Genomic DNA, 115,343 nt, shown 5'->3' with positions numbered 1-115,343 from the left:
TGCTGTTCTCGGTCTATATCAGTTTTACGGATTGGAATTTAGTGAAGCCCGTCAAAAAATTCATCGGATTTCAAAACTATGAAAAACTGCTGACCGATGAGCGGTTCTATCATGTGCTGAAGATTACGTTCACGTATACGATTCTGGATGTTGTACTTACCCTGGCTATCGGGCTGCTGCTGGCCATGCTGTTTAATGTCCAGTCCAGATTGTTTGGATTTTTGCGGATGTTTATTTTCATGCCTCATTATATATCCATGGTCATTGCTTCCATGGTCTTCATATGGATTCTCAACAACCAATATGGAATTATGAACCAGCTTCTGCAAGCCGTCGGAATGGAACCGGTTCGCTGGCTGGATAGCACAACCAATGCCCTGTGGGCATTAATAATGGTAGCAATATGGAAAAGCGTCGGCTTCACCATGCTGATCTTTATCGCCGGGCTGCGCAGTATTCCGAACGAATATTACGAGGCATCCAGTATCGATGGAGCCGGCCGCTGGCAGCAGTTTAAATCGATTACCATTCCATTGCTTTCTCCAACCCTGTTGTTTCTGCTTGTCACGCAGTTTATCTCGTCGATGCAGGTATTCCAGTCGGTCGATGTGATGACCGGAGGGGGACCATTGGAGTCAACCAAAGTGATGGTTTATTGGATTTATCAGATGGCTTTCCATGATTTCAGGGCAGGCAGATCGTCCGCGCTGGTCATTATTTTCTTCCTGATCCTGATTACATTGACGATATTGCAGTTTGTGCTTTCCAGGAAAAAGGTTCACTACGAAGGTTAGGTGGGATACGATGACAGCTAGGTTGCTTTGGAGACCGACGAGACTCGTTACGGCTATTCTTGTCACTTTAATAATGTTCTTTCCATTATATTGGCTGCTGATCACATCGTTTAAAACTCCGGCCGAGCTGAGCTCGGCGGTGCCGACATTCTGGCCGAAGAAATTTGCCTGGACGAATTATCGCGATATTTTCCATGCGGCGCCGTTCACCCGATATGCCCTGAACACGCTGATTCAAACCGTCGGATTGGTGGTTTTGCAGCTGAATCTAGGGCTGCTGGCGGCATATGCTTTCTCCAAGGGGCAGTTCTGGGGAAGGGACAAATGGTTTATTCTCGTTCTGGCCGCGTTAATGGTCCCTGAACAAGTTACCTTTGTTCCCGTCTATGTTATGATGTCTCAACTTGGATGGCTGAACACCTTCCTGGCACTAATCATCCCTCATGGGGTATCGGCGTACAGCATCTTTCTGATGCGTCAGGCGTTCAAATCGATCAATAATGATGTGATAGAAGCGGCGAAGGTGGATGGGGCGGGGCGGTTCCGGATCATCTATCTGATTCTGGTCCCGATGGCTCTGCCGACAGTGATCACGATTATTATTTTGAAGGTTATCGGGAGCTGGAATTCCTACTTCTGGCCGCTCATCATGACCAATTCCGATAACATGCGCGTACTGACGGTAGGCATTGCAATGCTTAAGGATTCTTTCCCCGGGCAGGAAATGATGAGCTTTCACCTGGTGATGGCGGCAAGTGTAGTTGCCATTGCTCCTATCGTTATGCTGTTTGTATTCGCTCAGAAACATATCGTTAGCGCCATGGCTAATTCTACGTTCAAGTAGTTTATCGGTGTCGGAAGATCATCCCAAAGCTGGAGGTAAGGAATGAAAGCAGTTAATAAATTCAGTGCCGTCGTGCTCGGGGTTTCGCTGTTGGCATTGTCCGGATGCGGATCCCCGGGACCAACTTTTAGACGGAATAAACGCCCGAGGGCTATCCCGAACCAGGCGGGATATCTTCGGGCGTAAAGCATACAAGGGCGGTATTAAGGACCTGCAACCACTACGCGGACTCCATCCAGTGAACGCAAGAATTCAGGGTCAGCCTGATCATCCGTCACCAATGTATCGATTTGCCGCAGCTCTGCGAAGGTAGCGATCGATCGGCGATTCAGCTTGGTATGATCAAGCAGTGCAACGACCTGGCCAACGTTGGCAACAATATGTCTCTTCAAATCCGCTTCGTAGACGCTGAAATCGGTCAGTCCTTCATTCAAGGTGAACCCTTGGGCGGAAGTGAAGAAAACATCCGCATGAATTTGCCCGAGAAGCCCTTTGCCAAGCAATCCTTCCAATGAGCTGGAGCCGGGACGGAGTACACCGCCAACGACGATAACATTGATTCGCGGATTTTTGGTTAATTCCTGGGCAGTTGCCAAGCCGTTAGTGACAACGGTTAAATATTCGTGATTAAACAAATGCTTGGCCAGCTCCAGAGAGGTAGAGCTGGCATCCAGAATAATACACTGCCCATTCTGTACCAGCTCGGCTGCCGCCCGGCCGATCTTCATCTTCTCCGGCTGATTGATTTGGCTGCGCGAATGAAATGTATTTTCATACGTTGGCGGCTGGGGAAGCACAGCCCCTCCGTGGGTCCGTTCAAGCAGGCCGTCTTCCTCCAATATTTTCAAGTCATTGCGCAGCGTACCTTCCGATACATTGAGGATTTGTGATATTTCCTTAACCAAAATCTGTTTGTTCTCGTTCAATATTTGCATGATTTGATTTCTTCTTTGGGGTGCCAGCATCTTAGCACAGCTCCTAGGTTTCATTTTAAATAAATTATAGCAAAGCCATTTTCTCCATACAATAAAAAGTTTGTTGAAACAACAATAAAGAACAATGAACGGAATACAGATTGCCAATATATATGTAAATTATCAAATGAATATAACGGTAAAACGTTGATATACAAAATAAAACGAAAGCAAAAGACAAGAAAACGTTGACAAAAACTGAAAGTGGTGTGAGAATGAAGTTACACCCGATTGAAATAGCTTGAGGGGATTGAATTCATCATTTCTTTATTATCTTTTCAGCAGGAGGCCGCCGGAAAGCGGTGTTGAATATCTGGCTGAAGTTTGGAAGGAAGGGCTTTGGATGGACAAGACAATCAAATTGATAGTCAGCGATTTGGATGGAACACTGCTGTCGGAGGAACATCGCGTGACCGAATCGGTATTGCGTGCAGTGAATTCGTTTACGGCAGCCGGCGGCTTGTTTACGATAGCAACGGGAAGGACCGCTATATCTGCGCGTCAGACGATCGAGCAGTTGAATCTCACTCTCCCCATGATTTTATGCAACGGCTCCGTGATTGCCGACCGGCATAAGGTGTGGCAGCAAGCGACCTTGGCGGTCAAGGAACTGATTCCTTTTCTGCTGGAAGCCGATCGTCAAGGTCTGTCTGTCATTTTATTTCAGGAGACGGGCATGGTCACCGTTCGCAGGACGGAGGACGTGGCCCGTTTCGAAGAGAAAGAGAATGTCCATTGCCGGCAAGCGGATCTGGAGTCCTCTGCATGGGCAGAAAGCATGGTGCAGAAGATATTGGTCATTGGCAGCATGGAGAAAATAAGAAGCTTGTGGGAGAATCAGCCGTCCGAATTACAGGGAGCTTATTCTACGGTTCAATCGGAGGATGATTTTTTTGAAGTGCTTCCGGCCAATCAGAGTAAAGGAAGGGCCTTGCAGACGTTGTTGGGCCTTCTCGGCATTGATCGCTCCGAAGTGATGGCGATCGGCAATCAGATGAACGATCTGGACATGCTGGAGTATGCCGGGATCGGAGTGGCAGTGGCGAACAGCCATCCGGAGCTGAAGTCGAGAGCGGACTATGTGTGCTCCGGCAGTTGCGGCGATGGGGTCGTGGAAGCTATCGAAACCTTCTGTACTAAAAGAATGAGAAGCGGCAAGGAGTGAAGAGAATGACAATACGCGGCGTGGCCCATAGGGGAGATCCTGTGCACTTTCCCGAAAATACTTTGTCCGCCTTCGAATCGGCGGTGAACCATTCTTATTCTCATCTGGAGCTTGATGTGCAGCTGAGCAGGGACGGAGTTCCGGTCATCTGTCACGATCTGTCTGTCGACCGCACAACGGACGGCTCGGGCCGAATCAAGGATTTAACCTTGGCAGAGCTGAAGAAGCTGCGAATCGGCCAGGAGGAGCTTCCAACGCTGGAAGAAGCGCTAACCCTGTTGAAAGACCGGATTATCGTCAATATCGAGTTGAAGCAGCTAGGCCGATATTATCCCGGTTTGGAGGAGGCTTCGCTTGAAGTGGTTCGGAAGCTGGGAATGGAGGAGCAGGTTTTCTTCACATCCTTCGATCATTACTCTGTCCTAAGAATGCGGGAGCTGCATTCCGAAGTGGGGCTAGGCTGGATTAACCACGGGGCTTCACCGGCTTTCTTCCCTCTGATGAAGGAACGGAATCTTCGTTATTTGGCTGTAGGCTACCGCTATCTAACACCGGAATTTATCCGGGAGTGTGAACAGAACGAAATTCAATTGATCGCCTGGACAGTAGATGACGAGGAGCACATGCGGATGATCAGCCGTTATCCGTCTCTGCTCGTATGTACCAATGAATTGAGCAGGTGGGCGGAGGTCAGCGGCCATCCCGTTCCATAAGCTTACCGGTTCCTTCAAATCGATAGACTCGTCCATCGGTTCCAGCATGCCGGCGGTTAAAAATATAGCCGTGTTCCTGCCATAGAGTCAGGAGACGGCTTTATTGTCGTGCACCTCCTAACTGGAGATTAAGGGCCGTCAACCGGACGGAGAATTTCCCGAGGCGTTGCTTTGACTGTTATTTTGTACGAAATCTGCGGTCCAATCGATCATCCCATCCATCAAGGTCAGCACAAGATTAACGACATCCTGCTCCTTCAGACTTCCTCCGCTTTGATTGGATACATATTGGCTTGTTTTCGTCTCCAGATGGGTTATCATGTCTTTGATTTGCATTAGCTCGTTGGCCAAATTGGATACCTGTCCGGAGCCGGAGGAGCCTCCCTTGGGAGCGGCTGATTGTTGTTGTCCACCGGAAGCCCCGCTGCCCCGTTGACTGCTTGATTGGGGATTGGATTGGCCTTTATCGCCTTGCTGGGAAAGGCCTTCACGGATCAGCTTCTTGAGTTGATCAATTTCATTCAGAACGGTTTGATTTTGCTCGGATAGCTCTTCCACCCGATCCCTGAGTTCTTGTACTTTCATGGCTAAAATAACCTCCATGTTTAATTTCCAGCTTCTTTCATTATTCCCGCAGAATAGAAAAACATGCTTGCCGGCGGATAAAGCCGTCGGTCTGGAAGACTGCCGTATATAACGAACTGAAAATGCCGACATGGAGGTATAGATCCGAATTCCATGGCAAGGGGGTAATCGCCGCAAAAACGGGCGGATGACTATTTGTCATTTGCCGATTAGTCCAGACCACGGCTGGGGGAGGGTCATATAATGTCATTAGTTGGCGAAGAAAGGAGGACTCAACTATGGGTGGATTTGTTGGAGGAGCAGGTTTTAGCTGTGGAGTCGGAGGATTGTTTACCAGCACAGGAGTCATCTTAGTTCTTTTCATCCTTTTGGTTATTGTCAGCCGCGCTTGGATCTAAGTCTTCTGACTTCGACAATGGTACGCTTACGTAACAGGCAGGCGCTTATTAGGCGCCTGCCCTTTTACATGCCTGTCAACGGACAGGCTGGATATGGGCGTCCTCCAGCGGAAGGAACTTAGAGGACGGCTAATAACTGCGAAGGAGTAAGTCCGGACGGGATCTTCCATCCAGTTGTTTACGGCTGGGCTACTGCTGCTCTGACAGGTGTCCAGTCGATCGCTTGGAAGGTTCCCGTTTCAGCGGATTGCTTGGCTTTCAAGCACATTAGGGCGCTCAGCAGTCCGTCATCCAGGGTGCTGACCGATTCTGCCTGCCCGCGCATCACATCGATAAAGTTGCGGGCGAGCACCGTGTCACCGCCAAAATGACCTTCGGCCGGGTTAATCTCATAAGTTTTAACCGTATCTTCATGATGCATCATCACTTTTACTTGTTTGGTATAGAAATCAAATTCTACGGTTCCCTTGAAGCCCATAAAGCGTGCCCCGCGCGCCCCCGCCTCATTACGCACGAAGAAATTCTGGGAGTAGGAGAGATGCATGCCGGATTTGAAGCGAATGAGTGCGCTTCCGGAATCCTCATTTCCGGTATCCTCGGCGAAACAGCAATACTTCCAGGTATCCGGCAGATCGGAGCGGAATGCGGTGCTTTCCGGACAGGTGCGGTTTTCTTCGCAATCGGCACACTGCAGCCCGGCCGGCTTCGAGCCCTTAAAGATTTGTTTCGAGGTCATGGCAGCAATGCTTTCCGGCTGGTTTTGCAGCAGATAGGTGATATAGTCGAAATCATGCGTTGCTTTCTGCAGAAATAATCCGCCTGTCTCCGCCTCATCCCGGTACCAGTTATGATAATAGACACCGCCGTAAGGCACATTGTTGATCGCCTGAGCATGTTCGATCGTGCCTAATTGGCCGGAATCGATGATTTCCTTCACTTTCTGTACAATCGTCGTTACTCTCAACGGGAAGGAGACGACGACTTGCGAACGGGAGGCGCGATAGCCTTCCTGCAGCCTGTGCAAATCCTCGAGGGTTGTGGCAACCGGCTTCTCGAGAAACAGAGGGAGCCCCGTTGGCAGCACCTTCAAGGCTAATTCCGTATGCAGGGAACAGCGGGTTCCGATCAGGACGCCATCCAGCTTCTCGCTATCCAGCATCTGTTCCGCAGAATCATAGAAGGTTACATCCTGTAACTTCTGATGCTCCTGTCTGACCTTATCCTTGCGAATGTCCGTAATGGCAGCTATTCGGCAGGAAGGGTCCTGCCGGATGATTTCATCAATCACATGCGAGATTCTTGCTCCGTAACCAATGACGCCAAGCTTCATACTTATGTCCCTCCGATAATTAATGCGATATAAGATAATGGCTTCATTATAAGACGAACCTTCCGAGTTTTCTTTGTTCTGAAAGCCCGTTTATTTGTACTTTTGCGCCATGTCGGACATTTCTTCCCGATGACCCTGCCGTCGTCGTATAATTCGTATGGGCGGTTTCCTTAAATCTCCAGTTCATGTATGATGGAAAGGTACAGTAATACTAAACAGCTATGTGGAGCGTGCATCACCATGAAGCAATACCCGAGAACGGTCCTGCATCAGTCCGTCGTCATTGACCGGATCGTTTCCTTATATTATTTCGAGTTCGCCAAGGATTTCGTTTTTCCCGGTGAAGAACATGATTTCTGGGAGTTTCTTTACATTGATAAAGGGGAAGTAGCTGTAAGGGCCGATGAAACACTGCATCTTCTAAAGCAGGGCTCGATTATTTTTCATAAGCCTAATGAATTCCACAGCATCTATGCGAACCGGGTGGTCGCGCCGAATTTGATCGTTATGAGCTTTGAATGCCATTCGGATATGATGAAGATGTTCGAGAACAAAATTATCCGGCTTGGGGACGAGGAGCGAAATTTGCTGGCTGAGATCGTTCGGGAAGGAATGAATGCGTTTCATTTCCCGTTCCGGATTCCTCTTCAACGAAGAGCCGATGCTCCCGTCGGTTCCGAACAGCTGATCAAGCTCTATCTGGAAACGTTCCTGCTGCGTCTCCTTCGCAAGGAACAATCCAGGCGGACCACAGGGGAGTCCGTACCGGTCCCCTTATCTTCCACGGCTAAAGAGAACAAGGAAGCCCAGATGGTGAGAGACATCATCTCCTACCTGGAAGGAAGATTGGGCTCCAAGCTGTCCCTGGCCGAGATGAGTGAAACCCTGCATATGTCCAAAACGAAGCTGAAAGAGCTGTTCAAGCGAAGAACAGGTTACTCGTTGATGGAATACTTCGGGCAGTTAAGAATAGATCGTGCCAAATCGTATATTCGCGAGGAATCGGCCAATTTTACGGAAATTGCAGACCGGCTCGGCTTCAGCAGCGTTCATTATTTTTCCAAAGCCTTCAAGAAAACGACCGGCATGAGTCCGACGGAATATGCAAAATCCGTCAAGGCCAGGGTCCCCGTAGGGAAAATATAAACTCCATAAAAGTGAGATTCACCGATTTGACCATGACGCTATTCATTCTAATGTCTTCCAGGGAGGGAATACGATGGTACTCGTAAATGAACAAGATTACATAGCTAGAACCGATGCGGCCTCCGATACTTTATGGGAGCCGTTATGGCGGATCGCCACACCTCTGCTGCCTGTGGAGAAGCGGATTTTGCAATCATCCGCCTTGAGAAGACTGCATTACGTTCATCACGGCGGAGCTTCACGAATCAATACGCATCATACGTTCAGTCGTTTGCAGCATACTTTGGGCGTGTTCTCTTTAATTGCCCATTACTGTCCGGATAACGGGACGCTGAGGGCGGCTTCCCTGCTGCATGATATCGGTCACGGCCCGTTCAGCCATTCGCTGGAAGGAATCGAAGAGATAGATCATCACCAGTGGACCCGGGATATGTTGTTTGGAGAGGAATTATCCGGCATTTTGCAGGAGCACGGAATCCATCCGGAGGAGATCTGGGCTTATGTCCATGGAGAAGTCCCGAGTTTGCTAAGAAATTCTACGGGAGTTCTGCACCTGGACCACCTGGATTCCTGGGCGCGCAGCGCGCAGGCGGGAGGCTATCTGCCCGTTGAGCCGAATGAGCTGCTGGACCGGTTGTTCCCTGCTCCCGATGGAGTGCAGGCGGATAGGGAGGCAGCCGAGCTGATGGTGGACCTCATAGTGGAAGAGGCCAAATTCCATACCTCACCTGCGAACATTGCCGCAAATTCGGAGCTTCGGCAGATCGTCTTCCAATGGATTAGGGAGGCCCGTCCGGATAAACGGCAGCTTATCGGAATGACCGACTCCATGCTGGAGCAGGAGCTGCTCAGGCATCCCGGTACGAGTGGCCGGTTAAGAAGACTGCTGCTGGAATCCTGGCGGCTTAGGGTTACCCGGGACCGGGATCAGGCCCCGGCTGATGCCTTGGAGGTAGAGGTGAACAAATTATATTTGTCCGTCCCCATGGTCCAAGGCCGGAAAATAACCGAGATCTCGAAGCGGGCGCGCGGCAGGATAGAAGATGTACAGCATCGAAAGGGCAAGTACTACGTCTATTGGCAGGACTAGGCGCTAACCCCGGCGGCTGTTCCGCGAAGTTCTTCCGACCGTAACGTCAAGTGTCGGGGACCGGCGGCTGCCGGTACTTGCTGGGCGGCTGGCCATAATATTTGGAGAAGGCCTTGGAGAATGAAAATAGATCCGGATAACCGGTGGACAAGGCAATCTCCGTTACAGGCATGGAGGTGTCCTGCAGCAGCTTGGCCGCCTTCTCCATCTTCAGCTTCTGCAAGTAGCGCAGCGGTGAAATGCCCATCTGTTCGGTAAAAACCGAGGAGAAGTACGATCGGTTGACTCCGGCATAATCCGCTGCATCCTGAATCGAAATGCCTTCGGAGAAATGAAGCTTCAGGAAGTCGACGCTCTGCTGCAGCCACGCGGAACGTTTAGCGGGAGGAATCTCCGAATGGCGGACAGTCATCTGACTGAACAATTGGTAGATGAGCGACAGAATGGCCGCAGCGGACCCGGCTCCTTGCTGCTTGCGCAGAACGTCCATCAATCCTTCTAACGTAGAAAGAACATGAGAGCCGACCGTTTGCCCCCGGTAGGGCCGTTCCGGAGAGAGCCCTGCCGCTTCCAGCAGGTGCGGAACCTGCCCGCCGTCTATCGCTATCCAGCACATGCGGAGCGGCGATGATGAAGGAACCACCTGATAGGAGTAGGCGATTTGCGGATATAGGCAGAACAGATCCCCTTGCTTTAAAATCAGGGACAGCTTCCCCCGTTCCACCTTCACCTGACCCCCCAGCACAAAATGTATACTGTAGCACTCGATAAAGCGGGAGCCGACTTGGTAATTGGGCTTGGCCTGGTTCCTTCCGGCCCTGACCAGCCACAGGCCGCCCATTCTTTCCACCTCGGACGGCTTGTAATAATGATACTCCGCATACTCGTGAGAGTATTCCTGCATGTCCCTCATCGATTATCCCCCTCTAAAATCCTCTATTTATAAAATAGGAGAAACCTAACAAAATGACAAGCAGGGCCTTTAATCCTCATTCAGCTTACATTCATGTCTTACAGCTCTTTCCTTAGCCTACTCTCCTTACTCCACTCAATCACGAAATAATAAAGCTTCAATTAGACTCTAGCCATTTCGTTTGCGGGAAAGTCCGCATTTGTGACCGCTCCTCCTCAGCTTACCTGTTGTTTTGACGCCTTTTGACCATTATCCCCTTGGATCAGGAGGCGTATGAAGGCGGGAAATAGCGACGGGTAGAGGAAGGTTGGATGCACCATGGAGATCAAGGAGGGGCTCAGGCCCTGGATTCCATGATTCTGATTAGACGGGATAGCCATCCAAGCCGAGGAGCGCAAGATTCCGAGAGCTGGGGTAGCCGGAAGGCTTCCAGCTTAAAAAAACCAATCCTATCTTAATTTAGCCATGAGACAACGGAAGGAGTTTGTGGTAAGATCATCCAACCGCCAGTGGTATCTCTTTGTAAATGTGGACAAAGGAGTGAAAACGAATGGCTACTTTGCTGGTTGTAGATGACGAGCCCATCATTCGTGCCGGATTGGTGAAGCTTATCAAGCAGTATGATCCTGACTGCGAGGTGCTGGCAATGCCGAACGGCGCTGCTGCGTTAGAGCAAATCAACAAGCGGATCCCGGATTTGGTGTTAACCGATATCCGTATGCCGAAGATGGACGGTCTGGAGCTGTGCAGGCAGATCGACGAGAACCGGTTTCAGGTCAAAATGGTAGTAATATCGGGATACAGTGATTTCTTCTACGCTCAGAAATGCCTCACTTACGGCGTAAAAGAGTATTTGTTGAAACCGATTACAGAAAAAGAGCTATACCCGGTGCTGGATAGGCTGCTGAAGGAAGAAGGAGCCTATTCCCTGTCTCTTATCCACTATGAGGAATGGCTGGAGACCGTCGAGCAGGCCATATGGGCGGTAGATATCGACAAAGTTTACGCTTTGGTGGAGCAGTGGGTGGAGAGCGGTTATGCTCATCTGAAGACGGCTCAGCTTCAGCAAATTGTGGAAGACGGGCTCGCGCTGCTCGTGAAGAAGCTGAACTCGCGCAGCGTGTACCGTTTTGAAATGGGGCCTGCGGGCAGAACAGCCGCTTCGCGATCGGAAGTGATCGATTATTTGAAGCAGGAGCTGCATCGTCTGTGTAATGAACTGCATCATTGGCGGGGAGGCATGGAGAAGAATCTGTTCGAGGAGGCGAAGGCCTACATAGACCAGCATATTACGGAAGAAATAAGCTTGGAGGACGTCGCGGAGAAGGTCGGTCTCGCCCCGACTTATTTTAGCTTTTATTTCAAAAAAATGACCAACGAAACTTTCGTGCAGTACCGGATGAAGAAACGGATCGAAATGGCGAAAAAGCTGCTGGAGCTCCCGCATTACAAAATTGTCGATGTGGGCATGGAAATCGGCTATCAGAATTATCCCCATTTCACCAAAATATTCAAAAAGATTACCGGGCTGTCTCCTACGGAGTACAGGCAGATGCTGGGCATTCGATAATGTGGAGAAGAAGCCTGGCGGTCAAAGTTTTTATGTCGTTCGTTATCGTCATCATCGTCTCCTTCTCCATTGTGAGCATATCCATGTATGTAACCTCGTCCCGGGAGCTCGATCTGCTGCACGAAGAGATGCTGACGCAAATCGTTGACAACGCCCTGCATCACACCGATCTTTATATTAAAAGCTACGAGAGGGCAACGCTGTCGCTGCTTACCTCCAGTCAAGTAAAACAGTTTCTGGATGCCGAGCAGAATCAATATTTTACGTATTATTCCTTATCTGCTCAAATCAAGGATGAGCTGTTCAAGCCGATATTTATCAACAACCCGGAAATCAGCATGATTTATTTAATCAGCTATAACGGCATGACCTTTCATGACTTCAATATTGATCATCCTCCCTTTAGCGAGTCCGTGTTGAAGGATAGTCTGGAGGATTTGCGGGAGCAGACGAAGGATGACGGTTCTCTGTCGTTGATAGATTGGAGCTTTCTTGATGGCCAGCTTTCGCTGGCTCGCAAAATATCCGGACGCCAGACGTCAAAGCTTTTCAAAGGAATCGTGGGCATCGAGTTGAGAATTGAAGAATTAACCACGCTCTGGAAAGGGATTAGGCTGGGGGATCGCGGATATTTTTTTATTGTCAACGATCGGGGGAAAATTGTTTACGATCCGAATAAAGAGAAGATCGGCAAGCAATTGGAGGGCCGTCTATTCGAGCAGGTCCGGGATCATGAGGGAGCCTTCTTTATCGATGAAGAGGCAGGCGAAGAAGGCCTTCAGCGAATCTATTTCAGCAGGAGGTCGGATTATTCCGGGTGGACGCTTGTATCTTCCATGCCGTTGGAAGCGGTCAGGAAGCCGGTACAGACCATCCGGCAGACGACACTCGCGGCCAGTGCAATCAGCATTGTCGTGGCCCTGCTTCTTGCTTACCGATTCGGCCGGTCGATCATCTCTCCGATCCGAATGATCGAACAAGGGATGCGCCGGACGGAGAAGGGAGATTGGACGAAGGTGCCTCTGCGCGGCAAGAAGGACGAGATGGATCGCCTGATTCACAGCTACAACATCATGGTTTCGCGACTGTCGGAGCTGGTCGAGAGGGTGTACGAAAGCGAGCTGAAGAACCAGGATAATTTATTCAAACGGCAGTTAGCCGAATTTCAGGCGCTACAGCTGCAGATCAATCCGCATTTTCTGTATAACACGCTGGAAACGGTTATCTGCTATGCTGTCGTTCAGGAGTCCGAAGAGATCAAGGATATAGTCCGGGCCATGTCGCTAATGCTCCGTTATTCCGTACAGACCGATTTGGAGGAAATTACGGTAGCGAATGAACTGAAGCATGTTCTTCATTATATGACCATCATGAATTACCGGTTTGAACAGCCATTCGAGCTTCAGGTCGATATCCCTCCCGAATATTTGCTTAAGAAGATGGTCCGGCTTACGCTGCAGCCTTTGGTGGAGAACGCCTTTAAGCATGCGTTTCCGGATGGGATTAAGGATTACCACTACATCCGCATTCTCGCCGAGGCGGAGGGACAGCGGCTGAAAATTACCGTTGCCGATAATGGCCAGGGAATGCCGGAGGAAGAGCTGCTTAAGCTCCGGATGAAGCTGTCCGTTAATGAGGCGCAGAGGTCTAAAGAGAGGCAGCTGAGAGAACAGTTATCCGCGGAAGAGCAGGTCGAAGTGGGTCAAGCTGGAGAGCATGGCGGAATCGGTTTGATTAATGTGCATAACCGTATTCAAATGGTGTTCGGGGCGCAGTATGGGCTTAGTGTGGAGAGCGCGCCGGGCCAAGGGACGGCCGTTACGCTGACGATGCCGGATACCGATGCCGTCGGATTCGCCGGGATGGCCGGGCGTCACCTTAAGATAGAAGATAGGAGCGTAAATCAATATAATGAGCTTTTTTCCGATTCATTTATGATGAATCTATGATTTGACAAATCTATGAAATCACTAGAAACCAACAGACGAGGGGGAATGAGGTTCCGTTGAAACGATTTTTGAATAGAGGAGGAGGATGGTTCTGGAACTGACCAGACGCAAACAAACCTACCGTGCAGCTCAAGCCTCCCCGCTGGTGTTGCTCGTCAAGAATGTAAGGAAATGCTGGCAGCTCTATTTATTGATGCTGGCGCCGTTTATCTATTTGGTTATTTTTAAATACTGGCCGATGTACGGAGCACTGATTTCCTTTCAGGATTTCGTCCCGACCAAGGGCTTCTGGGGAAGCGATTGGGTAGGACTGAAGCATTTCGTGCGATTCTTCGACTCCTACGAGTTCTGGAGAATTATGAAAAATACGCTGATTCTAAGCTTGTACAGCCTTATTGCAGGGTTTCCGTTTCCCATTCTGTTGGCCTTGTGCCTGAATTACGTAAATCAGCGGTTTTTCAAAAAATCAGTGCAGATGATTACCTACGCCCCCCATTTCATATCGGTGGTCGTCATGGTCGGGATTATTTTGCAGCTTCTCGATCCGCGCATCGGGGTAGTCAATATGATTTTGCAGTTTTTCGGCTTTCAACCGATCAATTTTATGGGCAGCCCGGATTTGTTTAAATCCATTTACGTATGGTCGGGAATATGGCAGAATGTCGGTTTTTCCTGCATCATCTATTTGGCGGCGCTTTCATCGATTGATCCGTCGCTTCACGAGGCCGCTGTCGTTGACGGAGCGAGCAAGCTCCAAAGAATGTGGCATATCGATTTGCCGGGAATCGTACCCGTTGCCGTCATTTTGCTTATTCTGAACACCGGCAACATTCTGGATACCGGCTTCGAGAAGGTGCTCCTCATGCAAAATCCGCTGAACCTGAGCACATCGGAAGTCATTGACACTTACGTTTACAAAGTGGGGCTGGCTTCCACGGCGATCAACTATTCGTATTCCTCTGCCATCGGACTGTTCAAATCGGTTATCAATCTGATCCTGCTGGTGCTCGTCAACAGAATCGCCAGGAAGGTCGGAGAGACAAGCCTATGGTAAGATCCAGCTTAATGAACGAGAGGCGTGAAGAAAGATGAATTCGAATCGAGTAGTGGAAAGCAGAGGAGACCGATTATTTAATCTCATTAACTATACCATCCTGTTTCTGTTTACGATCACGATCCTTTATCCGCTTGTCTATATTGTTAGCGCTTCCTTCAGCTCTCCGCTTGCTGTCGTATCGGGCAAGGTATGGCTGTGGCCGGTGGACTTTTCTTTGGCCGGGTATGAGGCTGTTTTTAAACATAAGCTGATTTGGACCGGATTTGCCAATTCGTTGTTCTATACCGTCGTAGGAACGGTGGTCAATGTCGTTCTTACCTTGATGGCGGCTTATCCGCTGTCGCGTAAGGATTTCTATATCCGGCATGTAATCATGGCGCTGTTTGTGTTCACGATCATGTTCTCGGGCGGTCTGATCCCCTCTTACCTGTTGGTCAAGGATCTGGGCATGATCGATACGCGTTGGGCCCTGATCTTCCCGGGCGCGCTGAGCGTAATGAACGTCATTATCACGAGAACGTTCTTCCAGACGACCATTCCCGATGAGCTGCTGGATGCGGGACAATTGGACGGGTGCAGCGATTTCAAGTTTTTGCTCCATGTCGTGCTTCCGCTTTCCGGACCGATTATCGCCGTTCTGACCTTGTTCTATGCGGTCGGCCATTGGAATTCCTTCTTCAGCGCTCTTCTGTATCTGAAGAGGCAGGAGCTGTATCCGCTGCAGCTTGTCCTTCGGGACATTCTTATACAGAACGAGGTGGACGCGGAGATGATGTCGGACGTGGCCGATGCCGCCGCCAGGGAAAGCTTGCGGGAATTGCTGAAATATTCTTTGATCGTTGTATCTACCATACCTGTTCTTGTTATTTATCCTTTTATTCAAAGACATTTTGTCAAAGGAATCATGATCGGTTCCCTGAAGGGATAACCGCCATAGATCACAAAGGCTGTAGGGAGGGGTTAATATGTTAAAAAAATATGTGTCCGCCGGTATGTGTCTGATGCTCGGTTCAACACTGGTTATGAGTGCTTGCGGCAGTAAAGAGGAGCCCGGGGCGGATCCTGCTTCAGCGGCGACCGTCAATCCGACGGGTGTATTTCCTATTACCAATGAAAAAACAACGATCAAGGTGCTCATGAAAGGGAGCAATGCGGTAGAGAACTTCGCCACTAACGAATTTACGAAGTGGCTGGAGGAAAAGACGAACATTCACATCGAATGGGAGGTGGCGCCGAACAAAACGGCCGATGAGAAGCTGAATATTACGCTGGCCAGCGGAGATTATCCCGAGGTCATTATGGGTTTTGCGGTCAAACCGGTCCAGCAGGCGCTGTACGGGAAGGACGGGGTTTTCCTGCCGCTCAACGATCTGATTGAGAAATACGGGGAATATACGAAGCAGATGTTCGAAGCGGCTCCTACGGCGCGGGACGTGATTACCGCACCGGATGGCAACATCTATGCCCTGCCCATGGTAAACGACTGCTACCACTGCTCCATGGGGACGAAGATGTGGATTAACAAAGCTTGGCTCGATAAGCTGAATCTGCCGGTGCCCCAGACCACGGAGGAGTTCCGCGAAGTACTCCGGGCATTTAAGGACAAGGATCCGAACGGAAACGGCAAAGCCGATGAAATTCCTCTGGTCGGGGCGACTAACGGACCGCAGAGCAAGATCGATTTGTTCCTGATGCGTTCGTTCATCGAATTCGACGGCTCCGGCATGTTCCTGAAGGATGGCAAGATCGATGTGGCCTATAACAAGCCCGAATGGAAGGAAGGCCTGAAGTATCTGCATTCGTTGTTCGAGGAAGGGCTTCTGTCGCCGCAAAGCTTTACCCAGGACCGGAACCAATTGAAGCAAATGGGGGAGAATCCGGAGGCTCCAATTCTGGGAGCGGTTGCCTCTCAGAACCCTACTGTTTTCGTGTCGATGGATTCCGACCGGGCGAAGGATTATGTGACGATTCCGCCGCTGGAAGGCCCTGGAGGCATCCGCTCGGCGAACTACAATCCATATAGCGCGACGGGTAACGGATATTTCGTGATTACGAATAAGGCGAAGAACCCGGAGGCTGCGTTCCGGCTGGCGGACTTCCTGTACAGTGAAGAAGGAACGATGCGGTCGAATATTGGAAGACCTGGCCAGGAGTGGGTAGAAGCGGCGGAAGGTGAGTTGGGCATTGACGGGAAGCCGGGGAAATGGAAGCAGCTTTCGACGTTTGGCGGGGTGCAGAACGTACATTGGTCGCAATCCAGCCCTTCGCTTCGCACGAATGAATTCCGGTTGAGCCAGGTGGCCGATCCGGAGAACCCGCTGGAGGTCATTCTGTATAACGAAACGAAGAACAACTATGAGCCTTATAGAATGGATCCGGGGCTGGTCGTTCCTCCCCTGTTCTTTACTAACGAGCAGGCTGAGGAATTGGCCGACATTCAGAAGACGATTACCGATTACAAGGATGAAATGCTGGCGAAGGCGGTGATAGGAGAGATCGACATCGACAAGGAATGGGATAATTATGTGAAGACTTTGGAAAAGATGAAGCTTCCGAGGTATCTGGAAATCTTCCAGGAAGCCTATGAGGTATCTTCCTTCAAAAAGTAGGCTCGGGGAGCATAAGAAAACCCAATTTTATCTGTAAAAAAGCCATCGGTTCTCCCTTCCCATGTGATACGCTTGGAACAGTGCACACATTAGTATCCGGGAAGGCGAGGATCGGATTGGGAATGCAAATAGAATGGGGATGACCCGCAGCGATCCGAACAACTTCTAACCAAGAAGGAAGGGAAAGGCTATGGCTATGAGAGATAGAGAAGATTTAATGGATAATGCGGAACAGGAAGCCAGGGAAAGTCGGCATAGCCGGGGCGGAGAAGCTGCCCCGGCCGATGCCGGTCATGATGAGAGAATAGCTTGGTGGCGGGAGGCTAGGCTCGGGCTGTTTATCCATTGGGGGCTTTATTCGCTCCCTGCCGGAATTTGGCGGGGAGAGGAAGTCAAGGCGGCCTATGCCGAGCATCTGCAGCTAAAGGCGGAAATCCCCGTTAAGGAATATGAAACGATCGCGGGCGAATTTAACCCGGTCCGATTCGATGCCGAGGAATGGGTGCTGGCCGCCAAGGATGCCGGCCTTAAGTATTTGGTTGTGACGGCCAAGCATCACGACGGGTTCGCCATGTATGATTCCAAGGTGAGCGACTACAACATCGTCAAGGCTACTCCGTTCGGGCGGGACCCGATGGCGGAGCTGGCGGAGGCATGTGCCAAGCATGGGGTGAAGCTCTGTTTTTACTATTCTCATGCGATGGATTGGCATCATCCGGATTCGCAAGGGAACACATTAGATTTTCCCGGGAATATCGGGGCCTATGACCCTGTTGAGTCTTGGATAGACGATGAGGACAAGGCATCGCGCTATGAGCGGTATCTGCAGCAGAAGGCGTTCCCGCAAATCCGGGAACTGCTGACACAATACGGTCCGGTCGGGATCCTATGGTTCGATTGCGGCCAGAAGCTGACCAGAGAACAGGGCGAAAGATTCGTGGAGGCGGTCCGCAAGGAACAGCCGGCCTGTCTGGTTAACCGGAGGGTGTGGAAGGACCCTCTCGGCGATTACGGCAATACGATGGATAATCAGCCCCATGTCCGGGTGTCCAGGCCGGATTGGGAATCTATCGTAACGCTGAACGATTCATGGGGATACAAGAAGCTGGACAATAACTGGAAGTCGCCGCTGGATATTTTGCACAATATGATAGACGTCGTCAGCATGAACGGTAATTTTCTGATCAACGTCGGGCCTACCGGCGAAGGGGACTTCGATCCGACGTCCCGGAAGCTTCTCAAGGCCATCGGGGATTGGCTGCTCGTTAACGGAGAGAGTGTTTACGGCTCGGTTCAGAGCCCTATCGGCAAGCCGCCGTGGGGACGATGCACGATGAAGGGAAGCACGCTGTATTTGCATGTCTTCCATTGGCCGGATAATGATGAACTTCTTGTTCCGGGAATTCGCAACGGGATCAGACAGGCTTCCTTGCTGGCCGACCCGCATCGCAAGCCACTGGAGGTCATCCGGATGAACGGAGAAGATTGGCTCATCCGCGTTCCGGCGGAAGCCCCCGACCCGCTCGTAACGGTCCTGTCGGTCGAATTGGAAGGGACGGTGGACGCCAATCCGGTCAAACGGCTGTATGCTTCCGGCTATGACAACGTATTTCCTGCGTTCGACGGAGAAATTCACGGAGAGTCGTTAAGGTACGATACCGGTAAGAAGGATCGCGACATTGTGACCGATTGGTCCGATCCCGGAGATTGGATCCGATGGACCTATCGATGCGCTGAGCCGGCAGTCTACAAAGTACGGGTCACGTATGGGGCTGCCTCGTGCGAGTCGGGAGGCTCCTTCATCGTGGAAACCTGCAGGATCGGTGAGAATAGGGAGGCTGGCACAGTTGGTTCCGCCGGTACGGGAGGCAAGAGGGGAGCGGGAGCCCCATCTCCAACTTCTTCTGCGGGCACGGTCGGTTCCTCAGGTGCGGAAGGAATGATAGGCCCGCTATCTGCTTCTCCTTCTGCAGGCACTGCCGGAGAAACGGAAACGGTTCTGACCTTGGAGGCAGAGGTACAGGAGACAGGGGGACCTTACGAATACCGAACGTTCGAGGTCGGAGAATTCCGCCTGGAGCAGGAGGGAGTTTATTCGCTAGCGGTCCGGGCCGGCAGGTTGGAAGGCGGAACGCTGATGAACCTCAGGCAGGTAGCTTTAGTGGCCGATAATGAGTAGCGAATGACGGCCTCGGATAAGAAGGATCGAAGAGTGAACCTTGACGGGTTCACTCTTTGCCGCATAGATAAGCAGGGCAAGTGTGTCAGGCCGCCTGTTGAGTTAGGCGAGTAGGTCAGCGCCTGCCGAGCGGAGCAAATCTGGCCCCCTGCCGAGCAGTGCAGGTACGGTCTGGCCATCTGCCGCCTGATGTGCTACCACGAAGGACCGTCAATAATGCAGGTCTTTGAGGCCAAGTTAGCTGAAATCAGCCAAAGACAAGCAAATGTGCAGGTGATTTTCGCGTTTTCGCGGATTTTCGGATTTTTAGGCCGATTCAACTGCAGAATTGCACGTCTTTTTCGATATTTATCAGATTCTCGTATAAAGACCTGCACTTTGGTATGTCTTTTGCGCAAATGCACGGCAGGGATGGCGGCCAGGACGGTCAATTGGCCAATTTCTCAACCATAAGTTAGGCCGTCTTAGCCGCCAAGCTGATGTTGCCGCCAAATTCGACAATGACCGATATAGAACTATATGCTTTTAAGGAGGACAACCGGAATGTATAACAAATTGCTTCCCGCCCCTGTGAACGGAGGCTTCAGAATGGAAGGCTATTGGGTATGGTGCGGTTCTGTCATCCGGGGGGAAGACGGCAAATATCACCTGTTTGCGTCAAGGTGGCCGAAGTCGCTTCCTATGCACCCCGGCTGGATTGTCGCTTCAGAGATTGTTCGGGCCGTATCGGATACTCCGGAAGGGCCTTATCAATTTCAAGAGGTCGTACTGCCGGCACGCGGTGCCGAGTACTGGGATGGAAGAAGCACTCACAACCCGCATATTACGAAGCATGGGGATACTTATCTGTTGTACTACATGGGTTCAACCCATCCGTTGGCCGACCCCGAACCGGGGGGCCCTCTGGGCTTGGACGATCCGCGCTGCATTGTCGGCCGTGCCAACAAACGAATCGGGTTGGCGACGTCCAGAAGCGTCTTCGGGCCATGGGAAAGAAAGGATACGCCCATTCTGTCCACCCGCCCGGGCAAATTCGACAGCTTCCTGACGTCCAATCCGGCTCCTTGCGTCCATGAGGACGGCTCGGTTTTGCTTATTTATAAAGCGAGGAGATACGAAGGAAATACCCATGGCAAAATGACTTTGGGAAGCGCCCGCGCCGAACATTACAACGGACCGTACAAGGTCGTTAGCGAGCATCCGGTTTTCCCTCCGGAGAAATTCCATCTGGAAGACCCCTTCATTTGGAAAACTCCGGCCGGTTACGAGATGATAGCCAAAGATATGGAGGGTCATGTGTGCGGAGAGAAGTACGGGGGGATCCACGCCTATTCCCCGGACGGTCTCGACTGGAGGCTGGCGGAAGAGCCGCAGGCTTATTCGCGCCGAATATTGTGGGATGACGGTCAGACGAGGCTGATGGGCAATCTGGAAAGGCCGTTCCTGCTATTCCAGAATGGAAAGCCGACCCATCTGTTCGCGGCAACGTCCAATGGAACCAGAGGGTTCTACGACGCCACCGAGACGTGGAATATGGTGATTCCGATCGCGAGCGAATAAGCAGCCATATGTCGGTCGGCGGCAACAAAGCTTCAAATGGGTGAAATCTTTATCTCTGACATAATACAGGTCAGTCCTTTAGCGGAGTATATCAAAATATATCGGGCGAGGAGAAATGTGCCGATGACTTGGAATGGCAAAGGAAGAGTAAAGGTGGAGACGGATTGGGCGGAATTCTTGTCCCGCCATGACATGACCTGGAGTGTCCGACCGCTGTCGTGGAACGAGGGAGCCTTTATCGGCAACGGACTGCTGGGTGCGATGGTTTACGGCGAGGAGCACAGAAGCAAGCGGAATGTGCTCCGTTTCGTGCTTGGACGTACGGATGTTACGGTTCAAAGGGCCGATGGCGGCGGCTTTCCTCCACGGGTTCCGATCGGGGAGCTTGATCTGGAGCTGGAAGGAATGATTTATCAGCCGGCGGATATCCGGCTGGATCTGTGGAATGCCGAGCTGCGGGCCCATCTTCCGACAACGAAGGGCGAAGTCCGGCTGCGGGCGTTTATCCATAGCGAGGAAGACATTCTGCTGATTGAGCTGCATACCTCTTCGGGAGAAAGAAACGCGAGGTTTCAGTGGTATGCGTACCCGGATGTCGATCCGGTACTCAAAAATGCGGACGGGATCAATTTCAACCAGTATCTTCCCAAGACGGATGTGCAGCTTGGCGAGCGGGAAGGAGTACAATGGGGAAAGCAAACCTATCCGTCCGGAGAAGGCTGTCTGACCGCCTGGAAAGAGAAACGGCCGGCTTCCGATCATCGCGTCTTGTACTTGACCGTCGCCGGAGGAGCGGGAGAAAGCGACATTCAGCAAGCGGTCGGCAGCATTCAATCCGCCAGTAACCGATCGGTAGAAGCTTATGCCGTGACTCATCGCAGCTGGTGGCATCATTATTATCCGCTGAGCTTCGTTTCGATTCCGGATACTAGATTGGAAGGGTTCTACTGGATTCAAATGTACAAGCTCGCATCGGCGACCAGAGCCCACCGTCTCATTATCGATAATCAGGGGCCTTGGCTGACGACTACGCCTTGGCCCGGGGTTTGGTTCAATATGAATGTGCAGATGAGCTATTCGCCGGTTTATACATCCAATCGGCTCGATATCGGCCAATCTCTCCTCAACGCGCTCGACCGCAGCCGGGAACAATTGATCCGCAACGTTCCCGAGCCCTACCGGTACGATTCGGCCGGCTTGGGCCGGAGCTGCAGCTACGATCTGGCCAGCAACGTAGAGGACGAAGTCGGCAACTTGACTTGGCTTCTTCACAGCGTCTGGAGGCATTACCGGGCGACAATGGACGACGAAATGCTGCGAACCCTGCTCTATCCGCTCTTACGGAGAAGCGTCAACTATTACTTGCATATCCTGGAAGAAGGGGAGGATGGCCATTGCCATATGCCTCCGACCATATCTCCGGAATACGGCTCGTTCAAGCGGCTGACGGTCAGGAATTGTCATTATGACCTGGCTTTGCTGCGCTGGGGCTGTACAACGCTGCTTGCGATCTGCGACCGCTTATCCATTGAGGATGAGCTGTCCGATCGCTGGGAGGAAGTACTGGACAGGCTAGCTCCTTATCCTTATGACGAACAGCAGGGATTTCTGATCGGTCAGAACACTCCTATGGAATTCGGCCATAGACATTTCAGCCATCTGTTGGCAGCTTTCCCGCTTCATCTCATCGGGGAGACGGAGGAGGATAAAGACAAGATCCGGCGGACACTGCGCCACTGGATCGGCCGGGAGGGAGATCTGCGCGGATTCAGCTTTACGGGGGCGGCCTCCGTTGCCGCCATATTGGGCAGCGGAAGCGAAGCGCTGCGTTACCTGCATACGCTGATGCATCTCATCAAGCCGAATACGATGTACCGGGAGGCCGGTCCGGTAATCGAATCGCCGCTCGCCGGGGCGGAGGCCATTCATGACCTGCTCCTGCAAAGCTGGGGAGGAGTGATCCGCGTATTTCCCGCAGTGCCGGATGAATGGGATGCGGCCGTGTTTCATCATTTGAGGGCCGAGGGGGCCTTCCTGGTCAGCGCCGAGCGGCGGGGAAGCCGGACGCAGTGGGTCCGGGTGGAGAGTCTAGCGGGCGAGCCCTGCAGAATCCGGACCGATTGGCCGGTCGACGGCATCGCCGTGGACAGCGGCCGTCCGCTTGTGATCAAGCCATGCGGAGACGGAATCATAGAGCTTGATCTTCGTAAAGGGGAGGAAGCGGTTCTTTATCCGAAGGGGGAGGCAGCCGACTTTACCGTTAGGCCGGTAGCTGCCGAGCCCGGCCTGTGCCAATATTTTGGCGGATACAAGCCATGGCGGCTTTACGGGCTTCCTCTTCAGGAATAATGTAGGCGAAGGCCTGAAATATCCCCGAATTGCTGAGGAATCCTATACGATTCTTGACAAAAGAGGAATGTGTTGGGTATACTCCAAGCATGGGATTGTATATTTTTTTATTATGAGGTGGAAAGGATAATGTTCTTTTTGTCGACTGTTCTCATTCGGGATTTGGCTTAATACGGGAGAAGTCTGCCCATTTTTAAGGTTACGCCAACCGAAGAACAGGAGATAAAGAACCTATTCCTTATTCCCACAGACGATATTTCGATGGGTAAGGTGGAGTTCGCCTTGCCCATTTTTTATTTGCTGTGAGCATGAAGCTTGCGCGTAGTTCGAAGAATCAAATTTATAGAATGAGATATGAATCGAATACGATCTTTATCCTTGTAGTTCTCCCGGTTGGCTTCGAAAGCGAAGCGAAAAGGAGAGAATACAATGAGTATGCTATCGGTGGAAAACTTGTCCCATATGTTCGGGGATAAGATGTTGTTTCAAAAGATTGGCTTTCGTTTGTTAAGAGGCGAGCATGCGGGGCTGGTCGGCAGCAATGGCGCCGGCAAATCGACCCTGCTGCGAATTTTGGCGGGAGAATTGCTTCCCGATCAAGGGAAGGTGGAATGGCATCCGCATGCGAATATCGGGTATCTGCAGCAGCATGTGGATTTGCAAGCGGGAACAACCATCAGGCAATTTTTGCAGGGAGCCTTCGCCCGGCTTTATGAAATCGAAGCAGCGATGCAGGAGCTGGCGGAGCAAATGGCTTCTTCTTCGGAGGATGCGGAGCAGCAGCTGATTCAATACGGAGAGCTGCTGAATCAGCTGGAGCATTCCGGATTCTATGCACTGGAGGCAAAAATAGAAGAGGTTGCGGCCGGATTGGGTATTATGGAGCTGGGCATGGACCGCGATGTCGAGAAGCTCAGCGGCGGCCAAAGAACCAAGCTGTTGCTGGGCCGGCTGTTGCTGCAGGAGCCGCATGTCCTGCTGCTGGATGAGCCGACCAATTATTTGGACGCGCCCCATATCGAATGGCTTACCGGCTATTTGAAAGGCTATGAGCATGCCTATCTGGTGGTCTCCCATGACGAGAGATTTCTGAACGAAGTGACGGCGACCATTTTTCATCTGGACCATCAGACCATCAAGCGCTATACGGGTAATTATTCCGCCTTCCTGGCAAGCTATGAGCAGAGCAGGCTGCAGCTTATGCAAGCGTACAATCGGCAGCAGAGAGAAGTGGCCAGACTGGAGAGCTTCATTCAGAAGAACCGGAACCGTAAGGCGAAGCAGGCGAAGAGCCGGGAAAAGGTGCTGCAAAAAATGGAACGAATGGACAAACCGGCGCCAGGGCCGAGGCCACGCTTTTCATTCGCGGTATTCTCGGAACCGTCGAGTCGGATTCTGGAGGCGAGGCAGCTGCAGATCGGCTATACGGAGCCGTTATTTGCCCCCGTTGATCTTCGGGTCATGCGCGGCGACAAAATCGCGATTACCGGCCATAACGGCATTGGGAAATCGACGATGCTGAAAACCTTGCTCGGGCTTCTGCAGCCATACAGCGGTACCATGCAGCTTGGCGAAGGAGTTAAAGCCGCCTATTTCGCCCAGGAGTCGCCAGCTTCGGCCCAAACAGCACTTGAACGGCTGGGAGCGCTAAGGCCGGATTTGACGAATAAAGCGATCCGCCAGGCGTTGGCCAAGTCCGGTCTGACGGATAAGCATATCCGGCAGCCGCTTTGCGCCTTAAGTGGCGGGGAGCAGGCCAAGGTGCGCTTATGCGAACTGATGCTGACGGAAAGCAATGTTCTTGTCCTGGATGAACCGACCAACCATCTGGATACGCGCTCCAAGGAAGCCTTCAAGGAAGCGCTCTGCAGCTATAAAGGAACGGTCCTGCTGGTATCGCACGAACCGGAGTTTTACGAAGAGTGGGTCACCAATATTTGGCAAATTCAGGACTGGATGACGAAATAAAAAAACAAGAAAAAGAGCGAGTGTTAGGTCGGAACTTGACCGCTAGCCTCGCTCTTTTTTTTCGGAATCTTAAACTGTTGTGTCGGTTGAATCTCGTCGGTTGGTAAGGCCGGACGTTGATGGATTTTAACCGAATTAACCGCGATGCTGCACTTTCGTTCGGACGATTGATGAGCCCCGGGCTCCCATCAAGTAGGGATACAGCAGGATAAGCCCGGCAATATATAATAGAAAGGCGAATATCGCCGGGGACAAATGAAGCAAATCAGTGTAACCGATAGCAATATGGACGCCAAAGCCGGCTGCAAATCCCGGAAGTCCCCCGAGCAGCAGCGTCCACCAGATCCAGCGTTCCCCTTGATTGATTCCCCATAGAGCTATGATAGTAATAGCGGCAGCATCGCATAATAAAGCTCCTCCGAAGCCGGCACGATCATGCGCGATAAGCGGGATTAGCCGGTCATTAATTTGGGAAATCATTTCCGGAGTCATGCATAAATAAGCCAGATCCTCTCGGACGAACACATAGCTGATTCCAACCCCGGCGATGACCAATCCTCCCAGTGCCAGAGCAAAACCAAGCACAACGAACATCAACTGCCCCCACTGAGCCAGTCTCCAGGCCCGATCATTCCGGAGATTGGGTTCTTGTCGCGATGGGCGATCCGCACGGCCACGCATGGAGAGAATGAACATAGGGAATAGAATAATAGCTGCCGCAGCATGAAGCGGATCGAAATAGCCATATCCAAGATACAGAAAAAAGCTGCCGAACCCGATGATTCCGGATGTGGCCAGAGCTGTTTTGGCCCAATGAAGGCCGCAGCGCAGACCGAACCGGGCGAGCATCCCGTATAGAATGCCGATAGAAATCATCGTGCCGGCCAAGGTGATCCGGTCATGAGACATGAAATAAAGCAACCTTTCGTTAATAAGGGAGAGCGAGAGCGGGTCCATCCCAAGGAAAGCTTCGTCGTAAGGCAGTATAACGGTAGTAGCAGCAATGATCCAGGCCAGAACACCTCCCAGAACCATTCCCAGCCCCAACAGACACATCCAACCCCAATTGCGCCAAAAGGAGAACGGGCCCGGATCGGGGGAAAGGACCGTACGCTTGTAAAGAATCGCTTCGTTCACTCGCTTGGGCAAGCCCGGACCCGAATAGACCAGCCCGCTGTGAAGCTGAATATAGTCCGCACCTTCCCCCAACAGGTCCAAGGCATCCTGCGGTTCATGGACTCCGGCAGCGGCAAGAATCGGAATAGAGGGACCTAACGTATCACGAATCATTCGGATTTTGGCTAGGCAATCAGCTTTGCCATTCCGTCCGATAACAGCCCCCTCTTCTGTCCGGATGAAATCCCCTATAGTTATTCCGTCCCACTGTGCCGAATGATCTTGAGAACACAGCTCATCCCACAGGGAAGGAGAGGAATCGAGAGGAAGATAGAGCAGCAGGGGCTTATCCGGATAGCGGGTTCGAGCCGCTTCGCGGATCGATTGGAGCATGCTGTTTATTTGTTCGGGCTTCCAATCCATATCGATGGCATCCACTACGAAACCTGCTGCATAGGGGGCCAATTGATCCATTAACTGAAGATGCTCCTTCATCGCTTGCTCCGGATCGGCCCCGGCATGATGAGCTATTCGGATCAGATAAGGCAGCCTGCGCCCCCGTTCCTTGCTTAACCGCCGAACCGTTTCATCCAAACCGATATTTACATAAGCATCCGGATAATGGATAGCTTCTTGAGCCACATCCCGAAGGATCGGCCGGGGGTCCGCGATCGGGCGAACGCTGACAGGCCCAATTTCTATGTATCCGAAGCCGAATTGGGAAAGAGCTTGGCGCGCCGTGCCACAGGGGTCTAGTCCTCCGCTTAATCCGACGGGACAAGACAGACGGATCCCCCATCTATCGCTGCGCAGCATAGGATGCAGCTCCATATGTCCCAGCGTCCGGATAATAAAGGAACCGCCGGGTATTCGGCTTAAGCCGCCCATGGCTCGTAAGGTGAAATCCCTGGCAGCGGCAGATGGTAGACGAAAGAGCAACGGACGAAACAATGTCTGATAAGACCAATCCGGCATTACTAAAAATCTCCTTTCTGTTTGAAATTCAGGAAGGTTGCACCGAAGGCCCATCCTCGCTCCTATCCCCGCTGGGAACGGTATTGCAGTGGAGTAATGCCCATCTTTTTCTTGAAAAGCTGGCAGAAATAAGAGAAATTGTCAAAGCCGACCCGGCTACCGATTTCCTGCACGGTCAATGAGCTGGTGCGCAGCAGCAAGCAAGCCTGCTTCATTCTTCGGGCCGTCAAATATTCGGTAAGGCTGCTGCCGGTTTCCTTGCGAAACAGGTAGGAGACATGATTTGGCGACAGATGAACGGCCTGGGCCAATTCGGATAACTGGAATTCCGAAGCGTAATGCTCCTCGATCCATTGCAGCATGGCGGTGATATGGGCGGAGACGGTCATTGACGGGTGGGCGTGGGCCTTGGACTGGCTTTCCCAAATCGGCTTCAAGTAATGAAGAAATGAAATGAGCAGCAGCGCATTTTCTTCGGTCGCATCTTGAGACGATTGGTCGGTCAGCCTAAAATTGTAATTTTGCAGCAGCCGGTCGGCCTCCTCCTTGTTCGGATGCCGGATAACCTGTACCGCGTAAGGATCCTTCCAAATATATAACAAAAATTGGTAAATGGAAGGGAAGGGAGTAAGATATTGGCTGAGGGTGGAAGGCTCGAACAAGAACATGGAGCGGATATACGATTGTCCCTGCCCCGTATTCATTCTCACATGATGGAGCTGATAGGGGCGGAAGCACAGCAGCGTCCCAGGGACGATATCGATTAATTGTTGCTCTATAACGACCCTTCCGGCTCCTTCATGGACATATAGGAGCTCAATTCCCTGATGGGAATGAATGATTTCCCGAAAGCTCTCTGTCCGGTTAAGATACAGTGATAGCTGAATAGGACGATTGTTCAGATTCAAATAGTTGGCCAGCTTCATCGAATCGTAACTCCCCTTGATCAATCGTAAATTAACAACATTTTATCATAACCTCCCGTAAATGACAGCGGGGGGTTTTTGCTATGATTAATGATATACGAAAGATAGGGAGGCTGCTATGAAAACTAAACGGATAAGTAACGGCTGGGAGCATTATCGGGGAAGTTTGGGGGGCGTCTGGGAAGTCTGGCGCGCCTACAAGCTTAACAATCATTATAATGTGCCGTGGTCTGCAGTGGAACTGCCTCATTGCTTTAATGGAGAAGATTCGGTAGATCCGGATGTGCTCTATTATCAAGGACCGGGATGGTACAGAACTCTTCTCGAGGTAGATAATCCTTATCCGAATGGAAGAACGCTGCTTCATTTTGAAGGGGCGGGCCAGAATACCGAAGTATATCTGTACACCGAACAGGTGGCGAGGCACGTCGGAGGGTATGACGAATTCAAGGTGGATTTGACGGAGCAAATGGCTGAGGGAAAGTACAAGGAGCTGTTTGGCAATAAAGTTCCGGTGGCCGTTCAATGCGATAATACCCGCGATCTCGAGACCATTCCTTCCGATATCAGCGATTTTAATTTGTACGGCGGAATTTACCGATATTTGAATCTCGTTTATGTACCCGAGATTTCCTTCGAATATGTGCATATCGCTACCGAGGTACAGTCAGAGAATAACGCGGAAATAACCGTAAGAGCGAAGCTATATAATCCGCTGAAGCGCAGCCAATCCGTTCGCTTGAGTCTGGTCGTTCGCGATCCGGATGGACATGCGGTTCATCAGCAGGAATGGACTGCCGAAGCGTGGCAAGGCTGGAAGGACCTTGCAACTCTTGAGCTGACGGACGTGAAGAGATGGTCCCCTGACCATCCGGAGCTCTATAGCTGTGAAGTGGTTATGCATGGAGCAACGGGCGAGGAGGCGTGGGAAACCAGCCATGCGGAACGGTTCGGAATCCGTACGTTCGAATTCGTGAAGCAAGGCCCTTTCCTTCTGAACGGAGAGAGGCTGCTGCTTCGCGGAACCCATCGGCATGAAGATTTTGCCGGAGTGGCCGCGGCTATGACCGAGGATATGATCAGGAGCGAAATGAAGCTGATCAAAGAGATGGGCGCCAACTTCATTCGTCTGGGCCATTATCAGCAATCGCGGATTGTACTGGAGCTGTGTGATGAGCTTGGCCTGCTGGTCTGGGAGGAAATTCCCTGGTGCAGGGGAGGAATCGGCGGAGAAGCTTACAGACAGCAGTGCCGGGACATGCTCCAAGCGATGATCGAGCAGCATTACAATCACCCGTCGGTCATTGTATGGGGGCTTGGGAACGAGAACGACTGGGAGAGCGATTTCGATACGTTCGATGAAGAGGAAATCCGCCGCTTTATGAAAGAGCTGCATGACCTGTCCCACGAGCTGGATGACAGCCGGGTGACCGGGATTCGACGCTGTGAATTTTGCAAGGATATTATTGACGTCTACTCACCTTCCATCTGGGCGGGCTGGTACCGCGGAGTTTATCCCGAATATGAAGCGTCCAGCCGGGCGGGCTTCGAAGGAACCGACCGCTTCCTGCATCTGGAGTGGGGCGCCGACAATATGGCCGGACGCCATGTAGAGGCTCCTTATACCGGCTTCAGTGAAATCAAGACCGGAGACGGGACGGATGAGCGGGACGGGGATTATTTCCTGCAGGGAGGCGACCCTCGCGTATCGAGCCTCGGAGATTGGTCGGAAACTTATTTCTGCGATATGATCGACTGGTATTTGAAAAGCCAGACTCAGATGGATTGGCTGACCGGGGCGGCCCAATGGGCGTTTAAAGACTTCTCTACTCCTGTCCGGCCGGATTCCCCTATCCCTTACCTGAACATGAAGGGGGTCGTCCAGCGGGATTTAACGCCGAAGGAGGCGTATTACGTCTTCCAATCGTATTGGTCCGAGAAGCCGATGATCCGCGTATACAATCATTCGGAGGCCGTTCGTTGGGGGCAGCCGGGCGAGAAGAAGCTCATTAAAGTCTATTCCAATTGCGAGCAGGCGGAATTGTTCCTCAACGGACAGAGTGTCGGCGTCCGCAAACGGGATGCGCAGGATTTTCCGTGTGCCGGTCTTCGCTGGGAAGTGGAGCTTGCGGAAGGGGAAAACGAAGTGCGGGCGGTAGGCATCAAGAACGGAGCGCAGGTGGCCGATGAAATTCGTTTCGTCTATCAGACGGAAGAATGGGAGCAGCCGGCAAGTGCAGTTCTGTCCGCAAACCGCTTAGAGGATGGATTGGTGAAGGTAGAGGTGCGCGTATACGACCGCAACGGGGTCTATTGTCCGGATGCGAACCTATTCGTCCGCTTTGGACTTGCCGGGGACGGAAAGCTGTTAGACAATAGAGGAACGGTTCTCGGATCACGTTATTTGCAATTGGCCGGCGGTCGGGCAGCCATCCTTGTCGATCCGCAAGGAGGTCGCTCGGTAGTCAGTGCCGCAGTAGACGGAATACCGACCGTTTTTGTGGAAATATAGGACTTCCCAAGAGTTGTCGGATCATCGTATAAAGAAAGCTCCTAACGGAGCCTCTTCCAACGAATAACCCGGTTTTATAAGGAAGCTTTTTATGCCAATTAGAAAGTTGTTCCATTTTAATGCTTTAATGAACTTAAACTTTCTAATGTGGTAAAGAAAAGACATGCACTTACGCATGTCTTTCGTCCATATGTTAACGGCGCCCAGATATTGGGTAATATACCCGGCCAAGGGGCAGGATAGCTTGAACCTGGCTCGAGGTTCCGCAGCATCACCGAACGTCATGCGGATAAACGGGAATTGGGAAGCCGCAGCTTGGCGCGAATTGGTGCAGAGCGGACGATCATTTGCTAGACTTCCGGGCTGGACGGTTTAAAAGGCCTCCGCCAGAGGGACGATAAATAAGAGGATAGCCCCAGGCCATTAGAGAAGCAGCTGCTGTGAAGCTAACCGGGAGGAAATGCGACATGAGAAAGATCATCGAGAGGCTGAAGAGGCGGTTTCGGAACGCAAGATTGGAGAGCAAAGTCTTTATTATGACCTCCATCGTCATTGTGCTGGCGGTTCCGCTGACCGGTATGTTCTCTTACTCCCAGGCGGCCCGTATCCTCGAACGGTACGCGTATAACGCGGCGGATCAGACCGTCAGCCAGCTCAGCGGATACATGAACAATGAGCTGAAGAATATAAGCGATAAGCTCTATTGGATGAATGCGAGCGATGAGATGAAGACGGCGCTTTACTGGGCGGACGGCAAGCTGGATGTGAACGGCTGGGTTGTATTCAACGAAATGTTCGCGCTGTTCTCACAGACCCGTCTGGCCTCGCCGACTATCCGTTCCATTTACATGTACACGCCCAAAGGCGAATTCTATGAAGGACTTCCCTATGAGAGGAAGGCCGCTTCCTTCAAGGATACGCCCTATTACAAGGCGATACGTAACGAAAGCACCAATCAGTGGGTCTATGCCGAGGAAGATCCTCTGTTCGCCGGACGTGGGGAAGTGATCTCGCTCGTCACCCGGCCTGTGCTGGATATCAGCTATCTAGAGCAGGACAATTATTTGGTCATCACGCTCTCCGCCAACCGGTTTATGGCCAATTTAAGAAATATTAATCTAGTTCCGGAAGGCTTCTCACTGATCATGGACGAGACAGGCAAGCCTATTCTGATGTCATCGCCCGAGCTCGCCGAACCTTTCCTGGAAAGTATTCAAGCCGAGGAATTCCAGCTTAATCCCGGATCTTTCGAATGGAAGGTGGGACGCCAAGAATTTCTCGTTAGTCATCAGCCGGTTCCTTTCGCCGGATGGAACGCCGTGCTCGTACAGCCGAAGGATGAGCTGCTTAAGGAGATTAACTACATTAAATACTTTACCTTCATGCTGACCGGTATTCTGCTAATTCTATCGTTCGTCTTCATCCGTTGGATCGCCCGCTGGGTGATGAATCCGCTGAGAAAGCTGCAGAGGCTTATGAATCGGGCCAAGGATGGAAATCTGAACGTTCGTTTTGAATCCGAGTACGAGGACGAGATCGGTCAGCTCGGCAACCGGTTCGATGATATGATCCGGCAAATTCAGCAGCTGCTTAAACAGGTGGTAGAGGAAAGCCAGGCGAAGCGGCAGGCGGAAATGAGGGCTCTGCAAGCACAAATTAATCCTCACTTCCTGTACAACACCTTGGATGAAATCTATTGGAAAACATTGGACGCCCCGGATTCCTCCGCGAGTGAGATTATCCTGTCGTTATCGCGATTCTTCCGCCTCAGTCTGAATCAAGGGGAGGAAATGACGACCGTAGCGAAGGAGATGGAGCATGTGGAGCAGTATCTAAAGCTCGTCAACGTCCAATACCGGCGGCAATTTTCATATGTGATACAGACGGACGACAGGACGAAGCCGTTCCGCATGCCGAAAATTATTCTGCAGCCGCTAGTAGAGAACAGCGTGCTCCATGCCTTCAACGCAAATGACTATAACGATTACCGCATTACCGTCTCCAGCGAGTGGATTGAACCCCGTCGGGTAAGGCTGCGGGTAGAGGACAACGGCAGCGGAATAAAGCCCGAATGGGTTACGCGATTTAACGAGCCATTATCTGGGAAAAATCAGGCTTTCCCCGAGACGCCCTCCGCTGCAAACGGCGAAGTTACTCCGGCAGGTGAGGACAAGGAGCCGCCCCGTCAGGGCTATGCGATAGCCAATGTTCGGGAGAGGCTGTGGTATGCATTCGGGGAACGGGCTTCCTTCCGGGTCGAAAGCACTCTGGGAGAAGGAACGGTTATCGAAATCACGATGGAAGCCACGGAAATGGAGACGTAGAAGATGAAAGTTCTCTTGGTAGATGATAAGGAAAGTGTCGTTCAGGGGATTCGCAAGCATGTTCCGTGGGAGCGTCTGGAGGTATCCGAGGTGGAGACCGCAATGGACGGCAGGGAAGCCTGGGCCAAGCAGCAGTCGTTCCAGGCCGATCTGATCATTACCGATATCCGGATGCCCAATATGGACGGTATTGAATTGATGGAGAGGCTGAAGAATGCCGATAAGCCAATTCGTTATATTGTCCTGAGCGGCTATGAAGAATTTGATTATGCCAAACAGGCACTTGCGCTGGGCGCTTCCGATTATGTTCTCAAACCGGTCAATATTGAGGAGCTGACCGGGATTATCGGCAAAGTGCTGCAGGATTTACGGAGACAGCAAACCCAGGCCGAGCAGAGAATCATTTTCCAGCAAAAAATTAAACGGAGCCTCCCCGCCTTAAGACAGCAATATTTGAATGAAATGATTCATTTCCAACATGACCGGCCGGTTCGCTTCAAGGATAAATGGGAATTCGCAGAAATACCGCTTGAGCCTCACTCGATCGGATTTCTGTGCTTCTCCATAGACGATTTTGCGGAAATTACCCATACCTCCATCGAGGAGGTAGAGTTGTCGCGGTTTATCGTCGAGAACATCGTTGAGGATTGCGTGAAGGAATGGGGGCAGGGAATTGCCTTCTTTCCCGAATGGGACCGATTGGTGCTGTTGGTAAACTATGATTCCATTCTTCTGGAGAAACAGGTTAAGGAGCAGCTTGTCGGCCTGGCCGAGAAATGCCGCCAAGCGGTCGAGCAGAATTCGAAGCTTACGGTTACCGTCGGCGTCAGCTCCTTATGCCGGGAATTGAACCAACTGCCGGAAGCCTTCCGGCAAGCCATGGAGGCGATCGATCATGTCTACTTCTTCGACCGCAATCTGGTCATCCATTATGAAGATCTGATGCACTACCGAACGAACCATACCGACTACCCTTCCTCACGGGAGAAGGAGATCATAGCGATTGTACGGCGGGGGCAAACTGACCAGGTGGAGCACGCGGTCCAGCAATTTATCCGTGAGCTGAAGCCCGAGGAAGGAACGCCTCAGCAATTCCGGTTTGCCTGCTTCCAGCTCGTGACCGCGCTTAGCCGGAACTTGGCCGAGCTCGGGCTGCAGGAAGAGGAACCCGCCGCAGCGTTGAAGCTAAAGTACGAGGCTTGCGAGTCAGCCAATCTGAACGAATTACGCGAACGGATTGTGGAGTGGGTCGCACAGTCGTCACAGCTGGTTAACCAATCGATTCAATCCGGGTCCAAGCATCTCGTGGATCAGGCGAAGGAGTTCATCCAGAGAAATATTCTTCAACCGCTCTCTCTATCTTCTGTAGCGGACTATGTGAAAGTCAGCCCTACTTATTTGAGCGGCTTGTTCAAGAAGGAAACCTCGTCCACCTTCACGGAATATGTGACCGACACGAAAATAGAGAAGGCCAAAGATTGGCTGAAGAATACGGCTATGCCAATCTATGAAATCTCTGAACGGCTGGGCTACTATGACCGCAAATATTTCCGTGAAATTTTCAAGAAAAAAGCGGGAATGACGCCTTCCGAATATAGAGAGTCTGAAACGGGACGGTCTTGGGGGGAAGGTTAAAAATATCCCCCCTCAGGCTGAAAATTGCCTCCCTAACGTGTAACCGAAACAAAATTTATACTGGACATATAGAGGTTCAATGTTAGCCATCAAGGAGGTAAAAGCCATGAATAAGCAGGGGGTTATTAAGCTGACATCCGCCGTTCTGCTGGCTGCGCTAGTGACAACGGCTTGCGGTCAGTCGGAGGATCCGGATAATAACGCTTCGGGGGGAGGTTCCGAGAAAGTTAAACTGACTTTCTGGACCAATGCCCGCCATGACGCGGACCTGATTCAAGACAAAATCAAGCATTTTAACGAAACAAATGACAGCAATATTGAAATCGATTTCCAGATTATGACCGAAAACTATGAGCAGGCTCTGCAAACGGCGATTCAGTCGGACGAGGCTCCGGATATTTTCAATGCGAAAATGAAGCTGAAGTTTGAAGATCTGGTCAAGATGAATGCGATTCAGCCTTTGGACGAGTTCTTGACTCCGGAGATGAAAAGCCGTTTCGGCGAAGAGAATTTACAGATTGACCGGGTCAATTACTTGGAAGGTAAAATCTACAGCCTGCCTAACTATGGATCTACCTTCCGATTGATCTATAACAAAGATTTGTTTGCCAAAGCCGGTTTGACGGAGCCTCCCAAGTCCTTGGATGAGCTGGTCGATTATGCCAAGAAGATTACGGAAGCCGGCAAGGATGAAGGGGCTTACGGATTCGGAATTAATATGAAAAACCCGGCGGCCGCCTTCGAAAGAAGCTTAATTCCGCTCATGCGGATCAATGGCGATGATTATTATGACTGGAAGACCGGCAAATACGATTTTGCCAAAGTAAAACCATATGTGGAAGCGTTTAAGAAAATGGCGGATAACCAAAGCATTCTCCCGGGATTCGAGTCGCTTGACATCGACCCGCTGCGCAATCAGTTTGCTTCCGGTAAAATCGGCATGTACTTCTCACTTTCTGCTGAGCCTGGAGTGTATGATTCCCAATTCCCGACCGAAGTGGACTGGGACGTAGCTCAGGTGCCGACGATTGACGGCAACGAGCCTAAGGGAGCCAACTATATTAATGGCGGCGGCAACTGGCTGTATATGTCCGCTAAGACAAAGCACAAAGAAGCCGCTTGGAAATTCATGGAATATATGTACAGTGACGATGTATTGGTGCCGTATTATGAGCAGGGTAAGGGAATCAGCGTCGTTCCGAGCGTTCTGGAAAAGGCGAAGGAGCCCACGTTGAAGAACTTCAATGGATTTGCCCCGAAAGACGATGCGATCTGGCCGGCTTATGTTACTCATAAAGTGGAAGGGAAGGCATGGCAGAATGTCATTTCGGAATCGATTCTGAACGTCATTCCCCTGGATAAAGCCATTGAAGATTTAACGAAGCAATATAATACGGACCTGGACAACGAGGAGAAGAATGGGAAAGTCAAGAGAGTCATTATTCCGGATTTCGACCCAAGAAGCTCGATTAAGTAAACGGTCCTGCAGCACTTGAGAGAAAGCCGCTCTCCCGATCTATATCATCACTGAGAGCGGCTTTCGCTATGATTCGAACCCGGGGAGGGACGCGAGCGATGAGCGCAATACGCAAGAAATGGAAGGAATACTCCGGACCATATTTAATGATTTTGCCCTGTGTGGTTTTGCTTGCCCTGTTTTCCATTTATCCGCTGGCTTGGGCATTCAAATATATGTTCTATGATTTTGACGGATTTACCGAGGCGACCTTCATCGGCTTCGATAACTTCGTCCGATTGTTTACGCGGGACGCCCAATTTTGGAACTCGGTATGGAATACACTTGTTTATGCAGGCGGCAAGCTGATTGTCACCTTGCCGTTATCCCTGATTCTTGCCGTTATTCTGAATCAGAAAATATTTGCCCGGAATTCTCTGAGGGCGATCTTCTTCATGCCGACTATCATTAGTGCGGCGGTTATATCCCTTGTTTTCTATTTGATGTTCAACTCTTATAACGGAATTATCAACAACACATTGATTTCGCTCGGAATCATTCAGCAGCCGATCGAATGGCTCGGAGTTAAATATTCCATGCTGACGGCCATTATTGTGGCGATTTGGGGGGCAGTCGGAAATTACATGGTTCTGTTCCTGGCCGGGCTGCAGGGAATTCCGAAGGATCTGTATGAAAGCGCCTCTTTGGATGGCGCTACGAAAATTCAACAATTTTTCAAAATCACTATTCCGATGCTCGGTCCGGTCATGCAAATTATAGTCATGTTGGCCATCGTCAATACTCTGAAAGGGTACGAAAGCATTATGGTTCTGACAGCCGGAGGCCCGGCGAGCAAAACAGAAGTGATGTACCTGTACATCTATAAACTGTTCTTCCCGGTATCGGAAGGAGAGCCTGTCGTACAGCAGTACGGATATGGCGCGGCCGCCGGTTTTGTCGCGGCCATGATTGTCGGAGCCATTACCTGTCTTTATTTGTACCTGTCGCGCAAATCTAATAATGAGTATTAAAGGCGGTGATTATATGACTGCAAGAACGGAACGTCTGCCTTCTTCTTTCTCGGTGGGAAAGCTGGTTTCCCGAATAGTGATCTGGGCACTGTTGCTAGTTATGGTTTTGTTTACGCTGTATCCGGTGCTGTTTTCTTTCTTCGGTTCGTTCAAGACGAATTTCGAGCTATTGGGCAGCACTAATATCTTTGCCAAGGAGTGGCACTGGGAGAATTACCTGGAGGCCTGGAACCGGGGGAATTTCGCCCGTTATACCTGGAACAGCATCTTTATTTCGGTGCTCTCCACCGCATTGACCATTCTGGTTTGCTCCATGGGTGCATATGCATTAGGACGCCGGCAATTTCCGGGACGCGGGGCCATTATGGCCATCCTGGCGGCTACCATGTTTATTTCCATTGGTGCCATTACTTTCCGTCCTCTCTATGATATGATGAGAGAGGTGGCGCTTCACAAATCTTTGTGGAGTATCATTCTAATCTTCGTAGGGACTCACTTGCCCTTTAATATTTTCTTGTTGGAGAGGTTTGTCAAATCGATTCCGAGAGAATTGGACGAAGCGGCCACCATTGACGGCTGCGGGTTTTTCGGAATCTATTGGAGGGTCATTCTGCCCCTGCTGCTTCCAGGGCTGGGCGTAGTCGGATTGTTCGCGTTTCGGGATTCCTGGAACCAATATGTGCTTCCGCTGATCTTTACGATGAACACTCCGGATCTGAGACCGCTGACAGTCGGAGTCATCTCTCTGAAATATTCGTCTAACGCAGCGGCCGAATGGCATTTGATGCTGGCGGGATCCATGATTTCAATTATCCCTATCCTTATCGTTTACTTCATGACCAATAAATCGTTCATTGAAGGATTGGCCAGCGGATCGGTCAAAGGATAATAACTCAGCTTTCTCAGCTTGAAATTGCCAAGTAACCCTTGACTTCATTAGGCCATTTGTCCGGCTTACTGCTGAACCGAATCAGTGATTCGGTCTCGCCGATTCAATTGCAGCAGGACGACAGCCGGTTTGAGACGATCCGATTTTCCACGTATGAAATAGAACCGATAGAACCGTTTACCTGGTTATATCTCGATAATTTTCACTCTTCTGACGGTGCCGCTTGACGGTACTGGTGACGCTTTTCCGACTTGGGCGTTTTAACTTGAAAATCTGTCTATCTTCATTTTCTGCTGGTGCCGTGCAAGCAGTCTACTCGCAGAATGGCGCGTCTAACTGGATTTCATACAGTTAGTTTGCTCTTCCGGAGCCAAAAGACGGAAGCTAAGTGGAAAAACTACAGCTAGTTTGTACAAAAAGGCGATTTCAGCAAAACGCCTTCATTCTAAATGTAGTTTTTCCATTTACTTTAATCACTTTCCACCATTCGCTTGAATTTACCTACATAAAATACAGTTAGACGGGAGGACACCACAAGCAATGTTTTTCTATTTGTGTACCGCTTAATCCAAACTTATATTCCGCCAGTCAAATCAAACCTTTAAAATGGATTTTCGCTCTGCGAAAGTTGAGTTAATCACATAAACTATTTATTGAGGAGGTTGTGTGCATGGACTATAACGCGTTGTGGACAAAATTGGAAGTGAAAGTAGACCGAATGATTGCTCAAATCGGGGACAAATCGCCTCACGTAGCGGCAGAGGGCCGCTACGACGACATGCGCCATGATTGGTGGACGTCCGGATTCTGGCCGGGGCTGCTCTGGATAATGTACGACATGACCGGCAAGGAGCATTACCGGGAAGCGGCATGGCCATGGGATGAGCGGATCGAGCAATGCATGATAAGGGAGTCCAATCTGCATCATGACGTAGGGTTCCAGTTCTTGCCCACAGCTGTCGTGAAATTCAAGCTGACCGGCGATACGGATGGCCGCAGGAGAGGGCTGCAGGCGGCAAATTTCCTGGCCGGAAGATTTAATCTGGCCGGCCAGTTCTTGCGGGCCTGGAATCAGGATAAAACCGGCTGGTCGATTATCGATTCCTGCATGAATCTGTCCATTCTGTTCTGGGCCTCCCGGGAAATTGCCGATCCGAGATTCGAACAGATTGCCTGCGCCCATGCGGATACGGTGCTGAAGCATTTTATGAGAGAGGACGGATCTGTCTATCATATTGTCAGCTTTGACCCTGCAAACGGGGATTTTATAGAAGGTCTTGGCGGACAAGGCTATGCCCCGCAATCCGCTTGGAGCCGGGGGCAGGCCTGGGCGCTGTACGGCTTGGCCAATTGTTACCGTTATACGGGGCATAAACGCTATCTGAACGGGGCCAAACGGGTTGCCCATTATTTCCTGGCTTCGCTGGAGGAAGATTATGTCCCGCTGTGGGATTTCCGGGTCGATCAGCCGGAAGGGGAACCGCGGGATACATCGGCGGCCTCCTGCGCGGCTTCGGGGCTGCTGGAAATCGCCAGCCACCTGCCGGAGACAGAGGCCAGGTTGTACAAAGAAACAGCCGAGCGGATCATCCGGTCGTTAACCGAAAATTACGCTTCCTTCGACGACGAAGCGTTCGACCCGATCCTGCGCGAAGGAACCGGCCATCGTCCGGCAAATCAGAATGTAAACGTCGGGTTAATCTACGGGGACTATTTCTATGTGGAAACGCTGGCCAAGCTGAGAGGCTGGCGGCAGCATATTTTCTAATAAGAGAGCAGCTCTTTATGGGCTGCTTTTTTTGCATTTTTCGCAGGAAACTCTCAGCAAATAAATAAACTTATGCTGTTTTTTAAGATTTTTAACAGGGATAGGCTTGACCCGCCTAGAAATAAGATATAGCCGGCTTACGGCGGGATGCAGAGCAGACAGTAGAAAATATCTATGCAGTTGTCCGGCATGGCTGCGGATTGATAAAATGATACCAAAAGGGGGCTCTTTATGAATAGCGACAGGCTGCTCAAGCAAATTGAATTTATCGTCGAAATCGACAAATTAAAAAATGTATACCGGAAGTCCGTTCTGATGGACAAAAGCCGGTTAGAGAATGATGCGGAGCATACTTGGCATCTTTCGGTCATGGCCATTCTTCTGTTAGAGCATGCTAATGAGCCGGACCTGGATCTATTACGTGTGCTCAAAATGCTGCTGATTCACGATTTGGTTGAAATTGACGCGGGGGACACCTTCGCCTATGACGAAAAAGGTCACGAAGATAAATACGAGAGAGAGCTGTCCGCCGCCCGCAGATTGTTCGGCTTATTACCGGAGGATCAGAGGGACGAGTTCTTCGCTCTATGGCGTGAATTTGAAGACCGGCAAAGCCCCGAATCCCAATATGCCGCTGCCTTGGACCGGCTGCAGCCTATGCTTCATAATTACTATACACAGGGATATTCGTGGCAGAAGCACGGAATCACCAGCGATAAAGTGCTGAATTATAACCGGCGTATGCAGCAAGGTTCGGAGGAGCTATGGTCATTCGCGCAACAATTGATTCATTCCGCGGTAGCCAAAGGCTATTTGAAGGAAAAAGAATAAGAAGACCCGGTGCCTGACGGTGCCGGGTTTTTGCATGAACACGGAAGGAAGAGGCTGTTTAATTATTGGCAAGTTGGTTGAACTGGACCGAATAATATTTATCCTTTTATGAAAGGCTAAACATAAGCTTTATTCAGCTCCTTTATTGAACAATATCGAAGAATAGTTGACAAAAGGTGAATGGGCATTTATAATAATCTCGAATTCAAGATATATGAATTGAAGCTTCATGAATTAAAGGTATCATGCTTATTGATTGCCTGATGCAATCGCAAAGCGCCTGTATTCTGCAGCCTTTGCTTGCGAAGATACAAAAACATTTATTAAAGGAGAGATACACAATGTCCAATGTTAAATTAGCTATTATTTATTACAGCTCCACGGGCTCCAACTACAAGATGGCCCGGATGGCGGAAGCAGGGGCGAAAGAAGCGGGCGCGGAGGTTCGGGTGCTGAAGGTTCAAGAGTTGGCTCCGGAAAGTGCCATAGCTTCTAATCCGGCATGGAAAGCGCATGTGGATGCAACCCGAGACGTACCGACGGTATCCTTGGAGGATTTGGAATGGGCAGATGCGATTATTTTCAGCGTGCCGACCCGATTCGGGAACATGGCTGCTCAGATGAAGCAGTTTATCGATCAGACCGGCGGGCTCTGGTTCCATGGCAAGCTGGCCAATAAAGTCGTTAGCGCGATGTCTTCTGCGCAGAATTCGCATGGCGGTCAGGAAGCCACCATTCTTTCCCTCTATACCAGCATGTACCACTGGGGAGCTATCGTAGCTGCACCCGGCTATACGGATCCGGTCATTTTCGCATCCGGAGGCAATCCGTACGGAACGAGCGTAACGATAGATCAGAATGGCAACTTCGTCGAGAACGTGGAAGAAGCTATTAAGCATCAGGCGAAGAGAACCGTTCAGGTAGCCTCCTGGGTTAAGCAAGGTCTGCAATAAGATTTAGCCACATGTAATAAAGAAGCGGGGAACCGCTTCTTTTTTTTGATTATAACGGAAATATTGGCAGATAAGACCTGGCGAATAAATAATAACCGGATGTCAGCATAACCAGGATGAAGTATAATGAGAGGAGTTGATAAAAAGGAGTCTGGGATGATTAACTTGCAAACGCGATCAGACCGTGCCGTCCGATACCGGCTAAAGGCCGGAGCTGAACCCGGCTCGAGAGGAATTTGCAGATAAAATATTGGCTATCCATACATCGTCATAAATCATACTTCCAATAGGATTAAGGAGGAACGTAATGAAACTGCTGGACGGAAAAAATATCGTTATTATGGGTGTCGCCAACGAAAGAAGTCTTGCCTGGGGGATTGCCAAATCGCTGCGGGACGCCGGGGCCAATCTGATTTTTACCAACCGGAAGGAAAGGTCCTATAAGAGGCTGGTTCAATTGTTGGAGAACGAAGGTATTTCACCTCTGGCAACGGTCACTTGCGATGCAGGCGATGATGACAGCCTTAGGCAGGCCTTCCAGGAAATCAGGCGCGAAGCCGGAATCATCCATGGGCTCGTTCATTCCATTGCTTATGCGGATAAAGAAGAATTGCAGGGAGATTATATCGATACTTCCCGCGAGGGCTATTTGCTGGCGCAAAACTCTAGCGCGTATTCGTTAGTTGCGGTTGCGCGCGAAGCCAGACCTCTAATGACGGAAGGCGGCAGTATTGTGACACAGAGCTATATCGGAGCGGAACGGGTCGTTCCAAATTACAACGTGATGGGTGTGGCCAAGGCGGCTTTGGAAGCTAGCGTCCGCTATTTGGCGGAGGACTTGGGCAAATACGGAATCCGCGTGAACGCCGTATCTTCGGGTCCCATCCGCACTTTGGCGGCCAAAGGGGTATCCGGTTTTAACGAAATAATGAAAACAATAGAAGCTAGAGCGCCGCTCCGCAGAAATATTGACCAACAGGAGGTCGGGGATGCCACGATGTTCTTGTTAAGCCACCTGTCCAGAGGAATAACCGGCGAAGTGATTCATGTCGATGCGGGTTATCATATCCTTGGAGTATAAGACCGTCTTGACGCAGGGAAATTGGCAGGCCAGGGTTGTTAATTTGCGAGAAACTCACCCTTCATATATTGTTTCCATCAACAAGGAAGATAGGTAAATTGGTAGGAATCTGATGAAATGAAACTTTACTTGCGGTAAAATCGTTATATCATTGTAGGGTTTTTCTATCGAATACAGACAATCATGAATATAAGCAGAATCCGTGCGAAATATTTTGAACTTGGTAAAGGCTGTTCACGTGCACGTTTCGCATGGTTTTGGTTTGCCCAATACCCGACCAAAGTCCAGATCAGATATCGGACGCTAGTCCGTTCTGCAACTCATGGTTAAGGACTACAATAAAAGTAACATTATAAAAATGATTCGAACCGGACGGAAAGGGTCTGACCGCAAGCCCTCTCCATACCTATATTGATTATGAAGATACGGGTGAGAAATTATGATAGAAGAGAAACAGGTGTATCTCCTTCTCTCGGATACGGGAACGTTATTTACACGGCTGATTAGGCTCTATACCGGAGCCCCTTATAATCATGCCTCCATTGCTTTTGACCGGGAGCTTAACGAAGTCTACAGCTTTGGACGCAAGCGTCCGAGGAATCCTTTCATCGGGGGATTTATTAAGGAAAATATAAACTCCCCGTTATTTCGCAATGCGACATGTGCCATCTATTGCATCAAAGTGGAGAAGTCGGTTTATGAGCGCATGCGCCGTAAAATCCGGGACATCGAACAGAATAAATGCCAATACCGGTATAATCTGCTCGGCCTGTTCGGCATTCTTTTCAAAAGAAAAATACCGCGCAAGAACGCTTATTTTTGCTCGCAGTTTGTTGCCTGGATATTTCAACAGCACGGTGTAGCGCTTGTCGATAAATGCCCGTCGATGACCACTCCATGCGACTTGGAGAAGTCGGAGCTGGTGCATCTGATCTATGCGGGCGAACTATGCCATTACCGTCCGGGCATTCATACGGATACCTCCTTAGGACGTTCCAATACGGTTCTTCCGGCGTAATTAGAACGGTGCGGCTAAACTTGCAGGGAGGAACACCCTATGCTTTCGGACACAATCCTAAAGAAGAATAGAATGATTATCTTCACCGCTATTGCGGCGGGCCTGGGGTGTTAAGCATATGCTGACACCCGTCTTTTATTTGGACGGGCCATTGCAGCAAGTAAGAGTATTTATGGTTAGTCTTGGGACGATTGTATTTCTGCCAAGATGATTCGTGTATAATAGAGCTGTTAAGGTTCGGATGTCCATTTCGCAATATTCCATATCCAAATAAGGGGATTTGCCTTCCATGTTAAATAAAGAACAAATTTCTCAAATTAGAGAACAATCTATCGGATGGGATAGGTTCATGGCCATCCCGCCCGAAATGCTAGAAATAATCTACGAGCTTCGGTTGTTTAAATTGTTCGTTCCGGATGAGCTCGGGGGAAGGATGACCCCTCTGCCGAAGGCGCTTCAATGGTTCGAACAGTGCTCCTGGGCGGACGGGAGTTTCGGCTGGCTGGTTACGATTGGGGCCGGCGGAGGATTTTTTGTCCCGTATATGGACGCATCGACGGCACGCAGACTGTTCTCCGGCCGGGAAGCGGTGGTAGCCGGAAGCGGCTATCCTTCCGGAACCGCCCGGAGGGTAGAAGGCGGGTATGAGGTGAGCGGCCGTTGGCAATATTGCAGCGGTTCCACCCATGCCACCCTGTTCACGGCTAATGCTTATATTACCGACGAGTCGGATTCTTCCGGACAGAAGATGCGTTCCTTTATTTTCCGTCCTGAGCAGGTGGACATTGTAAGAGATTGGACGGCTTTCGGATTGCGGGCAACCGAGAGTCATACCATTACGGTAGACCGGGTGTTTGTTCCCGAGGAAATGACTTTCGATTTGGCCGGGAAGCCGATTCATTATAACGATCCTATCTATAGCTATCCTTTTCTCCCGTTTGCCCAATCTTCGTTCGCGGCCGTAGCCCTTGGCATTGCGAAGCATTTAGTGGAAGAGGCCAGACGGGTGACGGATCACAACCGGGAAGCCTGGGGGGCGACCGGCCGATATTTCTCGGTCCGCAACAAGATCAAGCAGACGGAAGACCGATGGCAAAGAGCGGCGGATGCATTCTACGGCTGCATACAGCAATCCTGGAATAGACATGTGGAAGGCCTTCCTCATACCGAAGAGCAGCAGCAGGAAGTAAGCCGGGTGTGCAAAACGACCGCAAGCATGGCATTAGCGTGCGGACAGGCCCTATTTCCCTATATGGGGATTCGCTCCGTTATGGAGGATGCACCCATCAATCGAATCTGGAGAGATTTGCAAACCGCTTGCCAGCATTCGCTGCTCGTTTCATTTGATGATTAGATGAAATAGAGGGCTCTACTCCACGGCGGGTTTGTGTAATGCCGCGAAGAAGAGATATACTTAAAGTGAACCAATTATGGGGCAACAATTCCAAAAGCGAGGAGAGACAGACATGAATCATTCCAATGCTCAAGAAACTGTTTATGTCAGCACCTTCACCGATGGAATTTTGGATCCGGCCAAGCCGATGCTGGGACCGGTCCGGGACGGCGGGCATATTGTGGCCAACACGACTCCCGGATGCTGGGGGCCTATGATTACACCGAAGCTTCGCGGCGGGCATGAAGTGACTCAACCGGTGTATGTCGAAGGGGCAGAGGTTGGCGACGCCATTGCGATTCACATCAAGTCGATTCGCGTTACTTCCTTGGCCACTGCATCGGGTAACGACAAGACCGTAGAAGGACGGTTCCTGGGCGACCCGTTCGTAGCCGCCAAGTGTCCGGATTGCGGGACCTTCTATCCCGAGACACGCATTGAAGGGATAGGTCCGGAGGCTATTCGCTGCGCTCAGTGCGGAGCGGATGTTACGCCATTTGTCTTCACTAACGGGTATACGATGGGCTTTGACCAAAGCCGCGAGTTCGGGGTTACCCTTCCGAAAGAGGCGGCCGAACGAATTGCACAGGATGGGCGGCGATATATGGCCACACCGGGAGGTTCGTGCCAGAACCCGATCGTGACGTTCGCCCCGCACGATATTGTCGGAGCCATTGCGAGGGTCCGTCCTTTCCTGGGACAATTGGGGACAACGCCTGCCCGTCCCTTCCCGGATTCGCATAATGCGGGAGATTTCGGCTCGTTTCTGCTCGGAGCTCCGCATGATTATGCGATGACCAGGGAGCAGCTGGAGGACCGGACAGACGGACATATGGACATTAATCGCGTACGCGAGAATGCGACGTTAATTTGTCCGGTTAAGGTGCCCGGAGGCGGAATTTATCTGGGGGATATGCATGCGATGCAGGGAGACGGGGAAATTGCGGGGCATACGACGGACGTGTCCGGAATCGTCACACTGCAGGTTCGTGTGATCAAAGGCTTGAAGATCGATGGCCCCGTTCTTCTTCCGGTGGAGGAGGATCTTCCATATTTGGCCCGCCCCTATACGCCGGAAGAGAAGAGCCGGGCGCTGCAATTAGCGCAAAGCTGGGGCTTGGACCGGATTGAGGAGACGGCGCCTATTTCGTTCGTCGGTACGGGCGCCAACCTGAATGAAGCGACGGACAACGGCTTGAAGCGGGCGGCCGATACGCTGGGTATTACGGTGCCGGAAGTGTTGAATCGCGCCACCATCACAGGGGCCATTCAAATCGGCCGTCATCCCGGCGTCGTGACGGTCACTTTCCTGGCTCCCATCCCGCTGCTGGAAAAAGCCGGACTGGCAGAAGTAGTTCTCCAGCATTATCGTCTCTCTTCTTAATAATATTTGAAGTAGCAGTCTCAAAAGTAGTTTCCAAACTACCGAGAAACGGCCTGAACCGACAAGCGATAAGCTTTCGGAAAAAAAGAGCGAGGCTGGTGGTCAGTTTTCCACTCACACTCGCTCTTATTCTTTCACGGTGACGCTCGTCTTTCCCGGATCCGTAAGGACGTCGCAAAGACGAGCAAAAGTACATTCAAATCCGACCGTTTTCCGCAAAGAGAGCGAAAGACGCTCAAAAGTGCAGGTCTTTTTGGCAAAATGGGGCGAATTCGCAAAAATCGCTCTAAAGACCTGCACTATTGCTTTAGATTTAAGCATGTTGCGCCTTTTCCCCAAAAAGACCTGCAGTTTCGCTCTAGAATTTGGTACGGTGCAGCTTTTTTCCAGAAAAGACCTGGACAATCATCTGTCTTTTGCACTATCCGGCGGGGATTGGGCTGTCTACAAGACAAATCCGGTTAAACTGTTCTTTTCAGCAGGGCGGTTAACCGGTCGTCCCTCTTGTATTGGCAGCGATTCGGCGCACCTTCCGCACGGTATAGTTCCAGTTGGCTTAAATTCATAACAATGGAATACAAGGTTCCGAACTGATGCTCCTTCAAATTCAGGCATACATGCCCCTTCGTATCCGATAGAATCCGGATAGCATCCTCGACTCCCGGCTGGGGAAGAAGCCTCAATTGCTGCTGAATGGCAGCATATCTTTCCGTTGTTTTACTCCAGGCCTCCGGTTGCGAGCCGGTAATGCCGGTCATCTCCGGATGGAGATGATGATTGGTGCAAATAAGCGAATTTCCGCCCGCTTCGGGCCTACGGACACGGATTCGTTCCGGTGAAGCTTCCACTACGGCCATATTCCCGGTTGAATCGGCCAGCAAGTAATTGCAGCAGAGGGAAGCGGGAAACCCGGACAGGACCCGAACCGCTTCGTCCACCGTACGGCAGTGCTCCAATACATAACGGGTGGCAAAGTAAAAGTGGACACCGGGCTGGCGGAGAGGGCTCGGTACAAGCGTGATGGCTACAGCCAGTCCATGCTCGTTCATGCCATCCACTTTGCCGATAAAAACGTCTGAATGGCCAATATACCGGAAGCGGCCATTGGGGCTCACCAGCGAGCTGTCCGTATATTTCTTGACATCAAGAAGCATGTCGTAGTTCCTTCCGACGATCATATCGCTGCCGTTCCATACGGCAAAAATACTGCATTGAGGAGATTGCCCGAAGAGGCCTACCGTCAGCAGGAAAGAGCTTACTTGCTCGAAGGAAGCCGCACAGCCGTCTGCAAACCCTTGAATTTCCGCAATCGCTCCTGGATAATAAGCCTTCAGTATCGTGCTGCTTTCCTCTCCGAATGCCAGCTTCTCCGGCGAAACCTCGGGAAAGCGGAATCCGTTCTTGTGCAGCAGGCTTCCATAGCGATAGCCCATTTCATAATAATCTCCGCGTAATCTGGAATGATACATTTTACAATTTTACCCCTTTCGATCAGGTTAGGGCACAATCAGAGTGGGACCGGCTCCCCTACCATAAAACATTGACACAAACCGGCCTCATGCATAATAATAAACCCTCCGGCAGCCGGAGGGTCAATCGCTGTTGACAGGAATATAGAGCCTGGTTACGAAGGAAAGGGGGCTAAGCTGAAGGTTCGGCTTGATGCAGCGGAAATCGCGGCTGTTTCTCAAAGGAGGGAGCAGCCCGGTAATATACATTTCGAACGGGCGTCCCACGATGGTGTATCCGTTGGACCGGATATAATCGATCAGCTTGGCGTAACCGAAGGGGTGCTCGGAATACGGACCTTTGATCTCAACGCCGACATGCTTGCCTCCTTTCATGCTTCGGGTTCCGGGCAGCCCGGAGAAGGAATGCTGAACGGCGAGGCCAACCTCCAACTCCGTACAAGCCGGATCTATTTCATCATCATGGAATATCGTCATGAGCCTGGCATCATCTTCCACTTCGAGCTTCAGAGCGTATAATCTTTCCAACAGGGTTCGGACAAGATCATCGATACCGGAAATTGGAACAGCTTCACGGATGCTGTAAATCCATGTGTCCTTCCTCATTTCTTCAAAGCAATCGGAAATCGTCGAAACCGGCATAAGCGGCTTGTTGGTTTCCAGCTCGTTCAATAAGGACAAGATGTTATTCTTCGTTTGCCTAAGCTCCTCGATGCTTCGCTCGACCTCGTGAATACTTTCGGTCAGAATCGTTTTCGATGTCACCGGGTTGTCGGCGTTGAGCCATTCGGCGATCCTGTTCAGCGGCAATCGGCAATCCTTCAGGCGCCGGATCTGCAGGGCCGTTCGAATTTGCCCGTAATCATAATAACGGTAGCCCGTCTCCGGATCGATACGGGCGGGCTTTAATAATCCGACTTCGTCATAATGATGAAGGGTCTTGACCGACATGCCGCAAATTCGGGAAAACTGGCCGACAGAGTACATATAGGGCTTCCTTTCTTCATTAAAATCGAGACAACGGACAAGATGACAGCAATCGTTGTTTATTTTCGGCGTATCTGCAGATAGACCACCGTCAGAAGGCTTAAAGCCAATGTATACAGCGAAGGCCAGACCAGCTTGGCAATAGCCGGCGCTTCGCCCAAAGCGTCGAAATTCATCAAGGTGTCGATGATAGGTGAAGCCGGCGGAACTACCCACAATAACCAGCGGAGGGTCGAAGGCAGCCATTCGGCCAGACCGGGTGCGGCCAGCGACAAGGTCAACGCAAGCACCAACCCGCCGAGCTTGGAGATAAGCTGGCTGCCGATCTTGGAACAGAACAGGGCCGTCAGCACAATCGCCATCCAGGTGAACAGCAGATGACCGTACAGGGAGACTGCAATCTCAATCGCCGTCGGCCGGCGGTCGAAGCCCCCGCAGACGATAGGATACAGTACTGCGACCAGCGTTAAGGGCATGGCCGCCGCCCATACGGCAGCCATCCGGCTGGTATGATAACGGATTCCGCTGCGGGAATGCACCAAGGTCAACTGCTGTTGGACCGGGGGCTCCGCCGAATAGAAGTTAAAAGCCAGCCAAGCGGCCACCAAAAACAAGCAGACGGAAGTGCTGGCATAGCTGCTCATGACCGGATTAGGAATCATGGAATAAATCCAGGCAATAAAGATGAGATATAAGGTCATCGGAGCAAAGTAACGGTAGCTTCGGGCAAAAAGCTGCAGTTGGTAACGAATCAAGGCCAGCATCGGGCTCATGGACGATCCCCTCCCGACTCCCGGCTTACGGTTACGATCGACCCGCCTCTGTCCAGCAGCTCCCTCAGCAAGGAATCGCTGTATCCGGCATCTACTTTGAGTTCAATGCCGTTCTCTCCCTCGGCTACTTCCAGGACCCCGGGTCTGCCGGACCAGCCTTCGAGTTCACCGAATCCGATCTGTCTGACTATAATATAGACAACTGAGGAAAGCTCTTCCTTGGAAGGATTCGTTTCGATGCGGGTCTGATGAATCCGGATCGTCCGGTCTGCGAGCTTCTCCCAGAGGATCGCTTCATGACAAGCGAACAGGAGAGTAACTCCTTGTGCCTTCAACTGAAGGAACATCTCCAGCAAATCGTTCTCGGAATCCTCGTCCAAGCCGGATAAAGGCTCGTCCATTATAAGCAGCTCCGGGTTCTCCAGTACGGCCTGAACGATGGCCAGCTTTTGCAGCATTCCTTTGGAAAAATATCGTATCCAGGTGCGTCCCGCATTCTCCAGACGGGCTCTCTGCAGCAGCCCGGGAATTGTGCGCCGCAGGAGGGCTTTGTCCATCCCTCTTATTTGTCCCATATGCATTAAATATTCAAATGCGTTAAAAGGCAGCTTCGGAAAACGGTCAGGCACCCAGCCGATGACCGGCTTCGGGTTGCTGAAATAACGGACTTTGCCCTCTGTAGGAGAGGAGAGACCGGCAATCAGACGCAGCAAGGTGCTTTTGCCCGAACCGTTCGGGCCAATTACGGCCAGCGACTGCCCTTTATAGACGGATAAATTCATCTTGTCCAGAATCGGCTTTGAACCGAAGCGCATACTGACTTGCTCCAATTGAACTAGCAGCTCCATTAAATTCCGTGCCTCCAAATTGATGGTGTGATATTCAAATGATTTCGGATTGGGTTTCAAACGGCAACGATTTAAGCCGTTTCCGGCCGCCACTAGTATTTTACAGGATTGGGCGGAGGAAGTCATTCCGCCTGCCGAACAATTTGTCATGAAATTACTGTGTTGACACCTGATTCCAGCGGTGATAAGATATCGTTAACTATATATCCGACTAAATAAATGGGATTAGTTGGTCGACCGGACCTCCGGAGACACAGCCCGAATGTGACGTGTAGTGGTGTGTGTCTTTTTTGTTATATATTTGTCAACACGGAACGAAGATGGAAGCTTGAAGAGATCAGAGGATAATCGTATGCGGGATATCCCGAGCTTGGCGTGAATGCTTCAACCATCACCGGATTTTAAGAGAAGACAGCGGGAAGTCGGCTTCTCGATGTAAAAATGAAGGAGGAGGGAGAACGGTGACGAAACCGTTACAAATCGATGAGGTATGGGCAAATCGAATTATAGCCAGTGTGAGCGGGCTGGAGTATGGATGTGTGCAAATCATAGTCCATGATGGGAAGATTGTGCAGATCGAACGAACCGAGCGCAAGCGGTTTGATTCCAATCCTTCCCATTCCGGAGAACGGAAATCGGGAAATTCAAGCAAGGGCAATGCCAGGCCTAAATCATGAAGCCACTTTCATTTGCAAAAGGACGCTGTCAGGCGTCTTTTTTTGTTTCATGTCCTAACCAATAGAAAGAGCCGATTCGGGAATACAATAGCCGCCGGAGAGTGCACTCGGCGTGCAGCTCATCCAGCGGCCGGATTTGGAGCTTGATTCCTTCCAGCGTGCCATGCTTGCTTCTACTCCTTAATGGCCCCCAGAACGACTCCCTTGACAAAATATTTCTGAAGGAACGGATAGACGGCCAGAATAGGGAGGGCGCCGATAAAGATTTGCGCCGCCTTGACGGTTTTGTTGGAGATGTTCTCCAGGTCCCGGCCCGCCGAGGAAAGCTGGGAGGTATCGATTTGCACCAAGATCGTCTGCAGGAATGTCGAGAGCGGATACTTCTCTGCTTTCGTAATGTAAATCAGTCCGTCAAACCAGGAGTTCCAATGGTGCACCATCGTAAACAGCGACAGGGTCGCCACCGCCGGCATGGAGATAGGCAGAAAAATCGTGAATAAAATGCGAAACTGACCCGCGCCGTCCATCAGTGCGGCTTCTTCCAATTCCTTCGGAACATTGCGAAAGAAGCTCATCATGAGAATCAGCAGCCAGACATTAACCGCTGACGGCAGGATCAAGGCCCAGATGGAATTCATCAGCCCCAGCTTCTGCACCACGATATAAGTAGGGATCAGCCCTCCGCTAAATAGCAGCGTGATGATGAAGAACCAGGAATAGTACGTTCTGGAACGAAAGACACTGGCCGTTCTGGATAAGGGATAGGCCGCCAGGAAGATGATCAGCATCCCGAAAACAGTACCCAGGAACGTTCTCTGAAAGGCGATGGACAGCGCTTGCAGAAAATCCGGGTTCGCCAAAGTTTTTTGATACGCATCGAATGTAAAGTCAATCGGAATCAATCCGACCCGGTTGGCGTTTGCCGGAGCTCTTCCGCTTAAGGACAAAGCCAGCGTATGCCACAGCGGCAGCATGCACAAGACAGCCGTGCCTAACAGCAGCAGATGGTTGAAGAAGCTGAAGAAGCGATAGGGCCATGTTTTGTAGTACATGATTTCACCTCCTAGAAAATACGGTAATCGGCAACCTTGTGCGCGATTCGGTATACGATAACGACCAGAATCAGGCTGACGACTGATTTGAATAACCCGATCGCCGTAGAGAAGCTCATCTGCTGATCCAGAATTCCGACCCGGTAGACAAAAGTGTCGATAATGTCCCCTTTGTCATACACCATGGGATTGTACAGGTTGAAAATCTGGTCAAACCCGGCGCTTAATATGTTGCTGAGCTCCAAGGTGGTACAGACAACGATGATCGGCACCAGAGCGGGCAGCGTAATATAGATCGTTTGCTGCCAGCGGTTGGCCCCGTCCACCTCGGCCGCCTCATAGAGATTGGGATTGATGCCGGCCAGTGCGGCCAAGTAAATAATCGTGCCGTATCCGAATTCCTTCCAGATATGACTAGTTACGACCGTAAACCGGAACCAGTCTCCGTCGCCGAGGAAGAAAATCGGATCAATGCCGAACCAGCCTTGCAGCACCCGGTTCACCAGTCCGGACTGCGGGGACAGCAAATCGACCAGAATCCCGCCAAGAATGACCCAGGACAGAAAGTGGGGCAAATAGACAAGCGTCTGCACGGTTCTCTTGAACGCCATCTTCCGAATTTCATTCAATAGGAGAGCAAAGCTGACGGGAACGATAATTATAAAGACGATTTTCAACGTAGCGATGATAAACGTGTTCCAGATGACTTGGCTGCTGTCGGTTCTGGTGAACATGGAGCGGAAATGCTCCAGCCCGACCCAATCGGAATGCAGAAAGCCGGTCCAGGGCTTATAGTTTTGGAACGCCATCACTACGCCGAACATCGGCAAATAGTTGAATAGAAAAGCGAGGATGACTGCGGGCAGCAGCATAAGGTGAAAAGGCCACGTCTCCCGCAGGAGCTTCCTCTTGCCCCTTTGAACAGCGGTTTCTGTTGGCGGAGAACTTCGTTTGAGATGCGAATCCATGGGCAAACCATCCTTTATCCGAGTGATAGTTCACATTTTAGCACGTCCCTTTTCAAACCTATATAACCCATCCTTAACCTGGCATATTGTTTTATTAACCGGCAGCCAAGCTCAATAACGCAATTCGTTCCATCTTTTTTCCTCCGCCCCCGGGCCTTGTCCCCAGCCCTTCCTTTCGTTCAAAGAAGCTTTGCCCCTGGATCGGGTCTCTTATTAACTTCATGCAAAAACAGGGCTGTAAGCCACTGGTTCATACCTTGTTCGCAACATCTGACCGTTATCCCCTCAGCTCATTAATCCCGATACGAAGCTGGCAACCGCTTGATCCGGCAGCAGGCAAATGTTAACCAACCGTTAAGGAACGCACCAAATCTTTATAAAACCATATCCCGTTGTTAATAATAGATTATTTCTTCTCTCGGAAAATGAGGTTAGGATTAATGAAGAAGCTTCTAATCATAGATTGGGGGAGAAGGAATGACTAATCACGTTCGCAAAGGTTCACTGCTCGCCATAGCCGGACTGCTGGCATCGGTCGCAGTGACGGGGTGCACGGGGGGAGATTCTTCGGCCGGAGGCGGCGATCCCGGAGGAGGATCGGACAAGCCGCAGGAAGCCGGTCTGCAGCTCGTCGACGGGAAGTATGACCCGCCCGTAACGATAACGACCGTCAGGCGGATTGTCTCCGCTGCTGAATTCAAGAACGGCGAAACGATGGATGATAACGTTCATTACCGGTGGGCCAAGGATAAGCTGGGGATTGAAATCAAGAACTTGTGGTCTGTGAAGGATACTAACGGGGCCTACGCCACCAAGCTGAAGCTTGCCTTATCCTCTAATGAAGAGATGCCCGATGTGCTGTTCGCCAGCGGTTCGGTGGCACAGATGCTGATCGACTCCGGCAAGTTTATGGACGTTGGAGAGCTATTTGACAAATATGCGGGGGAAACCTGGAAGAAGGCTATGAACGAGGATCCTTCCGTATGGTATGAATTCACCCGGGACGGCAAGCGCTACGGGATCCCGAATCTGGATTACGATTACAACAATGATCCTGTCTTGTGGGTGCGCGGCGACTGGATGGAAAAATTTAACTTGGAAGCGCCAACAACGCTGGAGGACTATGAGAAAATGCTGGAGGCCTTCACGAACGGCGACCCGGATGGAGACGGACAGAAGAACACGTATGGAGTTTCCACCGGACTCAAGGACTCGTACAGCGACTCCTTCGGATTGGGCTGGGTGTTCGGAGCTTATGGCACTATGCCCGGTTTCTGGCTGAAGCAGGAAGACGGCTCGATAGGCTACGGCTCCGTTCAGCCGGAAATCAAGCAAGGGCTGCAGAAGCTGAAGGATTGGGTACAAAAAGGATATATCCCGCAGGAAGCCGGGATATGGGATGCCGCCAAAGCCGGATCGTTCATGTCGGCCGGCAGCGCGGGCACCTTCTCCGGTCCATACTGGTCGGAAGCTTATCCGATGGGGGATCTGGAGAAGAACAATCCGGAAGCCGAGCTGGTCACCTTCCCGCTGCCGGTAGGGCCGGACGGCAAAAGCATGCATTACGGAAGGCATCCGTACAACGGAGCGATATTCATCAATAAAAAGATGAAGAACCCGGAAATCTTCTTCACGTATGCCAACTACTTGTTCGATCATGTTGCCGATCCGAAGCCGGGCAGCGAGTTCGAGAACGGTTGGGCCAAAGGATACGACTGGGATATCGTGGACGGCGAGGTGACGTACGATCTGGCGAAAATTCCGGGAGGCGGCGTTCGCGTGTTTTTCTACAGCTTGCTGGAGCATGGTCCGAGAATTCCATCGCAGAATCTGCAGGCACTGGTGAAAATCGCGGAGTCCGGCAAAGCGGAAACGCCGTATGAGAAAATCTGGGGCGGCTTCGTGCCTCCGATCGAGCTGCAATCCGCCACCGATGTCTGGGACTCGCGGGAGTTTTCGGTCAAGAGCGAGTTCACAGGCGGAACAACTCCTACTATGGAAACCAAATGGGATTATTTGAAGAAGCTGGAGATGGAGAAGTTCAGCAAAATCATTTTCGGCAATGATCCGGTAGAGTCGTTCGATGCTTTCGTTGAAGAGTGGAAGGCGCAGGGAGGGGAACAAATTACGAAGGAAGTGAATGAGTGGTACCAAAGCGTTTCGCGATAAACCGCCTTGGCACAAAACTTGGTATACGGCCGGGAAGGGCTATGTTACTGTTATTCTACAGATAACACTTCACTCAGGGCGCGTGATGAAAACGATGATACAAAAGCTGAACAGCTTCTCCAAGGTCGTCATTCTTATCTTTGGACTGCTTCTGTTAATGATGCTCCTGTTCACGATCTATAACCAAACTACGGTGAAGGTGATCAAGAGCGAAATCGAGGCCGCCAATTTGAACAAGCTGCTTTTTCTGAAAAGCCAGCTCGAAGAGAAATTAAGCCAGATTTCCATCAATTCGATTACGCTGGCGAATGATCCGGCAATCCGCGAGCTGGAGTATCAGCAGCAGTCGGGGGACCCGTATGACCGGCAGAAGCTGACGAACATGATCCTGGATCATATTTCGCTGCAATCCGGGATTACGGGCTGGAGGACGGAAATTACCGTCTATTCCCGTCTATCGCAAGAGGTGATCTCCACCTCCAGCAAAACCTTCAGCTATGTAGATTCCGAGCTCATAAGCGGAATTAGCAGAGGCTGGCAATATGTGAAGGGGCAGGGGGATGAACCGGCGAAATTCGTCTGGTTCTCCCTCACTCCCGCCACGGCCTACGAAGAGCCGGAATCCGCGAGATTAATCGTCAAGACGGCCTTCGAAGCATCGCATCTGCAGACGCTGCTGGACCAGTACAAGGCGGATGGTCAAGGTGACCCTCTGCTGTACAGCCCCGAATTCGGAGTGATCGGCAACCGGACGCTGGATGAGGCTTATGCCGGAGGCGTCGTCGATTATTTACATACGGTGCCTCTCGGGATCGGGAAGAATATATCGCTGCAGCTTGCCGACCAGCAATACTTGCTCAGCTTCGTTCCTTTATATGGAGTGGACTGGTATTTGGTAGATTCCATTCCGGTCGATCAGATTTTATCTCCGGTGACCAAGGCCCGTGATTTATTTTACACGTTTACCCTTATCCTGCTCGGGTTCGGAGTGGTCGCCTCTTACATTCTGTACCGGCAGCTTCAGGTGCCTATCCGGATGCTGGTCAAGAATATGCAGAGAATCAAGAGAGGGGATTATTCCTCCCGGATCCGGCTGGAAGGGGCCAGCGAATTTTCGTTTTTGTTCCAGCGTTTTAACGAGATGGCGCAAGAGATCGAAGATCTGATGACGAAGCTCGATGAAGAGAGAGTCCGCTCCAGAGAAGCGGTATTGAAGCAGCTGCAATCGCAGATCAATCCTCATTTTCTGTACAATTGCCTGTTCTTCATCAAAAATATGGCCCGTCTGGGGGACGAAGAGGCCGTTGCAGCCATGGCTTTGAATCTGGGGGAATATTTCCGCTATACCACGAGATTGGGAAAACAAACGGCTCAGCTGGAAGAGGAGCTAAACGTGATCGTGAACTATCTGGAAATCCAGAACCTGCGCACTAATCGGATGACCTATCAGATCGATGTTCCGGACTCTTTAATGAGGATTGTCATTCCAAGGCTGATCCTGCAGCCCATCATCGAGAATGCCGTCATTCACGGAATTGAGCCGAAGGAAGGGAGAGGCTGCATTTCGATTATCGGTCGCTCCGAGGGGAATCGCTCCCTGATCATTATAGAAGATAACGGTGTCGGTATGGATGACGCCCGCCTGGAGGAGCTGCGGGAGCGATTGGGACGCAGCGAGAACACAGATAATGGATCATTCGGGCTGTGGAACGTCAATCGGCGGCTGCAATTGATGTTCAGCGAAGGCTCCGGCCTGCAGGTCAAGCAAGGAAAGAACGGAGGAACGACTGTCGTCGTCGTCCTGGAGAGGAAAGGGGAGGAGAAGGATGTTCCGGATCTTGATCGTAGATGACGAACGCTCCGTCGTCGACGCGATTGCACAGACGACCCCCTGGTCGGAGCTGGATATCGAGGAAGTATTCTGTGCGTATTCTGCCAAGGAGGCTCTGAACATCGTCGGACAGCAATTCATCGATATCGTCCTGACCGATATCCGCATGCCGGGAATGGACGGCATCGAGCTGATCGAGACGATCCGTACCTATTCGAACCGGATCCAGTTCATCCTGCTGACCGGCCATGCCGAGTTTGAGTATGCCCAGCAGGCCCTTCGCCTGCGTGCGGCCGACTATTTGCTCAAGCCGGTTCGCGACGAATGGCTTGCGAACGCGGTCCGCAAGCTGACGTCCTCCATGCGGAAGGAATGGAATGAGATCACCTCTCAGCGGACAACGGTTCAATATTTGCAGAAGCATCTGCCCACCCTGAGGTCGGATCTGCTGCGCAATATGCTGGAGGGAAGCCAGACAGCCTCCGAGCTGAATGAAAAATGCGCGCTTCTCGAGCTGCCCTATGAGGAAGGAGATGTGGTCTATCCGGCGGTTATCCGCTTGGAGCGCCGCACCCCCGGGCACAGCAAGCGCTCATTGCTGGAATATTCCATCATGAATATCGCCGAAGAAGTGCTGGGCCCTATGTATCATCTATGGTCATGCAAGGATATTCACAATTATTTGGTTCTTATTCTGAAGCCGAGGGAAAGGGTGCCCGATGGGCGTCAAGAAGAATCGGTCTCCCGGCTGCTGAGCCAATTGCAGCATCTGGTCCTGCACTATCTGAAAGAAAATCTGTCGGTCGTCTACGGGAAATGCGTCTCCTTCCCATTCGATCTGATGACGGTGTATGAATCAGCGGTGCAAACCTTAAGAAGAAGGATAGGGGATGATACCGGACTGCTCCTGACGGCCGGACAATCCGAGACCGCCTCCGTGCTGAGTGCGGCTTCCGTCCTGCAGGCCCCGCCGTCGATTTCTCATTTGTTCGTAGCCGGTTTCTGGGAAGAGGCCAAGGCCAAGCTGCAAAGCGTCTTTACCGAACTCGAAGCGACAACGCGGGATTCGCCGATTCATGCCGATTATTTGTCCGAGATCTATCATACGGTGCTATCCGCATGCTTTCATTACGCGCATACGAACGGACAGACGGTGGCCCAGGCGCTGAATTGCGAAGGGGATCAGCGGTTCTACCATTCTCCCGAATTGATGCAGTCGGTCTCCCTGCTCAAGGAATGGTCCTTCGAGGTTTGCCGAAGGCTATCCCTGTCGAATCAGGTGGAAATTCAGGATGTCAGAAAAACACTCATTGAGCAAATCCAGGAATACATCCATTCGAATCTGGCGGAGGATGTCTCGCTGCAAACGCTTGCAACTCACGTGGATATGCATCCCGTCTATTTGTCCAAGGTTTACAAGCTGGAAACCGGGGAAGGGCTTAAGGATTACTTGTCTCGCGTGCGGATGGAGAGGGCGGTTCACTTGCTGCTGAATACGGATTTGAAAGTTTACGAGATTACCAGCCAAGTCGGTTATTTAAATACGGCTTATTTTATAAAAGTGTTCAAGAAAGCTTTTGGCGTTACTCCGCAGGAGTATCGTGACCAAAATAGCGACAATGGGGGAGTAGGACATGTCAGAAATTCAACTGAATATCGACCGGCCGCTTGGGCCCGTCAAACCGATTCACGGGGTCAATAACGGGCCGGTGACTTACGGCTCGCTGGTCGATGTTTCCGATTATTTCGTATCTATGGGGGTTCCGCTGGTCAGGCTGCATGATCCGAATTGGCCGCACCCCCGCGAGGTCGATATCCATATCGTCTTCCCGGATTTCTCGAAGGACCCGGCCGATCCAGACAGCTACAATTTCTCACAGACCGATGAATATCTTCGTACGGTCGCCGCCACCGGAGCGAAAATTGTCTACCGCTTGGGGGAAAGCATCGAGCATACCGAGAAGAAATATTTCGTTCACCCTCCTGAAAATTACGAAAAATGGGCGCAAATTTGCATCGGAATCATCCGCCATTATAACGAGGGCTGGGCTGACGGTTTTCATTACGGTATCGAATACTGGGAGATATGGAATGAGCCGGACTACAGCGTAAGGATGTGGTCGGGCACTCACGAGCAATATTACTCGCTCTATGAAACGGCAGCGACGGCAATCAAGCGCTACGATCCTTCTCTTAAGGTGGGAGGACCTGCCGTAGCCAGGCCAACCGCCGACTTTGTTCCTGAATTTCTTGAGCACTGCCGGGAGAAGCGGGTGCCGCTCGACTTTTTCTCCTGGCATACGTATACCGCCGATCCGCAAGTTATTGCCGGCCGGGCCCTTCATGTCCGGGCCATGCTGGATCAGTACGGCTTCAAGGATACGGAAAGCCATCTCAATGAATGGAACTATTTTGTTGCCGATTTCGGTACCATATGGCAAAAAGGCAATGAATATTTGCGTGCAGATACTTTCAATCGGCAGAAAGGGGAGGAAGGGGCCTCCTTCGCCGCCTATATCCTTACTTTATTGCAGGACCTTCCGGTGGATGCGGCCAACTATTACGACGGTCAGCCGACTGCCCTGTTCTGCGGCCTGTTCGATTATCACGGCGTTCCGCAGAAGACGTACTACACCTTCCAGGCTTTCGAAAGCTTGCGGCGGCATAATGTACGCCTTCACTGCGAGCTGCCGGAGGATGCCAATGGACTGTCGTGTCTGGCGGCCAAGGAGGAGAATGGACCGGTCGCGGCTTTGCTCGCTAATTTCCATAACGAGGACCGTGCAGTAAACTTGCGTCTGAATGGGTTAGCCGATTCCGGAGCCACATATGAGCGAATTCAAATTTATTCAATCGACAAAGAAAGGAATCTGGAGCTTATTCAAGAGAATCAGCTTTCTTCCGCCGAATGGAAACTGGAGCTGCAGAAATATTCCGTGCTCTATGTGAGAGTCCTCCCATGAACAAACCGAAGGTATTAATCGGTGCCGTCATTCAAGAGAGCAATACGTTCAGTCCCGCCAGAAGCACCATGGACGATTTCCGCCGGCATCGGCTGCAGTTTGGTGAAGACATTCTTCGGGCAAGGACGGAAAATGAGCTGAGCGGATTTATGCGCGCCGCCTCTGCCGAGGGAATTGAGGTCATTCCGACGATGGCCGCCAATGCGGTCTCGTCCGGAGTATTTACGGCAGATGCTCTGGAGGAATTGAAGGAAACGCTGCTTCGGGAGCTTCAATCCCATTCCGGGTACAGCGGTGTGTATTTTGCGATGCATGGTGCGATGGTGGCCGATGGTTGCGATGATGTGGAAGGCTGCTTAATGGAAATGATTCGGGGAGTTATTGGAGACGTTCCCTTCGTCGTCTCCCTGGATTTGCATGCCAACGTAACGGCGAAAATGGCCTCCCTGGCGGACGGAATCGTAGGGTTTCGCACCTATCCCCATACTGATTTTGTCTCCACGGGCATGCGCTCCGCCTCTCTGTTGTTCTCCATGCTGCGAAGCGGGAGGAAGCCGGCGGTACGCATACGGAAGATCCCGATGATCGTTCCTGCCGAGAACAGCCAAAGCTCTCACGGTCCATTCGCCGAGCTGTGGCAAGCAGTGGAGGAGGGGGAGCGGCGGGGGAACTCCCGGGTGACCTCCCTGTTTCCCGTCCAGCCGTGGCTCGATATCGAAGAGATGGGCTGTGCGGTCGTCACAGTCCATGAGGATGGGAAAGCGGCAGAGAGGGAGGCGGAGCGGCTGGCCGATCTGTTCTGGCAGAAGCGTCACGAGTTCCAGATCCGGCTTCACTCGGTGCGAGAAATCGTGGAGCTGGCCTCCGGGCGGCAAGCGGGCGACGGGCCCTTCGTCATTTCGGATTCCGCGGACAGTCCTGGAGCGGGTTCGACCGGGGACAGCAATTTCGTTCTCCGGGAGCTGTTGAGCTGCGGGGCGCATCTAAGCTACAGCATCTTGCTGACAATTGTCGATGCGCCGGCCGTGGCTCGGGCTGCTGCCGCGGGAGAAGGCCGGTCCGTAGAGGTAGACGTCGGCTATTCCATCTGTCCGGACGGTGAACCGCTGCGGGTCTGCGGCCGGGTCAGGCATATTGGCGACGGGCGCTTTACTTTGGCCGGGGGCTATGCCAAGGGGACGGAAGCGAATATGGGCCGCTGCGTCGTGCTGGAGCTGGGAAGGCTGTCGCTTCTGATTACGGAAAGACCTACGTTCTCGGGCGATCCGAGCATGTATCGAAGCGTGGGGCTGGAGCCGGCGTCCGCAGACATCGTCCTGGTGAAATCGGCCAATCAATTCCGGGCCGATTACGAGGCGATATCGAAGCACATCTTCCTGCTGGATACGCCGGGACGCAGTCCGGCCGATCTGCGGAAGCTTGTGTTTAACAAATTGAGACGCCCCTGCTATCCGCTCGACGATTTCTTCGATTGGAGAAATCCGCAGCAGAAGCCGACCTGAACAACAGCCTTTGTCGCCTTTGCACGGTTATCCCATTGGGTCAGGGGATGGTTGAGGTTCGATGCTTCTTGTACTGTTATCCCATTGAGTCAGGGAAAGTCCGTACGATCCCTTGTGCTAGTAACCTTTTGACACAGAGAGCTAGCCGGGTCCCTATCATTAACCTGAGATTCCATTTACCCAATGGACTCAGCGGCCAAGGGATGACGCGCGGGCTTTCCGGCAAAAAGCTGAGAAGGGCTAAAGCAGGGAGCAGGGGACATCCCCGACCAGGTAGACAGCGAATTCTGAGCGAAGGGGATAACAGTCAAAAGACGTTGATAACTCATACAGAGCCCGTATTATTCAGCTTTTACCCATTATTCACATGTGAATAATTAATGTCTGGCAGTAGTAGGTGGCTTGAAATGATTATCCACGGCCACAGAAGTATAACAGCACAGGATGATTTCAACAGAAAGTATAACAACACAGAAAAGCCTAAAGGAGGTGCAGCCGATGGCTGAAATAGACCATACGCGAGCCAGTCAGAAGGTTCGCAAAATAAGCTTTGAGGGCGACGCCCTGCGCATGTCGATGGACTGGACGGTGGAAGACCTGGACCGTATTCAGGTTTTGGTAGAAAGCACCCACGGGGCGAGTCACCCCAGCTCCTACCACTTGAACGAACTGGTCGGAGAAATGGAGAAAGGGGTCTTCCAGATGGGCGGAAAGCCCGCCATCTATACGACGACCGACATTTGTGACGGTATTGCACAGGCACATAACGGGATGCACTACTCTTTGCCATCGCGCGACATGATCGCTTCCATGGTGGAAATTCATGCGTTGAGCACCCCTTTCGACGCCATGGTGCTGGCCTCTGCGGGAGACAAGGCGGTTCCCGCCCATTTGATGGCGATTGCCCGTTTAAATATTCCGTCCATTCATGTTCCGGGAGGCGCTATGGGAGCCGGCCCCTGCATGCGTTCCAACGAAGAGCTGTGGCATATGAGCGTTGAGGTCGAGCGAAACCAGATGACGAAGGAAGAATTTTTGGCGTTCCAACGGGCCTGCTGCCCGACCTGCGGTGCGTGCCAGTATATGGGGACAGCCGCCACGATGCAGGTCATGGCCGAAGCCCTTGGCTTGGCGCTTCCCTGGTCCGCGCTCATTCCCGCCACCAATGCGGAAATCCGCAGAGCAGCCCGGGCGACCGGTCAACAGGTGATCAGGTTGTCGCAGGCAGGAATCCGGCCTGAGCACATTCTTACGCGCGAGGCTTTCGAGAACGCGATCATGGTGCACTCCGCCGTTGGAGGGTCGCTTAATGCCGTCATGCATCTGATCGCCATTGCCAGGGAAATCGGGATCGACCTGGAGCCAAAGCTGTTTGACGACATTCACCGCAGTATTCCGGTGCTGGTGGATACGAAAACCGCCGGGCATTATCCGACGGAGCTTTTTTGGTATGCTGGCGGCGTTCCTTTTCTTATGGATGAGATTCAAGACTATCTGCATCTGGATGTGATGACCGTAACGGGCAGGACGCTTGGAGAAAATCTGGAAGAGATGAGGCGCAGCGAAATGCGGAATTATGCGGAGATGTTTCTGGCGAACTACAAGCTGAACCGCAGGAACGTCATCTACCCTATCTCTAAATCGCTGAAGCCGGAAGGCTCGCTGGCCGTTCTCTACGGCAATCTGGCTCCGGAGGGAGCGACGATCAAGAAGTTCGCCGTAGCTGAGGAGATGCAGGTGCATACCGGTCCGGCCCGCGTGTTCGACAGCGAACGGGAAGCTGTTGATGCTTATGTGGCCCGAACCATACAGCCCGGGGACGTCGTCATCATCCGCTATCAAGGGCCGAAAGCGGTCGGAATGCCGGAGATGTTCTTCATGTCCGAGCTGATCGCTTCGGATCCGGTTTTGTCTCATACTACCTCGCTGATTACGGACGGAAGGTTTTCAGGCGCAACCCGGGGGCCATGCGTAGGCTATTTGGGGCCGGAGGCCCTCGATGGAGGCCCGATAGCCTTCGTGGAGGATCAGGACATGATCTGTGTCGACATTCCGAATCGCCGCATAGATATTGTTGGAATTCAAGGGACGGAACGGACCCCGGACGAGATCGCCGGTATTCTCGCGGAAAGAAAGCGGTCCTGGAACCCGCCGGCATTTCATCACAAAGGGATCCTGCGTCTGTACACCCAATCCGCCAGCCCTGCGCTGCAGGGAGGATCTTGTGTACAAGGAGGAGTAAGGCTATGAGATTAGCCGACAGAGTAGCGATCATCACCGGTTCTTCCCGCTCCATCGGGGCGGCGGTAGCCAAGCGTTATGCCAGGGAAGGAGCCAAGGTCGTCATCAATTACCGTTCGCATCCCGAGCTTGCGGAACAGGTGAGGGAGGACATTGCCGCCGCCGGCGGAGAAGCTTTTGCCATACAGGCAGACGTGTCCCGAGAGGAAGATGTTCGCCGGATGGTGGAAGAGACCGTACGAAGATATGGCAAAATCGATATTTTGGTCAATAACGCCGCGATGGACCCGCGCAAAACCTGGCATGAAATTACAACGGAGGAATGGGATGCGCTGATGGGAGTGAACGTCCGGTCGCAATTTCTCTGCGCCAAGGCTGTCTTTCCCTATATGAAAGCGCAGAGCTACGGGAAAATCATTAACGTATCGTCGGTCACTTTTTTTACCGGGCAGAAGCAATTTCTTCACTACGTCACCTCCAAAGGTGCCATCATCGGCTTCACCCGTGCGTTGGCGCGAGAGGTTGGAGAAAATTCCATTACGGTTAACTGTATTACTCCCGGAGCCGTTCTGACGGAAACGGAATATGAGAAGGTGAGCCGGGAGACGATCGAGGAAAGTGCTGTTTTCCTGGCCAAGGCGCAGTGCTTCTCCAGACGCGAAGTCGCAGCGGACGTCGAAGGAGCTTTTGTCTTCCTCGCCTCATCGGACAGCGATTTTATAACCGGGCAAACGCTGAATGTGGATGGCGGCTGGATGCTGCATTAACCTAAAACTCGAAGGGAGGGGGATTTATGCGCCAGGAGCCGGAAGGTCTGTTGCATCGGGCCGCATTACTCGGAGAAGGCCCATTCTGGGACGCAGCCCGCAACCGATTGCTGTGGGTAGACATCACAGGCAAGGCCCTGCATCTGTATGATCCGGAGAAGCACGAGGATACCGTGCATTCCTTCGGACAATTTGTCGGGGCGGCGGTACCGTCGGAGGACGGTAGCTTGCTGCTGGCTCTGCAGGATGGATTTTACCGGTACGATGAACACGACAGGTCGCTTGCAAGGATAGCCGCTCCGGAGAAGCATCTGCCCGACAATCGGATGAATGATGGCAAATGCGATCCGGCGGGACGTTTTTGGGCGGGCACGATGAGTATGACAGGAAAGCCTGAAGCAGGAAGTCTTTATTGCCTGCATTCCGATTTCACCCTGACGCGGGAAGTCTCGAACGTTAGCATTTCTAACGGGCTGGGCTGGAGCCCCGACGGGAAGACGATGTATTACATCGACACAATCGCGGGACAGGTATATGCTTTCGATTATGAATTGGCTACCGGGAGGATTGACGGCCGCCGAACGCTGCTGGAAATTGCGCGGGAGGACGGGCTTCCCGACGGCTTGACGGTGGATGAGGAAGGGGCGCTCTGGATAGCCCATTGGGGCGGGGGCAAAGTATCCCGCTACGATCCTACCAGCCGACAATTGCTGGAGGAGATTAAGGTTCCGGCCCGTTTGGTGACGTCTTGCGCTTTCGGAGGTCCCGAACTCGATGAACTGTATATTACAACAGCGAGAGACGAGGAAGCGGATGATTGCCACGGAGGCAGCTTGTTCCGGGTGAAGCTTAACGTCAGAGGCCTTCCGTCAGCATCCTTTCGTCCGACCGCCGGCCGAAGCTGGCCATTAGCCCTTTACTAATGCTGAAGAAGGGATGAACGGATCGGTTCACGTACAAACTGCTCTTTATTTGAGAGAGGAGGAAGAACATGGGATCGCGATTTTTCTCGAAAGGTGTAGCTGTCATCTTATCGGTGATGTTATTGGCGGGCTCTTTCCCGAGCGGGTCAGCAGGCGCTGCCCCCGGAAGTGCAGAAAATAGTAATGAGAGCTCTGCTCTCGATATCTCACAGGAGGGCAACGGGAGGGGGTTCAGCGACATTGTGGCGGGGAATGGCGAAATCTCCGTTACGGAAGCGAGCTATGGGGCGGATAGCCGCAGAGTTTCCGAAACAAGCGCCGTACCGGAGCTGCCGGATTCCACCACCGCTGTAGCGGGGAAGACCGGTGGCGACCCCGGATTTACTTATGCTGTTGGGGCCAGAGATTGGGTAGAGGGCAAAGATTACTATTTTATTGAAAACGATCAGGTCAAGCTAACCATCGGGACGGACAGATTATCGACCAATGATCCTGTAGACACAAGCGACGAAGCGACCGGCAATAACAAATGGGGGACCTTGACACCCGGCCATATGATGGATGCCGCCCCTAAATTCAACATGCGGGACAACCTGGATTATACGGAGTTTGTGCTTAGCAAGAACGTCGGGAGGACGTGGTGGTATCCGACCGAAAAGCTGAGCATGCCGAATATTCAAGTGGCGGATCACACGGTTGTGGCCGATGGAACTTGGGACAGCGATCCGAGCGTCAAAGCCCAGGTTACTTACTCGATTGTCGAAAATTCCCCCCTGATTAAAATGAAAGTCAAGCTGATCAACGAGGGGACCGCCGATTTCTCCGGACATCTTGCCTATATCATTGATCCGGAGGAGGCGCTTGAGCAGCAGAGCTATGTTCCCGGCTGGGGCTGGAGAGGCGGCCAGGTCAGCGAATATATCACCTCCGGCTGGAATAATAACTACATTTTCAACGGAATACAGGATAAATATACCGGACATACAGCTCATGCGATCATTTGGCCGGACGATCAGCAGCCCTCGGCGCTCATCCCGGAAGGATATATATCCGGTGCCTGGTTTAAGGTGACTTTGCCTGTCCGCGGGACCAAGGAACTGGTGATCTATCATCTGCCGCATAACCCGGGCCCGGCCTATGAAGCGTATCAGACTGCGGAGTTTTGGGCCAATGTCGTGAAGCAGGGAATCGATCCGGCAGCGATTGGCCAAATAACGGGTCAGGTCACCGATTCCGAGGGCCGTCCGTCCGGCGGCGTGGAGATTGAACTCAGAACGGTTGAAGGAGGAAAATATGCCGCGGCCACTACGGACAGCAGAGGAATGTACAGCCTATACGCCGTGAAAGGAGAAGGCTACAGCCTTCACGCCACCAATGGAAGCGAGAATTACGAGCAGCAGTTAGCGGGGGGGGGCGACGGAAATCTGATTCGGGTCGACTTCAACATGACCGCTCCTGTCGGGGAAATTGTAGCGGGCGTGACCCGCGGGGACCCGGGATTTACCTATGAGGGAACATCAAGAGACTGGTGGCCGAAGAACGATTACTATTACATCGAAAGCCCGGACATTAAATTTACGGTCGGGACGGTAAGAACAGCCGGCAAAGACCCGGTGGATTGGAGCAACGACGCTTCCGGGAACAATAAGTGGGGCAGTCTGACCCCCGGTCATATAATGGATGCCGTTCCCAAGCTGACGATGCAGGAGAACCTCGATTTTACGGAATTCGTTCTGAGCGATGACTTGGGTGTAACGCCGGAGGACGAAGCGAACGGCAAGCATATGGAATGGTCTTGGTTTCATCCGCTAACGAAGCTCCAGCTTCCGGATATCCGTCTGGACGGCAATACCATTGTAGCCGACGGGGACTGGGATTCCAATGACGAGATGAAAGCCTCGGTGCGGTATTCCATAGTTGAAGGCACGCCGTTAATTAAGATGGAAATTACGCTCGATAACCGGACGGGAAGCGATTTTAACGGAAATTTCGGGTATATTATCGATCCCGATCAGCCGGGAGAGCAGCATAGCTACCTGCCGGGAAGAAATTGGGTGTACAGTCAGGAGAAGAATGCGATCAGAAGCGGATGGACAGATAACTATCTGTTCAACGGAATCAACAACGCCTTCACCGGGAAAACAGCCCATGCGATCCTCTGGCCGAACGAGCAGCAGCCCGAAATCATTATGCATGAGGCTATATTCATGGGGGTTTGGTTCCCGGCGGTGATCCCCGACGGCGAGAGCCAAAGCTATGTGATCTACCATTTGCCTCATGTCGCCGGCCCTGCGGATAAGCCCTACGCCGCGGCAGAATTCTGGGCGCAATTCATCCGGGATCATGGTCAGGCCGAAGAGTACGGGAGCATAACCGGCTCAGTGACGGATGAGGCGGGGGCCCCTGTGCCTTTTACAGAAATAGTGGCTGCGGACGAGAACGGAGCCCTCTACGCAAGAGCGGTAACTAATCGTGAGGGCAAATACCAGATTTTTGCGAAGAAGGGCGTCTATCGGATCACTCCTGTAAATGAAGAGTACTCGGTAGAAGGCCGAATCGTCGAAATTGGGGAGATAAGAAGGATACAAGCGGACTTTACGATGAAAAAGTATGCGGAGGTCAGGGTTGAGCTGCCTTCGGAACTCGTGGCGGAGACACCGTTTGAGATCACAATGACCGTGCAGAATCTGACCGATGCCCCTTTGCAAAATGTTGCCCTGGAGGTACATCCTCCATATTTTGTCCATTTGCTGGACGAGGGAAGCCTGGAAATCCCGGTTATCGATGCCCGTGCGCAGGCGGTAAGGAAGGTCCGTGCGGTGGCGTTGGAAGGCGGAAGGTCTGTTATCCAGGCCAAAGTATCCACAGATATTTTTAATCTGACGGGCACTAGCAGCTTTGATGTCCGCAGGGCAGGGTATTATGGCGGAGACAATCATTCCCATACGAAGCACAGTGACGGAGTTCATACCGTAGCCGAAAACTCCGCCAGCGTTTATAATAACCGGCTGTTGTCCTGGCTATGGAGCTCCGATCATAATACCGACTCGCAGGGGCCGGATACGGATGCGGTTACCGAGAGCTATAACGGACGCTTCCTCAGTCTACCGGCTGCGGAAATCACTACGAAATCAGGCCATGCGCTGGCCTTCGGAATAAACGGCGTCCCGAGATATGACATTAACGACCCGGAATCCGGCTACAGCTGGCAGGACAGCATCGATGAAGTGACAGGCCAAGGCGGTCTGTTCTATATCGCCCATCCCTTCGACCAAACCTATACGTTCCGGAATCCGTATCAGTGGACGGGGTTTACCGGGGTGGAAGTGTGGAACGGCACCTGGCACGCCCTGGACAACGGAGTGAATGAGCGGGCGTTCCGTTTCTGGGACGAAATCAATATTCGCGGAGACGGGAAATATTACGGAATCGCCAACTCCGACGGCCATACCAAAGATAAAGTAGGAGATCCTTATATCAAAGGCAAGATAGGGGGGCTTTCCAAGCAGAATGTTCTGGAGCTGCTGAGGAACGGAGGCTATTACGGCTCCAATGGACCGGAGCTCAGATTCAGCATCGGCGGAGTCGACATGGGAGGAACCCTTCAACTGGAAAGCGCCGGCCATATGCCGTTTCAGCTTCAGGCCTTTGATCCTAACTCTAATCTGACCAGCGTCCGCGTCATTAAATATCCGGTAACCGGTGATATCGCGGATTATGCCCGCAGAGAGATTGTTTTTGAAGAGGACCTTACGGGCCGGCAAACGAACACCTTCTCCAAGACGATTCCTTTGCCTGTGACGGATAAGGAATTTTACCGTATGGAGGTGCGCAGTGAGAAGGCACAGGAGAATAGCTCCGGCATCGGCCCTTTGGCCGGCACGGGCTTCGCTTTTTCCAATCCGGTCTGGGTGGAGCTCTCCGGTTCTTCCAACTCTGCGGCCATCGAGTCCATTTCTTATAAAAATAAAACCAAGTATAAGCTGCTCCCGACATTCGGGGTGAACCGCTTGGAGGTGTATGACAACCGTTTCGATCCTAAGAAGCTGTCGGTCATCACAAGCAGCGGGGCAAAAGAAACGTCCATCCATTATACCGAGCTGGTGAGCGGCACCAGAAGCGTCGGTCTGCTGAAGATAAGCGTGACGGCCAAGGATGGAACGCGGAAAGATTATTCCTACGTGGTGGACACCATTAGTGTTCGGGATAAACAAAATCAAGGGCGATAATGGTCTCGGTCTTACAATCAAAAACAAACGATAAAATCACCGCTTGCCTCTGAGTCCGGCTCCGTTAGGCAGATAGTTAGGGAAAAGATCAGCTGACTCAAGCACCTCGGTTACCACATAGTTCAAAGAAACCTCAGAACCCGCAATACATGGGCTTCTGAGGTTTTTTTGCACGGAAATGATTGTATCATCGCAGGCTTTTGGTTTAAATAATCAATAAACGGTTGTGCTTCTTTTCTATTATCGGTATGCTTGGCAAGAGCAATCAGATTTGTCCGGTACAGCTTCTCCAGGTCAAGCGGCTCGATCCATTCGGACCCGTGCTGCCGCCGTAAGGAAAGACTGACCGGTTTGCTTTTCCGGAAAATGATTTACCCCCAAAATAACGAATGCTATAAACGGTTATGCCGTTTTTGATGTGTCTTATAAGATGGCAGGAAGGAGGACCGCTGATGCGGAATATGACGGACGAGCAGCTGATGGATCTGGTAAGGGACAAGTCCCGTGCGGCTCTGGAAGAATTGTATGACCGCTATGTGCGTCTCGTTTATTCGTTTGCCTTGAAGGCCTCGCAGAATGAACAGACGGCCAGGGAAATCGTTCAACTGGTCTTTACCCGATTGTGGTCTACGGAGAAAGGATACCATTCGCACAAAGGGCGGTTCGCCAGTTGGCTGCTTACGGTCACCCGCAACCTGACGATGGATTATATCCGGAAACAGAGAAATGCGTACAAGACCGTTCTAATCGATGAAGAGGATTGGGAGCGGATGCCATCCCGTTCTTCCAACCCGACAGGAAACGCAGAGCTGCGCAAAATGATCAGACGGCAAATAAGTGAGGCCTATCGCTGGCTGTCCGCCAGTCAAATCGAGTTGCTTCAGCAGTTGTACTGGGAAGGTTATTCGCTTGCGGAAATTGCACGGATGCAGGGTGAGCCGCTTGGTACGGTGAAGAGCCGGCTTCATCAAACGTTAAAAATATTGCGCAAACATCTGAAGATGGAATGGGAGGGGGGAAGATATGGATCACCGGAACGATGAATGTTCTCTGCTCATAGCCTATGTCGCCGGAGAATGTGGAGAGGAAGACCGGGTACGCTTTGAGCGGCATTTGCTGTACTGCCTTGCCTGCCGGCAAGAAGCGCGGGAGTTAAAGCAGGTCTGGACGGCATTGGCTTTGCAAGCAGAGGAAGAGGAAGTGCCGGCGGATTTGAAGACGCAGGTGATAAGTTCTCTATTTCCCGATGAGCAAACAGAGCCGAAACCGGAGCCGATCCCAGCCCTTGTCCCTGCCTTCCAACTCTCCCGTGTGGAGACTGCCCGCAGACGGAAAGAGGAGCGGCGCCGGGCGAGATGGAAATGGGAGCGTTATGCTCCGCGGTTCTATAAATCTGCCTCGGTCTTGCTAATTGGGGCGCTTCTGGTCTCCCTGAGCGGGAATGTCAAGATGCACGAGCAACTGACGGCTGTACGGGAGCCCTCCCGGCCTGCTGTTGTGGCGGCGCACCCGGTCCCCACGCAAGTAATCAAGATTTATAATCTGAAATCGACGGATGCCTCCATGGATACGGCCGAAGGCACAGTCTGGCTGTTGAGGCAGGGGGCGGAGGTAGAGATCGTCGGCAGCTTCGCAGGACTGGCGGCCAATCAGGCAGGGGACGCTTATCAGGTCTGGCTCATTCACGAAGGGGAGCGGCAGAGTGCCGGGACGTTCCAGGTGGATGCGCTGGGCCGTGGCGCGATTGCGTACCATATGGATAGTCCGGATTTGCCGTTCGATTCGATAGACATAACCTTGGAGCCGGACTCCCATGGATCGGTGCCGAGAGGCAAGACAGTGTTAGGTACTTAGCGGATTGCGGACTCTGCTGAATAGGAAGAACTAATAATAGAAACGAAAATTTTAGTTGATCAATCCGGATGCTTTGAATTACAATATCTGTTAATAAAGCTACCTTTAAAACCGGGTTATTCATTTGTGGAAATAGCTCCGTGAGGAGCTTTTCTTATTGCGCGTAAACTCTTAAAGGAGGTGAGACGGTGGTCCTCCTGATTGCTTACGCCCCCAAGTAAAAAATTCAATTACTTGGGGGGAGACCATTGTCCGTTTGGAAATTATTATCGGGGCATCATGTATTCAGGCGTTATTTGACCGCGCTGTTAATTTGGGATTTGACGAAGTGGATCTTGGCCGCCGTCATTCCGTTGTTTTTAAACGACCGATACGGTATAGGCAAAGAATTTGTCTCGGGAATGGTTATGGAGCTGCTTCCGGGAATAGTGCTCGGCCCGATCGTCGGGGTGTGGATTGATCGGTGGGGGGCCAAGCGGATGACAACGTTGGATGTGCTATCGTACAGCCTGCTCATTGCCATTCTGCCGTTTACACAGCAATTATGGCATGTTCAGTTCGCACTGCTGGCCATAGGTATTTCACAGACGATCGGCTCGCCGGCTTCCTTGACCCTGCGCGCATCGGTCATTCCTAAAGGGGAAGAAATCCAGGGCAATTCCTTGGTGCTGGGGATCGACAGGCTGTCTAAAATTGTCGGCCCGCTGCTTGGGAGCCTGATGATTATTATCCTCGATTATACGAAGGTCATGCTGATCTGTTCGGTAATGGGGCTGCTGTCGTTTGTGTTATTTAGTATGGTACATGTCCCGGAGAGAAGGAAAACGCAGAATTCCACACATCAAGGGACGGGATTCAATCGGGAGATGCTTCGTCTGCTGTTTAAAGACCGGCTCATCTTGGGCCTGGTGATCACGGCACTCGGTTACTCGCTTACTCTCGGAATATTGAAACTGTATCTGCTTACGACAGCGGGCAGTTATGGGAACGTGGAGCTGTATTGGGGGCTGTTGCTGGCCGCACAAGGCCTGGGTGCTTTGGTGGGAGCCATCGGATGCCATACCGTCATCTCCCGTTGTCGGAACAGATTTTCCATTACCGCTATCTATATGGTGTTCGGCCTGGGAGAAGCGGTTTTGCTGGCCGGGTTAAGCCTGCCTTTCGGGCTTGTCTGGTCCTTGTTCATCCTGATTGTGGCCGCTATATTCGAAATTATGGCTACGATCATCTATTTTTCGATTCTGCAATCCAGGATCGATCTGGGCATGCAGGGCAGATTTAACAGCATCACGCTGCCTATGCAGGACGCTTCCTATATGGCCGGTTTTTCGCTATTTGGTCTGCTGAATGGAGCGATGGCAGCGAATGGCTTGCTGTGGTTCGGCTTGAGTATCATCCTTCTGTGCCATCTGCCGTTTATGGCGGCATTTTTTAAACATAAGGAGGATGCCGGCGGAGGACTGCCCGAACCCAATTCGAATTCCGGCGGTTCCCGGCAGGCAGAGTCTTAATTGGTCAAGCAAGTCCGACATACCTCAGCTGGTACTGGCTGCAGACGGGGGATTGAAAGCATGGGATTTAATAACGGGCAGCGGTAACGCTGCCCGTTTTATTCATCGCGGGTTATTAATCTTCTATATGACAATTTCGCCTGATCCAATAGACCGCGATTAGGGGTAAGTTTACACGCCGACTCTTATCGGAGTAAGGACGAAATACTTTCGAAGGCATTCCTGTTAAAAAAAGTCCAAAGCTCTCGCTTTAATGCTTTTATCATACTCCGACGGGCTCATGCCGGTACATTTTTTAAAATGTCTGGAAAAATAATGGACGCTGCTGTATCCCAGCTTTTCCGCAATTTGAGTATAATTCATCGTTTCCTCGCGAATGTATTGCTTCGCTTTATCAATCTTCAGTTTGTTCTGGTATTCCGATAAGGTATAGCCCGTTTCCTTCTTGAACAATAATTTCAGGCGAGTGGCCCCGACATGGACATGCCGGCATATTTCTTCCAGGGTCGGGTTTCCGGAGAGATGGTTTTCCATATAGCGCATAACGCTGTTTGCGATGGACGCCTCTGTTTTCTCTTTGGCTCCCGTGGAAAGTCGGGGCTCGCGGCTGAGCAAATTGTCGTTGCGGAACAACTGGATCAGCAGCCATTCCAAATAAATTTTGACCATCTGCTCTGAGCCGAATTCCGCCGGGCTTCTCTTGACCAGAAGCGCCGACTTATTCCCGTAAGAGCGGTCGAATGCGAGCCGTCCTTCATGAAGCAGGGAAGACAGTATCGCTCTTTCGCGATCTCCCAGATGAAAACATTTATCTTTAAAGTAATTCATAGCCGGAGAATGGCACTCGAAGCAGACAATCATGATGTTGGGCGCACTATGCCCGTTTCCTTTCAAGCTATGGATTTCGTTAGGGGTGTAGAATACCAGGTCCCCCTGCCTTAAATGAAGCGTATGCTTTCCCGCCGTAATCTCCGCCTCGCCTTTATCCATATATAAAAACTCCCAAAAATCATGCTTTTCTCCCGGAAAAAACGAGTTCTTGGGCAGTTCCGAATAATGGAAGGAAATAATTTGATTCACCGTGAATTCTTCCTTAAGGCGGAGTCTGACGTAGTGCATTCCAATCACCTCATCTACAGACATTACCTAATATTTTACATCACATTCTGCGGTTTGGAAAACGGTTTCCTCCGGGTGGATTCAATAAAGTCTATGCTGCAAAAATGCAAATAAATCGTCCGGAAAGTTAAAGATTTAGGCGGAGATTTGCTTTAGGATGATAGACAAATGGGACGATAGGGGGAACCGAATTGAGAAAAGTACGGACAGCCGTCGTCGGGCTGAATATGGGCTTGCAGCATGCTTATGCTTATCATGCGGCAGAACAAGCCGAACTGACGTGGGTGGTTGATTTGGAGGAAGAGAAGGCGGCCCGTGTCGCCAAGGAGCTGGGCTGCCGCTATACGACGGATTGGTCAGCGATTATCGAAGATATTGATGCAGTCAGCCTATGCACGCCTCATCATTTACATGCCCCTCAAGCATTGCAGGCCATGGCCGCAGGCAAGCATGTGCTGCTGGAGAAGCCGTTAGCTACGACGAAAGCGGATTCGCTCCGCATCATCCATGCAGCGGAAGAGCACAATGTGGTTTTTATGATGGCTTACATAGTCCGATATTTGCCGATTGTTCGCAGGCTTAAAGAAATCGTGGAGAAGAAGGAATTCGGAGAAGTATTCAGCGCGCAGTGCTGGATACAGGCCTACCTGCCCCCGGCGCCGGGAACCTGGATCTCGCGCAGAGAGACGTTAGGCGGAGGGGTTCTGTTCAGCCATGGGTGTCATTATGTCGACCTGCTCATATGGCTGCTCGGCCATCCGACCATCTCGGCGGCGGTTGGAACGAACCTCGGAACCGAATGGATGGAGGGGGAGGGGACTGCCCACAGCATTATGAAATTTGAAAGCGGCGCTGTCGCCCATCTGGTTACAAGCTGGGGGATGAAATACAAGGAATCTCCGGCCCTGCTTCACCTTCATACTCCCGATGCGCTGATCGCGTTTGACATGAGAACCATAGATGTTATCGATAAGCAGGGAAAAAGGACCGTATTTGGCCCTGTAGATAAAATACCGGAGGACAGGGGAACGAACGCCGTTTTTCAGGTTGAGCATTTTTTGGACTGTATCATTAAAGGCAAAACACCGGAAACGGATGGATGGGAATCCTTGAAGTCCCACCAGGCGATTTGGGACATGTATTCTTTCGAAGAAAACCATAGCCAATAACCCAGGATGAGGTGAATTAAATGATTAAAGCTGGCATTATCGGATGCGGCTTGATGGGAACGCTTCATGCACGGACATTAAGCGGTATGCCCGGGGTGAAGGTGACGGCGGTGCATAACCGGACTAGGGAGAAAGCGGACAGCTTGGCCCAGGAAATTGGTGCATCGGTCTATGATAGAGCCGAAGAGCTGCTGGAGCAGGATTTGGATGCGGTATGGGTGGCGACTCCGGATCATCTTCATGCGGAGCTGGCCAAGGCCGTACTTGAATCCGGCAAGCATTTATTTCTGGAGAAGGCGTTGGCCACTTCCTTGGAGGACGGAATGGACATCGTGGAGGCCGGCAAGAAGCACCCGGAGCTGAAGACGATGGTCGGTTACCCTCTGCGCTTCGATCCGGCCTACCGCAAGCTGAAGGAAGCGTTGATGCGTCCCGAGGCGGGGAAGACTCTGCAAGCCTGGTCCATGAGAACGCATTACCTGGACCCCGGCATGAAGGTATATGATAAATACCGCGACCACTATTATGAAACTCCCGATTGGTATTTTAACGAAGCGGAGGCGAAAGGCCCGATCTATTCGCACGGTTCCCACGATTACGATTTGCTTCAATGGATGTGTGGAGAGGTGGAGAGCGTATTTTCCTATGGCGGGACCTATTTGCTGCCACCGGGCAGCGTCGCTGACGGGTTTACGGTAGCCATCCGCTTCCGGAATGGCGGAATAGCCAGTGTCAGCACACCTTGGATCACACGAGTGGAGTATGATATAACCGGCGTCGCCGCAGAAGGCTTGACTGTTCTGAATAATAACGGGGAAGTAAGGATTCAGGCGGCCGACGGTCCGGAGGAGCGAATAACCTTCACCGGAAATGATATGTGGGAACGGATGAACGGGCATTTCATCGACTGTATCCGGGAAGATAGAAGCCCTATGATCTCTTTGGAGGACGGCTTGCGGGCGATTGCCGTTTCGGAGGCGGCCTACAGGTCTCTTAAAGAAAGACGCGAAGTATATGTGGAGCCGATCGCTTAAGGGACAGCCCGGTAACGGGATGTCCTCTCCATCCCTCGAAGATCGAAGGAGTTTGTTTTATGGGTTCACAAATTATGGAAATAATCGAACGGAAGGAATGGAGCAAAGATGGTGAAGCTGGCCTGTATGACGCTGCCTTATCGGAATGAATCATTGGAGAGAGCATTGGAAGGAATTTCTCGGGCAGGGTATCGATACGTGTCGCTAGGTCTGCCTCATGAAGGAACAGAGGTGCCCGATGAGGACGATTCAACGGCTCCCGGCAGGCTGGTCACTCTTTGTGAACGGTACGGATTGGAGCCGGTATGTCTGGTCGGAACCAATCAGTTGGCGCCGGGACAGCCTATCGAACGAGCGCGCCGCCGCTTTGAGGCCGCCAAGGAGTTGGGCGTGAAGGAAATCTTATCCTTGGGTACATGGGGCTACCATCAATTCCCGGATAGTCCCCTGCCGGAGGAAGAATTAACAAGGACGAACAACCGCTTCGTTACCCGATTTCGGGAAATCGCGGAATGGGCTGAACGTTACGGGATAACGGTGACATTAAAGCCGCATACAGGGAATACGGCGACGGCGGTACATTTGAAGCAGACGTTGGAGGCCATAGGCTCCGACTTCGTGCAGGCCTGCTATGATCCCGGCAATGTCCATTATTATGAAGGAATCCGTTCCGAGGAGGATATGCCGATCATCATTGAACGCCTCTATTCCTTCATTGCCAAGGATCACCGGGGGGCGAGAGCGAACGCCGATTTTCCGGTCCCCGGTGAAGGAGACGTCCGCTTCACGGATTTGTTCCGCCAAATGAAAGAAGCCGGATTTACCGGATCCGTACAGGTGGAAAGAGCGGATGGGGCTCATCCCGGCCCTTGGTCCCCGGAGGAGCTCGATGAGCAGATCCGAAAGGCGAGAACAAGCCTGGAATCTATGCTGAAGGAAGCCGGCTGGTCCGAAGTCTTATAGCCGCGGCGCGCAACCTGAACCTTTGTCAGGGCATGATGCCTTGCGAAGGTTCATTTTTTTTATTCCAAAAGCAGCCTTAAGGTGCTGCCCCATCCGGTTTGCGATTTTCAGCACCGCTCAGCACCGGGGACTTTATGGGCAGCCCGGTCGCCCGCCGGATTGTGTAAAAAGACAATCAAAACTGCAGTTCTTTTTGGGAAAAAGCCGCGCGATACCTTATTCTAAAGCGATAATGCAGGTCTTTTCAGCGATTTTTGCGAAATGGCTCCATTCTGGCAAAAAGACCTGCACATTTGAGCGTCTTTCGCCTTCTTTTTGGAAAAAGGCAGGATTTTAATGCACTTTTGCTCGTCTTTGCGATGTTGTTGCCGACCCGGATGCAAGGTGCTTTCTCTTACTCCTTTGTTCCAATGATTCAAAGGGCAACGATGAAAGAGAAGGGCAAATGTGAATGGAAATTGACCACTAGCCTCGCTATTTTTTCAAAAGCCTTCACGGTTCCTTCACGTTTTGTCCGTTCAGGGCGCTTCTTATTGCATCATTACAATCAGCCGGAACCGTGTCTCATTTACCGTCCATTTGTCTGTTATCCCCTTGGCTCAGTGTCCCGTGCATACCTTCATCGTCTCTTGATCTTAGTCCATTTGCCTATTATCCCCTTCGCTCAGTGTCCCGTGCATACCTTCATCGTCTCTTGATCATGGTCCATTTGTCTGTTATCCCCTTGGCTCAGTGTCCCGTGCATACCTTCATCGTCCCTTGATCATAGTCCATCTGTTTGTTATCCCCTTGGCTCAGTGTCCCGTGTATACCGTCATCGTCCCTTGATCATGGTCCATTTGTCTGTTATCCCCTTCGCTCAGTGTCCCGTGTATACCGTCAACGTCCCTTGATCATGGTCCATCTGTTTGTTATCCCCTTCGCTCAGTGTCCCGTTATACCGTCATCCTACCTTGATTTTGGTCCATTTGTTTGTTATCCCCTCCGCTCAGTGTCCCCCGTGTCACCGTCATCGTCCCCTGATCATGGTCCATTTGTTTGTTATCCCCTCCGCTCAGTGTCGCGTTATACCGTCATCGTCCCTTGATCATGGTCCATCTGTTTATTATCCCCTTCGCTCACTGTCTTCGTGTGAGGGAATTCGGGCTAAATCGTTCAGCGTTTTAAAAGTTATAAAAAATGGTTGAAGTCAAATCAGGTGATGAAACCCGGGTCATCGCTCCTGTCAAACGGGATAATAGTCCCAAGCTTAGAGAGAGGAAGAAATACGAATGAACATCGAGAGGCTGCTTTACGTCAGAGTGTGTCAGAGTGTACACTCACTTCGCTTCGCCCGGATTGCACTCTGCTTCTTTCCTCCCTGGGCTTCACGGTTCGTTTTTTGGCGGGGGGGAGATGAGCCGGGGCCTCTCTGAAGGGGCTTTTGTTAAAGATTATTTCACTTTTCTTTATGTTTTCTTAAGGATTAATTGAATTACTTTTCAGCTCTTTTTCCTATAGTTATTTATACCGGAAGCAGGAGCTCCGGAAATGAGGATACAGAATGGCGCAGCGTGAAGTTCTGTATTCAGAGCTCCATCTAGTTTCTTTTATGAAATACGCACTCCATCAATAATTAATATCCGGGAGGATTAGAGATGACAACGAATCTGTATGTATTATATGGCGGGAAATCGGCGGAGCACGAGGTTTCTCTCTTGACGGCCCTCACGGTGCTGAACGCATTGGACAAGCAAAAATATAATGTTTTTCCCATCTATATTACGAAAGCGGGAATTTGGTGCAGCCTTGGCCTGCTCGATCATGAGCTGACCGACGTCACCGAGCTGCAGGCGGAACACCCGGACACCCGTCCGGCGGCCTCGATAGGCAATCTGCTGTGCAAGCTGTTTTCGGAAGGGACGGAACGGAAGGTCGTTCTTCCTGTGCTTCACGGGACTAACGGGGAAGACGGAACGGTCCAGGGCTTGCTCGAGCTGATGGACGTTCCTTATGTGGGCAACGGAGTTTTGTCCTCCGCCGCCGGGATGGACAAGGTCATCATGAAGGATCTTTTTGCCCAAGCAGGAATTCCGCAAACTGATTATACCGCACTGCTGCAGCATGAATGGCAAAGCGATGCGGAGCGGGAATGCTTGCGGATCGAGGGGAGGATCGGCTATCCCTGCTATGTTAAACCGGCCAACCTTGGCTCCAGTGTGGGCATTAGCCGGTGTGACAACCGCCAAGACTTGTGCCGAGCTGTCCACATAGCGCTGCAGTATGACCGGAAGCTCGTGATCGAGAAGGAAGTGATCGGCCGGGAAATTCAGTTGGCGGTCATCGGCAACGATCACCCGCAATGCTCCGTGGCCGGAGAATTTATTAAGGAACTGGATTTTTTCGATTACGATAAAAAATACAAGAGCGGCCGGCTTATTCAGCAAATCCCCGCCCGCCTGACCGACGATATACACAGCCGGTTGATGGATCTGTCCATTCAGGCCTTTACGGCGTTGGACGGGGCCGGATTGATGAGGGTGGACTTTTTCGTTACCGACGATAATGACATTTATATCAATGAAGTGAATACCCTGCCGGGGTTTACGAAAATCAGCATGTTCCCGACGTTATGGGAAAAAACGAACGGCACCACCTACGCTCAGCTCATTGACAAGCTGATTGAGCTGGCTTTGGAGCGGCATGAGCGGAAGCAGGCACGTAATTACAGGAGGGATGAATAATGATTACCAGAACCTTACGTCAAATAGCGGAAATGATCGGAGCAGACCTGCCCCGGGAGGCCTATCGGAACACGATAGTGCGGGGAGTATCCATAGATACGCGTTCCGTACAGGATGGAAATTTGTTCGTTCCGATCATTGGCGATCGCTTTAACGGTCACAGCTTCGTCAGGGAGGCGCTGTCCGGCGGTGCCGCGGCTGTACTCTGGGACCGCAAGCAATTGGATCCGCCGCAGGACATCCCTCTGGTGCTTGTCGATGATACGGTGGATGCTCTGCAGAGTCTGGCCAAAGCATATCGTCAGCAGCTGGCGGTGAAGGTTATCGGGATTACCGGCAGCAACGGAAAAACATCGACCAAGGATATGCTGGCCGCCGTCCTGTCTGTGAAGTATAAGACTATGAAAACGCCGGGTAATTTGAATAACCATCTGGGCGTTCCATTAACCCTGCTGCGATTGGAAGAGGATACGGAAATGGCCGTTGTAGAGATGGGCATGTCCGGATTGGGGGAAATCTATCGTCTGGCCTCGCTGGCCAAGCCCGATGCAGCGATCATCACTAATGTGAGCGAGGTTCATCTGGGCGATTTGAAGACCCGGGAGCGGATAGTCCAAGCGAAGCTGGAAATTCTATGCGGTCTGCGGAAGAACGGCCTGTTCATCTATAACGGGGATAATCCCCGGTTAACCGACCGGTTGGACGAGCTTACGGTGGAGTTCGAAACCGTATCATTCGGCAGCGGTCGCGGGCAGCAGCTCTATCCTGTCGAATACAGGCTTGAGGACAAGGGGGTCCGCTTCTCCATTAACGATCCTGATTGTCCGCCAATGTTTATCCCGCTTCTCGGCCGGCATCAGGTGATCAATGCGCTGAGCGTCATTGCTGCCGCCCGCCACTTTGGACTTACTTATGAGCAGATCAGGCAAGGATTTCTGCAAGTGGAAGCTACCGGAATGCGCAACGAACTAGTTCAGGCCGGTCGATGCCTGATTATCAACGATGCTTATAAGTCGAACCCTACCAGTTTGCGGGCTGCGCTGGACACCTTATACTCCTTGAATCCGGACAAGCGCAAAATTGCGGTTCTTGGAGATATGGTCGAGCTTGGGGAGGAGTCGGACCGAATGCATCGGGAAATCGGAGAGCAGTTGGACGGGGAGCGACTGAACGCCCTGTACACATTGGGCACCTCGGCGGCACATATTGCCCAAGCGGCCAGGAAAAATATGGAGGAGAGCCGGATTACCAGCTGTATGGATAAAGAGCAATTGGCCGAACTGTTAAAGGAAGAGCTTCATGAGGATTGCATTATGTTAATCAAAGGTTCCAGGGGCTGGCAGCTTGAGGAAGTGGTCGAGACTCTCAGAAAAGAGGCGAGCGGATATGGTGGTTAAACCGAGGTATCGGCATACATGGGCAGATGTGCATCTGGACGCAATCCGCCACAACATTAAGGAAATCCGCAGGCGTCTGCCTCAGAAGACAAAGTTCATGACGGCCGTGAAGGCGGACGGATATGGGCATGGTGCCGTACAGGCGGCGGCCGCCGCTTTACAGGCCGGTTCCGATGCGCTGGCCGTAGGTCTGATCAGCGAGGCGCTGCAGCTTAGGGAAAGCGGCATTCAAGTACCTATTCTCGTACTGACGCCGGCACTTCCGGCCGATGCGGACCTGGCGGCGGAATACGGGATTTCCCTGACGGTTTGCGATGAAGGCTGGCTGAGGGAGATGAGACGGCACAAGCAGAGCCGCAAGCCGCTGCGTGTGCATGTCAAAATGGATACCGGCCTCGGCCGCATCGGCATTCGCCATTTCTCCGAATGGGAAGCGATGGCCCCATATTTGCAGAGTGAAGACCTCATTGTGGAAGGGGTGTATACTCATTTCGCAACAGCCAATCAGGCGGACTCAGATTATTACAAACGGCAATTCAGCCGCTTTAAAGAGATGAGAGGGTGGGTAGCTGATTCCGGTTTTGCCGGCTTTATTGCACATTGCTCCAACAGCGCAGCGGCACTGCAATATCCGGAGTTCTCTCTCGATATGGTGCGGGTAGGGGCTGCTGTCTATGGAATCAATCCATGTGACGGGGAAGTCAAGCGGAGATTGGATGTCGAGCTGAAGCCGACCTTGTCCCTGCATTCGGAAATCGTGCAGGTCAAATATGTAAAGCAGGGCGAAAGCATTGGTTATGACCGTTCCTACACGGCTGTTTGCGACGAGTGGCTGGGCACCGTCTCCATCGGTTATGCGGACGGCTGCTGCAAAGGGTATCAAGGCTTCTATACGCTTGTTGATGGACAAGCGGCTCCGATTGCCGGAAATATTTGCATGGATCAAATCATCATCCGGCTGCCCCGATATTATCCCGTCGGTACACCGGTAACGCTGATCGGGAAGCAAAGGGACAGGGAAATCAAACTGGACGACCTGGCCGATCATATCGGGAGCATCCCCCAGCAAGTTCTGGCCATGATAACCGCCCGGGTGCCCCGGATCTATCGAGGAGCGGAAAGCATGAGCGAGATCATCTCCGCTCGTGCGCTATCCAAAGCTACAGGCTAATCATTAAGAAGAGAAGCGGGGCGGAAGCGCGGGAAGCAGGCCGGCTATGCCGGCGAGGATATGTACAATAATAACCGTCCGACAGCGTATCTGCCGGACGGTTTCTTAATTAAGAACTATGGGCCGGAATCCGCTTAACACTCCACTAGCCTGCTTTACTAGATTAGGATTTGCGGAATCGATGCCAATTGCTTTTCTCAACCTATCCAAAAGTAGGCAACCGTGATGACGACACCGGCGAAAATCAGAAACAGCAATGTCCCTAACAGCTCTCTGTTAATTCGCTTCGGATCGTTCTCATCCACAGGTGGCTTGTTCTGCCGCATGTTCCTCAGGCTCCTTTCTGTATAGAAATGTTCACCGGAACAAATCTATACGGAAGCCCACGAAAGTGGACGTAAACTTGATAGGCATCAGAAATTGCCGATGCCGCAGTTTGAAGATCATTAAATCTGCATAACGAAAATGAAAAAGCGGCAGCAGCTTCTTCCGGAGAAAAATCAGATATAAAACTACAGCGATGAGAACGGCCATTGTAGGCTCGAAGCTTCTGACGACGGAGTGGAGATAGGAATCCGGCTGCCGTGATGACAGCAAAGGATCGCCGATCGTCAAAGGGCCGTCAGACTCGGATATACCCACGGGAATCGAAGCTGCAACAAGCAGAAAGGAAAGCAGCAGAAGTCCCATTCTACCTCTTGAATTCATGGAAGCCACCTGTATCCATATATTTTCCCCATCGTATCATTCCGGGATGGCTGCTGTCTATTCCGTCGGTATTTCTTTGATCCGGTCGGATAACAAACCGTCCGAGGAATGGTTTTCCCCTGTAACAAAATGCTTCATGTAATACGATACATAACTGCCGTAGCGGGAAGCCGAGGCTAGAAGAAGTTCATCTACATAATGCACTCCTGAAGAAAGGCTGTCCAGCATCGCCGCCGAAGCTGCCGCGTACAGTCCGCAAGCGACCTGAAAATAGGTGGCGCTGATTCCGAATTTGCGAAAGATGGAACGATTGTCCAAAACATTATACATATAGCGTTCTTTATCCTCGTATACTAGCAGCACCCCGACCAGGTCCTCGCCCAATAATTCCGCTTCCTCGGGATCGAGCACCCGGTGATGCCAGTCCCATAAATCGTCCACATTGTCCAGATTCGTTCGGATGATATCGGTCATGTATTCGCTGACCCGATAGAGGAAGCCGACCTCCATGTCATACAATTTCCCTAACGTGACAACCTCTTCATGCGGCATAAGGCAGCCGTAGAAGCTTTTGTCCCCAAGGGTGACCTTGAACTCCAGCTCGTACACTTCTCTAAAAATGACGAAAGGAGAACGCCATTTCATAAACACCGGGTAATTTAATATGGCTTCGTCAAGGAAACATTCAGGTGACCAGGAGGAGTAGACGGTGTTGGCTTGAATGACGGACGGATCTCTATAGAAGGAAGTATCCTGTTCTACTATATAACAAGCGAGCGGACGTTCATCGGGGTAACGGTTAATCATCTCTATGGCCATCCACTGGACGACCCCCGGGTTCATTCCCGAGCACAGAATTCCTTTCATATTTGTATACTTATCCCTTGCTTCATCTACAATGCGATATCTTTCCAGCAGGGTGAATCTCTCCACGGCCTCCGTTTCGTCCACCCAAGTATTTTCCAGAGCCGAGTTGATATAGGAAATGCCGAATTCATTGCAGCATTCCAGCATGCCGACGGTATCGGCCCAGGAGACATCAATAACGAGATTGGTCCGGGTATGGAGCAAATGCTCCTTAAAGCGGTCCGTGTCTGCCAAATCGAACGAATGTACGGCCAGTTTGTCAGCCAGGGACGGATATCTTGTCCGGTAATGATTCAATGGTTTCTGCCGGATATCTATCAAATGGATTTGACTGTTCTGAAGAAGGGAGTGGAGTGGGGCGGAAGCGTGTTGACAAGAATGATTTAACAAGGCAAGCAATGCTTTGGCTACCCCTCCGCTGCTTCCGAGCAGGCTTATCACCAAGTTAGTTGCCAATATCGTTCACCTCTTTCATCAAATTCCAGCCAGGCCGAATAAGGCTAAAACGTAGTCAGGATCGAATCCAACGGTCTCAGGCCTGCGGCGACGGCATGGACTTTTTTTCTGAATTTGCGGGGAATGAGATGCTTCAGAGGCTGATCCACCTGATTAAAATATTTGAAGGCTTCCGCGGCCATCTCATCCCACAACCGGTAATAATGCAAATAATCGTCGGGCATGACTATAGTCCGGGAGGTGCCTTCCTCCGGCACACATACAAAGGGCTCCTCATCCCCCAAAATTCCATAATCACTCGTTAACTCTTCGCCGGGATGGATGTCCCTCGCCGCTAATTCCAGTTCATACGCCGTTCCTATACAATTAGGATTAAAGCTGTGATTGATGTATCTTCCGTGGTCCCAGCACAGAACATATTCTCCTTTTTCATTTTGGTAAGCGTATTTGTAGACGATATCCCGCCGCAGCGGTTCCAGAGAATCGACGTAATCCTCGTCCAGAATCATATCTAAGTCATCCAATACCCAAACAATAGTTCCTTTAGGAATAAATTTGGTCGCGAATACGCCGAGCCCTATCTTTTCGTTAACGAAGCGAAGCTCCGTATCCGGATGAATCATACAAACCACCGTCCTCAAAATTTGATAAAGCAATTTAATAGATTTATCTAATAGTAATAGAGTATTTAATAATGAGAGATTTCGTGATAGAAATGGGTCTAGCTATCGCGGAGTCATGCAGGAGCGGAGAAGATAACGGCGAGGGAGGGGCAAAAAATCAATCAGTTAGGGGAGGGGATAATGGCGTTGAGCAGTAAAAGGAAGGGGATGGCCGATTTTGTAAAGGATGGTTGTCAAGGCTTAATGGTTGACAATTTCCTTATTCTGCTATACAATTTGATTACGCTTAATTTCCGATTATCACATCGGAAAGCGGGGGAACCAGTTATTGGGGCGAATCATTGCTTTACGAATGTAGGGAACCATCTTCCCGAGCCCGTCAGCTAACCTCGTCTGCAGTGGATGGGTCAAGACTGATATAGGAGCAAACTTGCTTACACTTTGACCCTTGTAGGGTCTTTTTGTGTATAGGGTCCCGCCGCTGACAGAGATGGGCTTTCCGTCAGGGCGGGACATTTTTGCTTTTATACACTGATTGGAATGGGGTGTTGAACGTGGATACCGAAGAATCGATTCTAAGCGAACCTCCGCCTATAGGCTCTTGGTTCCTGCTCATTACTAAGATAGGAAGAGACACGACTTGAACAGAATAAAGGAGGAATTGGAATGGCCCAGCCGAAGTATATCACCGATATCGACAAGATAACGGCTATACCGGAGGAAGAGAGACAAAAGCTTAAGCAAATAACGGAGAAGTTCGTTTTTCGGGTTAACGACTATTATTTAGGATTAATCAATTGGCAAGATCCCCATGATCCCATTAAGAAGCTGGTAATTCCCAATGAAGGAGAGCTTCTCGAATACGGCCGCTGGGATGCTTCCGACGAGGACACGAATTATGTGGTTCCCGGCTGCCAGCACAAGTATAAGACAACAGCTCTGTTGATTGTGTCGGAGGTTTGCGGCGCTTACTGCCGATATTGCTTCCGCAAACGGCTATTCCGCAACGATGTCAAAGAGGCGATGCTGGATGTAGATCCGGGAATTGAATATATTTCCCGGCATCCCGAAATCAACAACGTCCTGCTGACAGGCGGAGACAGTCTGATTCTCGCCACCTCCAAGCTGAAGATGATTTTCCAACGGCTTCGGGAAATCAAGCACGTCAAAATTATTCGCCTCGGCTCCAAAATCCCCGTTTTTAACCCAATGCGGATATACGAAGACCAGGAATTGCTGGATACGATTCGGACTTATTCGACTCCTGAACAACGAATATATGTAATGGCTCATATTAATCATCCGCGGGAAATTACACCGGAAGCGAAACGGGCATTTCAGGCGCTTCATGAAGCAGGAGCCATTGTTGTCAACCAGACTCCGGTGCTGAGAGGAATTAACGATGACCCTGTCGTTCTGGGAGAATTGTTAGACCAGCTATCCTGGGCGGGCGTCACTCCGTATTATTTCTTTATCAACCGTCCGGTTGCCGGTAACAAAGATTTTGTACTCCCCTTGAAGCGGGCTTACGAGATCGTGGAAGAAGCCAAAGCTCTCACTTCCGGATTGGGTAAGCGTGTGCGCCTCTCGATGAGCCATACTTCCGGCAAAATTGAAATTTTGGCGATTCAGGACGGCAAAGCGTATTTGAAATATCACCAATCCCGAGAGGGGCATTATGGCCGGTTTATGGTATTGGATTGCCCTGACGATGCGGCCTGGTTCGATGATTTGCCGGGCAATGAACAGTATTGGGAGAAGCCCAGGAAGAAAACCGATCAGGTGGTCTCTGTCAATGAGCTCCCCGACATGCCGCAAAGAAGGAGAGCAAGAGTAGCCCAGTCATAATTAATATAGCAGTGATATGAATACGAAGGCGTTCTGTGCTCCGGACTGAGGCAGGCGCCTTCATCGCGTTTTCGGAGCCGGGATTAATCTTCCACCCGGAAAAAAGAGCGAAGGGGTGTTGGTACGCCCCTTCGCTCCTGCTAATGATTTAATAAGTGCCATTGCTTGATAAATTCCGCGGACTGCCGGATATCGTGCAGCCATAAATGCTCCCGCATCGATTCCGAAAGCTCACCGGTTAGTGTAATTACTTCTTAACTTTAAACGTGTTGGTTGCGTCGATATAAGTTTGCTTGTTATCATCCATTTTATTGGCATTCGTCCAGAAAATTACTTGGTGGAAGCCGTTTTCGGATTCTACCAGTGTAAACAGATAAGCGATCTTGACTTTATCCACTTCTCCCCGGACTTCAAACTGGATGCCTTTGTTACCGTTAATATCTGTTTCAACAGGATCGGAATGGACGGCGTTGCCGATGAGAGAACCGTCTGTCTGCATGGACATAATCAAATCGTAGTATTCTTGCAGCGTAAATCCGTCGTCGAAATCTGTCTTGGGCTCGTTAAGAACCATCAGATAGTTCTCGTTTCCTGCAGAGAGATTAAGGGCTTGGAGGTCGGCTTCGTCGTTCAGCCCATTAGCTTCCGTCCAGCCGCCCGGCAGTGTAATTTCCGTCAAGTCTGCACTATCGGTAAGTACGACATCCTTGCCGCTCGTTTTGGAATCCGAACCGTTCCCGGCCGTAGTTTCAACATCATCTTTCAGAACCCGGAAAGAATTAATGACGTTAGTAAATTCTTCCTCGTACTCATCATAGCGTTCATCCAATGTCCAAGCAGCCAATTGATAGAAACGGTTGCCTTTCTCCAGGTATGTAATCAAATAACGGACTTTGATACCGGTAATCTCGGCCGAAATAACGGCTTGTTTTGCGGGGATGCCGTCAATTTGAATATCTTTGGTTTCACTGATTTTTGTATTTTCCGCGGTCATTTCGATGTTCTGATTAGCAACGGTCATGAAATCATCAAGCGTAGTATCGTCAGCAAATTCCGATTTAGCGAATGGAACAGCAATCACGTACTTTTCTTTCACAAGGTTGGCTGCGCCCAGAATGGCCTGCGCGTTTAGCGAGTCATTCTCTTTCCAATCCTTAGGAACAGTAATTTGCACGCTCTCGTCCTTGCTCTTCAGCTCTTTCCCGTCCGCCGCAGGCTTCTGGCTGGCCGTCGGGGAAGCCGAAGGCTCGGTGGATGCCGTAGGACTTGGCGAAGGGTCGGTTGTTGTCGGTGGTTTGTTATCCGAACCGCATCCGGACAAAATTCCCGCTGTTAGGACGGTAGTTGCCAACAGCACGTTCCATTTTTTCTTCATCATCGTACTTAACTCAGCCTTCTTTCTATAAATTGATAAATTAACAACATTTAATACTTTACCTAAAACTGCAAAAAAAAGAAACAGTAAGTTTGAAAAAAGTTATGAAAAATTATTTAACGGCTCCCTGATTATGAATAATTTAGCAGAGGTGGAGACGGATGAATGGCAAAATGCAAGCGGATGTGCTATATGTAGTTTCGGGGCATGAAACGATCCCTGAAGCCGGGGCCGGACCAAGGAGCGGGCTATAGCCTTGCCAATGGGATGGATAAGGCTCCGGAACGGTATCCGTCAGGAATAAGAAGGCTGCAAAGCGGATGTCGGGTGACGGTCCGTTAGAAAAAACATCAGGATAGACAGGAGGAATTTAATGATAATGGGCTGGTTAGATCTATTTCGCAAATGGAGCAAAAGCAAAGAGCAAGTGACGGAGGAAGCTCATGAACCCGCAGAAGCACCGGTGAAGCAGGAGCAGGAGCAGGAGACGATCGTGAAGTCCAAAGAGGAATTCCCCGGCTTCGCTCCTGTATGGATGGTGGAACTTCTGTACCGGCACAAGCCAATTCTGAATCAAGAACGGTTATACGCAAAGATGCAGAAATATACCGGGGAAGCCAGGCTCGACGAACATGCTCCTAAGGGTGCGCGGGATCGGGATCCGGTCGTATCGGAGGCCCATTCCGGCGAGCGGACGCGGCAAGATTTCGAACCTCTCTTATTCTATCATTCCAACTATATGGTCCAATACCGCGATGGAGTCGTTCCTGCGCAAACTTGTATCTTACCCTCTGAGCGTCCGCCGGAAGCGGCCTTGTATGAAGCTGCACTGCAGCAATCGTGGCATTGGCCGGATGCCCGCCAAGTGGTCGGAGGCTGCCGTTATTCCTTGCTGCTGACCGATTTCTGCGCGGAAGGACTGAACTATAAAGAAAGATTGAAACTGTTTCAGAGCGCTCTGTGCGCTCTTCTGGAAACGGCGCCTTGCGAGGCCATCTATTGGAAAACAAGCGGCAAGCTCGTTCAGCCCGAGGAATATTTACGGGCAATTTCTGAAGGGGAATGGCTGCACGGGGCTATGAACGTGCGATTATACAAGGCGGAAGGGGACGGGACAGGCCAGCCGGAAATGCTCGTCGATACATGCGGTCTTGCCGCGATGGGGGTGCCTGACCTGCAGTGTCATTTTACCGGTCTTGATCCGAATGAAGTAGCCACCATACTCGTCGATCTCGCCTATTATTTGTATGAAAGGGGCGACATCATTCGAGACGGGGAAACGATCGGTTCCGCAGAGAGCCAGCGTTGGCGCTGCGAGCATCAGCACTCGTTAAATGAACCGCGAAGGCGTGTGATCGACCTCAACCCGGGTGAGCCTTATTCCGCAGGAGGGCAGCTTCATGGCCGTTAAAGAGACGGCTGGAATAGCAGGAGAATTATTTACCTCAACGGCGATGTCCGTTATGTAAATCTATGAAAATATAAATATGCCAAAATGCCTCTTGATTGTTACAGAGAAACATTGTATATTACGTTAGGAGACTATATTTAGTGTTCATCTTCGACGACAGATACTAGATATAGAGAGTTAACTGAATATAACAGATAGAGAAGAAGGTGTCAGATTTGACTTAATAGGGAATCCGGTGTGAATCCGGAGCTGTCCCCGCAACTGTAAGTGCGGATGAAATGAGCATACCACTGTATAGGCAGCGTCTTGGGGCGGGTCTATACGGGAAGGGCTCAAAGTAGGATGAAGCACAAAGCCAGTAGACCTGCCTTCTATCTCTGCAAGTTTCGCATCTTCGGGGAATGAGAGGTTGAAACGACACGGAGCAGAGCCCATTTTATGGCTCTGTAGCTTTCATGCTGTCGTTTTTGGCCCACCACCGGCGGATGGGCCATTTTTAATGCATTGGAAGTTCTAAATTCCGGGGCTTGGCGGAGTTAATTGCTGCCAGCCGGCATCCTGCTATCACATTTTACTTCAAAAGTGGATAGGTAGATTGCTATGGAACGACCCCGAACGTGGATGCCCATGGAGGTAGCTATGCTTATCGTATTTGACTCTAAGACAGGAAACGTGAAACGGTTCGTGAACAAATTGGAGCTGGAATGCGTTCAAATTACGGAAGGGTTAACCGTCGACCAGCCCTATGTGCTGATTACTTATACTACGGGTGTGGGGCAGGTTCCGCAGACGACCCTGAAATTTCTGGAGGAAAATAGCCGGTGGCTGCAAGGGGTTGCTTCCAGCGGCAATATGAACTGGGGAGCCCGTTACGGCTTGGCCGGAGACCGGGTGGCCGAGATGTACTCGGTGCCTTTGCTGATGAAATTCGAGCTGAGCGGCACGAACAAAGATGTCGAGCGATTTAAACAGGAGGTCAATCAAATTGTCCACGCAACTTTCCAATTGGATACAGCTTAATAATGAAATTATGGTGCTTAAGGACGGCAAATTCCAGTTTGACAAAGACCGGGAGGCGGCCCGAAGCTATTTTGTCGATTATGTGAATCAGAACACGGTTTTCTTCCATGATCTGAAAGAGAAGATCGATTATTTGATCGAGCACGACTATTATGAGAAAGAGCTGTTCGACAAATACGACTTTGCCGAAGTGAAGAGCTTGTATGAGGGGCTGTATGCCCGGAAGTTCCGCTTTCCGTCCTTTATGAGCGCTTTTAAATTTTACAACAATTACGCGATGAAGACGAATGACGGGACCAAGTTTCTGGAGCGGTATGAAGACCGGATTGCGGTCGTAGCGCTGTTCCTGGGCAACGGCGATATGCAAAAGGCGAGGGAATATGCGGATCTGCTGATTTCTCAGGAATATCAGCCGGCTACGCCCACGTTCCTGAACGCAGGCAAAAAGCGGCGCGGGGAGCTGGTCAGCTGCTTCCTGCTGGAAGTGGATGATTCGATGAACTCGATCGGATTCGCGATCAATTCGGCTCTGCAGTTAAGCAAGATCGGCGGCGGTGTCAGCCTCAATCTAAGCAAGATCCGTGCGGCCGACGAACAAATTAAAGGGCTGGACGGCAAAGCAAGCGGAGTTCTGCCGGTTATGAAGCTGTTCGAGGATGCCTTCTCCTATGCGAACCAATTGGGCCAGCGTGACGGCAGCGGGGTCGTTTACCTCAACCTGTTCCACGCCGATATCCATGAGTTTCTGGATACGAAGAAGATTAACAGCGATGAGAAAATCCGGATCAAGACGCTTTCCTTGGGCGTCGTTGCTCCTAATAAATTTTTCGAATTGGTGGAGCAGGATAAAGACATGTACCTGTTCTATCCGCATACGGTTTATCGTGAGTACGGAATGCATCTGGACGATATGGATATTACGGAAATGTACGACGAGCTGGTCAATAATCCGAATATCCGCAAGAAGAAAATCGTCGCCAGAGACCTCATCATAAAAATTGCGCAAATTCAGATGGAATCCGGCTACCCATACATAATGTTCGTCGATAACGCCAATGAATATCATGCCCTCAAAAAAATCGGCCGGGTGAAGTTTTCCAATCTGTGCAGCGAAATCGCCCAGCTTAGTGAAGTATCCACCATTAACGATTACGGGGTAGAGGATGACATCCATCGCGACATTTCCTGCAACCTGGGATCGCTGAATATTGTGAATGTGATGCAGAACAAGCGGATGAGGGATACGGTTCATCTGGCCATGGATGCGCTGACCGAGGTGAGCGACCGCACCAACATTGCCATCGTTCCTTCTGTCGCCAAAGCTAACCGGGAGCTTCATTCCGTCGGCTTGGGGGCCATGAACCTGCACGGATTTCTGGCCTCGAACAAAATTCCGTACGAATCGAAGGAAGCGATCGATTTTGTACGCACCTTCTTCATGATGCTCAACTTCTATTCCCTGGAGCGGTCGATGCTGATTGCCAAGGAAAGGAAGGAAACGTTCAAGGATTTTGAGAAAAGCGAGTATGCGAACGGAGCTTATTTCGACCGGTACTTGGATAATGATTATTCTCCGCGCACGGATAAAGTGAAAGCATTATTTGAAGGCCATGTGATCCCGACCAAGGAAGATTGGCTCCGCTTGAAGGAGCTGGTTCAAGAGCATGGAATCTATCATGCCTACCGGATGGCCATTGCCCCGACAGGGTCGATCTCATACCTTCAATCCTCCACCGCGTCTATTGCGCCTATCACGCAGAGAATAGAGGAGCGCGAATACGGGGATTCCAGAACGATTTATCCGATGCCGTTCTTGAATGAGGACAATTTCTTCTATTATAAAGAAGCTTATGATATGGACATGTACAATCTGATAGACCTCGTTGCCGAGGTGCAGGTGCATATAGATCAGGCCATCTCGACCATTCTCTATGTGAAGGATGATCTGACGACTAGAGATTTGGCCAAGTATTACATTTATGCGCAGAAAAAAGGGCTGAAGACCCTCTATTATACCCGCACGAAGAAAAGAACGATTGACGAATGCATCAGCTGCGTTGTTTAAGGGCGGCTTAAAATATATTGAACTGGCGACAGGGATAACAGCGATCGGGTCCCTGACTCGATAACGAATTTGACAAGGAGGATTCAGGCAGAATGAAGGCATTCGAAGCGGTGAACTGGAATTCGCCGGAAACGGACTATACGGAAATGCTATGGACGCAAAATACATCCCAATTTTGGCTGGATACCGAAATTCCAATATCCAAGGATTTAAAGACGTGGACCAAGCTAAACGACGATGAGAAGACTACCTTCATGAGAGTATTGGGCGGGCTGACGCTGTTGGATACGGAACAGGGAAATGTCGGCATGCCTATGATTGCGCAGCACGTCGAAGACAAGCAGAAGAAGGCGATCCTCATTTTTCAGGCTGCGATGGAGGAAATTCATGCGAAGAGCTACAGTACGATTTTTACGACGGTAGCCAGCTCGGAGAGGATCCGCGATACGTTCGAATGGGTGCGCGAGAATAAACAGCTGCAGTACAAAACGCACCGTATCGATTCCTATTATCAGAGCATTAAGGAAGGGGATCCTCTTAGCCTGTATCAGGCGATGGTTGCGTCCGTCTTCCTGGAGAGCTTCCTGTTCTATTCCGGCTTCTTCTATCCGTTATATTTGGCCGGACAAGGCAAGATGGTAGCCAGCGGAGAAATCATCAAGCTGATTATCCGTGACGAAAGCGTGCACGGGGTATTCGTCGGCTTGCTCGCGCAGGAGGTCTTCCAGAAGCTAAACGAGGAGGAGCAGAAAGCGGCCTCTGCGTTCGTCAATGACCTTCTGATGGATCTGTATAAGAATGAACTGGAATATACGGAGAAGCTGTATGATCCGATCGGTTTGACCCATGAAGTAAAAAAATATATCCGGTACAACGCCAACAAAGCGTTGATGAATCTCGGGCTCGAGCCCTTGTTTGAAGAAGAAGAAGTTAACCCGGTCGTTCTTAACGGAATCCGTACGGAAACGAGTACGCACGACTTTTTCTCCACGAAGGGCAGCGGTTATCAAAAAGGAAAGGTAGAGCCGCTGCAGGACGATGATTTTCTGTTCCTTAATCAGAGGGTCCAGGAATCTAATATTTGGTGATAGGCCAGTAAACTGCGAAGGTTTCCAGAAGCCTTCGCGGTTTTTTTGTTCAAATATAAGTAAGTATAACGGGCTGTCCTAAGGACGGCGATGCCGTTTATCCTTGAACGAAACCTCGACAGAAAATAGCGGAAGGAAAAATATAGAAGGAAATAGAATAGAGCAATGAAACAGGATTCTCTATTCAACCGGATTAGATTGACAAAGGAGAGTAATATGTCCAAACAAATCAGATATGACCTCTATACGATGTGTTTGCTCAAGAAAGACGATAAAGTACTTCTGATTGAGCGGCCTGATCATCGAGGCTTCCCGGGTTATTTAGGCCCCGGCGGCAAGGTTGATTTTCCGGAGAGCCCGGCGGAAGGGGCCGTTCGCGAAGTTTTGGAAGAAACGGGGCTGCACGTGAAGAGACTAATGTATAAAGGATTGGATGAATACGTCGTCCCGCAAACCAATTACCGGTATATGGTGTTCAATTATATATCGGATGATTTCGAAGGAGAGCTGCTGACGAATCCACCTGAAGGAAAGCTGCTGTGGGTTCCGATTCAAGAAGCGCTGGAGCTTCCTATGCAGCCCTGGTTTAGAAGGCGGTTTCCGATGTACTTTCAGGAAGGGACGTTCGAAATTTCCGTTGTTTGGGACGAAGAGAATAAATGTGCCCTAGAGGATAAAGTAAAGCGATTGTAATCGATTACGGATCGTTACAGGCTTCTGTTTGGGAGTAAACGGACTAAGGATGACCGCTTGTGGCCAACAGCGTCTTCAAGAATAACCTGAGGCTTTAAACGGTCATCCGTTACAAGTTTATTCGTTAGATTTAAAGGATCGAGACTGCTCTTCGGTCTAGGATTGTTGACTTCCAGCGGCATTAGTCTTTTCTTGTTCTCTCAGCTTTCTTATGAACGTGTTGACAGCCATTGTGGAAGGGGATTTCGGATCTTTAAGAATGGAAAAATCCCGTGTCATCTTTTTCCCTGCGATGGCAATTTCGCTCAAATCTCCGGACGCCAATTCTTTCCGGATGACCCTACGGGACAAAACCGCGATGCCAAGTCCGGCCATGACCGCTTCCTTCACCCCCTGATTGCTGTTAAACACGAAGGATCGCTTCACCCGGAGGCCGGATTCCATAATGAAGCGGTCGCTGTACGCACGGGTTCCGGACCCCGTCTCCCGGAAAACCCATACTTGATCCTGCAGCTCCTTCGGCTCTATCGGCGCCAGGGAACAGAGAGGATAATCGTTAGGTGCCACCAGCACCATTTCATCCTTGGCAAACGGCGGGGCTACGAGCAGCTCCGGGAACTCGACCTCACCTTCAATCAGACCGAGATCGAGCTCATTCGCGCGGACTCCTCTCGAGATTTCTTCCGTATTGGCAATCGTCACGTAAACATCGACCAGAGGATAGTCCATCGTATAATCCGCCAGCAAATGTGGAAGCACGTACTCACCGATAGTAAAGCTGGCCCCGATAGTCAATGAACCGGTTACTTCATTCCTTAATAGGTGAATCTCTTCCTTGGCTTCCTCATATAAAGCCAGAATTTGTTTGGCCCGTTGATACAGGATAGAGCCGGCCTCCGTCAGTTTAACGTGCTTGGAGGTACGATGCAGCAGCTTGCTCCCCAATTCGTTCTCCAAATTCCGGATGTGAAGGCTGACTCCGGGCTGGGAGAGGTTCAGCTTCTCGGCCGCTCTGGAGAAATGGCTCTGCTCCACGACGGTAACAAACACTTTCAATGTATCTACAATCAATTCTAGCATCCTCCCAATCTGTTCTGCTATGCGTATTTATGGCAGGGGAGACGTCAGCGTCTCCACGAAGCGGGCGGCCGCCTCGGACAGTGAAATGTCCCGCCGCAAAGCAATTCCAACGCTGCGCTCCGGAATAGGCTCGCGAATAGGCAATTCGTACAAGCTGCGTGACTCCAGCTCCTTGCTGACGAATGAGCGGGTGACGAATGCGGCACCGAAGCCAAGCTGTGCGAGCTCGATTAGCAGCTCCAGGCTGCCCAGCTCGATATCGACCTCGAGGGGAAGGCTCTGCGCGGCAAACCACTGCTCGACGAATTGCCGGGTGCTGCTTCCTTTGGACAGCAGCAGGAGGGGCAGGCGGCCCAATTCCTCCGCCTCCAGAGTCCGCTCCGACCATTCCCGGTAGGCTTCCCCGACCACGAAGCAGTCCTGAATGGTCATGAAGGAGCGAACGTCCAGCAGCCGGTCCGCAAACGGCATGTGCACAATTCCGAGATCAATTTGCCCTTCTATCAGCCGCTTGGCGAGATCGGGGGTTTTGCCATGAGTCAGACGTATACGAATATTCGGGTACCGGGTACGGAAATGCTTCAGGTACGGCAGCAGCAGATAGCGGATGAGAGAGCCGCCGGCCCCGATGCGAAGCTCGCCGGTTTCGAGCTGCTTGAGCGAGCGGATCTTGGTCTCCCCGGCTTCCAGCAGGGAGAAGGAGGGCTCTACATATTCAAGCAGGGCCCGGCCTTCCGCGGTCAGCTCCACGCCTTTGGACAGCCGGTTGAACAGCTTGACGCCCAACGATTCTTCCAGTTGCTTGATCGCATAGCTGACGGACGGCTGAGTAATGTGCAGCTCCTGGGCCGCCTTCGTCAAATTTCCCGATTTGGCCGTATGAAGAAAAATACGATATCCTTCCAATGAAATCATGATATAGAGCACCTCTATGTCAGAGTATGGATATTTGAATTTCATTTATTCCAGTTTTCACATTATAATAGGAGTCAACCGGATAGTCAATGAATCGCCCGGCAAGTAAACAGGAATGTTTATTTACCGAAACGGACTTATGGAAATAGACAGGAGGTAGCTTGAGATGGCAGGTAATTCGTTCGGACAAATGTTTAAAATAACGACCTTTGGAGAATCCCATGGAGAGGCGGTCGGCGTCATCGTCGATGGGGTGACCCCGGGAGTGGAAATCGATACAAGCTATATTCAGAAGCAGATGGATAGAAGGAAGCCGGGGCAATCCTCCGTGACGACTTCGCGCAAGGAGTACGATATCGTGTCGATTCTGTCGGGAACCTTCGAAGGGAGGACGACCGGCACTCCGGTGTTCATGGTTTTATTCAATCAAGATATGAGGCCGTCCGCCTACGATTCCATTAAAGATTCCTTCCGGCCGGGGCATGCGGACTTCACATACCTGAAGAAATACGGGATCAGAGATCACCGGGGGAGCGGGAGAGCATCGGGCAGGGAGACCGCCGCACGGGTCGCTGCCGGAGCCTTGGCCCGGAAGATGCTGGAAAGAAGAGGCGTCAGTGTCGTAGCCTATACGACTGAGGTTGGCGGCATCCAGTGCAAAGATTTTGTGGAGAGCGAAATCGAGAACAACGTCGTTCGCGCTTGCGATCCGCAAGTGGTGGGGGCGATGGTGGACAAGATCGAATCGCTCGCCCGCGTTGGAGATAGCTGCGGCGGGGTCGTCGAATGCCGAATCCGAGGGGTTATGCCCGGGCTGGGCGAGCCTGTATTCGATAAGCTGGATGCGGAGCTGGCCAAGGCAATGCTGTCGATCGGAGCCGTCAAAGGGATTGAATTCGGAGCCGGTTTCAAAGCGTCCCAGATGCTGGGAAGCGAGCATAACGACCCAATGGACAGCAGCGGATACTTGAGCAACAATTCGGGGGGCATCATTGGCGGAATAAGCACCGGACAGGAAATTATTTTCCGTGTGGCGGTGAAACCGACCTCCTCCATCTCCGTTCCGCAGAAAACGATCGACGTTGAGGGCAAGGAGCAGATCATCCGCACCGAGGGAAGACATGATCCCTGCATCTGCCCGCGGATCGTTCCGGTGGTCGAGGCCATGGCTTGTATTGTGCTTGAGGATCATTTCAAGCGCCAGGCCGCTCTTCACCAATAATGGGTATGGATTGAATCAGAGGAAGCTTAGGCTTCCTCTTTTTTAAGTTTTGAGAGCTTATTCAGTTCCTTAGTTAAAACCGAACGCTTTTAGCGGATAGTGCCTCTTTCAATCAGCGGGCTGTCCCCAAATCCGGTTTGCGATTTTTCAGCACCGCTCAGCACCGGATATTTTCACTTTTTTGGACAGCCCCGGTCGTCCGCCGAATTGTGTAAAAGACAATCAAAACTGCAGGTGTTTTCTGGAAAAAGCTGCGAAGTGTCTAATTCTAGAGCGAAAGTGCAGGTGTTTTCTGGAAAAAGCTGCGAAGTGTCTAATTCTAGAGCGAAAGTGCAGGTCTTTTTTTGAAAAAGTCGCGTAATGCCTAATTCTAGAGCGAAAGTGCAGGTCTTTGGAGTGATTTTTGCGAAATGCCCTCATTTGGTCCAAAAGAACTGCACATTTGAGCGTCTTTCGCTCTTTTTTGGGAAATGGGGCGGATTCTAATGCACTTTTGCTCGTCTTTGCGACGTCCTTACCTACCCGGACGCGAAGAGTGGCTTTCCCTTGCTCGTCTTTACGACGTCCTCCTACCCGGACGCGAAGAGTGGCTTTCCCTTGCTCGTCTTTGCGACGTCCTTATCTACCCGGACGCGAAAAGTGGCTTTCCCTTGCTCATCATTTGCTTCCCGCAAAGTATCGTAGCAAATTCATGAAGAGCGACCGCGATTAGAGGAAGGTTTAGACGCCGACTCCGTTGGTGTGCGGACGGAATACGCTTCGAAGGCAACGCGTCACTATGCGGGAATTTTACAGGGCTCCGTTAGGAGCTTTTTTATTGAATGGATTGGCAAACACTCTGCATCACACTGCCTTTTAATCGCCCAGCCCGAACGCTTCGGCAAGCAATTGGTACGAGCGCACGCGTGCCGCGAAATCGTGGGTAGGGGTAATCACGACCACTTCATCGGTGCGATATTGTTCGCTGACCGCGAGCAAGCGTTCCTTGACCTGCTCCGCGGACCCGACAATCCGGCGCTCGCGCCCATGACGGATTCTCTCCCTGTCGAATTCCGTGTACGGGTAACTCAGGGCGGTCTCTACCGACGGAAAAAAGGACAGCTCCATGCCGAGCTCGAGACGCAGGAAAAACAAATCGGTGCTGGAGGCCAGCCGTTCCGCTTCCTCTTCCGTATCGGCGCATATAACCAGCACGGCTACGATCGATTTCGGCTTCTCATTCAGAAAGGAAGGGCGAAACTGCTCCTGATAAATCCGCATCGCATTCTCTCCGCCCGGCACGCCGAAGAACTGCGCATAGGCATAGGCCGTTCCCAGTTGAGCGGCTATCCGCGCGCTTTCACTGCTGGAGCCCAGCAGCCATATTTCGGGTGCCGTAGAGATCAGAGGAGCAGCCTGCAGTGCGGCAAAAGGATGCTCCTCGGGCAAATTTTGGTGCAAATAGCCGGTCAGATCTGCCACCTGTTGAGGGTAGCGGTCTATGCCGGTATATTTCCCCTCCTGAAGAGCCCTTGTCGCCAGGGGCAAGCCTCCCGGGGCGCGTCCCAGCCCGAGATCGATCCTTCCGGGATGAAGCGCTTCGAGCAGGCGGAAGTTCTCCGCCACTTTATACGGACTGTAATGAGGCAGCATAATTCCTCCCGAGCCGACCCGGATACGGGAGGTCGCCGCCGCCAGATGCGCGATCAGCACTTCAGGGCTAGAGGAGGCCAGCGCCTTAGAGGCATGATGCTCGGATACCCAATAGCGGGTGTAGCCAAGTTTCTCCGTTTCTTGCGCTAGTCGTGTCGTTTCCTTCAACGCATCTGCGGCCGTTCGGTTTTCGCCTATATGAGATTGGTCAAGAACGCCCAATTTTAACATTAAGATCACCTCTATACCGACTGTACCAAATAGTCCTGCGCGGGTCAAAAGTCTGTAGATTCTTATCATTCCGCTCCATCGCGAAGGAAATGCATGGGAGCTGAAACAGGCGACGGCTCCCTTTCTATTTGTAAAGCTCCTTCCCGGGAAGCATCGTTGCTGTAATACATAGCAGGCAATCAGGCCCTTGATCGGACATCCTCCGCGTTTAATGAGGAAAGTTTAATGGCTTGAAGAATAGAATGGGGGATAGGCGGCGAGTTTATACTGAATCCTGGAAGGGGGGAGCGATGTCGGGAAGACGGCCCGGAGGCGCGGTACGGATTTGCTTTGGTATGCCTATTCCAGGGCCTGTTAAGACTACGAAGGACTTTAGCTATGCCGCTGAGCAGGGAAGATCTGCTTCTTCCAACCAATTGTGTAAAGGAGATGTTCGATGAACCGGGTCAGAATTCTGTTAGCTTTCATGTTGATCGGCCTGCTGAGTGCCAGCACCGTCTTTGCAAGTCAGGGAGTTATTCCCGTATCCGAATTGAAGCCGGCTGTGCCTCTGGAGAAGCCTCAGCTTACCGGAGTTGGAGGCAAGCTGATTCTCAGCGATTCCCCGGAATCATTTACCAATCAGGGAGCGTTCTACAGGGATTCGGTTAGCGATTCCTTCCGCGTGTTCTGGCACCATCAGAATGCAGGGAATGAGACGGTGACGGTGGCGGTGGCCGTCACGAATGAGTCGGAGGAAGCGGTGCAGTTGTTTACGGAAGGCAGCGGGGTCGGAACGAGCTATTATGTCGACGTTGCCGGACAGGATGCTCTGGCCGATTTCATGGCAAGTAACTTCAACAAACAGTTTCTTACGACGCTTGCCCCCGGAGAAAGCTATTATATCGAATCTCCTACGGCGCCCACATACACGAACAGCGGAATCGCCCAATTCCTGGCCAAAACCAAGAAGGGTAACCGGCCTGCAGCGGTGACGGTAACCGTGCTGAATTATAAAGACCGCCCGGATAATCCGGTCACCGTTCCCGTGCTGCCTGGCGATTCGCATACGCGGGGAACCTTCCCGCATTATGACCGCGTAGGGACTCTGAAATACAACACCGCCATGGGAAATGCGCTGATCCGCATCTCCAGCGCCGAATCCGGTCAATGGAGCGATAAAATGCCCGGGGAATACGAGACAGGATATAACGCGGTAGATGGCGGCAGCGTGGTTAATAACGGAAACTACGGAGTCATGTACCGGCTTCAAGTGGTCATCGAGAACGGTCACCATCATCCCCGCGCGGTAACGCTCTATCACAATCCTTCGGGAGGATTTGGGCATTATGTGGTGAAGTGGGGGAACCGGTTGAAGCTGTCTGATTTTATTACTTATGAGCAAGCCTGGCCGTTTGCCGACTTCATACTGGGGGCCAACGGAAATACTTATAAATCCGAGATCAGCCTGACCGGCGGAGCGCCCGGTCCGCATGTCATTTATTTCACCAACCGGGATAAATAGAAAAAACTCCACCGCTGTCGTTCAAGGAAGAGCGGCTGCGGCTTGGGATGTTTTTTATCGGCAATAGTAAAACCGCTGCGGCTTTATAGGCTGCAGCGGTTTTCATCTTGGCAATGGCTCCGTCAGGAGCTTTTTTCACGATAGCTGGTAGCGGGTAGCGGCTGGGGCGGCAAAAATCTGCAAAAGTATATCATTTTGATCACTATCGATAGCTGTCGAGTTAAAGCCCGCAATCCAGTTTGAATAAAGATTTGGCTGATTTTCATGAAAATTCATGTATTGTTGCAGGCTTTTCTTTCGAACATCTCCATTCACTTCATGATTGATGTATTATCGCAGGAATTTATGTTGGCCCACGGAATGAATTCGCGGCAAGGATGTTTTCCTTCACTGCCCGGGAGTTAGCCCCCCTCCGAATCCATTTCAGCATGCGCCGGTCACTGATTCTGTGTTGTATGAAGCTTCAGGTCGTGTACCTTCGGAACGGAATGGACGCTTATCTTAATTACTAGTAAAACAAGGAATTTTTTTCCATAGAATAAACTCCTACGCCTGCTCGGTGACCGTCCGCACCAGGGTCCGGTCCGTGGCCTGCACCAGACGGACTAACAGCTCCTTGGCCGCCGCATAATCGTCGATATGCAGGATGGAAGCGGAAGTGTGGATATACCGGGCGCATACCCCCAGAGCTGCGGTAGGTACGCCCTTGCCGTACAGATGGACCTTCCCCGCATCGGTTGCTCCAGGAGAAACAAAGAATTGATAAGGAATATCATGGGTTTCCGCCGTATCGAGAATAAACTCGATCAATGCCTGGTTCGGGACGATGGAGCTGTCCAGAATTCGGACAAGCGTTCCTTTGCCCAAATGGCCGAAGGCTTGGCGGTCGCCTGTCGTATCGTTGGCCGGGCCCGCATCGAGCGTGTAACAAATGTCGGGTTCAATAAGCGCCGCCGCCGTTTGTGCGCCGCGAAGCCCGACCTCCTCCTGAACCGTTGCGCCGGTATAGAGGACGTTGGGGAAGTGCTGCCCCTTCAGCTCTTTGGCCAGCTCCAGTGCAAGGCCGACGCCGAAGCGATTGTCCCAGGCTTTCGCCATAATTTTCTTGCCGTCCGCCAGCGGGGTGAAAGGACAGACGGGAACGGCAGGCAGGCCCGGACGAACGCCCAGCTCCATTGCGTGCTCCTGGCTGTCGGCCCCGATGTCGATGAACATGGAGCCGATGTCCGCCGGCTTGCTGCGCTGCGATTCATCCAACAGATGGGGAGGGGTCGAGCCGATGACTCCGAATAACGTTCCCTGCTTGGTCAAGATCTGAACGCGCTGGGCGAGCAGCACCTGACTCCACCAGCCGCCCAAGGGCTTGAACTTAAGCATGCCATTGTCCTTAATGCCTGTGATCATAAACCCGACCTCGTCCATATGGCCGTTGACCATCACTTTGGGTCCGCTATCGTCGCCCCGCAGGACGCCGAAGATGCTGCCCAAGTGGTCGCTGATCACTTCCGTAGTCACCTTCTCCAATTCAGCGCGGACAAATCGGCGCACCTCATGCTCAAAACCGGGAGGCCCCGGCAGATCTGTCAAAGTGCGAAACAATTCCAGCGTATCGCGATTCATCTGGTACCTCCTTCCGGACCGCTGCAATGACGGACCGTTCTTTTTATATTATCTCTTCCTAAGTATAAGATGGTTTCTGCTGGAAAAACAATACAGGATTATAGAGCGAAGGTTGACAGGAAATTAACGGAAGCTTGCCGCGAAGTGATGCCGATAATCGCTATTACTACGGTAAAAAGGGCTCATCCGCTGTCGTCCCGTCCGGCCGGACTGCTGACAAGTGCGGACAAGCCATGGGGGATAATTTATTTGCGGGACAGGGGTCAATTTCCGGCAAAATCCTGTTAGAATGAAGGAGAAGAAAAAGAGCTCGGGAGGGCTGTCAATGACAAATTATTCGGAAGCGCCTTCATCCACCATTAAGCCGCTCATCCGGTTTCAGGTAATTAGCGACATCCACGTAACAACGGATGTGAACCACGATTTCAACCGGAACTTCGACCGGGCGTTGAAGGATATCCGGGAGCATTGTCCGGACAGCGCAGGGATCATGCTGGTCGGAGATATTACGGATTCCGGAATGGAGCCGGAATATGATGAAATGCTGAGAATATGGAAGGAGAACGGTCGGCCCAAGATGCTGTTTACGATGGGAAATCACGATGTGCGCTGGGCTGATTGGGACGACCGCAGGGAACGTTTTTTGCGCAAGACGGGAATGAAAGGCCTTTATCATGATCACTGGCTGGAAGGATATCATTTTATTTTTTTGGGAACGGAGCAGGGGTTGAAGGACGATGCTTATTTATCAGACGTTCAGCTGAACTGGTTCGAGGAGAAGCTGGCGGAAGGATCGGATTCCCGCAAACCCGTATTCGTATTTCTTCATCAACCGCTGAAGGACGGGGTGGCCGGTTCGCGGGATTGGCATGGAGTCGTGCAGGATTCGCAGATGAAGAGCATTCTGGCCAAATACCCGCAAACGATCTTGTTCACCGGGCATTCTCATTGGGAATTAGGTTCCGCTCGCACCATGTACCTGTCGCGATACGGGACTATGCTGAATACGGCTTCCGTGGCCTACCTGTCGACGGATACGGAGGATTACAAGAAGGGAAGCCAGGGCTATTATGTAGAAGTGTATGAGGACGAGGTGGTGGTTAGAGGCAGGGATTTCGCCTCCGGCTCCTGGCTCGCATCCGCCGAGTATTCGGTGAAATATCCGGTTGCCAGTCCGGATGAGAAGGGAAATCGTTCTGAGCTTCCATAAAAGAAATTACGGCAGGCCAACTTGGGCCTGCCTTTTGTTTTAAACATAATTCACTAGCTGCCTTCATACTATTCTATAGCGGATCTTGTCCCACATACGACATGCCTGCCGAGAATGGATGATAGCTTTCTTGCGTCACTACGGTCTTATAGATCGTTTTAAAGCGATAGAGAAAGGAAGAAGCAGATGAAGAGCAACGGGCCGGACATAGCTATATTGGGCATAGGCACTGCCGTGCCACCTTACCGGCTGGAACAGGAGGAAGCCTCAAGCAAGCTCACCGATGCCCTGGTCGAGTCGGGGCATCGGCAGGCGGCGCGCTGGGCCGGTAAAATATTTCGCAACTGCGGCGTAGAAACGCGCTACACCTGTGAGCCCGAGCTGTTAAACCGGGGTGACCGCTGCCGTTATGTAGCCTATTCGCGCCCCCAAGAGGTGCCCTCCACCGAGGAGCGGATGGAGAAATTCCGAATAGAGGCGGCGCAGCTTGGCTTCGAGGCGGGAAGCCTGGCGTTGAAGGACAGCCGGATAAGTCCGGGCGACATTACCCATTTGATTACGGTCAGCTGTACCGGTTTATTCCTGCCCGGGCTGGATGCCGTCCTTGTCCAGCAGCTTGGCCTGCCCGCCGACGTCGAGCGGATTCCGCTGACTTTCCTCGGCTGTGCTGCCGGGATGACGGCACTCCGGCTGTCCCGCCGCATGGTCGAGCACCTCCCGCAGGCGAAGGTGCTGATCGTCAGCGTCGAATTGTGCACGCTGCATATCCAACACGCAGCAGACCGGGAGGCGCTGTTCGGCGCAGCGTTCTTCGGCGACGGGGCATCGGCCTGCGTGGTCGGTGGCGCGCATTCCTCTGAACGGGGAATGCTGGCCTTGGGCCGCAGCCGAACGGTGCTCTTCCCCGAATCGGCTGACGAGATGATATGGAAGGTTGGAAACTACGGCTTTAACTTGTATCTGTCGCCGCGCATTCCGCAGCGGATCGGTGAGTATGTGCCTCCCGAAGTGGAGCGCCTTCTGGAAGGCGGCCCCGCCCCCGAATTTTGGGCGATTCACCCCGGCGGCCGCGGCATTATCGATACGCTGCAAACGATATATGGCTTAAGCGAGGAACAGACGGCCGCCAGCCGAAAGATTCTCCGGCGATATGGCAACCTTTCGTCGGCGACGATTCTGTTCGTGCTGGAAGCCATAAGATGTTCTATGGAAACGGCCGAAACCGCCCGGAAAGAAGGAATCGCCTTGGCCTTCGGACCCGGCCTTACAGCGGAAATTATGCAAATGGCTTATGTGCCGCCTGCAAGCCGCGGATAAGCGGAAGGGCGGAGTAAAGGAGGGACTCCATTGATTCCATCGTTGAAGCGGAGAGCGGCGGAGCCGGAGCTGATGGACGATTTGACAGCCGGAGGCCCGGATTTGAGTGAAGCGCTGCGCCATTTGCGCCGGTTGAACCGGATTTTTGCCGCTTCCGGGCCGACGCTCTATGGAGTCCGGCAGATCTGGTCGGCAGCGGGACAGCCGGAGCGATTCTCGATATTGGACATCGGTGCAGGCTCGGGGGATGTCAACCGGCGGCTTCTGCGCTGGGCGGACCGTGAGCGGATCGATCTGACCATCACGATCTCGGATATTACGGAGGAGGCGTGTGAGGAAGCACGGCAATTATTCAGCCGGGAACCGAGAGTGAGTGTCGTCCGCCAGGATTTGTTCCAGCTGCCGGAAGGCTGCGCGGATATTGTGACCGCCACCCAGTTTGTCCACCATTTCGCATCCGAACAATTGCCGGGGGTCGTCCGGCAGATGCTGAAGGCTTCAAGAATGGGCATTGTCATACAGGATATTCACCGGCATTGGCTCGCCTGGCTGGCTGTCTGGTTGGTCACCCGGTCGATTTCACGCAACCGCTATATCCGCAACGACGGCCCGCTATCCGTGGCCAAAGGGTTCCGGGCCGAAGAGTGGCAGCGTCTGAGGGACACCTTGCCGGTCCCCAACCTGTCCATAACCTGGCGGCCGTTGTTCCGATACGTGGTGACCGCTCTAAAGCCGGTCAACTAAGCATTGGCCGGCTCCGGCCGTCGGGAAGGAGGGGGGACGATGCGAAGGTACGATGCGGCAGTAATCGGCGGAGGAGTCGCCGGGAGCAGCATGGCGGCGGCTCTGGCCGGAATGGGTTGGAGCACCGTCTTAATTGATCAGGATACCTGTCCCCGGCATAAGGTGTGCGGGGAATTTCTGTCTCCGGAATCGCTGGACAGCTTGTCCGTCCTGGGTCTGCTGCCGCTGCTCCAGCTGCTGCAGCCCAGCGCGATGAGAACAGTCCGGCTGACTTCGGTCAACGAATGGACACTGGACATTCCGTTGCCGGGGACGGCGCTCGGGATCAGCCGTTTCGCTCTGGATCATGCGCTGCAGCAAGCTGCCCAGGAGCGGGGGGCGGAGCTCATAAGCGGCACCGCTGTTATTTCGATAGGCAGCAGGAACGGGGAGGGGCACCGGTTAGAGCTTCGCGGCCGGAGCGTGCGGCAAATCGTCGAAGCCCGTGCGGTGATTGGTGCCTGGGGGCGCCGCCCCCGTACCGGACTGGCTCCGGCCGCATCCGTTCTTCACCAATCGTATGTCGGGGTGAAAGCCCACTATTTCGGCATGGAGCGAGGAGACCGGGTCGAGTTGTATCTGTTTCCGGGGGGCTATTTGGGCATAGCCCCGATTGAAGGAAATCGTCATAACGTGGCCGCGCTGATGACCAGGGAAGCCTTCTATCACGCGGGAAAATCCGTGCAAAACGCTATAGAATGGGCGGCCGAACGCAATCCCGCCTTGCAGCGAAGGCTCGTTGGCGGAATGCCGCTTGCGGAGACACGAGCGGCCGTATACCCTGTAGCCATCAGCCGAAAGCCAACCGCCTGGGGGCAGGTGCCCCTCGTCGGAGACGCTGCTGTGATGATTCCTCCTCTATGCGGGGACGGAATGGCGGTAGCTCTGCGCACGGTCGTATTATGTTCGCGGTGGGCGGACGAATTTCTGCGGGGGAGCCTCGGGCTGGACGAATGGAGGCAGCAGTATACCCGGGCCTTGCGGCAAGAATGCATGCCTCCGCTGCGATGGGGAAGATGGCTGCAAAAGATGCTTGGCAGCCGGGTAACGTCTCCTCTGTTGTTCCGCTTAGGATATCGGCTTCCCGGTTTGGCCGGCCGGATGGTCGAGAGGACCCGGATAACCTGTGTGAACCCGAGAGAACGGTAGAGGAGGAGGCATGCGCGGCTGTGCGGTTAAAATGAGGGGCTTGTGAGATAAACTTTTGTGCGTCTGGGGGAGAAGGTTGTGCTGCAATGGTTTGCCACACTGGCGGTCCGATATTCTCGTGCGATTGTAGCCGCGTGGCTTGTCTTTCTTGTGGTATGCGGAAGCTTCGCCGTCAAGCTCCCTGCCGTACTGCAGGATCACGGGCTAAGGGTAGAAGGGGACTATGCCCGGACGCAGCAAATATTAGCTGCGGATTTTCATATACCGGACGAGCCGGTGATCCTGCTCTTTGAGAACAAGAATCCGCTCTCTCCGCAGCGGTTTCATCTGGAAATCGCCAGTATGCTTCGGCGGGTGGAGCAGGTGAACGGCATCCGGGAGGTGATCTCCCCATGGACCAGGGAAGGAATGCTGCAGGAAAAGGCAGCTTATGCTTTGCTGGTGCTGGATACCCCTGCCCGCGAGACTCAAAAGGTTCTAGACGACATTAGAAGTCTATTCCCCGATAACGATCGGTTGGCGGTTTCAATGACCGGGAAGCCGGTCGTTCAGGAGGATGTCAACCGGACCAGCCATGCCGATTTGACCCAGGCGGAGATGATAGGGGTACCGCTGGCGTTCATCATCCTTTGGATCGCTTTCGGAGGCTTCATCAGCTCCATGATCCCCGTTGTTGTAGGATTGATCGGGGTGATAGGGACCATGGGTATTATGTATGGGCTGGGAACCCGATTGGAGCTGTCCATATTCGTATTGAACGTCATTCCTATGGTGGGGCTGGCGTTAAGCATCGATTTCGCCCTGATGCTGGTCAGCCGCTTTCGCGAGGAGCTTCGTAGGCATCCGCTCCCGAAGGCGCTGGGCATCGCCATGTCCACAGCCGGCCGGGCTGTATTTTTTTCCGCTTTATGCGTATACCTGGGACTGGCGGGCACTTTGTTCATCCGGATGCCCATTTTTAACTCGGTCGCGATCGGCGCCATGATCGTACTTACCGTTTCGCTGCTGCTAACGTTCACTTTGGTCCCGGCTCTGCTGGTGCTGGCAGGAGGACGGCTGCAGGCGGAAGGCCGAGGGCGCCGGATTGTCCGGAGCAGCTTATGGGCCGCTCTATCCGCTTATGTCATGCGGCGGCCGGTCCTAATGGGTACGCTGGCCTCTGTGGCTCTTCTTGTCTGTCTCCTGCCCCTCGCCCGGATGGAAATGACCGTTCCCGATGCCACCTCTTTGCCCCGTCATTACGAATCCCGTCAAACTGCGGAGCGGTTCGCCGCATATTTTTCCCCTCCCACTGTCTCGCAAGTGTATATGGTAGCGGAAGCCGGACAAATTCACCCGGACCGAAACGATTGGCTGGCCGTCTATGATCTGGCGGAGCGATTGCGGCTCAGCCCCGGCGTATTAAGAGTCGAAACTGTCTTCGACCGGCTTTCCTTGACCCCTGGGCAGCTTCATATGATTACTCAGAACGCCGAGTTGAAGAAAAGGTTCGGCCCGCTATTAGAGCCCTTCGTTCAAGGAAACCGCATGCTCATTGCCGTGACGTTGAATGGCGGCCCTTCCTCCAAGACAGCCATCGATTGGGCCCGAAAATGGGGGGCGGAGGAGGAGCTGTCATCCCGTCTCTCCATCCAGGTTGGCGGGGAGCCGAAATATCAGCAGGAGGTCTATGATGAAATCAGGACTAAGCTTAAATATGTTTTCTTATTTGTATTCGGGTCCAACTTCCTTGTTCTGTTTCTCGCTTTCCGCTCCTTGTGGATACCGCTCAAAACGATTCTGATGAATCTGTTAAGCCTCGGAGCTTCCTTCGGCATTCTTGTATGGATATTCCAAGACGGCAGGTTCGGGTTGGAGCCGACCAGCATCGCCATCATGATACCGGTGTTTGTTTTCGGCCTGACGTTCGGTATCAGCATGGATTACGGGGTGTTTCTGCTGTCGAGAATTTATGAAATCTATCTCCAGACTAAAGACAATGAACGTTCCGTACTGGAAGGATTGACAATCACCAGTAAAATAATTTCCTCTGCGGCGGCGATAATGATCGCAGTGACCGCTCCTTTCGCTTGGGGAGGGGTTGCGGGGGTTAAGCAGCTTGGCATAGGAATTGCTGCGGCCATCCTAATCGATGCCACTATTGTTCGCATGATGCTCGTCCCGTCTTTGATGAAGCTGCTCGGCCGATGGAACTGGTGGGCTCCCTAACGATAATTTTCGTGTATATTTGAATAAGAATTCGTAATTGGGCAGGTATAAATGGTTGACTTATATAGTTAAGTTTAATAAACTAAACTGCATAAACCTCTGGGAGGTGACAGGGTGGACGAGTATTTGAAAGTAATGGATCAAATTAATCAGTCCTTCGAACAGTTTCAGTCCTTGGTTTGGCAGAATACGAAGCAAGCGGAGCGTCTGAAGAGCTATCACCTGACACCGCAGCAGGAGCTGTTCATGTATTATATTATCCGCAATCAGCCGGTTACGGCGAACCAGATTGCCGCACATTTTCAAATTTCCAAAAGCGCGGTCAGTCAGGTGCTGCCGAAGCTGGAGGAAGGGCGGATGATTACGCGCCGGACGAATCCCGACAACCGAAGGGAGTCGTTCATCCGGCTGGGGGAGCGTGGAGAGGAATATGCCGCGCTGCTTCAATCGATTGACGAATGGCTCGTGCGCCGGTTTTATTCCAAGGTCCCGCTCGAGGATCTCCGGCAGGTGCTTGACGTTCTGCAGCGTCTGGTAGTTGCGTCCAGAGAGGACGCGGGAACGGCGCAATCCGGCAATGAAGCGGATAGCTAGCGATTAAGTCTAAGAGAGGGGAACTATTCTAATGAAGGAAAAGAAGCTCGAGCGTCTGACGGATGCCGTCTATTTTATGCCGCCTGAGGAGGAAACCGACCGGCCTGTTCTCGCCGCAATTTGCGGCCGGGAGCGGACATTGATTATGGATGCGGGAAATTCTGCGTCGCATGCCTCGCTTCTTTTGGAGGCGCTGGCGGAACGGCAAATCACGAAGCTTCACGCGGTTGTGCTAACCCATTGCCATTGGGATCATGTTTTCGGTGCGGATCGGCTTAATCTACCGGTCATTGCCCATCTGCAGACGAAGCAGGCACTGGAGAATATGGCGAAGCTTTCATGGACGGACGAAGCTCTGGATGAGAGGGTGCGGGAAGGAAGTGAATTTCTCTTCTGTGCGGACATGATTAAGAAGGAATTCGCCCACAACCGCGATATCCTTATCCGGCTGCCGGATCAAACCTTCACCGATAAGCTGGACATCGATCTGGGCGGCGTCCGCTGTATCGTTGAACATGTGGGGGGAGATCACTCATCGGATTCCACCATTATTTATGTGGCGGAGGATGGCCGGGCAGGAGGAGTTCTGTTCTTGGGAGACTGTATGTACCCTGATCTTGGCGGAAAATATACGGTCCAGGCTGTTCTTGATCTATTGGAAAAGCTGGATCGGTATGACGCCGATTGTTATGTGCTGTCGCATGAAATGCCCTTATCCCGCAACGAGTACCTGGAATATAGCGGTTTGTTAAAGCTGCTGTGTTCTATTACGGTGGAAGCGGAAGGGGAGCTTCATCGAATCCTCCAAGAATATACCCGTCGGGTGGGGAAAGAGCCCGGGGAAATCGAGCTTGAAGCGATTCACTGCTTTGTTAACGGCTGGACTGCAAAATAATTGAAACTAAAAAGGGTTTAAGTATTGCATTGGCCTCAAATATATGCTATTTTTGTAAAAACATATATAACCAATCAACTTAGTATGGATTAGTTGTTCTTTTGTTGTGATGTGAAGCAAAATTTACCACGTTTTACTGCGTATGGATGAATCATGGCGATTTAGGAAAGAGGATTGACGAACGAAACCGGGATGGGGTATACTGAGGCTTGTATTTCTCAGGAACAACAAAACTGAATACGGCATTTTCTTATCCAGAGAGGCGGAGGGACAGGCCCTATGAAGCCCGGCAACCGATCGTGCGCGAGCAGCGTGCGGTGACAATGGTGCCAATTCCTTCAGAATCGAATGATTCTGGCAGATGAGAAAGGACGGTTTCGATTAGATCGGAAAGCCCTTTTTGCTCTGCATGAGGGCTTTTTCTTATATTGAGGTGAATCCATGATTGAATTGCGCCATGTGCAAAAACAATACCAAAGCGGTTCCCATACGACGTACGCTTTGCATGACATCGATTTGAGCATTGAGCAAGGGGAAATTTTCGGAATCATCGGGCATTCCGGTGCCGGGAAGAGCACCCTTCTCAGAAGTATAAATTTGCTGGAGCGTCCGACAGCCGGCTCCGTTGTCGTCGACGGAGTGGAGCTTACGGCACTTTCCACGAAGCAGCTGCAGGAGCAGCGGAGGCGGATCGGAATGATATTCCAGCATTTCAATCTCCTGTCCTCGGCAACCGTAGAGGAGAATGTCGCTTTCCCGCTTAAGCTGATCAAGACGCCGAAGGCGGAAGTGAACCAACGCGTGCGGGAGCTGTTGGAGCTGGTCGGCCTGACGGAGCAGAGCAGGAAATATCCGGCCCAATTGTCCGGAGGACAGAAGCAGAGAGTCGGCATCGCCCGGGCTCTGGCCACTAACCCGCATGTTCTGCTTTGCGATGAGGCAACTTCCGCCCTGGACCCGCAGACGACGAATTCGATCCTCAGTCTGCTGCTGGATATTAATCGCAAGCTAAGGATCACGATTGTCTTGATTACCCATGAGATGCATGTTATCCGTTCGATCTGCGACCGGGTGGCGGTCATCCATCAGGGCCGGATCATCGAACAGGGCCCTGTGGCAGAGGTCTTCCTGAAGCCTCGGCATGAAGTGACCAAACAGTTCATTGAGCAAGTAGCGGATAGCATCGATTTCCGGGACGAGAAGCTCTCTCCGGACTCCACGATTTTAAAGATCAATTTTCTTGGCGAATCTACTTACGAGCCAATTTTGTCCCGCGTGGTGCAGGAAACGGGCGTAACGTTCTCGATCCTGCAGGGAACGATTTCCCGGATGAAAAGTACCCCGTACGGGCAATTGGTTGTTAAGATTGAGGGGCCTCGGCAGGCCGCGGATGATACCGTAAGCTTGCTTATAGAACGCGGGCTGGATGTGGAGGTGTACGAGCATGGATTGGGCTAGTATCGATTGGGCCGAAATTGCCCGGGAGACGAAGCAGACGCTGATCATGCTGGGTCTCTCCACTCTGTTCACGTTTATCATCGGCTTGCCGATGGGTATTCTGCTCTATTTGACAACCAAGGGAAATTTGCTGCAGAACCGGGCTGTCAATCTGATCATTTCGTTCATCGTTAACGTGCTGCGTTCCGTGCCATTTGTTGTCCTGATGGTTGCACTTATTCCGTTAACGAAACTGATGGTCGGGACCTCTATGGGAGTCAAGGGAACGATACCTCCGCTTGTCATTGCGGCCGCTCCGTTCTTCGCCCGCCTCGTAGAGACCGCTCTGCGGGAAGTGGACCGCGGCGTTATAGAAGCTGCCCAATCCATGGGGGCGGGACGCGCCCAGATCGTCTTGCGGGTGCTGCTGCCGGAGTCGCTCCCGGGCCTGATTGCAGGGATCACCATCACCACCGTCACGCTGGTATCTTATACCGCCATGTCGGGCATGATCGGCGGTGGGGGGCTGGGGGATCTTGCCATCCGATATGGATATCAGCGCTTCCAGACGGAAGTCATGATCGCCACCGTACTTATATTAATTATTTTGGTGCAAGTTTTGCAGATGGTCGGGGATCGTCTCGTTCTCCGATTCATCCGCAAATAATGCAATAGATAAATTAAAGAAAAGGGGAGAAACCTAATGAAAAAACAGGTAGTACTTGCATTTCTTCTTATTATCGCTTTAGTCGCCCTTGCGGGCTGCGGACAGAAGAACGCGGCTCCTACGCCGTCGTCTTCTCCTTCTGCTTCGCCATCCGGCTCCCAAGGCTCCGAGCCTGCCGCTAAGGAGGTTACCTTGAAGGTGGGAGCATCTGCCGTGCCGCATGCCGAGCTTCTGAAGCTGGTTCAGGATAAGTTGAAAGAAGAAGGCGTCATTCTGGAAATTAAAGAGTTTACCGATTACGTTCAACCGAACGTGCAGGTAGATGAGAAACAGTTGGATGTAAACTTTTTCCAACACCTTCCCTATATGGAGCAGTTCAATAAAGATAAAGGAACGAAGCTGGTGAGTGTAGGAAGTATTCATGTGGAGCCGTTCGGCGCCTACTCTCACAAGATTAAGTCCATTGACGAATTGCAGGATGGGGCCACGGTCGCCATTCCTAACGACCCTTCCAATGGAGGACGCGCTCTTGTGCTTCTCGAGGAAAACGGCTTGATCAAGCTGAAGGATGGGGTAGGCATCGCAGCAACCGCCAAGGATATCGTGGAGAACCCCAAGGGGCTGAAAATTAATGAACTTGAAGCTGCCATGCTCCCTCGTGTATTGGATGAAGTGGATTTGGCGCTGATTAATACGAATTACGCTTTGGAAGCGAAGCTTGTTCCGACCAAGGATGCTCTCTTCATGGAAGATAAGGATTCCCCGTTTCCTAACATCATTGCCGCAAGGGAAGACAATAAAGATTCCGAAGCCGTTCAGAAGCTGGTGAAAACTCTGCAATCGCCGGAGGTCAAAGCATTTATCGAGGAAAAATACGAAGGATCGATCATTCCGGCTTTCTAAGTCTCGAATGAATAGAAATAAAGCAATTGGAAACTGTCTGTATTTGCAGGCAGTTTTCGTTTTTATATACGAGAATAATTCTTCCTTGGAATGGGTATTTAAACCAGGTGAGAATGACACGCACGGCTGCAACGCAGCAAATGAACCGGAGCGTAACTCTTCTCGCTTGATTTGTATATTTGATGGTTTTTTCATTTTCTGCGCTAATATTCACTGTCATTGATAGTAACGCACCCGGCGGGTGCTTTTTTACCACATAGGAATCTTTAAGTTCTTTACAGCGTTAATACGAAGAAAATCTAGATTCCTATTGGCATAAAAAAGCTACCTTTAAAACCGGGTTATTCTTCTTTGAAAAGGCTTCGCATAGAAGCTTTTTTATATAAACTCAAACTTTGCAGCTTGAAATAGACAAGTAAGCCTTGTTATAGCTGGGGAAACCGGCAATCCAATCAGAGAAGTAGACGAATAACTTCTGGTTTGTTCCGCTTGGTTTTGGCCGCGGCAATCTCCATGAAAAATGCCATCAGTTGGCGCAGTGCTGTAACTAAATCGAGATCACGTACTTCATCGGAAAAGAGGAAGAACAGACCGTCAAGTGATTACTCATAGTTATCTTGAGTCGCTCCCACTCCATGACCAAATAACGACTACCTTGAAATCCGTCTGTTTCACCGTCTGCTGGTGCCTGTCGGCACCGTTGCAAGCGAAATAGCGCGTCTAACTGTATTTTGTACAGTTAAATTCAAGCGAATGAGCGAAAATAATCAAGCTAACTGGAAAAACTACAGTTAAAATGGTCAACTTTGGGCGAAACGACCGTTTTGGCGCAAACTAACTGTAGGTTCTCCACGGCCCCCTAACGAAACTGGAGTCCTACCCTACAATATATTATTGTATTTCTTAGGGAGGCGACCAGTATGAGACGATCCAATAAATTGTATGAAGAAGTTCGACTTGATGTCGTCCGACAAGCGTTATCTGGTATTAAGGTGGG

The 115,343-nt window shown here is 51.6% G+C and carries 88 protein-coding genes and 3 riboswitches (1 of these 91 running past the window's edge); of the genes, 66 read left to right on the top strand and 22 right to left on the bottom strand.

The features are described from left to right. A protein-coding gene (locus ACTHRH_RS02540) for a carbohydrate ABC transporter permease (RefSeq protein ID WP_440413964.1) crosses the window boundary here: on the top strand, window positions 1–794 show its 3' portion. It extends 190 nt beyond the left edge of the window; 794 of the gene's 984 nt are visible here — the last part of the coding sequence; its start codon lies off the left edge, out of view; it ends in the stop codon at window positions 792–794. Window positions 795–804: 10 nt separating this feature from the next. Beyond that, window positions 805–1,638 (top strand): carbohydrate ABC transporter permease, encoded by an 834-nt coding sequence (locus ACTHRH_RS02535; protein WP_144932696.1) that lies wholly within the window; start codon window positions 805–807, stop codon window positions 1,636–1,638. 203 nt (window positions 1,639–1,841) lie between these two features. On the opposite strand, the gene ACTHRH_RS02530 is transcribed toward ACTHRH_RS02535, so the two are convergent. Then, window positions 1,842–2,603 (bottom strand): DeoR/GlpR family DNA-binding transcription regulator, encoded by a 762-nt coding sequence (locus tag ACTHRH_RS02530; protein ID WP_144932698.1) that lies wholly within the window; start codon window positions 2,601–2,603, stop codon window positions 1,842–1,844. A gap of 352 nt (window positions 2,604–2,955) precedes the next feature. On the opposite strand from ACTHRH_RS02530, the gene ACTHRH_RS02525 reads away from it, so the two are divergent. Together ACTHRH_RS02525 and ACTHRH_RS02520 are read left to right on the top strand one after the other, a co-directional pair. Further along, window positions 2,956–3,777, top strand: coding sequence for a Cof-type HAD-IIB family hydrolase (locus ACTHRH_RS02525; RefSeq protein ID WP_440413961.1), 822 nt, complete (start codon window positions 2,956–2,958; stop codon window positions 3,775–3,777). A 5-nt stretch (window positions 3,778–3,782) separates the two neighbouring features. Continuing rightward, the gene (locus ACTHRH_RS02520) at window positions 3,783–4,490 is read left to right on the top strand and encodes a glycerophosphodiester phosphodiesterase (protein WP_440413959.1); all 708 of its coding nucleotides are present in this window, start codon (window positions 3,783–3,785) and stop codon (window positions 4,488–4,490) included. A 138-nt stretch (window positions 4,491–4,628) separates the two neighbouring features. Here ACTHRH_RS02520 and ACTHRH_RS02515 read toward each other — a convergent pair whose 3' ends face one another. Beyond that, entirely contained in the window at window positions 4,629–5,075 is a 447-nt protein-coding gene (locus ACTHRH_RS02515; RefSeq protein ID WP_440413957.1) for a hypothetical protein, read from the bottom strand. A 278-nt stretch (window positions 5,076–5,353) separates the two neighbouring features. Between ACTHRH_RS02515 and ACTHRH_RS02510 the strand changes: the two genes are divergently transcribed. Continuing rightward, window positions 5,354–5,473 (top strand): sporulation protein YjcZ, encoded by a 120-nt coding sequence (locus tag ACTHRH_RS02510; RefSeq protein ID WP_144932706.1) that lies wholly within the window; start codon window positions 5,354–5,356, stop codon window positions 5,471–5,473. Window positions 5,474–5,651: 178 nt separating this feature from the next. On the opposite strand, the gene ACTHRH_RS02505 is transcribed toward ACTHRH_RS02510, so the two are convergent. After that, a complete protein-coding gene (locus ACTHRH_RS02505) occupies window positions 5,652–6,803 on the bottom strand; it encodes a Gfo/Idh/MocA family protein (protein WP_440413955.1) in 1,152 nt (383 codons plus the stop codon). A gap of 240 nt (window positions 6,804–7,043) precedes the next feature. Here ACTHRH_RS02505 and ACTHRH_RS02500 point away from each other — a divergent pair, with 240 nt between their 5' ends. Both ACTHRH_RS02500 and ACTHRH_RS02495 read left to right on the top strand, forming a co-directional pair. Then, complete coding sequence (locus ACTHRH_RS02500; RefSeq protein ID WP_144932710.1) at window positions 7,044–7,949, top strand: AraC family transcriptional regulator; 906 nt, start codon at window positions 7,044–7,046, stop codon at window positions 7,947–7,949. 73 nt (window positions 7,950–8,022) lie between these two features. Then, entirely contained in the window at window positions 8,023–9,039 is a 1,017-nt protein-coding gene (locus ACTHRH_RS02495) for an HD domain-containing protein (RefSeq protein WP_440413953.1), read from the top strand. Between the two features lie 46 nt (window positions 9,040–9,085). Here the strand turns inward: ACTHRH_RS02495 and ACTHRH_RS02490 are convergent, their stop codons facing one another. Beyond that, window positions 9,086–9,952 carry an AraC family transcriptional regulator gene (locus ACTHRH_RS02490; RefSeq protein ID WP_440413951.1) on the bottom strand — a complete coding sequence of 289 codons (867 nt, stop codon included), beginning with the start codon at window positions 9,950–9,952 and terminating at the stop codon, window positions 9,086–9,088. 550 nt (window positions 9,953–10,502) lie between these two features. On the opposite strand from ACTHRH_RS02490, the gene ACTHRH_RS02485 reads away from it, so the two are divergent. The 9 genes from ACTHRH_RS02485 (at window position 10,503) to ACTHRH_RS02445 (ending at window position 25,193) form a co-directional block, all read left to right on the top strand. Then, window positions 10,503–11,522, top strand: a complete 1,020-nt coding sequence (locus ACTHRH_RS02485) for a response regulator transcription factor (protein WP_144932716.1) — start codon at window positions 10,503–10,505, stop codon at window positions 11,520–11,522. Further along, window positions 11,522–13,471, top strand: a complete 1,950-nt coding sequence (locus tag ACTHRH_RS02480) for a cache domain-containing sensor histidine kinase (protein WP_440413948.1) — start codon at window positions 11,522–11,524, stop codon at window positions 13,469–13,471. The genes ACTHRH_RS02485 and ACTHRH_RS02480 overlap by 1 nt, the downstream gene beginning before the upstream one ends. Window positions 13,472–13,556: 85 nt before the next feature. Continuing rightward, a complete protein-coding gene (locus ACTHRH_RS02475) occupies window positions 13,557–14,525 on the top strand; it encodes an ABC transporter permease (RefSeq protein ID WP_144932720.1) in 969 nt (322 codons plus the stop codon). A 34-nt stretch (window positions 14,526–14,559) separates the two neighbouring features. Then, entirely contained in the window at window positions 14,560–15,456 is an 897-nt protein-coding gene (locus tag ACTHRH_RS02470; RefSeq protein WP_144932722.1) for a carbohydrate ABC transporter permease, read from the top strand. A 37-nt stretch (window positions 15,457–15,493) separates the two neighbouring features. Continuing rightward, window positions 15,494–17,137, top strand: a complete 1,644-nt coding sequence (locus tag ACTHRH_RS02465) for an ABC transporter substrate-binding protein (RefSeq protein ID WP_144932724.1) — start codon at window positions 15,494–15,496, stop codon at window positions 17,135–17,137. A gap of 190 nt (window positions 17,138–17,327) precedes the next feature. Next, a complete protein-coding gene (locus ACTHRH_RS02460) occupies window positions 17,328–19,316 on the top strand; it encodes an alpha-L-fucosidase (protein ID WP_440413945.1) in 1,989 nt (662 codons plus the stop codon). A gap of 543 nt (window positions 19,317–19,859) precedes the next feature. Next, the gene (locus ACTHRH_RS02455; protein WP_440413943.1) at window positions 19,860–20,876 is read left to right on the top strand and encodes a glycoside hydrolase family protein; all 1,017 of its coding nucleotides are present in this window, start codon (window positions 19,860–19,862) and stop codon (window positions 20,874–20,876) included. 123 nt (window positions 20,877–20,999) lie between these two features. Beyond that, entirely contained in the window at window positions 21,000–23,225 is a 2,226-nt protein-coding gene (locus ACTHRH_RS02450) for a glycosyl hydrolase family 95 catalytic domain-containing protein (RefSeq protein ID WP_440413941.1), read from the top strand. Between the two features lie 429 nt (window positions 23,226–23,654). Then, window positions 23,655–25,193, top strand: coding sequence for an ABC-F family ATP-binding cassette domain-containing protein (locus ACTHRH_RS02445; protein WP_379287234.1), 1,539 nt, complete (start codon window positions 23,655–23,657; stop codon window positions 25,191–25,193). A gap of 135 nt (window positions 25,194–25,328) precedes the next feature. Here the strand turns inward: ACTHRH_RS02445 and ACTHRH_RS02440 are convergent, their stop codons facing one another. Further along, the gene (locus ACTHRH_RS02440; RefSeq protein ID WP_440413938.1) at window positions 25,329–27,284 is read right to left on the bottom strand and encodes a hypothetical protein; all 1,956 of its coding nucleotides are present in this window, start codon (window positions 27,282–27,284) and stop codon (window positions 25,329–25,331) included. 62 nt (window positions 27,285–27,346) lie between these two features. Further along, entirely contained in the window at window positions 27,347–28,210 is an 864-nt protein-coding gene (locus tag ACTHRH_RS02435; protein WP_440413936.1) for a helix-turn-helix domain-containing protein, read from the bottom strand. A 118-nt stretch (window positions 28,211–28,328) separates the two neighbouring features. Between ACTHRH_RS02435 and ACTHRH_RS02430 the strand changes: the two genes are divergently transcribed. The 13 genes from ACTHRH_RS02430 (at window position 28,329) to ACTHRH_RS02370 (ending at window position 46,485) form a co-directional block, all read left to right on the top strand. Beyond that, the gene (locus ACTHRH_RS02430; RefSeq protein WP_440413934.1) at window positions 28,329–30,722 is read left to right on the top strand and encodes a glycoside hydrolase family 2 TIM barrel-domain containing protein; all 2,394 of its coding nucleotides are present in this window, start codon (window positions 28,329–28,331) and stop codon (window positions 30,720–30,722) included. 467 nt (window positions 30,723–31,189) lie between these two features. Beyond that, window positions 31,190–33,046: a cache domain-containing sensor histidine kinase gene (locus tag ACTHRH_RS02425; RefSeq protein WP_144932738.1), complete on the top strand. Its 1,857-nt coding sequence runs from the start codon at window positions 31,190–31,192 to the stop codon at window positions 33,044–33,046. 3 nt (window positions 33,047–33,049) lie between these two features. Then, on the top strand, window positions 33,050–34,681 hold the full coding sequence (locus ACTHRH_RS02420; RefSeq protein WP_144932741.1) for a response regulator: 1,632 nt from the start codon (window positions 33,050–33,052) through the stop codon (window positions 34,679–34,681). Window positions 34,682–34,787: 106 nt separating this feature from the next. Then, on the top strand, window positions 34,788–36,158 hold the full coding sequence (locus tag ACTHRH_RS02415) for an ABC transporter substrate-binding protein (protein ID WP_440413931.1): 1,371 nt from the start codon (window positions 34,788–34,790) through the stop codon (window positions 36,156–36,158). Between the two features lie 98 nt (window positions 36,159–36,256). Continuing rightward, window positions 36,257–37,168 carry a carbohydrate ABC transporter permease gene (locus ACTHRH_RS02410; RefSeq protein ID WP_144932744.1) on the top strand — a complete coding sequence of 304 codons (912 nt, stop codon included), beginning with the start codon at window positions 36,257–36,259 and terminating at the stop codon, window positions 37,166–37,168. A 13-nt stretch (window positions 37,169–37,181) separates the two neighbouring features. Further along, the gene (locus ACTHRH_RS02405) at window positions 37,182–38,057 is read left to right on the top strand and encodes a carbohydrate ABC transporter permease (protein ID WP_144932746.1); all 876 of its coding nucleotides are present in this window, start codon (window positions 37,182–37,184) and stop codon (window positions 38,055–38,057) included. A gap of 670 nt (window positions 38,058–38,727) precedes the next feature. Further along, entirely contained in the window at window positions 38,728–39,825 is a 1,098-nt protein-coding gene (locus ACTHRH_RS02400) for a glycoside hydrolase family 88 protein (protein ID WP_440413928.1), read from the top strand. Between the two features lie 231 nt (window positions 39,826–40,056). Then, window positions 40,057–40,656 carry an HD domain-containing protein gene (locus tag ACTHRH_RS02395; RefSeq protein WP_440413926.1) on the top strand — a complete coding sequence of 200 codons (600 nt, stop codon included), beginning with the start codon at window positions 40,057–40,059 and terminating at the stop codon, window positions 40,654–40,656. 341 nt (window positions 40,657–40,997) lie between these two features. After that, window positions 40,998–41,609, top strand: coding sequence for an NAD(P)H:quinone oxidoreductase (gene wrbA, locus ACTHRH_RS02390; RefSeq protein WP_144932752.1), 612 nt, complete (start codon window positions 40,998–41,000; stop codon window positions 41,607–41,609). Between the two features lie 307 nt (window positions 41,610–41,916). Then, window positions 41,917–42,690 (top strand): enoyl-ACP reductase FabI, encoded by a 774-nt coding sequence (fabI, locus tag ACTHRH_RS02385; RefSeq protein WP_144932754.1) that lies wholly within the window; start codon window positions 41,917–41,919, stop codon window positions 42,688–42,690. A gap of 439 nt (window positions 42,691–43,129) precedes the next feature. Then, window positions 43,130–43,708: a hypothetical protein gene (locus ACTHRH_RS02380; RefSeq protein ID WP_186328157.1), complete on the top strand. Its 579-nt coding sequence runs from the start codon at window positions 43,130–43,132 to the stop codon at window positions 43,706–43,708. A gap of 289 nt (window positions 43,709–43,997) precedes the next feature. Next, window positions 43,998–45,062, top strand: coding sequence for an acyl-CoA dehydrogenase (locus ACTHRH_RS02375; RefSeq protein ID WP_379287220.1), 1,065 nt, complete (start codon window positions 43,998–44,000; stop codon window positions 45,060–45,062). A gap of 112 nt (window positions 45,063–45,174) precedes the next feature. Further along, window positions 45,175–46,485, top strand: coding sequence for an acetamidase/formamidase family protein (locus ACTHRH_RS02370; protein ID WP_440413923.1), 1,311 nt, complete (start codon window positions 45,175–45,177; stop codon window positions 46,483–46,485). Between the two features lie 461 nt (window positions 46,486–46,946). On the opposite strand, the gene ACTHRH_RS02365 is transcribed toward ACTHRH_RS02370, so the two are convergent. The 4 genes from ACTHRH_RS02365 to ACTHRH_RS02350 all read right to left on the bottom strand — a co-directional run bounded on the left by ACTHRH_RS02365 (window position 46,947) and on the right by ACTHRH_RS02350 (window position 50,562). Then, complete coding sequence (locus ACTHRH_RS02365; protein WP_440413921.1) at window positions 46,947–47,954, bottom strand: C45 family autoproteolytic acyltransferase/hydolase; 1,008 nt, start codon at window positions 47,952–47,954, stop codon at window positions 46,947–46,949. Window positions 47,955–48,077: 123 nt separating this feature from the next. Then, entirely contained in the window at window positions 48,078–48,941 is an 864-nt protein-coding gene (locus ACTHRH_RS02360) for a MerR family transcriptional regulator (protein ID WP_440413919.1), read from the bottom strand. A gap of 59 nt (window positions 48,942–49,000) precedes the next feature. Next, entirely contained in the window at window positions 49,001–49,714 is a 714-nt protein-coding gene (locus tag ACTHRH_RS02355) for a hypothetical protein (RefSeq protein ID WP_440413917.1), read from the bottom strand. Then, the gene (locus ACTHRH_RS02350) at window positions 49,711–50,562 is read right to left on the bottom strand and encodes an ABC transporter ATP-binding protein (protein ID WP_440413915.1); all 852 of its coding nucleotides are present in this window, start codon (window positions 50,560–50,562) and stop codon (window positions 49,711–49,713) included. The genes ACTHRH_RS02355 and ACTHRH_RS02350 overlap by 4 nt, the downstream gene beginning before the upstream one ends. Window positions 50,563–51,023: 461 nt before the next feature. Between ACTHRH_RS02350 and ACTHRH_RS02345 the strand changes: the two genes are divergently transcribed. Then, complete coding sequence (locus ACTHRH_RS02345) at window positions 51,024–51,239, top strand: YezD family protein (protein WP_379287204.1); 216 nt, start codon at window positions 51,024–51,026, stop codon at window positions 51,237–51,239. A gap of 173 nt (window positions 51,240–51,412) precedes the next feature. Here the strand turns inward: ACTHRH_RS02345 and ACTHRH_RS02340 are convergent, their stop codons facing one another. Next, window positions 51,413–52,291 carry a carbohydrate ABC transporter permease gene (locus ACTHRH_RS02340; protein ID WP_379287202.1) on the bottom strand — a complete coding sequence of 293 codons (879 nt, stop codon included), beginning with the start codon at window positions 52,289–52,291 and terminating at the stop codon, window positions 51,413–51,415. A gap of 11 nt (window positions 52,292–52,302) precedes the next feature. Further along, entirely contained in the window at window positions 52,303–53,163 is an 861-nt protein-coding gene (locus ACTHRH_RS02335) for an ABC transporter permease (protein ID WP_440414019.1), read from the bottom strand. 573 nt (window positions 53,164–53,736) lie between these two features. Between ACTHRH_RS02335 and ACTHRH_RS02330 the strand changes: the two genes are divergently transcribed. The 12 genes from ACTHRH_RS02330 (at window position 53,737) to ACTHRH_RS02275 (ending at window position 73,249) form a co-directional block, all read left to right on the top strand. Further along, entirely contained in the window at window positions 53,737–55,428 is a 1,692-nt protein-coding gene (locus tag ACTHRH_RS02330; RefSeq protein ID WP_440413912.1) for an extracellular solute-binding protein, read from the top strand. An 85-nt stretch (window positions 55,429–55,513) separates the two neighbouring features. Further along, window positions 55,514–57,280 carry a sensor histidine kinase gene (locus ACTHRH_RS02325; RefSeq protein WP_440413910.1) on the top strand — a complete coding sequence of 589 codons (1,767 nt, stop codon included), beginning with the start codon at window positions 55,514–55,516 and terminating at the stop codon, window positions 57,278–57,280. After that, on the top strand, window positions 57,255–58,961 hold the full coding sequence (locus tag ACTHRH_RS02320; protein WP_440413908.1) for a response regulator transcription factor: 1,707 nt from the start codon (window positions 57,255–57,257) through the stop codon (window positions 58,959–58,961). Before ACTHRH_RS02325 ends, ACTHRH_RS02320 begins: the two co-directional genes overlap by 26 nt. Further along, window positions 58,894–60,222: a GH39 family glycosyl hydrolase gene (locus tag ACTHRH_RS02315; RefSeq protein ID WP_379287192.1), complete on the top strand. Its 1,329-nt coding sequence runs from the start codon at window positions 58,894–58,896 to the stop codon at window positions 60,220–60,222. The genes ACTHRH_RS02320 and ACTHRH_RS02315 overlap by 68 nt, the downstream gene beginning before the upstream one ends. Next, window positions 60,219–61,724 (top strand): M81 family metallopeptidase, encoded by a 1,506-nt coding sequence (locus ACTHRH_RS02310; RefSeq protein ID WP_440413905.1) that lies wholly within the window; start codon window positions 60,219–60,221, stop codon window positions 61,722–61,724. The genes ACTHRH_RS02315 and ACTHRH_RS02310 overlap by 4 nt, the downstream gene beginning before the upstream one ends. Before the next feature lie 498 nt (window positions 61,725–62,222). Beyond that, entirely contained in the window at window positions 62,223–63,974 is a 1,752-nt protein-coding gene (ilvD, locus tag ACTHRH_RS02305) for a dihydroxy-acid dehydratase (protein WP_440413903.1), read from the top strand. Next, on the top strand, window positions 63,971–64,732 hold the full coding sequence (locus ACTHRH_RS02300; RefSeq protein WP_379287186.1) for an SDR family NAD(P)-dependent oxidoreductase: 762 nt from the start codon (window positions 63,971–63,973) through the stop codon (window positions 64,730–64,732). Before ilvD ends, ACTHRH_RS02300 begins: the two co-directional genes overlap by 4 nt. Window positions 64,733–64,758: 26 nt before the next feature. Beyond that, entirely contained in the window at window positions 64,759–65,655 is an 897-nt protein-coding gene (locus ACTHRH_RS02295; RefSeq protein ID WP_379287184.1) for an SMP-30/gluconolactonase/LRE family protein, read from the top strand. Between the two features lie 68 nt (window positions 65,656–65,723). Continuing rightward, complete coding sequence (locus ACTHRH_RS02290) at window positions 65,724–69,884, top strand: CehA/McbA family metallohydrolase (RefSeq protein ID WP_440413900.1); 4,161 nt, start codon at window positions 65,724–65,726, stop codon at window positions 69,882–69,884. A gap of 452 nt (window positions 69,885–70,336) precedes the next feature. Beyond that, the gene (locus ACTHRH_RS02285) at window positions 70,337–70,927 is read left to right on the top strand and encodes an RNA polymerase sigma factor (RefSeq protein WP_144932773.1); all 591 of its coding nucleotides are present in this window, start codon (window positions 70,337–70,339) and stop codon (window positions 70,925–70,927) included. After that, entirely contained in the window at window positions 70,908–71,738 is an 831-nt protein-coding gene (locus tag ACTHRH_RS02280; RefSeq protein ID WP_144932799.1) for an anti-sigma factor, read from the top strand. Before ACTHRH_RS02285 ends, ACTHRH_RS02280 begins: the two co-directional genes overlap by 20 nt. 248 nt (window positions 71,739–71,986) lie before the next feature. Next, window positions 71,987–73,249 (top strand): MFS transporter, encoded by a 1,263-nt coding sequence (locus ACTHRH_RS02275; protein ID WP_186328162.1) that lies wholly within the window; start codon window positions 71,987–71,989, stop codon window positions 73,247–73,249. A gap of 225 nt (window positions 73,250–73,474) precedes the next feature. Here the strand turns inward: ACTHRH_RS02275 and ACTHRH_RS02270 are convergent, their stop codons facing one another. Then, window positions 73,475–74,368 (bottom strand): AraC family transcriptional regulator, encoded by an 894-nt coding sequence (locus ACTHRH_RS02270; protein ID WP_440413897.1) that lies wholly within the window; start codon window positions 74,366–74,368, stop codon window positions 73,475–73,477. Window positions 74,369–74,559: 191 nt separating this feature from the next. Between ACTHRH_RS02270 and ACTHRH_RS02265 the strand changes: the two genes are divergently transcribed. The 6 genes from ACTHRH_RS02265 to alr all read left to right on the top strand — a co-directional run bounded on the left by ACTHRH_RS02265 (window position 74,560) and on the right by alr (window position 82,825). Further along, entirely contained in the window at window positions 74,560–75,537 is a 978-nt protein-coding gene (locus ACTHRH_RS02265; protein WP_379287177.1) for a Gfo/Idh/MocA family protein, read from the top strand. 20 nt (window positions 75,538–75,557) lie between these two features. Continuing rightward, window positions 75,558–76,571: a Gfo/Idh/MocA family protein gene (locus ACTHRH_RS02260; protein WP_440413894.1), complete on the top strand. Its 1,014-nt coding sequence runs from the start codon at window positions 75,558–75,560 to the stop codon at window positions 76,569–76,571. A 108-nt stretch (window positions 76,572–76,679) separates the two neighbouring features. Continuing rightward, window positions 76,680–77,534 (top strand): sugar phosphate isomerase/epimerase family protein, encoded by an 855-nt coding sequence (locus ACTHRH_RS02255; protein WP_440413892.1) that lies wholly within the window; start codon window positions 76,680–76,682, stop codon window positions 77,532–77,534. A gap of 1,637 nt (window positions 77,535–79,171) precedes the next feature. Beyond that, window positions 79,172–80,257 (top strand): D-alanine--D-alanine ligase, encoded by a 1,086-nt coding sequence (locus ACTHRH_RS02250; RefSeq protein ID WP_440413890.1) that lies wholly within the window; start codon window positions 79,172–79,174, stop codon window positions 80,255–80,257. After that, a complete protein-coding gene (locus ACTHRH_RS02245; protein WP_440413888.1) occupies window positions 80,257–81,654 on the top strand; it encodes a UDP-N-acetylmuramoyl-tripeptide--D-alanyl-D-alanine ligase in 1,398 nt (465 codons plus the stop codon). The genes ACTHRH_RS02250 and ACTHRH_RS02245 overlap by 1 nt, the downstream gene beginning before the upstream one ends. Beyond that, complete coding sequence (gene alr, locus ACTHRH_RS02240; protein ID WP_440413886.1) at window positions 81,644–82,825, top strand: alanine racemase; 1,182 nt, start codon at window positions 81,644–81,646, stop codon at window positions 82,823–82,825. Before ACTHRH_RS02245 ends, alr begins: the two co-directional genes overlap by 11 nt. Before the next feature lie 197 nt (window positions 82,826–83,022). Here alr and ACTHRH_RS02235 read toward each other — a convergent pair whose 3' ends face one another. Genes ACTHRH_RS02235 through ACTHRH_RS02220 form a run of 4 tightly spaced genes read right to left on the bottom strand, consistent with a single transcriptional unit; the run spans window position 83,023 to window position 85,479 of the window. Further along, on the bottom strand, window positions 83,023–83,151 hold the full coding sequence (locus ACTHRH_RS02235) for a hypothetical protein (RefSeq protein WP_260982238.1): 129 nt from the start codon (window positions 83,149–83,151) through the stop codon (window positions 83,023–83,025). Window positions 83,152–83,182: 31 nt separating this feature from the next. Continuing rightward, window positions 83,183–83,533 carry a hypothetical protein gene (locus ACTHRH_RS02230; protein WP_440413884.1) on the bottom strand — a complete coding sequence of 117 codons (351 nt, stop codon included), beginning with the start codon at window positions 83,531–83,533 and terminating at the stop codon, window positions 83,183–83,185. 57 nt (window positions 83,534–83,590) lie between these two features. Beyond that, window positions 83,591–84,859 carry an S-adenosylmethionine decarboxylase related protein gene (locus ACTHRH_RS02225; RefSeq protein ID WP_144941688.1) on the bottom strand — a complete coding sequence of 423 codons (1,269 nt, stop codon included), beginning with the start codon at window positions 84,857–84,859 and terminating at the stop codon, window positions 83,591–83,593. 41 nt (window positions 84,860–84,900) lie between these two features. After that, on the bottom strand, window positions 84,901–85,479 hold the full coding sequence (locus ACTHRH_RS02220) for an SET domain-containing protein (protein ID WP_144941690.1): 579 nt from the start codon (window positions 85,477–85,479) through the stop codon (window positions 84,901–84,903). A 273-nt stretch (window positions 85,480–85,752) separates the two neighbouring features. Beyond that, window positions 85,753–85,892: riboswitch (cyclic di-AMP (ydaO/yuaA leader) on the top strand. A 253-nt stretch (window positions 85,893–86,145) separates the two neighbouring features. On the opposite strand from ACTHRH_RS02220, the gene ACTHRH_RS02215 reads away from it, so the two are divergent. Then, entirely contained in the window at window positions 86,146–87,327 is a 1,182-nt protein-coding gene (locus ACTHRH_RS02215; RefSeq protein ID WP_144941692.1) for a KamA family radical SAM protein, read from the top strand. 247 nt (window positions 87,328–87,574) lie between these two features. Here ACTHRH_RS02215 and ACTHRH_RS02210 read toward each other — a convergent pair whose 3' ends face one another. After that, window positions 87,575–88,705: a PsbP-related protein gene (locus ACTHRH_RS02210; protein ID WP_144941694.1), complete on the bottom strand. Its 1,131-nt coding sequence runs from the start codon at window positions 88,703–88,705 to the stop codon at window positions 87,575–87,577. A 376-nt stretch (window positions 88,706–89,081) separates the two neighbouring features. On the opposite strand from ACTHRH_RS02210, the gene ACTHRH_RS02205 reads away from it, so the two are divergent. The 5 genes from ACTHRH_RS02205 (at window position 89,082) to ACTHRH_RS02185 (ending at window position 94,979) form a co-directional block, all read left to right on the top strand. Beyond that, on the top strand, window positions 89,082–90,113 hold the full coding sequence (locus ACTHRH_RS02205) for a DUF4261 domain-containing protein (RefSeq protein ID WP_144941791.1): 1,032 nt from the start codon (window positions 89,082–89,084) through the stop codon (window positions 90,111–90,113). 188 nt (window positions 90,114–90,301) lie between these two features. Next, window positions 90,302–90,499, top strand: a riboswitch (cobalamin riboswitch). A 253-nt stretch (window positions 90,500–90,752) separates the two neighbouring features. After that, window positions 90,753–91,133, top strand: coding sequence for a class Ib ribonucleoside-diphosphate reductase assembly flavoprotein NrdI (gene nrdI / locus ACTHRH_RS02200; RefSeq protein WP_144941806.1), 381 nt, complete (start codon window positions 90,753–90,755; stop codon window positions 91,131–91,133). Then, window positions 91,066–93,198, top strand: a complete 2,133-nt coding sequence (gene nrdE / locus ACTHRH_RS02195) for a class 1b ribonucleoside-diphosphate reductase subunit alpha (protein ID WP_144941793.1) — start codon at window positions 91,066–91,068, stop codon at window positions 93,196–93,198. The genes nrdI and nrdE overlap by 68 nt, the downstream gene beginning before the upstream one ends. Window positions 93,199–93,290: 92 nt before the next feature. Continuing rightward, complete coding sequence (gene nrdF, locus ACTHRH_RS02190; protein ID WP_144941796.1) at window positions 93,291–94,286, top strand: class 1b ribonucleoside-diphosphate reductase subunit beta; 996 nt, start codon at window positions 93,291–93,293, stop codon at window positions 94,284–94,286. A 216-nt stretch (window positions 94,287–94,502) separates the two neighbouring features. Next, the gene (locus ACTHRH_RS02185) at window positions 94,503–94,979 is read left to right on the top strand and encodes an 8-oxo-dGTP diphosphatase (protein ID WP_144941798.1); all 477 of its coding nucleotides are present in this window, start codon (window positions 94,503–94,505) and stop codon (window positions 94,977–94,979) included. 156 nt (window positions 94,980–95,135) lie between these two features. Here ACTHRH_RS02185 and ACTHRH_RS02180 read toward each other — a convergent pair whose 3' ends face one another. Together ACTHRH_RS02180 and ACTHRH_RS02175 are read right to left on the bottom strand one after the other, a co-directional pair. After that, the gene (locus tag ACTHRH_RS02180) at window positions 95,136–96,050 is read right to left on the bottom strand and encodes a LysR family transcriptional regulator (RefSeq protein ID WP_440413879.1); all 915 of its coding nucleotides are present in this window, start codon (window positions 96,048–96,050) and stop codon (window positions 95,136–95,138) included. Between the two features lie 36 nt (window positions 96,051–96,086). Further along, window positions 96,087–96,974 carry a LysR family transcriptional regulator gene (locus ACTHRH_RS02175; protein ID WP_144941802.1) on the bottom strand — a complete coding sequence of 296 codons (888 nt, stop codon included), beginning with the start codon at window positions 96,972–96,974 and terminating at the stop codon, window positions 96,087–96,089. Window positions 96,975–97,140: 166 nt separating this feature from the next. Here ACTHRH_RS02175 and aroC point away from each other — a divergent pair, with 166 nt between their 5' ends. Beyond that, the gene (gene aroC / locus ACTHRH_RS02170) at window positions 97,141–98,196 is read left to right on the top strand and encodes a chorismate synthase (RefSeq protein WP_144941804.1); all 1,056 of its coding nucleotides are present in this window, start codon (window positions 97,141–97,143) and stop codon (window positions 98,194–98,196) included. A gap of 855 nt (window positions 98,197–99,051) precedes the next feature. Here the strand turns inward: aroC and ACTHRH_RS02165 are convergent. Further along, entirely contained in the window at window positions 99,052–100,059 is a 1,008-nt protein-coding gene (locus ACTHRH_RS02165) for an LLM class flavin-dependent oxidoreductase (protein WP_440413876.1), read from the bottom strand. Window positions 100,060–100,495: 436 nt separating this feature from the next. On the opposite strand from ACTHRH_RS02165, the gene ACTHRH_RS02160 reads away from it, so the two are divergent. Next, entirely contained in the window at window positions 100,496–101,563 is a 1,068-nt protein-coding gene (locus ACTHRH_RS02160; protein ID WP_144933687.1) for a hypothetical protein, read from the top strand. A 546-nt stretch (window positions 101,564–102,109) separates the two neighbouring features. On the opposite strand, the gene ACTHRH_RS02155 is transcribed toward ACTHRH_RS02160, so the two are convergent. Then, window positions 102,110–103,183 carry a M42 family metallopeptidase gene (locus ACTHRH_RS02155; protein WP_440413874.1) on the bottom strand — a complete coding sequence of 358 codons (1,074 nt, stop codon included), beginning with the start codon at window positions 103,181–103,183 and terminating at the stop codon, window positions 102,110–102,112. Between the two features lie 325 nt (window positions 103,184–103,508). Here ACTHRH_RS02155 and ACTHRH_RS02150 point away from each other — a divergent pair, with 325 nt between their 5' ends. The 10 genes from ACTHRH_RS02150 to ACTHRH_RS02105 all read left to right on the top strand — a co-directional run bounded on the left by ACTHRH_RS02150 (window position 103,509) and on the right by ACTHRH_RS02105 (window position 114,346). Then, the gene (locus ACTHRH_RS02150; protein WP_440413872.1) at window positions 103,509–104,393 is read left to right on the top strand and encodes a metallophosphoesterase family protein; all 885 of its coding nucleotides are present in this window, start codon (window positions 103,509–103,511) and stop codon (window positions 104,391–104,393) included. A 186-nt stretch (window positions 104,394–104,579) separates the two neighbouring features. Further along, complete coding sequence (locus ACTHRH_RS02145) at window positions 104,580–105,710, top strand: type III polyketide synthase (protein ID WP_440413870.1); 1,131 nt, start codon at window positions 104,580–104,582, stop codon at window positions 105,708–105,710. A 30-nt stretch (window positions 105,711–105,740) separates the two neighbouring features. After that, on the top strand, window positions 105,741–106,454 hold the full coding sequence (locus ACTHRH_RS02140) for a methyltransferase domain-containing protein (protein WP_440413868.1): 714 nt from the start codon (window positions 105,741–105,743) through the stop codon (window positions 106,452–106,454). A 39-nt stretch (window positions 106,455–106,493) separates the two neighbouring features. After that, the gene (locus tag ACTHRH_RS02135) at window positions 106,494–107,642 is read left to right on the top strand and encodes an NAD(P)/FAD-dependent oxidoreductase (protein WP_440413866.1); all 1,149 of its coding nucleotides are present in this window, start codon (window positions 106,494–106,496) and stop codon (window positions 107,640–107,642) included. Between the two features lie 78 nt (window positions 107,643–107,720). Beyond that, window positions 107,721–109,850, top strand: coding sequence for an MMPL family transporter (locus ACTHRH_RS02130; RefSeq protein ID WP_440413864.1), 2,130 nt, complete (start codon window positions 107,721–107,723; stop codon window positions 109,848–109,850). Between the two features lie 114 nt (window positions 109,851–109,964). Then, entirely contained in the window at window positions 109,965–110,444 is a 480-nt protein-coding gene (locus ACTHRH_RS02125) for a MarR family winged helix-turn-helix transcriptional regulator (RefSeq protein WP_379287150.1), read from the top strand. A gap of 31 nt (window positions 110,445–110,475) precedes the next feature. Beyond that, window positions 110,476–111,339, top strand: a complete 864-nt coding sequence (locus ACTHRH_RS02120; protein WP_440413861.1) for an MBL fold metallo-hydrolase — start codon at window positions 110,476–110,478, stop codon at window positions 111,337–111,339. Window positions 111,340–111,586: 247 nt separating this feature from the next. Next, a riboswitch (SAM riboswitch) is annotated at window positions 111,587–111,707 on the top strand. Between the two features lie 73 nt (window positions 111,708–111,780). Then, window positions 111,781–112,797, top strand: a complete 1,017-nt coding sequence (locus ACTHRH_RS02115; protein ID WP_379287145.1) for a methionine ABC transporter ATP-binding protein — start codon at window positions 111,781–111,783, stop codon at window positions 112,795–112,797. Then, a complete protein-coding gene (locus ACTHRH_RS02110; protein ID WP_144933697.1) occupies window positions 112,784–113,443 on the top strand; it encodes a methionine ABC transporter permease in 660 nt (219 codons plus the stop codon). Before ACTHRH_RS02115 ends, ACTHRH_RS02110 begins: the two co-directional genes overlap by 14 nt. A 36-nt stretch (window positions 113,444–113,479) precedes the next feature. Next, window positions 113,480–114,346: a MetQ/NlpA family ABC transporter substrate-binding protein gene (locus ACTHRH_RS02105; protein ID WP_440413858.1), complete on the top strand. Its 867-nt coding sequence runs from the start codon at window positions 113,480–113,482 to the stop codon at window positions 114,344–114,346. Window positions 114,347–115,343: the final 997 nt, after the last annotated feature.

Source organism: Paenibacillus sp. SAFN-117, from assembly GCF_051966115.1.
In the GTDB taxonomy this organism is placed as follows: domain Bacteria; phylum Bacillota; class Bacilli; order Paenibacillales; family NBRC-103111; genus Paenibacillus_L; species Paenibacillus_L residui.
The sequence above is the reverse complement of the archived record's forward strand: the minus strand, read 5'-3'. Positions and strand labels throughout refer to the sequence as shown.

Excerpts from the sequence above, each read along its gene's own strand:
- ACTHRH_RS02245 (WP_440413888.1), top strand. The coding sequence starts at position 80,257 with ATGATTACCAGAACCTTACGTCAAATAGCGGAAATGATCGGAGCAGAC.
- ACTHRH_RS02395 (WP_440413926.1), top strand. The coding sequence starts at position 40,057 with ATGAATAGCGACAGGCTGCTCAAGCAAATTGAATTTATCGTCGAAATC.
- ACTHRH_RS02350 (WP_440413915.1), bottom strand. The coding sequence starts at position 50,562 with ATGGAGCTGCTAGTTCAATTGGAGCAAGTCAGTATGCGCTTCGGTTCA.
- ACTHRH_RS02335 (WP_440414019.1), bottom strand. The coding sequence starts at position 53,163 with ATGCTGCTGCCCGCAGTCATCCTCGCTTTTCTATTCAACTATTTGCCG.
- ACTHRH_RS02430 (WP_440413934.1), top strand. The coding sequence starts at position 28,329 with ATGAAAACTAAACGGATAAGTAACGGCTGGGAGCATTATCGGGGAAGT.
- nrdI (WP_144941806.1), top strand. The coding sequence starts at position 90,753 with ATGCTTATCGTATTTGACTCTAAGACAGGAAACGTGAAACGGTTCGTG.
- ACTHRH_RS02310 (WP_440413905.1), top strand. The coding sequence starts at position 60,219 with ATGAACAAACCGAAGGTATTAATCGGTGCCGTCATTCAAGAGAGCAAT.
- ACTHRH_RS02445 (WP_379287234.1), top strand. The coding sequence starts at position 23,655 with ATGAGTATGCTATCGGTGGAAAACTTGTCCCATATGTTCGGGGATAAG.
- ACTHRH_RS02425 (WP_144932738.1), top strand. The coding sequence starts at position 31,190 with ATGAGAAAGATCATCGAGAGGCTGAAGAGGCGGTTTCGGAACGCAAGA.
- ACTHRH_RS02220 (WP_144941690.1), bottom strand. The coding sequence starts at position 85,479 with ATGATTCATCCGGATACGGAGCTTCGCTTCGTTAACGAAAAGATAGGG.
- ACTHRH_RS02280 (WP_144932799.1), top strand. The coding sequence starts at position 70,908 with ATGGATCACCGGAACGATGAATGTTCTCTGCTCATAGCCTATGTCGCC.
- ACTHRH_RS02270 (WP_440413897.1), bottom strand. The coding sequence starts at position 74,368 with ATGCACTACGTCAGACTCCGCCTTAAGGAAGAATTCACGGTGAATCAA.
- ACTHRH_RS02210 (WP_144941694.1), bottom strand. The coding sequence starts at position 88,705 with ATGATGAAGAAAAAATGGAACGTGCTGTTGGCAACTACCGTCCTAACA.
- ACTHRH_RS02480 (WP_440413948.1), top strand. The coding sequence starts at position 11,522 with ATGTGGAGAAGAAGCCTGGCGGTCAAAGTTTTTATGTCGTTCGTTATC.
- ACTHRH_RS02485 (WP_144932716.1), top strand. The coding sequence starts at position 10,503 with ATGGCTACTTTGCTGGTTGTAGATGACGAGCCCATCATTCGTGCCGGA.
- ACTHRH_RS02260 (WP_440413894.1), top strand. The coding sequence starts at position 75,558 with ATGATTAAAGCTGGCATTATCGGATGCGGCTTGATGGGAACGCTTCAT.
- ACTHRH_RS02295 (WP_379287184.1), top strand. The coding sequence starts at position 64,759 with ATGCGCCAGGAGCCGGAAGGTCTGTTGCATCGGGCCGCATTACTCGGA.
- ACTHRH_RS02365 (WP_440413921.1), bottom strand. The coding sequence starts at position 47,954 with ATGTATCATTCCAGATTACGCGGAGATTATTATGAAATGGGCTATCGC.
- ACTHRH_RS02370 (WP_440413923.1), top strand. The coding sequence starts at position 45,175 with ATGAATCATTCCAATGCTCAAGAAACTGTTTATGTCAGCACCTTCACC.
- ACTHRH_RS02330 (WP_440413912.1), top strand. The coding sequence starts at position 53,737 with ATGACTAATCACGTTCGCAAAGGTTCACTGCTCGCCATAGCCGGACTG.
- ACTHRH_RS02375 (WP_379287220.1), top strand. The coding sequence starts at position 43,998 with ATGTTAAATAAAGAACAAATTTCTCAAATTAGAGAACAATCTATCGGA.
- ACTHRH_RS02255 (WP_440413892.1), top strand. The coding sequence starts at position 76,680 with ATGGTGAAGCTGGCCTGTATGACGCTGCCTTATCGGAATGAATCATTG.
- ACTHRH_RS02325 (WP_440413910.1), top strand. The coding sequence starts at position 55,514 with ATGAAAACGATGATACAAAAGCTGAACAGCTTCTCCAAGGTCGTCATT.
- fabI (WP_144932754.1), top strand. The coding sequence starts at position 41,917 with ATGAAACTGCTGGACGGAAAAAATATCGTTATTATGGGTGTCGCCAAC.
- ACTHRH_RS02315 (WP_379287192.1), top strand. The coding sequence starts at position 58,894 with ATGTCAGAAATTCAACTGAATATCGACCGGCCGCTTGGGCCCGTCAAA.
- ACTHRH_RS02185 (WP_144941798.1), top strand. The coding sequence starts at position 94,503 with ATGTCCAAACAAATCAGATATGACCTCTATACGATGTGTTTGCTCAAG.
- wrbA (WP_144932752.1), top strand. The coding sequence starts at position 40,998 with ATGTCCAATGTTAAATTAGCTATTATTTATTACAGCTCCACGGGCTCC.
- ACTHRH_RS02285 (WP_144932773.1), top strand. The coding sequence starts at position 70,337 with ATGCGGAATATGACGGACGAGCAGCTGATGGATCTGGTAAGGGACAAG.
- ACTHRH_RS02455 (WP_440413943.1), top strand. The coding sequence starts at position 19,860 with ATGTATAACAAATTGCTTCCCGCCCCTGTGAACGGAGGCTTCAGAATG.
- ACTHRH_RS02340 (WP_379287202.1), bottom strand. The coding sequence starts at position 52,291 with ATGTACTACAAAACATGGCCCTATCGCTTCTTCAGCTTCTTCAACCAT.
- ACTHRH_RS02160 (WP_144933687.1), top strand. The coding sequence starts at position 100,496 with ATGAACCGGGTCAGAATTCTGTTAGCTTTCATGTTGATCGGCCTGCTG.
- ACTHRH_RS02150 (WP_440413872.1), top strand. The coding sequence starts at position 103,509 with ATGACAAATTATTCGGAAGCGCCTTCATCCACCATTAAGCCGCTCATC.
- ACTHRH_RS02135 (WP_440413866.1), top strand. The coding sequence starts at position 106,494 with ATGCGAAGGTACGATGCGGCAGTAATCGGCGGAGGAGTCGCCGGGAGC.
- ACTHRH_RS02290 (WP_440413900.1), top strand. The coding sequence starts at position 65,724 with ATGGGATCGCGATTTTTCTCGAAAGGTGTAGCTGTCATCTTATCGGTG.
- nrdF (WP_144941796.1), top strand. The coding sequence starts at position 93,291 with ATGAAGGCATTCGAAGCGGTGAACTGGAATTCGCCGGAAACGGACTAT.
- ACTHRH_RS02360 (WP_440413919.1), bottom strand. The coding sequence starts at position 48,941 with ATGTACTCTGTCGGCCAGTTTTCCCGAATTTGCGGCATGTCGGTCAAG.
- ACTHRH_RS02250 (WP_440413890.1), top strand. The coding sequence starts at position 79,172 with ATGACAACGAATCTGTATGTATTATATGGCGGGAAATCGGCGGAGCAC.
- aroC (WP_144941804.1), top strand. The coding sequence starts at position 97,141 with ATGGCAGGTAATTCGTTCGGACAAATGTTTAAAATAACGACCTTTGGA.
- ACTHRH_RS02535 (WP_144932696.1), top strand. The coding sequence starts at position 805 with ATGACAGCTAGGTTGCTTTGGAGACCGACGAGACTCGTTACGGCTATT.
- ACTHRH_RS02110 (WP_144933697.1), top strand. The coding sequence starts at position 112,784 with ATGGATTGGGCTAGTATCGATTGGGCCGAAATTGCCCGGGAGACGAAG.
- ACTHRH_RS02115 (WP_379287145.1), top strand. The coding sequence starts at position 111,781 with ATGATTGAATTGCGCCATGTGCAAAAACAATACCAAAGCGGTTCCCAT.
- ACTHRH_RS02320 (WP_440413908.1), top strand. The coding sequence starts at position 57,255 with ATGTTCCGGATCTTGATCGTAGATGACGAACGCTCCGTCGTCGACGCG.
- ACTHRH_RS02145 (WP_440413870.1), top strand. The coding sequence starts at position 104,580 with ATGAAGAGCAACGGGCCGGACATAGCTATATTGGGCATAGGCACTGCC.
- ACTHRH_RS02155 (WP_440413874.1), bottom strand. The coding sequence starts at position 103,183 with ATGAATCGCGATACGCTGGAATTGTTTCGCACTTTGACAGATCTGCCG.
- ACTHRH_RS02470 (WP_144932722.1), top strand. The coding sequence starts at position 14,560 with ATGAATTCGAATCGAGTAGTGGAAAGCAGAGGAGACCGATTATTTAAT.
- ACTHRH_RS02380 (WP_186328157.1), top strand. The coding sequence starts at position 43,130 with ATGATAGAAGAGAAACAGGTGTATCTCCTTCTCTCGGATACGGGAACG.
- ACTHRH_RS02235 (WP_260982238.1), bottom strand. The coding sequence starts at position 83,151 with ATGCGGCAGAACAAGCCACCTGTGGATGAGAACGATCCGAAGCGAATT.
- ACTHRH_RS02510 (WP_144932706.1), top strand. The coding sequence starts at position 5,354 with ATGGGTGGATTTGTTGGAGGAGCAGGTTTTAGCTGTGGAGTCGGAGGA.
- ACTHRH_RS02500 (WP_144932710.1), top strand. The coding sequence starts at position 7,044 with ATGAAGCAATACCCGAGAACGGTCCTGCATCAGTCCGTCGTCATTGAC.
- ACTHRH_RS02410 (WP_144932744.1), top strand. The coding sequence starts at position 36,257 with ATGAGCGCAATACGCAAGAAATGGAAGGAATACTCCGGACCATATTTA.
- ACTHRH_RS02405 (WP_144932746.1), top strand. The coding sequence starts at position 37,182 with ATGACTGCAAGAACGGAACGTCTGCCTTCTTCTTTCTCGGTGGGAAAG.
- ACTHRH_RS02440 (WP_440413938.1), bottom strand. The coding sequence starts at position 27,284 with ATGCCGGATTGGTCTTATCAGACATTGTTTCGTCCGTTGCTCTTTCGT.
- ACTHRH_RS02495 (WP_440413953.1), top strand. The coding sequence starts at position 8,023 with ATGGTACTCGTAAATGAACAAGATTACATAGCTAGAACCGATGCGGCC.
- ACTHRH_RS02520 (WP_440413959.1), top strand. The coding sequence starts at position 3,783 with ATGACAATACGCGGCGTGGCCCATAGGGGAGATCCTGTGCACTTTCCC.
- ACTHRH_RS02420 (WP_144932741.1), top strand. The coding sequence starts at position 33,050 with ATGAAAGTTCTCTTGGTAGATGATAAGGAAAGTGTCGTTCAGGGGATT.
- ACTHRH_RS02300 (WP_379287186.1), top strand. The coding sequence starts at position 63,971 with ATGAGATTAGCCGACAGAGTAGCGATCATCACCGGTTCTTCCCGCTCC.
- ACTHRH_RS02475 (WP_144932720.1), top strand. The coding sequence starts at position 13,557 with ATGGTTCTGGAACTGACCAGACGCAAACAAACCTACCGTGCAGCTCAA.
- ACTHRH_RS02105 (WP_440413858.1), top strand. The coding sequence starts at position 113,480 with ATGAAAAAACAGGTAGTACTTGCATTTCTTCTTATTATCGCTTTAGTC.
- ACTHRH_RS02355 (WP_440413917.1), bottom strand. The coding sequence starts at position 49,714 with ATGAGCCCGATGCTGGCCTTGATTCGTTACCAACTGCAGCTTTTTGCC.
- alr (WP_440413886.1), top strand. The coding sequence starts at position 81,644 with ATGGTGGTTAAACCGAGGTATCGGCATACATGGGCAGATGTGCATCTG.
- ACTHRH_RS02205 (WP_144941791.1), top strand. The coding sequence starts at position 89,082 with ATGGGCTGGTTAGATCTATTTCGCAAATGGAGCAAAAGCAAAGAGCAA.
- ACTHRH_RS02465 (WP_144932724.1), top strand. The coding sequence starts at position 15,494 with ATGTTAAAAAAATATGTGTCCGCCGGTATGTGTCTGATGCTCGGTTCA.
- ACTHRH_RS02415 (WP_440413931.1), top strand. The coding sequence starts at position 34,788 with ATGAATAAGCAGGGGGTTATTAAGCTGACATCCGCCGTTCTGCTGGCT.
- ACTHRH_RS02530 (WP_144932698.1), bottom strand. The coding sequence starts at position 2,603 with ATGCTGGCACCCCAAAGAAGAAATCAAATCATGCAAATATTGAACGAG.
- ACTHRH_RS02460 (WP_440413945.1), top strand. The coding sequence starts at position 17,328 with ATGGCTATGAGAGATAGAGAAGATTTAATGGATAATGCGGAACAGGAA.
- ilvD (WP_440413903.1), top strand. The coding sequence starts at position 62,223 with ATGGCTGAAATAGACCATACGCGAGCCAGTCAGAAGGTTCGCAAAATA.
- ACTHRH_RS02400 (WP_440413928.1), top strand. The coding sequence starts at position 38,728 with ATGGACTATAACGCGTTGTGGACAAAATTGGAAGTGAAAGTAGACCGA.
- ACTHRH_RS02450 (WP_440413941.1), top strand. The coding sequence starts at position 21,000 with ATGACTTGGAATGGCAAAGGAAGAGTAAAGGTGGAGACGGATTGGGCG.
- ACTHRH_RS02505 (WP_440413955.1), bottom strand. The coding sequence starts at position 6,803 with ATGAAGCTTGGCGTCATTGGTTACGGAGCAAGAATCTCGCATGTGATT.
- ACTHRH_RS02435 (WP_440413936.1), bottom strand. The coding sequence starts at position 28,210 with ATGAAGCTGGCCAACTATTTGAATCTGAACAATCGTCCTATTCAGCTA.
- nrdE (WP_144941793.1), top strand. The coding sequence starts at position 91,066 with ATGTCGAGCGATTTAAACAGGAGGTCAATCAAATTGTCCACGCAACTT.
- ACTHRH_RS02515 (WP_440413957.1), bottom strand. The coding sequence starts at position 5,075 with ATGAAAGTACAAGAACTCAGGGATCGGGTGGAAGAGCTATCCGAGCAA.
- ACTHRH_RS02165 (WP_440413876.1), bottom strand. The coding sequence starts at position 100,059 with ATGTTAAAATTGGGCGTTCTTGACCAATCTCATATAGGCGAAAACCGA.
- ACTHRH_RS02215 (WP_144941692.1), top strand. The coding sequence starts at position 86,146 with ATGGCCCAGCCGAAGTATATCACCGATATCGACAAGATAACGGCTATA.
- ACTHRH_RS02490 (WP_440413951.1), bottom strand. The coding sequence starts at position 9,952 with ATGAGGGACATGCAGGAATACTCTCACGAGTATGCGGAGTATCATTAT.
- ACTHRH_RS02120 (WP_440413861.1), top strand. The coding sequence starts at position 110,476 with ATGAAGGAAAAGAAGCTCGAGCGTCTGACGGATGCCGTCTATTTTATG.
- ACTHRH_RS02175 (WP_144941802.1), bottom strand. The coding sequence starts at position 96,974 with ATGATTTCATTGGAAGGATATCGTATTTTTCTTCATACGGCCAAATCG.
- ACTHRH_RS02525 (WP_440413961.1), top strand. The coding sequence starts at position 2,956 with ATGGACAAGACAATCAAATTGATAGTCAGCGATTTGGATGGAACACTG.
- ACTHRH_RS02230 (WP_440413884.1), bottom strand. The coding sequence starts at position 83,533 with ATGAATTCAAGAGGTAGAATGGGACTTCTGCTGCTTTCCTTTCTGCTT.